Here is a 104,572-nt window from a genome sequence, read left to right on the forward strand (position 1 = left end):
CCTCTGACTTACCTTGCCTATTCCATCAACGCCATTTTACGAGATTGAGTTGCGGATCTATTTGGCGGGAACAGGGAGTTGAGTGGCGGCGTTCAGTTTCTGCCAGTCGAACGTGACACCAACACCCGGAACATCAGACGCGATCGCTAGGTGGCTCTCAACCACCAGAGGACGCGTCGTGTAGCTGTCTATTGGAAAGGAATGCACCTCGATCCAGTCTGCATTGGAACGGGCTGAGACAAGGCTTACATGCAGCTCCTGCATCCCATGACTGCAGACAGGCAATCCATGGGACAATGCACGTTCCGCAACCTGAAGAAAACCGGTGATGCCACCGCAATTCGAGGCGTCGGGCTGGATGTAGCTGAGTTGTGACCGTGCGAAGGCCTGGTCAAACTCATGGATGGTGTGCAGGTTCTCGCCCATGGCAAGCGGCATACCGGTGGCCTCGGCGATCTGACCATAACCGGCATAGTCATCCGGGATCGTCGGCTCTTCGAACCACAGCAGGTCGAAAGACGCAAACGCCTCGGCCGCCGCAATCGCCTGCGGCACGGACATCGAATAATTTGCATCCACCATGAACGCAATATCGGGTCCGATCAGGTCGCGAACGGCTTTGATGCGGGCCACATCCTCGGCCAGGGTCGGTTGCCCGATCTTGATCTTCACCCCGTTGAAGCCGCAATCCAGATATCCCTGAACGGATGACAGCAGTTTTGGCAGCTCAAAGCCCAGATCAATGCCCCCGCAATAGGCCTTGCAGGATCGCCCTGCCCCACCCGCCATTTTCCAGAGCGGCTGACCGCTGTGCTTGCCCCGCAGGTCCCACAGGGCAATGTCGATGGCAGAGATGGCGAATGAGGCAATGCCGCCGCGCGCCACGTAATGCACATGCCATTGCATCGCCTCATAGAGGCCTTCGACGGCATCCGCCTGCTGACCTATCAGAAACGGCGCCAGATCGTGGTCGATCATCGCAACAATGGCATGCCCGCCCTTGCCACCGGTATAGGTGTAACCGGTACCCTCGCTGCCATCGGCAAGGCACACCGTCGCGGTGACAAGCTCGAAGAAATGATGATCGCCATGCTTCGCATCGACCAGCACTTCGACCAGCGGAATGTGGAACAGCCGCGTTTTGATGGCGGTGATGCGGCTCACGATGAAGGTCCTTGGATGGCGCCCATAGATTTGAGACCGGCTTTCCCGCCGACCGGTTCTGTTCGCCGGAGCAGGGCTGGTCGCGACTGCAGGTCAAACATCTCAATTCCCCAAAGTTTGGTATGACAAAATTTCACCCCAGTTAACGGCCCCGAGTCACGCAATGTCAATAAGCGCTCAAATTAGGCCTGCGAACGCCAGCATTTTTGCTTTAGGTCTGACTGACCTAAAGACCCAGCGGCACTTTTGGTCCTATCAAAGTGTGAATTTCCGACACCCCTCCGGCCCACGGCGCGCATGAGGGCCGGGCGCAAACCCGTAATGTGATGCCAAAACGTGCCCATTCTTGGAAATACAACACGCACACTGGCTGAAACCGGACCCGGGCGCGGAATAGGAGTTGCGGCGGGGGCCAAGGGCAAGGCATCCTCGGCAGCATGAAAAACGATATTCTGAAACGTCTGCGGTATTCTCTGGGCAAGGACGCAGGTGCTGCCTCAGTCCAGGACTGGCGCATGGCGCTCTCACTGGTTCTGCGCGACCAACTTGTTGATGTCTGGCTTGACAGCGCGCGCAGGGCCGAGGTCAACGCGTCCAAGCGGGTGTACTACCTGTCGATGGAGTTCCTGATCGGACGCCTGATCGAAGACATGATCTCGAACCTCGGACTCGACGCTGCGGCCCGCGACGCGGTCGAGGCGCTGGGACAGGATTACGACATGATCGTGCATGACGAGCCGGATGCGGCGCTTGGCAATGGCGGGCTTGGTCGTCTGGCCGCGTGTTTCATGGATTCGCTGGCAACGCTGGGCATCCCTGCCTTCGGCTACGGTATCCGCTATGAGCATGGCCTGTTCGAGCAGAGCTTTGTCGACGGCGCGCAGGCTGAAAGCCCCGAGACCTGGCTGTCGCAGCGCCACGTGTGGGAATTCGAACGCCCCGAGGTGCAGCACCGCATCGGGTTCGGTGGCCATGTAAGCCGCGACGGCGGGCGCGCGACATGGCATCCCGACAATATGGTGGTTGCCACAGGGTACGACACGCCGGTGGTGGGCTGGCAGGGCGAATGGGGCAACACGTTGCGGCTGTGGTCGGCAAAGCCCGTGAACCCGTTCGACCTGGAAAGCTTCAACCGCGGAGATTACCTCGCCGCCAGCCGATCCGAGGCACTGGCGCGCACGATCTCACGCGTCCTCTATCCCGATGACACCACCGAGAACGGCAAGGAATTGCGGTTGAAGCAGGAGTATTTCTTTACCGCTGCCTCGATCATGGACCTCATGTGCCGCCACATGGAAGAAGATGGCGACATTCGCGCATTGCCCGAACATGTGGCGATCCAGCTCAACGATACCCACCCCGCCATTGCCGGACCGGAACTGGTGCGGCTGCTGGTGGACGATCACGGATTGGCGATGGCCGAGGCGATCACGCTGGCCCGCCGCTGCCTGGCCTATACCAACCACACCCTTCTGCCCGAAGCGCTGGAACGCTGGCCCGAGGGGCTGTTCGCGCGCGTGCTGCCCCGGCACCTCGAGATCATTCGCGAGATCGAGGCGGCGCAACAGGCCGAATTCCCCGGCAGCCCGCACATTCTGGAACATGGCGACGTCTGCATGGGCGAGCTGGCCTTTGTGATGGCGCATAAGGTCAATGGCGTCTCGGCCCTGCATACCGACCTGGTCAAGAAAACGGTCTTTGCCGAGCTGCACCGCATCCACCCCACGCGCATCGTGAACCAGACCAACGGCATCACGCCCCGCCGGTGGCTGCACGGCTGCAACCCCGCGCTGCGCGATCTGATTACGCAGCAACTGGGTGACACCTGGGTCAGCGATCTGGAACAGCTTGCCGCGCTGAAAGCCAAACGCTCTGACACGAGCTTTATCCAGGCGTTCCAGCAGGCCAAGCGCAGCAACAAGGTGGCATTGTCCAATTGGATCAGCGAGACCTGCGGGGTTGCTTTGGACCCCGACGCGATGTTCGACGTGCAGATCAAGCGTATTCATGAATACAAACGGCAATTGATGAACCTGCTGGAAACGGTCGCGCTCTGGAACGAGATGCGCGACGATCCCGACAGGGACTGGACCCCGCGCGTGAAGATCTTTGGCGGCAAGGCGGCGCCGGGCTATGTTCTGGCCAAGCAGATCATTCATCTGATCAACGATGTCGCCCGCGTGGTGAATGCCGACCCCGCCACAAAGGGGCGGCTCAGGATCGTGTTTCCGCCAAACTACAATGTAACGATGGCAGAACGGCTGATCCCCGCCGCCGATCTGTCGGAGCAGATCTCGACCGCGGGCAAAGAGGCGTCGGGCACCGGCAATATGAAATTTGCCCTGAACGGCGCGCTGACCATCGGGACACTGGACGGCGCCAATGTCGAGATCCGCGATCATGTCGGCAGCGAGAACTTCTTTCTGTTCGGACTGACCGCCAGCGAAGTGGTGGACCGCCGCCATCAGCACGGTTTCTCGCGCGCCGCGATCGAGGCCAGCCCGCGCCTGCAGCGGGTGCTAGGACAGATATTCGAGGGACGCTTCTCGCCCGAGGATCCCCATCGCCATCACGGTCTGATCGGGATGCTGTATGACCATGACCATTTCCTGGTGACCTGTGATTTCGACAGCTATTACGACACCCAGCGCCGCGCCGATGTCGTCTTTCAGAACTCGCGGAACTGGGCGTCGATGGCGCTGATGAACACCGCCAGCATGGGGTGGTTCTCGTCGGATCGCACGATCCAGGGATATGCCAGAGACATCTGGCAGGCGGACGCACCAAGATCGGCGCTGGAGCGCTCCGCATGAACATGACGGCAGAACTTGTCGACCCAGCCGAGGCAGCCGCGCTGATCGCGGGGCAGCACGGTGACCCGTTTGCCGTGCTCGGACTGCACCGGTTGGACGACAGGCTGGTGCTGCGTGCGCTGCGGCCCGAGGCGGATGGGGTCGAGGTTCTGGAGGTCAGGACAGGCCGCAAGCTTTGCGCGCTCGAACCGGTGGCGAAAGGTCTGTTTGCCGGGGTGATTCCGCGCCGCAAGAACCGTTTCGCCTACAAGCTGCGCCTGAGCCGGGGTGGCGACGTCTGGGAAGAATACGACGCCTATGGCTTTGGACCGCGATTGGGCGATCTGGATGAATATCTGCTGGGCGAGGGTACCCACCGCCAGCTCTGGCGCGCGCTTGGCGCTCATGTCGGGAGCCATGAAGGCGTCGAAGGCACGCATTTTGCGGTCTGGGCCCCCAACGCCGCGCGGGTTTCCGTTGTCGGCGATTTTAACGGTTGGGACGGTCGGCGCAATGTGATGCGGCGGCGCGGGGCCACCGGGATACACGAGATATTCCTGCCCGGCATCACCGACGGGGTGACCTACAAATACGAGATCCTCGATGGCGATCACGCCTTGCTGCCCCTCAAAGCCGATCCGGTCGGTTTTGGCGCCGAGCATCCACCGAAAACCGCCTCGATCGTGCGGGATCTGAGCGGCTATGACTGGGCCGACGCGGGCTGGATGCAGTCACGCGGCGCGCAGCAGAAGATCGACCAGCCGATCTCGATCTATGAGGTGCATCTGGAAAGCTGGCGGCGTGTACCCGAAGAGGGCAACCGGTCGCTCAGCTACCTAGAGCATGCGCAGCAGCTGGTGGGCTATGCGCGCGACATGGGCTTCACCCATATCGAGTTGACGCCGGTGTCCGAGTATCCGTTCGGTGGGTCCTGGGGATATCAGCCGGTGGGGCTCTTTGCGCCCACCTCGCGTTTTGGCGCGCCGAACGATTTTCGCGCCTTTGTCGAGGCCTGTCACGCGGCGGGCCTGGGCCTGATCATCGACTGGGTGCCGGGGCATTTCCCGAGTGATGAACACGGGCTGGCCCGGTTCGACGGCCCCGCGCTCTATGAACATGCCGACCCAAAGGAAGGCTACCACCCCGACTGGAACACGCTGGTCTACAATTATGGCCGCAGCGAGGTTCAGAACTTTTTGATCGCCAATGCGCAGTTCTGGTTCGAGGAATACCATATCGACGGGCTGCGCGTGGATGCGGTGGCCTCGATGCTCTATCGCGACTATTCCCGCAAAGACGGCGAGTGGATTCCCAATCAACATGGCGGGCGCGAAAACCTCGAAGCGATCGCCTTCATGCAGCGCATGAACGAAACGGTCTACGGGGCTGATGACACCATCATGACCGCAGCCGAGGAATCCACCGCCTTTCCAGGGGTCAGCGCGCCTACCGATACGGGTGGGTTGGGCTTTGGCTTCAAATGGAACATGGGGTGGATGAACGACACCCTGCGCTACATGTCCGAAGATCCGATCAACCGGAAATACCATCACGACAAGATGACCTTTGGCCTGCATTACGCGTTCTCGGAGAACTTCATCCTGCCGCTCAGCCATGACGAGGTCGTGCATGGCAAGGGCTCGCTTCTGGGCCGGATGCCCGGGGATGACTGGCAACGCTTTGCAAACCTGCGCGCCTATTTCGGCTTCATGTGGGGGCATCCCGGAAAGAAGCTGCTGTTCATGGGCGGCGAATTTGCCCAGGCGCAGGAATGGAACAACGAGACCAGCCTTGACTGGCACCTGCTCGACCAAGCGCCCCATCGCGGGATGCAGGCTCTGATACGCGACCTGAACCATTTCTATGCCAAGACGCCCGCGCTCTATCAGCGCGACAGTGACCCCGAGGGGTTCCGGTGGGTCGATGGCGGCAATCAGGCGGATTCGATCCTGTCCTGGCTGCGTTTTGGCGATGAGGGCACACGCCCGGTGCTGGTGGTCGCCAATTTCACACCGGTGCCGCGCGAGGGATTTCGGATTGGCGTGCCGCAATCGGGCCACTGGGATGAGCGGCTGAATTCCGATGCTGCGATCTATGGCGGCAGCGACATGGGCAACCCGGGCGGCAGGCACTCGCACGAGATCGCCGCGCACGGATTTTCGCATTCCATCGAGATCTCCGTGCCGCCGCTGGCCACGGTATTCTTTGAACTGGCGGAGAACCGGCACGCCTGAACCAAGAGCCGGAGGGAGGCGATCATGAAAGAAGACAGGTTCGGATTGGCGCGGCAGACCATGGCCTTTGTGCTGGCCGGAGGGCGCGGCAGCCGCCTCAAGGAGATGACCGATATTCGCGCCAAACCCGCCGTCTATTTCGGCGGCAAGACCCGGATCATCGATTTTGCCCTGTCCAATGCCGTCAATTCCGGCATCCGCCGTATCGGCGTGGCAACGCAATACAAGGCCCACAGCCTGATCCGCCACATCCAGCGCGGTTGGAGCTTCTTTCGGGCCGAGCGCAACGAAAGCCTCGATATCCTGCCCGCTTCGCAACAGCTGGATGAAAACAACTGGTACAAGGGCACCGCCGATGCGGTGACCCAGAACATCAAGATCATCGAGGGCTATGGCCCGAAATACGTCCTGATCCTGGCAGGAGACCATATTTACAAGCAGGACTATTCGCTGATGATCGAGCAGCACGTGCGCTCGGGCGCGAAAGTGACCGTGGGTTGCATTGCCGTTCCGCGCGACGAGGCCAGGGGTTTCGGCGTGATGGCCGTGGACGAAAACGACAAGATCCTGGATTTCGTCGAAAAACCCGCCGAACCGCCAACCATGCCCGGCGACCCGACAAAATCGCTCGCCAGTATGGGGATCTATGTTTTTGAGGCAGAGTATCTCTATGAGGTTCTGAAAAGGGATGCCGCCAATCCGCACTCAAGCAATGATTTCGGCAGCGACATCATCCCGGAAATTGTCGCGTCAGGCGGCGCGCAGGCCCATCCGTTCAGCCGCTCCTGTGTGATGTCCGGGCTCGAGACCGAGCCGTATTGGCGCGATGTTGGCACCATCGACGCCTACTGGCAGGCCAATATCGATCTGACCGATTTCAAGCCCGAGCTGGACATCTATGCCACTGACTGGCCGATCTGGACCTATTCGGAACTGACTCCACCGGCAAAGTTCATCCACAACGAAGAAGGGCGGCGGGGACAGGCCGTTTCGTCGATGGTGTCGGGGGGCTGCATCATCTCGGGCTCGACGCTGTATCGCTGCCTTTTGTTCACCGGTGTCCGAACCCATTCCTATTCACAGCTTGAAGGTGTCGTGGCGCTTCCTTATGCCGAGGTCGGGCGCCGCGCCTACCTGAAGAACGTCGTGATCGACCGGGGTGTAAAAATACCACCCGGCCTGATCGTCGGCGAGGATGCAAAAAGCGATGCAAAGCGGTTTCGGCGCTCGGATAACGGGATATGTCTGATCACGCAGGACATGATCGACAAGCTGGAAGGGTGACATGCAGGTCTTGATGGTCGCATCGGAATGCGCGCCTTTTGCCAAAACCGGCGGGCTGGCGGATGTTGTGGGCGCGCTGCCCGCCGCGCTCGCGTCCCTAGGCGTCGAGGCGCAGGTTTTGATGCCCGCCTACCCATCCCTGTTCCCGCTGCTGCCCCAAGGCGAAGAGGTGGCCAGATTTGACGACCTGCCCGGCGGCACCGGGCGGCTGATGCGGGTGACCTCTGATGGCGTGCCGTTGCTGCTGCTTGATGCGCCGCAGCTCTTTGACCGGCCCGGCGGGCTTTACGTCGATGAAAACGGGCGGGACTGGCCCGATAACGATCTGCGCTTTGGTGCGCTGTCGCAGGCTGCAGCACGGGTCTGTACGGGCGTCATCGACGGGTACCAGCCCGACATCCTGCACGCGCATGACTGGCAGGCGGCCCTTGCGCCGGTCTATCTGAAAATGGACGGTCGGTCAGAGCCACGCTCGGTCTTCACCATCCACAACATCGCGTTTCAGGGCCGTTTCGGCCCGCAGGCGCTTGGCCCGCTGGGCCTCAAACGCGACTGGTTCCATCCTGAAGCGCTCGAATATCACGGCGATCTGAGCTTTCTCAAGGGCGGGTTGATGTTCGCCGACCGCATCACCACCGTCAGCCCGACCTATGCCCGCGAAATCCTGACACCGGAATTCGGCATGGGCCTCGACGGTGTGCTGCGCGCCCGCAACGCGGTCCTGAGCGGTCTGCTCAATGGGATCGACCTGAATAGCTGGAACCCCGCCACCGACGACAAGATCGCTCGCCCATACGACGCACGCAACCTGAAACGCAAAGCGGAGAACCGGGCAGCGATCTGTGATCGAATGGCGCTAGAGCCCAACGCGAGAGGTCCCTTGTTCTGCGTAATCAGCCGGTTGACCCAGCAAAAAGGTCTGGACGCGTTGCTGAGCGCGGTGCCGCATCTGGTCGCACGCGGTGCCCAGCTTGCCGTGCTTGGGGCCGGAGAGCCGGATCTGGAGGCCGGGTTCAGGCAGGCGGCGCAGGACCATACGGGCAGTGTCGGCGCGTTCATCGGGTATGATGAGCCCCTGTCGCATCTGTTGCAGGCCGGTAGCGACGCGATCCTGATTCCCTCGCGGTTCGAACCCTGCGGCCTTACCCAGCTTTACGGTCTGCGCTATGGCACTTTGCCGGTCGTCGCGCGAACCGGCGGGCTGGCCGACACGGTGATCGACGCCAATGTCGCAGCTCTTGCGGTCAAGGCGGCAACCGGATTTGTCTTTGACAATGTCAGCGCCGAGGGTCTGGCACAGGTGATCAATCGGGTGGTCGATGCCCATGCCGATCCCCGGCTCTGGCAAAACATGCAGCGCGCCGCGATGCGCCATCCGGTCGGTTGGGACGACAGCGCCAAGGGATATGCCGACCTCTATGCCGCGTTGGTCGCATGACATTTCAGGCGCGTATCTCCACCCGGTTTGAGCCGGGCAGCCCGCACCGTCTGGGCGCGCATTTCGACGGTGGGGGCACAAACTTTGCCGTGTTCTCTGAAAATGCGCAGCAGGTTTATCTGTGCCTCTATTCGGCGGATGGGCACCAAGAGGAACACCGCCTGCCGCTGCCCGAGCGTACGGGCGGCATCTGGCACGGCTATCTACCGGGGCTGCAGCCCGGTGCGCTATACGGATATCGCGTTGCGGGCCCTTATGATCCCGATCAGGGTCATCGGTTCAACATCAACAAACTGTTGCTCGACCCCTACACGCGCGAGATGTCAGGTGACTTCACCGATCACGGCGCAACATTCGGCTACCAGGTGGACGCGCCGCAGACGGATCTGTCTTTCGACGCCCGCGACAGCGCGGGTTATGTGCCGAAATCGATTGTACCCGATCCCGCCATATATGCCCCCGATGCAGAGCCCCTTGCGCGCGGATGGGACAACACGGTGATTTACGAGGCACATGTCAAGGGTGCCACCATCCGCAACCCGGCCGTCCCGGACGCGCTGCGCGGCACGTTCGACGGGTTGGGTTCACCGCAGATGCTGGACCACCTGAGCGCGCTCGGGATCACCACGATCGAACTGCTGCCGGTGCAGGCCATCAAATCCGAAAGCGCCTTGATCCGGCGCGGCCTCGTGAACTACTGGGGCTACAACACCATCGGGTTCTTCGCGCCCGAGCCGCGGTATCTGGGGCCCGCCGGTGTGCTAGGCTTCCGCGCGATGGTGGAGCGGTTTCACACCGCCGGGATCGAGGTGATCCTGGACGTGGTCTATAACCACTCGGCCGAAGGCGATCACCTTGGCCCGACGCTGTCATTCCGGGGCCTCGACAATGCCGCCTATTATCGACTGCTGGACGGCCAGCCGCGCTATTATGTCAACGACACCGGATGCGGCAACACGCTGGATGTGCGCCACCCGATCGTGACCCGTCTGATCCTGGACAGCCTGCGGCATTGGGTTCAGGTCATGGGGGTCGACGGATTCCGCTTCGATCTGGCGACCACGCTTTGCCGGGAAGATCACGGTTTCGACCGACGCGGCGGGTTTCTGGATGCGCTGCGTCAGGATCCTGTTCTGAGCGCCGTCAAGCTGATCGCGGAACCCTGGGACATCGGCCCCGGCGGGTATCAGCTGGGCAGTTTCCCGGCAGAGTTTGCCGAGTGGAACGACCGGTTCCGTGACACCGTGCGTCGGTTCTGGCACGGCGACCGGCAGAGCGCTCAGGATCTGGGTTCTGCCTTGCTGGGCTCTGCCGATATCTTTGATACCCAAGGCAGGCGGGTCTGGTCTTCGATCAATTTCGCCGCCGCCCATGACGGGTTTACTCTGGCCGATACCACGCGCTACGCGCAGCGCCACAACCACGCCAATGGCGAAGACAACCACGATGGCCACCACGCCAATTTCAGTGAGAATTTCGGCGTTGAAGGGCCAACCGACGACCCTGGCATCACCGCAGCGCGGCTCAGACGGCAGCGCAACCTGCTGGCAACAACGCTGCTGTCGCAGGGCACGCCGATGCTGCTGGCGGGTGACGAGGGCGGTCATTCAAAGCGCGGCAACAACAACAGCTATTGTCAGGACAACGAGGTCAACTGGATCGACTGGAGCGCGCTGGACAGTGATCTGATCGCCTTCACCGCCGCCCTTACCCGGTTTCGGCGCGACCATCCGGTGCTGCGGCAAAACAACTTTCTGCACGGGGCCATCAGAACCTCGGACGACAAACCAGATGTGGAATGGCGTGGCTTTGACGGCGCCGCGCTGAACTGGCGCGATCCTGGGCTGGCTTGCCTGTGCCTGCACCTGCGTGGCAATGCTGAAACGCCGCGCGGTACTGCCGAGACGGATGAGGTTCTGCTGGCCTTCAACCGGACCGGCGATCCGCAGGAATTGATCCTGCCACCTGCCTCGCGAGGCTGGGCGCGAGAAATTGACACCTCGGTGATGCAGCAGCGGCGACTGGCCCTGCCGGGTGTCTCAATCGTGGTTCCGCCTCACGCGATTGCCGCTTTTTGCCTGTCCGATGGGGCAGCGGAATGAGCCAGACCGACACGGATCTGCGTGATCTGGCACGCGCGCATGGGGTGCACACCGAATATACCGATCTGCAAGGCCAGCAACATCTGGCCGGTCCGGATACGTTGCGGGCGCTGCTGCGGGCGCTGGGTGTCGAGATCGGTTCAGAAAGCAAGCTGAGCGAGGCACTGCACCACACCCGGAACGAAAGCAGCCACCGCCAATTGCCGCGCGAACACATCGTCGAGGCCGAGCAGCCCAACTCCCTGCCCCTGCGTACGCCGTGCCAATGGTGCGTGACCAGTGAAACCGGCTCGGTGCTTGCCGAAGGGCGGGCGGATGGGGTGTTGAACCTGCCGGGCCTGCCCATCGGTTACCATCAACTGCACACCACGTTTGCGGATCATCGCGAAACCACCCGTATCCTCGCCCGCCCTGCGCGCGCACCCGATCTGCGGTCCCGTACCGCGCGACACCGCAGTTGGGGTATGACCGGCGCGCTTTATGGATTGCGTAGCGCAGAGAATGGCGGGCTGGGAAACTATTCCGACCTGAGCGCGGCGGCATCCTCACTCGGGGCGATGGGCGCGCAGTTTTTCGGCATTAACCCGGTGCATGCATTGGGCTGGGCGGATAGCGAGATCATAAGCCCCTATTCGCCGTCCCACCGGGGCTTTTTCAACACCGATCACATCGCGATCCAGGGCGGTCTGGGCCCGACGCCAAAGGGACCTCTGGTCGGTTATGCCGCATTCCGCAAGCTTCACGCAGCAGCGCTGGAACAGGCCTATGCAGCGTTCAAAACCCACGCCGACAAATCCGCCTTTCTCGACTGGCAACGCCAAGCCGGGCCGGAGCTTGCCGACTTTGCCTGCTTCGAGGCCTTGAGCGAAACATGTGGACCTGACTTCCGAACCTGGCCGCAAAATCTCCGACAGCCGGGGGCGGAGGCCAAGATGGCTGCGGGAGAGCGCTCAGAATTCCATGCCTGGCTGCAATGGCAAGCGGACGGTCAGATCGGCACAGCGCAACAAGCAGCGCAAGATGCGGGAATGTCGCTGGGGCTCTATCTTGACCTGGCGGTCGGACCGCGCCCCGACGGGGCCGAGGTCTGGATGAATGCCGCCACCATCGCGCGGGGTGTCACCATCGGCGCGCCGCCGGATCACCTGAGCCCCGAAGGCCAGTCCTGGGCGCTTGCCGCGCACGCGCCCGGTCCCCTGGCCGCCGCCAATTATGCCCCGTTCCGTGCCATGCTGCGCAAGCTGATGGGTACATGCGGCCTGCTCAGGATCGACCACGCGCTTGGTCTCGCCCGCAGCTACTGGCTGCCGGATGATGGCAGCGCAGGTGGCTATGTTTCCCAGCCCTTCAAATCGCTACTGGCGGTGATACAGATCGAGGCCGCACGCGCGGGATGCGTGGTAATCGGCGAGGATCTGGGCCTTGTGCCCGCAGGTTTCCGCGACCAGATGAACGCTACGGGGCTGTACAGCTATGCGGTCTGGCAGTTCGAAACCCGCTCTGACGGGGCCATCCTGCCCGCTGGCAGTCTCGCGCCATATGGGTTGGCCTGCTTTGGCACCCACGACACGCCGACGCTGAGCGGGTTCTGGCATGGCACCGATATCGAATGGTGGCGTCGGGTCGGCTGGCTGGATGATTCCGGGCGCGGCAGGCATCATGCGCACCGCGCCCGCCAGCGCGGCAGTCTGCGAAAGCTATGCGGCATCGCGCCCGAGGCGAGACTTGCAGACATCATCGACAAGGTTCACACGCAATTGGCCACCGCGCCATCCGAGCTTGTATCGGTCCAGCTTGACGACGCCCTTGCGGTAACCGAAGCCCAGAACCTGCCGGGAACGATTGACGCGCATCCCAACTGGCGCCGCCGCCTGCCGATCCCGGTCGAGGGATTTGCCGCATCCAGAGCGCTCCGGCATGTTGCCGACACGATGAATACCTCCCGTCCCACCGAACCCGTCCGCCAAAAGGAAGAGGCCCCGACATGACCATCCTGACTCAAGCCTGCACGCCTTTTGAGGGGCAGAAACCCGGCACCTCGGGGCTGCGAAAGAAGACAAAGGTGTTCATGCAGCCCGGATATGTCGAATGTTTCGTGCAGTCGATTTTCAACGCGATCGGTGGCCTCGACGGCAAGACATTGGTTGTGGGCGGCGATGGCCGATATTTCAACGCCGAAGCGATCCAGACCATTCTGCGCATGGCCGCGGCCAATGGCGCGGCCCGGGTAATTGTCGGGCGCGGCGGGCTGCTGTCGACCCCGGCGGCCTCGAACCTGATCCGGCAGCGGAGGGCGGATGGCGGGCTGATCCTGTCGGCCAGCCACAATCCCGGCGGGATCGACGCGGATTTCGGGCTGAAATACAACATCTCGAACGGCGGTCCCGCGCCTGAAAGCGTGACCGCCGCGATCTTTGAGCAGACTCAATCGCTCAGCAGCTACAAGACACTGGATACCGACGCTATCGACCTTGCCCAATTGGGGGAGGTTATGCTGGGGGGCCTGTGTGTCGAAATCGTCGATCCGGTATCGGATTATGCCGCTCTGATGCAGACGCTTTTTGATTTCGACGCCATCCGCGCGCTGATCTCTGGCGGTTTCTCCATACGCTTTGATGCGATGCACGCGGTCACCGGACCTTATGCCCGAACCATACTGGAGGACATGCTGGGCGCACCTGAAGGCGCGGTGCTCAATGGCGTTCCCTTGGTGGATTTCGGCAAGGGCCATCCCGATCCCAACCCGATCTGGGCGAAACCTCTGGTGGACATGGTCATGGCCAAGGATGGCCCCGATTTCGCGGCGGCCTCGGACGGAGATGGCGACCGCAACATGATCCTCGGGCGCGGTGTCTATGTCACGCCATCCGACAGCCTTGCGGTTCTGGCGGCCAATGCGCATCTGGCGCCGGGATATTCGCAAGGGCTGGCGGGCGTCGCCCGCTCGATGCCGACCAGCCGCGCCTGTGACCGCGTAGCCGAAGTTATGGGGATCGCCTGCTATGAGACCCCGACCGGCTGGAAGTTCTTCGGCAACCTGCTGGATGCGGGCCGGGCCACTCTGTGCGGCGAAGAAAGCGCTGGCACCGGCAGCGATCATGTGCGCGAGAAAGACGGGCTTTGGGCGGTGCTGCTGTGGCTCAACATCCTCGCGGTGCGGCAAATCAGCGTGCAGGAGATATTGCAGGACCACTGGCAGACTTATGGGCGGAACTATTATTCGCGCCACGATTACGAAGCGATTGCCACAGGCCCCGCGCAGGATCTGATGCAAAACCTGTCTGATACGCTCGCAGACTTGCCGGGCAGAACCGCCGGATCACTGGCCATCGAAACCGCCGACCAATTCACCTATCACGACCCCGTCGACGGATCGGTCAGCCACAATCAGGGCCTTCGGATCAGTTTCGCCGGTGGCGGGCGCGCTGTTCTGCGGCTGTCGGGAACCGGGACCGAAGGCGCGACATTGCGCATCTATCTGGAACTTTACGAGCCGCCAACGGGCAAGCTGGACATGGAACCGCAACAGGCATTGCGCAGCATTTCCGCAGCAACGCGCGCGCTGTGTCAGTTGACCGAGCGGACCGGTCGGACCGAACCCGATGTTGTGACCTAGCCGGAAAGGTGTATCTCAGACCTTGCTACCAGCCTTGGCGGCTGCCACCGAGGTGGCCCCGATCTGCGCCAGCGCGATGGAGGTTTCCTCGCTCAGAACCTCCCAGAGCTGTTGCAACCCCGCTTCGGCCCCGGCCGCGATGGCGAATTGAAGAATCCGGCCAAAAAAGACAAAGTCCGCACCCCTGACGAGAGCCTTGAGCGCGTCTTCGCCCGAACGCAACCCGCTGTCAAAGAACAGCGGATACTCCGCCCCGACGGCTTGGCGGATGTCGGACAAGGCGGAAATCGGCGTGGGCGCGCTATCCAACTGGCGCGCGCCGTGGCTTGAGACCTGAATGGCATCGACGCCCGCCTCTTTCAGGGCCACGGCGTCCTCGGCGTCCAGCACGCCTTTGACCACCAGATTACCGCTCCACATGTCGCGCAGGCGGGCAAGCGTGTCCCAGCTTGCCTTGGCGCGACTTTCGGTCCGGTCAAAGCTGTATCCCGCCATGTGGAAATTCGCCATCTGCGGACGCCCCTTGGCCAGCGCCGATAGCGACCAGCGCGGGTGCAGGGCGAAATCCAGAAACTGGCGGGGTCCGATGCGGAACGGCATGGTGAAGCCGTGGCGCAACTCGCGCGGGCGGCGACCCACTTCGGGCACATCGACGGTCAGGACCAGCGTTTCATATCCCGCATCCCGTGCCCGTTCCGCCAGTTTGAACGTGCCCGCACCGTCGCCGCTGAAATAGAGCTGGAACCAGGCATTGCCCTGCGCAGTTTCGATCATCTCTTCCATTGGTGTCGAGGCAACGGTCGACACACCCAGCGGGATCGAATAGCGCGCCGCGAGGCGGGCCAGCATCAGGTCCGCACCCGGGGCGGCAAGGTTACACATGCCCATCGGCGCGATGCCGAACGGGCGCTGTGCAGGCGTGCCGAAAACGCTGGTCGAAAGTGATCTGTCACTGACGTCGCGCAAGATGCGCGGGCGCAAGGTCATCGCATCGAGGGCCGCGCGGTTGCGGGTGGCCCCCACCTCTGTCCCCGCAGCTCCGTCGATATAGTCAAACACCATCCACGGCAGACGCCGCCGTGCAAGACGGCGGGCGTCCTCGGCGCTGTGGATGGCGCTTGCGCGCATCAGGCCTGAACGGCCTTCATGAAGCGGTCGCGGATCACCACCGGGTCCATCGTGATCACCGGGTTCTTGGCATTACCGCTGTCGCACTTGACGACGAGCACATGCATCTTGCCGCTGTCCAGCGCCTTTTGCAGAACCTCCCCGGTGTCCACATCCCGGCATTCGATGACGTTCTCGCAGCCACAGGCCTCGGCCACTTTGGCGAGCGAGGTCTTGCGGCCCGCATAGGTCGGCTGATCCCCTGTCGAACCATAAGACCCGTTGTCGATGATCATCAGGATGTAGTTATCCGCCACGTTGTTCGCGATGGTCGGCAAGGTACCCATATTGGTCAGGATCGAGCCGTCGCCATCAATGACGATCACCGGTTTGGGCTGCGCCAGCGCCAGTCCCAGCCCAATACTTGAGGCCAGCCCCATCGTGCCCAGCATGTAGAAATTGCTCGGCTGGTCGTCGATTGCGTGCAGCTCCTGGCTGGGGATACCGATATTGCAGACCACAAGCTGGTCGCGCAGGATCGGGGCAATCTCTTTCAAAATCTCGGAACGGATCATTGGTCGCCATAGCCTCCCCAGAAGTTGGCATCGGTCAGAATGGCGACCGGTTTGTTGCACATGAAGGTGTATTTCAGGATGTTGTCGAGTTCCTCGACGTCTTTCTGCCAGTGAAAATGATAGGTCGGGATATTCAGCTGCGCCAGCAACGCCTTGGTATGCACCGCCATCTCAACCTGACAGGCGACTGGCTCGCGCAGCTCGCCGCGATACGAAATCAGCATCGGTAAGGGCATCCGGTAATACTGGATCAATGTCGCCAGCGTGTTGAGCGTGACCCCGATCGCGGTGTTCTGCATGATGATCGCCGGGCGCTTGCCGCCCATCCAGGCCCCGGCGCACAGCCCCATACCCTCGTCTTCCTTGTTCGAGGGGATGTGAAAGATATCGTCGCGCTGATCAATCTCTTCGATCACCCCGGCCAGCTGTTTGCACGGCACGGTGGTCACGAACGAGATGTCATTGGCGACAAGATCATCCGCGATCTTCTTGTCGATATTCATGGTCTGCTTTGCCTTTTCGATTCGAGGCGCGTGGCGCCTTTTCAGGGTTGAGAATTGCGGTGGACATGCACCGCGCAATGGGCGTGCCGGACCACGCGCGCGGCGGTTGATCCGAGGAAATAGTCGCTCAGGCCAGGTTTGTGCGAGCCGATCACGATACAGTCGATGCCGCTGGAATTCGCGTAGTCGATGATGGTGCGCGCGGTGTGACCCTTGACGATCTCCGGCGAGATGCCTTCCGCACCCTCAAGTTTTTCCTCCAGCAACCGTCTTGCCTTTGCATAGCCTTCATTGACGACGGATTTGTCCAGATAGGCGCTGGCCGAGCCTTGCGGTGTCTCATAGACATGCAGCGCGATGATCTCGCACGTGCCGCCGCCAAGGGCCTGCGCCACCTTCAGCGTGTGTTGCGAAATGTCGTGATCAAGTGCCATCGGGACCAGAATTTTCTTATACATGTCCTGTCTCCATCGGGTGTTCGGGTTTCTCTATGCCCAAGGTGTTAGCACGATTTTCGGGGCAGAGACCGCACCTGCGCGCAAATTTTGGAACGCCTCGAACCCGTCGGCCAGCGGGCGTTCCTCGAACCAGTCCAGCGCTCCCAGACGGCCATCAAAGATGGCATGGGCCGTATCCCGGAAATCCTGCGCGGTGTAGGTGTAGGTGCCGATAAAGCGGATCTCCTGCAGGGTCATCCGGCGAATGTCGAGCCCGCCGCGATCCTCGCCCAGACCGACATGGGCGATCACGCCGCCCGGTGCGGCATGGTCCGAGGCCACCGCGCGCGTCGCGGCATAGCCCACCGCGTCGATCACCACCTCATGGAGGCCCTCGGCCCGGACCACCACATGCTGTCCGCACCGGTCCTGCAAATAGGCGCGACGCATCTCGTTTGGTTCGGTGATCACCACGTCTTCGACGCCCATCGCCTTTAGCACTAGCGCAGCCGCAAGGCCAATCGCCCCGCCCCCGATCACCAGCGCGCGCGCCTCCACGCCGGGGTGCAAGCTCTCCACCGCCAGTCTGACCGCGTGCCAACTGACCGCCAGAGGCTCGGCAAGGGCTGCCTTGGCCAATGGCACACCCTCCGGCACCTTGACCAGATTGGCTTCCGGCATGGCGACGTATTGCGCAAAAGCGCCCTCGCGTGGTGGCATCGAGATGATCTGACGGTCCGGGCAGATATTCTCGCGCCCTGCCCGACACGCAGCACAGGTGCCACAGCACACCAGCGGGTTGATCGTGACGCGGGAGCCATCACGCGCGCCACCGACAATGACTCCCGCCGCCTCATGCCCGAGGATCAGCGGGGCGGGGCGTCGCGCATCATGGCCCAGATAGGCGTGCATGTCCGAGCCACAGATGCCGACGGCCTCGACCCGGATCAGATGTTCTCCGGCGCGCGGAGCCGCGTCCGGCACATCGCGGTAGCCCATCTGTTCCACACCGTCATATACAAGTGCCTTCATTTCGCGGTGAACCCCCCGTCGACCATCAGGACCTGCCCCGTCACATAGCTGGAGGCGTCAGAGCACAGAAACAGGACCGGCCCGTCCATATCCTCCATCCGCCCGTTGCGCTTCATGCAGGTCTGCGCCGCGTTTCGGGCCGCGCGGTCTGTATCCTCGAACACAGCCTGTGTCAGCTCGGTCGGGAAGAACCCCGGACCGATCGCGTTGGCGGTGATACCGTCGCCCGACCAAGCCTCAGCCATGGCGCGGGTCAACTGCGCAATGCCCCCCTTTGAGGCCCCGTAGGCGACGCCGCCGGGAAACGCCCGCGTGGTCTGCAACGACGCGAAATTGACGATACGACCCCAGCCTTTCTCTTTCATCGCCGGAACCAGCGCCTGGCTGAGAAAGAACGGCGCGGTGAGGTTCAGCGCCAGCGTCTGATCCCAGCCACGGCCTGTCACATCATCCGCCGCTTCGCGCGTGTTCACACCAGCGGCATGAATGACGATATCCGGCGCGCCGTAAATCGCATTCACCCGGTCCACCAGTTCGCCCAGCGCCTCTCGGTCAGACACATCGGCCACAACGCTGCCCGCATTCGGACCGATCTCGGCACAGAGATCATCCAAGGCGTCCTGCCGCCGGGCAAGGCCAACGACGCGCGCTCCGGCCCGTGCCAGAACCAACGCCGCGCGCCGCCCCAGACCCGAGCTTGCCCCGGTCACAAGAGCAACCCGACCGGTCAGATCAAAGAGCGCCCTTGGGTCAGCCATCAGCGGAGAGGTCGAACTGCTCGTCCGGGAAATACTTGGCAAGCCGCACATCCGCCGCGCGGGCGTGCCCCTCCATGCCTTCCAGCCGCGAGATGCGCGCGGTGGCTTCAGCGATGGATTTCGAGCCTTCGCGCGTTGCGCGCTGCCAGGTGACGATCTTCATGTATTTGTGCACGCTCAGACCACCCGTATAGCTGGCCGCACCCGAGGTCGGCAGCACATGGTTGGTGCCGGTGGCCTTGTCGCCGTAAGACACCGTCGTTTCTTCGCCCAGAAACAGCGAGCCATAGCAGGTCAGACGACCCAGCCACCAATCCAGATCTTCAGCCTGCACGGTCAGATGCTCGGGCGCGTAATCGTCGGAACAGGCTGCCATTTCCTCGCGGTCCCCGCACAGGATCACCTCGGCATAGTCGCGCCAGGCGGCAAAGGCGTTGTCGCGGTTCACTTCGGGCAGGTCGTCGATCAGGACGGGCACAAGTTCCATGACCTTTTCGGCAATCGCCCGATCATCGGTCACCAGCCAGACCGGAGAATTGTAGCCATGTTCCGCCTGACTGACCAGATCGGTCGCCACAACATGCGCGTCCGAGGCCCCGTCAGCCAGGATCAGGCTGTCGGTGGGGCCTGCGATCATGTCGATGCCGACACGCCCGAACAATATGCGCTTGGCTTCGGCGACGAACTGGTTTCCCGGTCCCACAAGGATGTTGGCCTTGGGCAGGTCGAACAATCCATAGGTCATGGTGGCAACACCCTGCACGCCGCCCATCGCCAGGATCTTGTCGGCACCGCAGATTTGCGCGGCATAAACGATCGCCGGGGCGACACCGACACCGGGGCGCGGTGGCGAACAGGCGGTGATATGACGGCAACCGGCAACCTTTGCCGTGGTCACGGTCATGATGGCGCTGGCGATATGGCTGTAGCGGCCACCGGGCACGTAACAGCCCGCCGCATCCACAGGGATGGCTTTCTGACCTGCGACAAAGCCCGGAACGATTTCCAGCTCGACATCCGACAGCGTTGCCTTCTGGGTTTCGGCAAACCGACGCACATTGTCATGGGCAAATCGAATATCGGCCTTCAGCTTTTCCGGCACCAGCGCACACGCGGCTTCGATCTCTGCTGGCGTGAGCAGCACGCTGCCCTCGTAACGGTCGAACTTCTTGGCATATTCCAGCGCCTTTTCATCGCCGCCCGCCTCGATCTCATCGAGAATCGTTTTGACGGTGTCATGGACTTCGGACGCATGGGATTGCGCGGTCAGAGTTGCCTTTTTCAGGTATTCACGAGGCATATTCAACAAGTCCTATTGGTAGATTGCAGGAAGCAGGGTGGTCGAAACCGCAGGAATATAGGCGATCAGGAGAACCACGATCAGCATGGTCAATACGAAGGGTACGGCCCGGGCGGCAATCTTCAGAATCGACTCGCCGGTAATGCCAGATACGACAAACAGGTTCAGACCCAACGGCGGTGTGATGAAGCCCACGCCCAGCGCAGTGATCATCATGATGCAGAACTGAATCTCGTTCATGCCGATATTGTCCGCCAACGGTTTCAGGATCGGCGCGAGGATCACGATGTTCGGGGTCGTCTCCATCACGCAGCCCGCCGCGATCAGGATGCCGATCATCAGCAGGATCAACACATAGGGGTCATCCGTCAGCGAGGTGATCGACGTGACAAAGCCCTGCGGCACGCCCATGATCGCCAGCGCTTCGGCCAGCGGGGCGGAAAAGGCGATGATCGGCAGGATGACACCGTTCACCTTGGCCGAACTCACCAGCATCGACGGGAAATCCGCCAGCGACAGGGTGCGCATCAGAAAGCCCATGATGATGGTGACAACCACCGCCGTGGCACCGGCCTCGGTCGGGGTCAGGCGGCCCGAGAAAATTCCGTAAAAGATGATGCCCGGCACGATAAAGGCATACCAGCCGGATTTCAGCGCCTTGCCCAGATTGGCCAGCCATTCACCCCAGGTCTTCATGCCTCCGCCCTCATAGGCGTAAAGGCGGTTCATGATGATGTTGGTAACAAGGATCGACAGCAGAATGGCCAGACCGGGGATCAGCGCCGCCAGGAACAGGGTCGAGGCGGAAATGCCCAACACAAGGCCGATGATGATATAGGCGATCGACGGCGGGATCAGGATGCCGGTACAGGCCCCGGCCGCCACCAGCGCACACGCATAAGGGCGCGGATAGCCGCTTTCGACCAGCCGGTCGATGGTCATGCGACCCACCGCAGCGGCCCCGGCAGCGTCCGAGCCCGAGATTGCGGCGAACATGCCGCAGACAAGGACGGTGGCCGAACCAAAGCCGCCTTTGGCAAAACAGGTCAGTGCCTCGGCCACATCGAGAAACTTGCGCGACAACCCGGTGCGCACCAGCACGTCTCCGGTCAGGATGAAGAGCGGCACGGCGGTCAGCGCAAAGGCGTCGATGCCGGTGAACAGGCTCTCGCCCACAAGGCTGAGCGGCAGATCGCCGGACATGATCAGCATGACAATCGCCGCCGAGCCGATCGCGGCCCAGACCGGCACGGCCAGCGCGATCAACGCCACGAACATCATGACCGGCACATAGAAATCCCAACCGAGTTCAACCGTTTGATTCAGAGAATTCCAAAGCATTACCTATCCCTCAATCAAACAGCTTGTCGCCTTCGAAGACGGGGGTGCCGTCTCGCAAGGACTTGAGATCACGCAGGAAGGACTGGATCAGACGCCAGATCATCAGGGCAAACCCGGTGGGCACCGCCATCAGAAACCACACTTTCGACACCCGCAGACCATCCGTGACCGACCCGAACTTGGCCGACACATGCACCGCTTCATAGGACCAATAGAGCGCGATGATCGCGACCACGAACATCACCAGATCGCCGAAGATATAGAGCAGTGCCTTGGGCCGTGGCGGCAGGTAATGCATCACCACGTCGATGCGGATATGGGCACGTTCCTTGACCGCCGCTGCCGCCCCGATCCATGCGAGGTAGATGAAGGAATAGCGAACGATTTCCTCCCCCCAGATCGAGGAGTAGGCGAAGATCTCGCGCCGCAGCACTTCGATCGCCATCGTGATGACCAGCATGACGTAGAACACAAGCAGCAGCCAGCGCTCGGCGTCGCGGTCTATTCTCTGAAATACAGTCATCTCCTGCCTCGAATTCTGGCACCACTTCACAATCCGGGCCTCAAGCGGCCCGATGCATGGTGGTGCTGATGATGGATAAGAGCGGGTGCACAATCGGCACCCGCCCGGATGGCGTCAGGCGTCGTGGACGTAGTATTTGCCCTGCGTCCCCGCAGCCTCGACCAGCTTGTCGAAGGCTTCCATCGATCCGGCCAGTTCGGTCTTGAACGGGTCCCATTCCGAGCGCTGATAGCCACCGGCGTCTTTCCATTCCGCCAGTTGATCGTCGCTCAGCGAATGGAACTGCACACCCGCCTTGTTCAGCTCGGCCATGGCGTAGGCCCGCGCCGAGGGCACTTTGGACAGGTTCTGGTGGCTGGTCATTTCCGCCGCCCACATGATCCCGTCCTGCACATCGGCAGGCATCGAGTTGAACCACTCCAGATTGCAGGAATAGACCTGACTGTCCGGCACCGCCTGGGTGAAGGTCACATTGCTTAGGATGTCCTTGAAGCCAAAGACATAGAGCGCACCCACCGACGGATCGAGCGCATCGGCCACGCCCTGTTTGATCGCCGAGGGTGTCTCGCCCCAGGCAACCGGGGTCGGGTTGGCACCGACCATGCGGTAATACTGCTGCAGCATCTTCGAGCCCGGAACGCGGAATTTCACACCGCTCATGTCCGAGGGGGTCAGGATTGCATCGCCGCCTTGCCGCACCGCCACCACGCGCGGGTCGATCACCACATAGAACAGCGCCTTGAACCCGGCCGCCTCGACCTTGGGGTGAACCTCGTTCTTCCAGGTCTCGGAATGTACCAGATTGGTGAAGCGCTGGTTCGAGCCGCACAGGTAGGGCATGTTGATCAGATCGACGGTCGAGGCGAAGGGCGCGAAATTCGACAGAGAATGCTGCGCTGCCTGAATGGTCCCGCCCTGCACCTTCTGCACCAGCGAGCCGCCCGCGCCCAACTGCCCCCCCGGCGCCAGCTTGACATAGACCTTGCCGTTGGTGGCGTTCTGGATGTTCTCTTTCAGGTCCAGTTGCATGATCGGATAGCTGCGCGAGGCCCCCAGTACATAAGCGGTTGCAACCGTCATGATGTGATCGGCGGATTTCTCACGCTCGCTTTGTTCTTTCGCCGTCTGCGCCGCAGCCTCCGACGACCAGAGCACACCGCCCGCCCCGGCAACAAGCGCCGCTGTAAAGCCCCCTCCGGCACTGAGTTTCAGAAAGTTCCGGCGTTCAGCCGAAGCGAGATGTTGTTTTTCGTTGTCCATCAATTGTCCTCCCATTGGACAAATCAGCTTCCGTCTTTTGCGTTCCGGTCAGCTTCTCTTTTCAAGATTGCGACAACGAACAGGATCGACGCCGCGAACAGAACCAGCATCTCACCCACGTCACCCAGAAACGCACTGTTCGCAAAAGCCCCCAGGGCCACATTCGCAAAATAGATGGCAAATACGACAATAGATGCTGCGAGGTACATATTCTGGTCTCCGGCTGGAATCGGCTCCTCTCCTTTTGTAAGCGCTTACATGAATAATGCAAGCGCTTACATTGCTGGCTTCCAATCCCATTTCGATGTGCTAGAAGTTAAGCAAAGACAAAGCACGAGTTTTGAAATGTCGAAACTGAGATCCGCGCCCACGCTCGACGACGTCGCCAGACAGGCCGGTGTTTCGACAGCTACGGTGTCACGATGCCTCAACGCCCCCGATCGGGTGGTCGAGGCGACGCGCCAGCGCGTCATGCAAGCGGTCGAGGCGCTTGGCTACACGCCGAATTTCGCCGCGCGCGTCATGGCCGCCAAACGCACCTTCACCATCGGCGCAATCATCCCGACCATGGAAAACGCGATTTTTGCACGCGGGTTGCAGGCGTTTCAGGAAGAGTTGCACAAGCGTGGCTATACGCTGCTGGTATCCAGCTCGGCCTACCGCCCCGAAGTGGAAGAGGAACAGATCCGCACACTGGTCGCGCGGGGTGCTGATGGCCTGCTGCTGATTGGTCACGATCGCAACCCGCAGATCCATGACTATCTGGAGCGCCAGAAAGTGCCCGCCATGGTGGCCTGGTCCTATATCCCCAACGCACGCGCGCCCTCGATCGGCTTTGACAACCGACAGGCTATGCAGGCGCTGGCAGACCGGGTAATCGGGCTTAACCATACCCGCATTGCGATGATTTCGGGCGTCAGCGAAGGCAATGACCGTGCGAGGCTTCGGATCGAAGGTGCTCGGGACGCCCTGCGCAAGCGCGGCCTGAACCCCGACTCTCTGTCCATCATCGAGACCTCATACGAGGTTGAAAACGGGGCCGAAGCCTTTGCCCGTCTCATCTCGCAAAGCCCGCACCCCACGGCGATCCTGTGCGGCAACGACGTGCTGGCCGCCGGGGCGCTGCGCCAGGCGCAAAGCATGGGGCTCAACGTGCCCGAGGATGTCTCGATCACCGGATTTGACGACATCGAGCTTGCCCGTATTGTCAGCCCCGCCCTGACCACGGTACATGTGCCACATCGCGAGATGGGCAGCAAAGCGGCGCTTGAACTGGTTGAAATGGTTGAAAACAGCACGCCCGGCAGTACCATCCGCCTGCAAACCGAAATCGTCGAGCGCCAGTCGCTGGGCCCGGCCAACAATAGCTGAGGCTGCGCGCTGCGCGGCCAAGAGGACCAGACCATATGCGTGACTTTCAGATGCCGGGCCGTTCCGAGGTTTTGGCGACAAACGGTATGTGCGCAACCTCGCACCCGCTGGCGGTGCAGACCGCCATCGACATTCTGAAACGCGGTGGCAACGCGATGGACGCGGCGATCTCGGCAGCGGTGCTGCTGGGCATATGCGAACCCCAGATGACCGGCATCGGCGGCGATTGCTTTGTGCTCTATACCCGCGCCGGATCGCAGCAGGTCCATGCCCTGAACGGGTCGGGCCGCGCACCGCGCGCTGCGGACCCAGTCGCCTTGCGCGCGACAGGTGCAAGCAAAGTCGATCCGGGCAGTGCCCATGCGGTCACCATACCCGGCGCGATCGACGCATTCTGCCACCTGTCCGAAACCGAGGGCCGGATCGGGCTGGATGCGATCCTGCACCCCGCGATCCACTATGCCGAAACCGGCGTACCGGTGGCGGCGCGGGTGGCTTTCGACTGGCAACGGGATGCCGCACATCTGCAGGGCGCGGCGCGCGACTATTATCTGCTGGGTGGCAGGGTGCCGCAGCCCGGTGAGATATTCCGCGCGCCGCAACAGGCCGAGGTCCTGCGACGGATTGCACACGCGGGACGCGACGCGTTTTATACCGGCGAGGTGGCCGAGGATATGGTGGCATCGCTGCGCGCGCTTGGCGGTGCCCATGAGTTGGACGATTTCGCCGCCGCAGGTTGCATGGAAGCAGCACCCATCGACGGCAGCTACAAATCCCTCGATCTGGTTGAACACCCGCCCAACGGCCAAGGGGCCACGGCGATCCTGCTGCTCAACATCCTCAGCCAGTTCGACCTGCCGTCGATGGACCCGCTGGGCAGCCAACGCGCCCATATCGAGGCGGAGGCCACCAAACTGGCCTATGACGCCCGCAACCGGTTCCTGGCCGACCCGGATCATACCCATCGCACCGCCCATATGCTGGACCCCGCCACTGCCCGCGCACTGGCGACGCTGATTGATCCGACAAAAGCGATGCCCGATCCCGCACCCTTGAGCGAAGAGGTGCACAAGGACACGATCTATATCACGGTCGTGGACCGGGACGGGATGGCGGTGTCGCTGATCTATTCGATCTTCCGGGGTTTCGGGTCTGGCATCGCGTCGGACAGGTTCGGCATCCTGTTCCAGAACCGCGGATCGGGCTTCACGCTTGAGCCGGGCCACCCGAACGAATTCGGCGGTGGCAAACGGCCCATGCACACGATCATTCCCGGCATGCTGCGCCAGAACGGCCGGATCACCGTGCCCTTTGGCGTCATGGGCGGACCCTATCAATCAACCGGTCACGCACGTTTTGTTTCCAATCTGGCCGATTACGGCATGGGATTGCAGGCCGCTCTGGACGCGCCGCGCTGCTTTGCCGATTCGGGTAAGCTGCTCGTAGAGCGCGGATATTCTGACATGGTGCGGCAGGAACTAACCGATCTGGGGCACGCAGTTGCGATCCCCGAGGTCGCCATCGGCGGCGCTCAGGCCATCCGGATCAGGGATGACGGTGTGCTGGAAGGCGCAAGCGATCCCAGAAAGGATGGCTGTGCCTTGGGATACTGACCGGATTGAGCGCCTGCGCGCTTAGTTCAGCTGAAAATGCAGCGGATAGGAACCGTCCTCGAACGGGCCAAACATGTCAGGAATATCAGGGTGTTGTACCGGTTCTCCGGAATAATCGGCAACCAGATTCTGCTCCGAGACATAGGCCACATAGTAGCTTTGGTCATTCTCGGCCAGAAGGTGATAAAACGGCTGTTCCTTGCGCGGACGGCTGTCTTCGGGAATGGCGAGATACCATTCCTCGGTGTTCGAGAATTCCGGATCAACGTCAAAAACGACACCACGAAACGGGTGTTTTTTATGACGCACGACTTGGCCCAAATGATATCTGGCGCGTGTCTTTAACATTGTACTATTGCCCCTACTGCGTTCCAGTATCCCGAAACCGGCGCGTTTTGTCCAACAGAAGTGCCCGTTTTACAAGGAAACAGACTGTGAACGTCGCTCGGACAGTGACCGGTTTTTTTGGCGTCCTGCGTCCTGCTCAAGGTGGGTTTTACGCCGTTGACCGCAGAAATCGAGCGGAAAATCCCGCTGACGTCGCGTTGCGCCCGGCCTCGGCGATCCGCCGCCTGACCTCTGAAGGGCAGAATACGGCGCAGAGGTGGCCATCTTGTTGAATCCTCCGGTGATTTCACGGCGAATGTGATTTCCTATGCGCAGGTTTTGCGGTATGATGGCCAAAAAAATAGGCAAGAGCAGATGAGCAGATATCTCAGCGCATTGATGCTGGCGCTTCTTTTGGCGTCTTGCGGGGGTGGGTCCTCGACCCCGCCGCGCAATCTCGACAACGCCTGCAGCATCGCCAAACAGCGCCCGGAATACATGAAGGCATTCAGAAAGACCGAACGCAAATGGGGCGTGCCGGTCCATGTGCAGATGGCGACGATCTATCAGGAAAGCCGCTACAAATCGAATGCGCGCACCCCGCATAAATACGCGCTGGGCGTGATCCCGATGGGCCGCCAGAGCAGCGCCTTTGGCTACAGCCAGGCGCTGGACGGCACCTGGGACGAGTACAAGCGCGAGACCCGCAAGCGCAGCGCCAAACGCAACCGCATGCGCGACGCGTCGGATTTCATCGGTTGGTACATGAACAAGAGCCTCAGTCGCAACGGCATCCCGCTGCATGACACGCGCAACCAGTATCTGGCCTATCACGAGGGTCATACGGGTTTTGCGCGCGGCTCGTATAACTCCAAATCCTGGCTGCTGCGCGTGGCCAACAAGGTGGATGCCCGTGGCGAGATGTACCGCCAGCAACTGGCCTTCTGCCGCTGAACCAAAAGCGCCGGGAGTGATTTCGCAACCACCCCCGGCGCCCTAATTCTCAGGCCACCTGAATACGCCTCAGAGGGTATCCAGACAGCGTTCCCGCATCAGCGTTTGTTGTCGGATGTCGCCGAAAAGAAACGCCGGTTGTACTTCTTGCCCTCTTCCAACTCGCCCAGGATCACCGTGGTCCGGGCACCGCTGCTGTCATGCACCACCCATTTGCGCAGTTCGACCGGATCGGCGGTGAACATCAGCTCGATCTTGCCGTATTCGGGGTTCTTGGGGTCCTGAGCGGTGACCACGGTGGCAGTGCCGTCAAACCCATGCCCCACCACCATATTGGCCTGACTCAGATTCACGTTACGCGCCAGGATCAGCGACAGGGGCGTTTTGCGCAGCGGATATTGCTCAGGCGGCTGGTTGGATTTCTTGTCATCAATGTACACCGTCCCCGCACTGACCAGAACCAGCGCGCTGTCGGGCGGGTTATATTCAAACCGCATCTTGCCAGGGCGGTCGATCCAGAGCTTCCCGGTACTCAAGGAGCCGTCATCATTGATCTGTGAGAAACTCGCCTCAGCGGTTTTCATCCCGTTGAGGTAGTTCGATATCGCGTTCAGCGGCAACTTATCCGCCGCCCAGGCCGCAGGCGCGGCCAGGGTAAAGGCGAGGGCAAAGGCAATCTGTTTCATACCACCTCAGATAAGGGCTCTGGCCCTGATGTGAAGCACCTATTGCTGCTCGGGCACAAGGATTTCACGTTTGCCGACATGGTTGGCGGCGGACACGATACCTTCATCCTCCATCTGTTCAACCAGTCGCGCGGCCTTGTTGTACCCGATGGCCAGTTTCCGCTGAATATACGAGGTCGAGCATTTTCGGTCCTTGATCACAATCGCCACAGCGGTGTCATAAAGCGCGTCCTCGCCATCGGTATTGCCACCGGTGTTCAAACCCAGCACCGCGTCGATATTGTCGGCCTTTTCGTCAGCCGGGCCTTCGACCACACCGCCGATATATTCCGCCGGGCCAAATTGCTTGAGGTGATTGACCACCTCTTCGACCTCTTCATCCGAGACAAACGGCCCATGGCACCGGGTGATCTTGGAGCCACCCGCCATATAGAGCATATCGCCCATACCCAGCAGCTGCTCAGCACCCATTTCGCCAAGAATGGTCCGGCTGTCGATCTTCGAGGTCACCTGGAACGAGATCCGGGTCGGGAAGTTGGCCTTGATCGTGCCGGTGATCACATCGACCGAGGGGCGTTGCGTGGCCATGATCAGGTGAATGCCGCTCGCCCGCGCCATCTGCGCCAGACGCTGGATGCAGGCCTCGATCTCTTTGCCCGCGACCATCATCAGGTCGGCCATCTCATCGACGATCACCACGATAAAGGGCAGTTTCTCGGGCGCGAATTCTTCGGTCTCGAACACCGGTTCGCCGGTCTCGTCGTCAAAGCCGGTCTGCACCGTCCGGCTGAACATCTCGCCTTTGGACAGCGCCTCTTTCACGCGACCGTTGAAGCCTTCGATATTGCGCACGCCCATCTTGGACATCTTGCGATACCGGTCCTCCATCTCGCCCACGACCCATTTCAGCGCGACAACCGCCTTTTTGGGGTCGGTGACAACGGGCGACAGCAGGTGCGGGATGCCGTCATAAACGGAAAGCTCCAGCATCTTGGGGTCGATCATGATCAACCGGCATTCCTCTGGCGTCAGCTTGTAAAGCAGCGACAGGATCATCGTGTTGATCGCCACCGATTTGCCCGAGCCCGTGGTCCCCGCGATCAGCAGGTGGGGCATCTTGGCCAGGTTCGCGACGACCGACTCGCCGCCGATATCCTTGCCCAGCGCCAGTGGCAGGCTCAGGTTGCTGTCGCCAAAGCCACGGCTGGCAAGGATTTCGCGCAGCACGACCTTTTCGCGGTTCTCATTGGGCAGTTCGATACCGATCACCGAACGGCCCGGCACGGTCGAGACCCGCGCCGACAGCGCCGCCATCGACCGCGCGATATCGTCGGCCAGACCGATCACCCGGCTGGCTTTGAGGCCGGGGGCAGGTTCCAGTTCGTACATGGTCACGACAGGGCCGGGGCGAACCGAGGTGATCTCGCCCTTGACGCCATAATCATCCAGCACGTTTTCCAGCATCCGCGCGTTTTCCTCCAACGCCTCATCGCTCAGGTGATGGCGCTGGATTCCCGACGGGTTGGTCAGCAGGTTGAGCGGCGGCAGTTCGAAATCACCGCCGCTGTCTTCGAAGGCCAGCGTTGGCTGCGCCTCGGCCTGGGCCCGGCGCGAGGGTTGCGGGGCGCGGCGCACAGGCTGGGCCACAACCGGCTTGCGCGGCTCGGCCACCGGGATCTTGGGCAGGGCCGGCGCGGACACAGGTTCAGGCGTGACCAGAGGCTGCACCTCGGCCGGTGCGCAATCCGACGGTTGGTAATCGTCCGGATCGTAGTCCAGTGGACCGGCGGGTTCCATCGACAGGTCAGGTCCCGCATCATAGCCCTGCACAGCCATCAGCGGCGGCTCGGACGGCAGGCCCATGTCAGCGGTCAACGGCGGCTCGGGCGGCAGGCCGTCCGGTTCCCCGCTATTGAGCACCAGCGGATCGGGACCACGGCCACGACCCTTGGTCAGTGGCCGGGTGGGATCGGGCGGAGGCGGGGCACCGGCGGCCTCTTTGCGGATGCGCACGGCGTCGGCGATCTTGGCGCTGATCCGGTCGTCGCCGGGCATGGCGTCGAACCCGACCACCGGCATCGCCTCGACCAGTTCGGGCTCGGGCATCGGATCGGCGCGGCGGATCAGTGAGGGCATCCGGGCCAGCAGGCCGCCCTTGGGTTCGGGCGCGGGATCGTCAAATACCGGTTCTTCGAGCACCGGGTCGATCAGTTCGGGATACACGGCCTCGGGGGCGTGACCAGCCGTCAGGCGCGCATCCGCCTTACGCTCGGCCCGCAGGGCCTGATGGTTGCGCGCGGCCTGTACCGAGGCGGCGGCACCACGGCCCAGCAGCGTCATCAGCGCGCCGTAGCCCATGATAAGATTGACCCCCACAAACCGCAGGCCGCGTTTGACCTCGGGTCCGGTGAACCCCATCACAAACGCGCCCAACGTCACCATGCCCAGCGCCATCAACAGCGACATCAGCTTGACCATGAAATGCGACCCGATCGGCAGCAGGGTCAGCAACGCCCCCATCACCGTATCGCCAAAAAGACCGCCCAGACCAAAGCTGTGCGTGGCCTTCCATTCGGCACCCGGGACCAGCGTCGCGGCATAGATCGACACCACGGCAATCCAGATCGGCGCAAAGATCAGCCGGGCAAGCGCGCGGTCCTCGCCGGAATGCGCCGCAAAGCGCAGGCCCCAGACGATCAGCACCAGCGCGATGCCCCAACTGCCCCAGCCCACAATCATGAACAAGGGTGCGGCGATCGATGCCCCAAGGCGGCCGGTCCAGTTCTGCACCGGTGCATCGGTCGAAACCATCCAGTTGGGATCGTCGGGCGTGTAGGACCCGATCATTGCCGCCGCCAGCAGCCCCAGCACGATCAGCGCAATGCCGATCAGTTCCTTGCCCCGCTTCTCGATCGCTGCCTGCATATTGCTGTCCAGCAGCGGATCCCGGCCGCGCGTGTTATATGCCATGCCTAACCTCGTACCCTCATCCATACACACAGTCGCGAAGCGTGATCAGCCCGCGCTGTAATTCTTCTTTTGGGGCCACCAATGCGGCCCGGATATATGATGCGCCCGGATTGCCCCCGGCCCCGTCCTGCGACAGATACGCACCGGGCAGCACCCGCACCCCGGTCTGCTGCCAGAGGTTCAGCGCGGTCTCTTCGCCGTTCTCGACCGGCAACCACAGGAAAAACCCCGCTTCCGGCGACATGTAGCCCTGCACATTGCCGAATATTTCATCCGCGATCCGGTACTTCTCACGATAGAGCGCGCGGTTTTCCTCGACATGCGCTTCATCGGCCCAGACCCGCGCGGCCGCCGCCTGCAGCGGTCCCGGCAGCGGCGCTCCGGAATAGGCGCGCAATTGCTTGACCCGCTTGATGGATTCCGCCCCGCCCGCGATCAGGCCCGAGCGCAGCCCGGCCAGGTTCGAGCGTTTCGACAGCGAATTGAAAAGCGTGATGCGTTCAGGGTCCGCACCCAGTTCCTGCGCCACGCTCAGGATGCCGGTCGGGGCGTCATGGCGGTAGATCTCGGAATAGCACTCATCGGCGAAGATGCGGAAATCATACTGCTCGGCCAGTCGGATCAGATCGGCCCAATAGTCGCGGCTGGCAACCGCGCCCTGCGGGTTGGCGGGCGAACAGATATAGGCCACGGCTGTACGGTTCAGGATATCCTCGGGCAGGCTCGTGTAATCGGGAAGATGCCCGGTCGCGGCAGTTGCAGGGACGAAATGAGGTTCTGCCACCACCGAAATCGCCGCCACCATATAGACCTGATAAAACGGGTTTGGCGTCAGAATGACGGGCTTTTTGCCGTTCTTCTCTTCGGGGCAAAGCGCCATCGCCGCATTATACAGCCCCTCACGCGTGCCGTTCAGCGACATCACATTTTTGTCGGCATCCAGCGTCACCCCATAGCGGCGTGCGATCCAGTCGGTGATCGCCGCACGCAGCTCGGGTGAGCCTTCATTGGGCGGATAACCCTGAAACGTATGGGCATTGTCGATGATGACCTGCGTGACCCAATCGGGGAACGCATGTTTCGGCTCGCCAATGGTCATATGCACGGGCTCACCGCCAGGCGCGTGATGGTCGAGCAAAGCGCGCAGACGCGGGAATGCATAAGCCGGTAGGTTCGAAAACCGCTCGGGGAACTTCATATCAACTGCCTCAACACGGGATCATTGGCGTCCCGTTTTGAAGCCAAGTTACAGATATGGCGCAGGCCCGTCCAGACAAAGCATTGCCGGGATTGGCAATTGTGGCATTCAGGTCAAGGCTGCCTCGACCGCCACACCAAGCCGTAACAGCGCCTCTTCCTGCTGTGGCGGGGCCATCATCGTCACCCCGCAACTGGGCGTCCGGGTGGGCAAAGTCAGCGCGCAAAGCCCCATCAGGTTGCCAACGCGGGTATTACGCAGCGCCAGCAGGTTCTCAGCTATGTAGTAGTCGTGATCGCTGAGCAACCGCTCGCGGTCGGGTGGCAGAATCGGGGCCGTCGGGGCCAGAACCGCGTCAAACCCGGCTGTGGCCGCGTCCCAGGTGGCGCGGCAGGCCTCAAGCTTGGCCCAGGCGGCGACATAGTCGGGGCCGGAAAAGCTCTTGCCTTGCCGGAACCGTTCCAGAATTTCGGGGAACATCGCGTCTGGCCGCGCCTCGATCACATCACGCCAAAGCCCGTAAGCCTCGGTGGTATAGAGCACACCACTGAGCGCCATCGCCTCGGGCAGTTCCGGCACCTCAAGCGGCACCAATTGCGCGCCCGCGCGTGACAGCGCCTGCAATGCACCGTGAAAGGCTTTGCTGGGCGCATCGCGGATGTCGTCCATCACAACAGTCTGCAACACCGCGAACCGACGGCCCTGCAGGCTGGCACCGCGCAGATCGGCGGGGTGCCCTCCCTCCAGCAACGCCAGCATCTGCGCCGCATCCTCGACCGAGCGGGTCAGCGGGCCGATGGTGTCAAACTTCAGACACAGCGGCACAACGCCCTCAAGGCTCACCCGCCCGGCAGTGGTTTTGAGCCCGACAAGATCGTTCCAGGCCGCCGGGATGCGCACCGACCCGCCCGTATCCGAGCCGACGGCGGAGGCTGCCAGATTGAACGCGACCGACGCGCCCGCACCCGAAGAGGACCCGCCCGGCACCGCCGCTTCGTCGTTGACGCAGGGCGGCGTTGCGGTGATCGGGTTCAGCCCGAGGCCGGAAAACGCCAGCTCGCTCATATGGGTTTTGCCGAGACAAACGCTGCCCGCGGCGGTGGCATTGGCCAACACCGCACCATCCTGATCGGGCACCCGGCCTTTCAGCAGCGCGGACCCGGATTCGGTGGCGGCACCGGCGCTGTCGACCAGATCCTTCCAACTGATCGGCACCCCGTCCAGCAGCGACAGGCGCTGCCCGGATTGGGCGCGCTTGCGGGCAGCTTCGGCCTCGGCCCTCGCCCGGTCATGGGTCACGCAGGAATAGATACGGTCGCGATGGGGATGCGCGTCGATGGCGTCGAGGTAGCACTCTGTCAGCGCCACCGGGTCGATTTCTCCGGCGGCGATTCCCCGCCCCAGATCGCTTGCCGTCATTGTCAGCCAGTCCTGCATCGCGCCCTCCGGTTTCAGTGATTGTGACGGTAGCGACAGGACCGCACATGGACAATCCCGATCAGGCGCGCATAGTGCGGCACATGAGCGAGACACAAGATATCCTGATCGTGGGCGGCGGGCTGAACGGCCCGGTATTGGCGCTGGCTTTGGCACAGGCCGGGCACAAGGTGGCGGTGATCGACGCCCTGCCCGTTCAGACCCGATCCGAGGACGGGTTTGATGGCCGTGGCTATGCGCTGGCGCTGGCCTCGCAGCGGTTGCTTGCCGCGATCGGTGTCTGGAACCGGGTCGCCGACCACGCCCAGCCGATGCTTGAGATCAAGGTCACTGACGGCCATGCAGGTGCCGGACCATCGCCATTCTTCCTGCATTTCGACCACGCCGAGATCGAAGAAGGCCCGATGGGCTATATGGTCGAGGACCGCCATCTGCGCCCCGCCCTGCTGGCCGCAATGGCTGAGACAGACGCGATCACGGTGATCAATGAACGCCGGGTTGTGGCGCAAGAAACCGATCACAACGGGGCCAGCGTCACGCTGGATGACGGCACCGAACTGACCGGCGCTCTGCTGGTGGGCTGTGACGGACGCACCAGCGGCACGGCAGGGCGTGCAGGCATCAAGCGCGCCGGGTGGGATTATGGCCAGACTGCCCTGGTCTGCGCCATCGAACATGACCTGCCCCATAACGGGATCGCGCATCAGTTCTTCATGCCGCCCGGGCCGCTGGCGATTCTGCCGCTGACCGGCAACCGCAGTTCCATCGTCTGGAGCGAGCGCACCGAAATGGCCCACCGCATCAATGCCCTTCCCGAGGAGGATTATCTGCAGGTCCTGCGCCCGCGCTTTGGCGATTTTCTGGGCGACATCCGGTTGCGGGGTGGCCGGTTCACCTATCCGCTGAACCTGACCATCGCCAATTCCTTTGTCGCCGAGCGGGTGGCGCTGGTGGGCGATGCCGCACATGGCATGCACCCGATCGCGGGTCAGGGCCTGAATGCGGGGCTGCGCGATATCGGCGCTCTGGCGCAAGTGCTGACCGAAGCACGCCGCCGGGGCGAGGATATCGGCTTCCCTCCGGTGCTGGAGCGCTATCAGCAATGGCGGCGCTTTGATACGGCGACGATGGCAGTGGCGACCGATGCGTTCAACAAGCTGTTCTCGAACGACAATCCGGCGCTGCGGATGGCGCGCGATGTCGGCATGGGGCTGGTCGGCTCCGTTCCCGGTCTGCGCCGCGCTTTCATGCGCGAGGCTGCAGGCCTGTCGGGCGATCTGCCGCTGCTGCTGCAGGGGCGGCAGATCTAGGCTGATCCGCTCAGGTGTTCGAGGACTGAAGCTTTTTCTCGTCCAGCAACGCCGACATCAGCAATCCGACAAGCGCGGACAGGCAGGCAAAGACAAAGGCCATATCCATCCCGCTGCTGAAGGCCGTGCCCAGCGCGTCCTTGATCTGCGCGATCTGCGCGGTATCGAAATGGCTGACCACCGTCTTCGCCTGTTCGGTGGCCAGCACGCCACCGTTGATCACCCGCTGATCCGCTTGGGTCATGTCGATCTTGTCGACCGCCAGATCATGCCCCAGCCGCGTCAGGCTGGCCGAGTACATCAGCGCCGTGGCGAAGGCGACGGCAAGGGCCCCATAGACAAGATGCACCATGAAACTGAGCCCACCGACAAGCCCGGCGCGCTCTGGCTTGACCGCGCTCATGGCGGCGGTGCCGGCAGGGCCAAGCGACAGGGTCGACCCGATGCCGATCAGGATCATTCCCGGCAGTATCTGAAAATACCCGAACGCGGCAGGCAGCACCACCACGGTCGCGGCCCCGATGACAGACAGAGTATATCCAGATAGCAGCAGCCGTTTGGGACCGAAATCATTGTAGAGCCGCCCCGAAATGATCGAACCCGCACATAGAAGCGCGGTCATAGGCACCAGCCCTATGGCCGATGCCATCGGCGTCCACGCAAGCGTTTTCTGCATATATTGCGGGAAATAAAGCAGCGCGATGAAGATCGCCGGGACCTGTAGCGCATTCAGCGACAGGGTGATCATAAATTCGCGATTGCGCAGCATCTGCGGAATGATCAGCGGCTCTTTTACGTGTCTTTCGATGGTCGGGAACAGCAGAACCAAAGCAAAGCTGACCCCGATCATCACCAGAATCGGCGGCGAGCTCCACCCCAGATCAGCCCCCACATCCAGGCTGTAGAGCAAGAGTAGAACCGCGATGGCCAGCACCGCCACACCAACGAGGTCAAGATGTTCATCCGTTTTATGAGTCTGCTCCTTGGGCATCAGGATGCGGATCGTGATCATCGACACGATGGCCAGCACCACATTCGCGGCAAAGAAGTACCGCCAATCGCCAAAGCTGATCGCAACCCCGCTTATCAGTGGTCCGATGACATTGCCGATGGTGACGCCCGACAGGATCAACCCCATCACCAGCCCCTGCTCTTCGGGTTTGGCGATCCGTGTCGCTCCGAATGCCAGCGTGCAGGGCCAGATCAACCCCGAGCCGATCCCCTGCAAGGCGCGCGCGCCGATCAGAGCGGTCAGGTCCGGCGCCACCAGACACAGAACCGATGCCAGTAGAAAGATCACCAGACCAACCATCAGCACCGGACGGTGCCCGTACATGTCGCCCAGCCGCCCGCCCGTCACCATCGTCATGGCAAAGAACAGCGCATAGATATTCAAAACCCATTGTGTCGAAGTGATGTCGGTATCAAAAGCCAACTCGATCGCGGGCACCAGCAGCATCGCACCGGTGAAATCGATACCCACCGCAAATGCGGTCACCATGAGTGCAGCAATGCTCAGGGTGTTCTTGCGGTCCATTCCGCCCCTCCTACCGGATCCTTCGTTCAACTGTGTCGCCCGATTTTCAAGGAAAACAGGCAATTTGCGCGCACCGTGCCGAGCGTGGTCGTGTTATTCGCGCGGTTCCCAGACCGGTGCCTTGCCGATCCGATCAAGCAGGAAATCCATGAACACCCGCACCTTCGCGGACAGGACATTGGCCTTGGGATAGACCAGCCAGAGCACCGATCTGTCCGCGACCTCATAGTCGGGCAGCACGCGCAGCAAGGTGCCTTGCGCGATCTCTTCATGAACGCTCCAGAGTGAATTGACCGAAATGCCCGCCCCCGCAAGCGTGGCCTGTTTCTGGCTCGAGCCGTCATCCACGATCAACCGGCAGGCGGCGGCGCGTGGATCGAATGTGCCCTCCTGCCCCTGCGGTCCGACAAGCGCACGCGGTGCGCGTGTGCCGAACGCGACCAACTGGTGGGCTTTCAGGTCGTCGGGCAATTGCGGGGTGCCATGCTGGGCAAGATAGGCGGGTGCGGCGCACAGGATACGCCGGTCATCGGCCAGCTTGCGGCCCTTGAGGCTGGTATCCTCCAGCGCGGAATTGCGCAGCGCCAGATCAAAGCTGCCCTCGATCAGATCGAAGGGCTTGTCTGACAGGCGCAGATCCAGCGAGACACCGGGATGGGCCGCCAGAAATTCCGGCAGATGGGGCGCGATGTAAAGCTGCGCGAAACTGCTGGGCGCGGTAAAGCGCAGCGTCCCCGTCGCCTGCGGCTGACGCAGGCCAAGTGCTGCGCGGCCCGCATCCTCCTGCGCCAGCATCTCGCGCGCAAAGGGCAGGAATTCGGACCCTTCCAGCGACAGCGAAACCTTGCGGGTCGAGCGGTGCAGCAGATCGGCACTCAGCACGGTCTCGAGCTTTGCCAGCTTGGCGCTTGCCACCGCAGGGGCCAGCCCCAGTTCACGGCCCGCAGCGCTGATATTCAGCTTTTCTGCTGCAAGAACAAACAGGCGCAGGCCATCAGTATCCATTCAATTATATCCATAGTCGGAATTCTGAACCAGAATTTGACCTGTTTATCACAAAATCACCGGGAAATATATGGGCTGCACAAGATGGTGAGTGTTTCGACAGTGTTACCCCATCCCAATCCGACCAAAGGACAGGACATATGGTTTTCTACTCCGTTCTCGCCGTGCCCCCGCAACCGAAGACGGAACCCTCGGTTATATCGGCCCGGCAAACGAAAAGGAGACCGAATATGGCGGCGGGTATCTGGCCCGAACTGCCAGTCATGAACAGCTGGAAGGGGGCGATCAGCCCTCGTCCCTGCGTATCGTTATCGAATCGCCCACGCGCGAGGCCGCCGCAGGCTTCACGAACGAGCCGCGCGACGCACCGCATCTGCAGGCCCGCACCGCAGGGTCGAACAGCCCGCACTTCCGGATCGAAGGCAAGGACGACCTCGCCTGACCGGGCGACCGGCATCCCGAAACATCCGCCCCCCGCGTTGCCCTGCACCAACAAGAAAGTTGCCCTGCACCAACAAGAAAAAGGAGCTGATATGCTGCCCAAACCGTCAGGCTGGCGGTTGCCGTTGATGATCACCGGGGGCAGCCAGCAAAGCCCGGACTGGATCGCGCAGAACGGCGATGGCTGGATGACCTATCCCCGCAACATTGCGGCGCAGGCCAGTGTGGTCGCCGACTATCGCAGCCGAATCGCCGCTTTGGGTGGCGTAGACAAACCGGTCATGCAATCGCTTTATGTGGATCTGGCTGAGGATCCCGACACCCCGCCACAGCCGATCCATCTGGGCTTTCGTTCGGGCACGACCTACCTGCGGTCCTACCTGAGTGAGATCAGGGGCACCGGTGTGAACCATGTTGCCCTGAACCTGCGCTTCAATCAGGCGGATATCGAAACGACCATGAAACGTCTGGCCGACGACCTGCTGCCGGACTTCAGCAACTGAGGACCTCACGAATGCAAAAGACAATTCTGATCACCGGATCGACCGACGGGATCGGGCTGGAAGCCGCCAAACGGCTGGCCGCCGATGGTCATCGCGTGCTGTTGCACGGGCGCAACCCTGCAAAGCTCGACGCCGCTGCGGCAGAGGTCGCAGGCGATACCCAGCGCTACATTGCCGACCTGTCTCGCCTGGCCGAAGTCACGGCGCTGGCGGATGCGATCGCCGACCGGCACGACCGTCTGGACGTGCTGATCAACAACGCAGGTATCCTCAAGACGCCGCAGCCCGTTACCGAAGATGGAATGGATGTGCGCTTTGTGGTCAATATGCTGGCGCCTTATGTCCTGACCCGCCGCCTGCTGCCATTGATGGAGGGCAGCGGCCGGGTCATCAACCTGTCCTCGGCGGCGCAGGCCCCGGTCGACCTGCAGGCCTTGGCAGGGTCCGCGCACCTGACAGATATGGAGGCCTATGCCCAAAGCAAGCTGGCCATCACCATGTGGTCGCGGGAACTGGCAAGCGAGCTGCCTGAGGGCCCGGTTGTCGTGGCGGTGAATCCCGGCTCTCTGCTGGCGAGCAAAATGGTGAAGGAGGGTTTTGGCGTGGCCGGAAACGACATCGGCATCGGTGCCGACATTCTGCACCGCGCGGCCCTCTCGGACGAGTTTGCAACTGCAACCGGGAGCTATTTCGACAATGATTCAGGTCGGTTCGGACCGCCCCACGCAGATGCACTTGATGCATCGAAATCCGCGGCTGTTATGCGGGCGATTGAGGCCGTTTTGGCGAAATAGGCGCTAATCCAGCTCGCGTGCTTCGTCGATCAGCATCACCGGGATGCCGTTGCGGATCGGAAAAGCGAGGCCCGCGGGTTTAGACACCAGCTCGTGCCGTTCGGCGTCATAATGCAGCGTGGTCTGGGTCTGCGGGCAGACCAGCGCTTCGAGCATGTGGCGGTCGAAACCGGGTTCGGGGTTGGTGGTCTTGGCGTCGCTCATTGCAGGATCTCCTCGCTTGTCCCGCCCCTTAACGAATATTCGATCAGGGTGACAAGCGTTTCCCGCCGTGTGGCCAGACAGGGCGCCTCCAAAAGCGCCTGTTTGTCCTCGGGGTCGAAATCCAGCAACATCGACAGGGAGTTCACCAGCAATTCGTCCTCCGCATCCTTCAGCGTATCCCAGTCGGTTGACAAGTCGCGCGCGCTGAAGAATCGGTGCAGCAGGTCCATGAAACCCGCGCGGTCAAATGTCGTATCCGCCTCGGGCCGCCCCAGATCACGGTCGAACCCGGTCCAGGTCACCGCGCAGCGCCGATAGGGTGTGAACCCTTCGACCTCTTCACGGATGCGAAAGCGCGACGCACCCGACAGCGTGATCAGATAGCGACCATCTTCGGTTTCCGAGAACTGCGTCACCCGGCCCGCGCAGCCGATGCTGTGCAGCTTGTCGGCGTCGCGGTCGCACGGATTGGGCTGCACCATGCCGATCACGCGATGCGAAGTTTTGAGCGTATCGTCCAGCATCTGCAGGTAACGCGGCTCGAATATATGCAGTGGCAGGCGCGAGCGCGGCAACAAGAGCGCCCCGGGAAGCGGGAACACCGCAATCGTGTCCGGCAGGTCAGCGGGTTGAATCATGTCCTCAAGTGTAGCTCTGATGCCGCGTCAGGCAAATATCATCGAGCTGAGCTTGCGGCGGCCATTCAGAACCACCGGATCATTGGGCTTGAGCGCGTCGAAAATGGTGAAGAGCTGCGCCTTGGCCGCACCGTCATTCCACTCGCGGTCGCGACGGAAAAGGTCCAGCAACTGATCGACCGCCTCTTGCACCTGTCCGCCCGCATGCAGCGCAAGCGCCAGATCGAACCGGGCCTGATGGTCATCCGGGTTGGCCTCGACCGCGGCCTGCAACTCACCCACGGGGCCGGCATCGGCAGCTTGTTTGGCCAGTTCCAGCTGGGCAAAGGCGGCTTCAAGCTCGGTGCTGGTGGAAATCTCGGCCGGGGCACCGTTCAGGATGGCCTCGGCCTGATCGAGATCGTCCAATGCGATATGGGACCGCACCAGACCGCCATAGGCAGCCGCGTGGTTGGGATCTTCGCCCAGGATGGCGGCAAAGGTCTGGGCGGCGTCAACAGCCGCGCCCTGCGCCAGCATCTCGTCGGCGGCTTCGACTGCCTCGTCCAACTGGCCACTGGGGCTTTCGCCGCCCGCCGCTGCGATGACCTTGTCGACAAAGGCCTTGATTTCGGACGCTGGCAACGCGCCCTGAAACGCGTCGATCGGCTGCCCCTGATAGAAGGCAAAAACGGTCGGGACGGTCTGAACCCGCAGCTGCGAGGCGATCATCTGCGCCTCGTCCACGTTGATCTTGACCATCTTCACCGCGCCACGTGCGGCCATCACCGCGTCCTCCAACAGGGGACCCAGCGTCTTGCAGGGGCCACACCAGGGCGCCCAGAAATCGACGATGACCGGCACCTGCTGCGAGGTCTCGACCACATCCGCCATGAAGGTCGCCTCGGACCCGTCCTTGATCAGATCGCCCGCAGGCGCCGCGCCTGCCCCGTTCAGAATATCCATGGCTCAGTGCTCCTGTCCTTGTGCCGCATCTATATGGAATCAAAGCGGCGAAAGCCAAGTGTCGATTTGGCGTTTCACCCGATTCACCCGCAGCGTTCAGAGATCGAAGCTGGCAAAGACCGGTGCGTGGTCGCTGGGTTTTTCCCAACCGCGCGCATCGCGCAGGATGCGGCTGGAATGGGCGGCATTGCTGATATCGGGCGTGGCCCAGACGTGATCCAGCCTGCGGCCCTTGTCTGCGGCATCCCAATCCCGCGCCCGGTAAGACCACCAGCTGTAAAGCTTGCCATCGGGGATGTCGCGGCGGGTGATGTCGACCCAGCCACCGGCGTCTTGCGTCTCGGCCAGTTGTTCGACCTCGATCGGTGTGTGAGAGACGACCTTGAGCAGTTGTTTATGCGACCACACGTCATCCTCGTGCGGGGCGATGTTGAGATCGCCAACGAGGATGGATTTCTCAGGCTTTTCCGCCCGGAACCAGTCGCGCATATCGGTCAGGTAATCGAGCTTCTGGCCGAATTTCTCATTCACTTCGCGATCCGGCACATCGCCGCCCGCCGGGACATAGAAATTGTGGATCACGGTACCGTTTTCCAGCCGACCCGCCACGTGGCGAGCATGACCAAGACCCGCGAAATCCTTGTCACCCACATCCTCGATGGGCAGGCGCGACAGGATCGCGACGCCGTTGTAACCCTTCTGCCCACGCGCAATCATGTGCGGGTAGCCCAGTTCAGCGAACCCTTCGGTGGGGATCTTGTCGACCGGCGATTTGCATTCCTGCAGGCAGAGCACATCCGGCCCCTCTTCGCTCAGCAGTTTCTGCACGATCGGTTCGCGCAGCCGGACCGAGTTGATGTTCCAGGTGGCAAGGGTAAAGGGCATGGGACAGCTTTCGACAGGACGGTTCCGGCGCACCCTATCGTGGCGCCGGAGCACGCGCCATCCCCAAGCGGACACTCCCTGTCCGGGCCGGAGGCACTGGCCAAAGGTGACCATCACCCAGACAAAAAAAGACCGGGCGCAAGGCCCGGCCAGTCCAACAGGGAGGATGCATGTCATAACCCGGACATGCGCGGGCTGAATTAACATTAACAGATTCGCGCGCCTCTCAATATGACATTTGTCACACAGGAACCGCGAATTCAGGCCACCAGGCGATAGCCCCCGGATTCGGTGACCAGCAGCCGCGCGTTCGAGGGATCGGGCTCGATCTTCTGGCGCAGACGATAGATGTGGGTTTCCAGCGTGTGCGTGGTCACCCCGGCATTATACCCCCAAACCTCGTGCAGCAGCACGTCACGCGCAACGACGCCATCGGTCGAGCGGTAGAGGAACTTGAGGATATTGGTTTCTTTTTCGGTCAGGCGGATCTTGCGCTCATCATCGGTGATCAGCATCTTCATCGCCGGTTTGAACGTATACGGGCCAAGCTGGAACACCGCATCCTCGGATTGTTCATGCTGGCGCAACTGCGCGCGGATACGGGCCAGAAGGACGGGGAATTTGAAGGGTTTAGTAACGTAGTCATTGGCCCCGGCATCAAGCCCCAGGATGGTATCGGCATCGCCGTCATGACCGGTCAGCATCAGGATCGGGCTCTTGACCCCCTGCTTTCGCATCAGACGACACAATTCGCGCCCGTCGGTATCAGGCAGCCCCACATCCAGAATGACGAGGTCATACAGCGCCTCTTTCACCCGCTCCATCGCGTTCTGGCCATCGCTGGCCTCGAACACATCGAAATCCTCGGTCATGACCAGTTGCTCGCTGAGCGCCTCGCGCAGGTCTTCATCGTCATCGACCAGCAGGATTTTCTTGAGCTGTGCCATTGCGGCGTCCTCCTTGAACTTTCCCTGAACTTGAGCCTGCGGCAGGGCATCCACAAGGTAGGCCGCCTTTTTTTCACGCCCTCGTGTCCAAGGCCGGGGAAATGTTTCACATTTGCAGCAAGCGCGACTAAGCAGGGGGCCGAACGTTACAGGAAACGACCCATGAGTCTTCTTCCCGATATCACCGAACTGATGGCCCGCGCCCGCGCCGATCTGCGCATGGGTGTGCCGGTGGTGCTGTCCGACCGCGCGCAGGGCAGCGTTCTTGTTGCCTCGACCGAGACGCTGAGCGCAACACGTCTTGCCGCTTTGCGCGCCCTGGGCGGAGAGCTGTGCGTTGCCATTACCGCACGCCGGGCGGAAACGCTCAAGGCCCGCGCCTATGATGGCGATCTGGCGCGGATCGCGGTGCCCGATGATGTCGATCTGGCCTGGATCGCGGCCATCGCCGACCCTTCCGACGATCTGAACGCGCCGATGAAAGGCCCGCTGCGATCGCTGCGCGACGGGCAGGCCGATCTGCACCGTCTGGCCATCGCGCTGATGAAGACCGCGCGCCTGTTGCCTGCAGCCGTAATCACCCCCCTTCCCGCGTCTCTTCCCATCGAGGGCCTGACCCGGATCAACCACGCCGCTGCCGTATCATTCATGACCACGCGCAGCCCCTTGCAGGAAGTTGTCGCGGCCCGATTGCCCGTCCAGGTATCCGAGGCCGGGAGGCTGCATATCTTCCGGCCCGAAGATGGCGGAGAGGAGCACTATGCCTTCGAAATCGGGCGGCCCGACCGGCAGGCACCGGTTCTGTCGCGACTGCATTCGGCCTGTTTCACCGGTGACCTGCTGGGCAGCCTGAAATGCGACTGCGGCCCTCAGCTGCGCGGTGCCTTGGCCCAGATGGGGGCCGAGGGGGCGGGTGTGCTGCTCTATCTCAACCAGGAAGGGCGCGGTATCGGGCTGGCCAACAAGATGCGCGCCTATTCGCTGCAGGATCAGGGATTTGACACGGTCGAGGCCAATCACCGGCTGGGTTTTGAGGATGACGAGCGCGATTTCCGGCTGGGCTCGGACATTCTGAAGACGTTGGGGTTTTCCTCGGTGCGACTGCTGACAAACAACCCCGCCAAGATCGCGATGATGGAGCGCACCGGCATCAGCGTCGCCGAGCGGGTGCCTCTCAAGGTGGGCGAAACCGCCCATAACCGGGGCTATCTGGCGACCAAGGCGGCGAAATCCGGGCATCTGCTGTGACACCGCGCGACCTTGTACTGACGCCAACGGCGTTGCGCTATCTGGGGCGCAGGTTTCCTTGCACCATCGGAACCGGCGGGCTGACGATGCGCAAGCGCGAAGGAGACGGGGCGACACCGATCGGCACTCACAGGATTGTCGGCATGTTTTATCGTCCCGACCGCCTGATCCCGCCCACACCCTGGGCGCACCCGGTGGGTCCGCGCGATCTATGGTCAGATGACGGCGGTGATCCCGCCTATAACATGTGGGTCCGCACCCCGCATGGATACAGTCACGAGGCGCTGCGCCGATCCGACCCGCTTTATGATCTGGTGCTGGTGATGGACTGGAACCTGCCCGACGCCGTGCCCGGACAGGGCTCGGCCATCTTCATCCATCAATGGCGGCGTCCAGGCTACCCGACCGAGGGCTGTATCGCCCTGCGTCGCCAACATCTGCACTGGATCGCCCGGCGGGTGAGCTATGGAACCCGCGTGATCATCCCTGCGGCTTGACCCTTTCGCCAAAGATCGCAGACCCGACCCGGACATGGGTGGCACCCAGCGCGATGGCGGTCTCGAAATCGCCACTCATACCCATCGACAGACCCTCAAGCCCGTTGCGCGCCGCGATCTTGGCAAGCAGAGCAAAATGCAGCGCCGGTTCCTCGTCAACGGGCGGGATGCACATCAGGCCCCGCACCGGCAGGTCGAGTGACTTGCAGTCTTTCACGAAATCATCCGCATCGGCAGGCAGCACACCCGCTTTTTGCGCCTCTTCACCGGTATTCACCTGTACGAAAAGGTCAGGGCACGTACCCAGTTCCTGCGCCAATCTCGCAAAGGTGTTGGCAAGCTTGGGCCGGTCGAGCGCGTGGATCGCGTGGCCAAGCTCCATCGCCTGTCGGGCCTTGTTGGTCTGCAACGGACCGATCAGATGCAGGTCGACATCGCTATAGCGCTTCATCAGGGCGGGCCACTTTCCTGCCGCCTCCTGCACGCGATTCTCGCCAAAGACACGATGCCCCTGCTCCAGCACCGCCTCGACCCGGTCGATGGGCTGGACTTTGGATACGGCGATCAGCTTGACCGCCCCCTTTGCCCGTCCTGCAGCGTTTTCGGCCTGGTGAATTCTGTCGGTGATTTCCTGAAGTGACATGCGCTGCCCCGATGTGGTCCTGCCCCCGAGAAACACCATGTGAGCGCAAAAGAAAAGGGCAGGTCCGAAGACCTGCCCAAATCTGTAACCGTTAGGTCGTGATCAACTTAGAAGTTGAAGATCACACCCACATCAGCAACGGTGTCGCTGGAATCGCCGCCGGGCTTGACCGAAGCAACACCGCCTTTGAGGGCAACGCCGCCACCGAGATCCTGAACGACACCCAGGCCAAACGCTTGCGTGTCGTCGTCACCCGAACCGTCAGCATAGGAGAAGATCAGATCGGTTGCGGTGCCCAGCTCATAGGCAGCCGACAGACCCCAGAAGGTGTCGAAAGCGCCGTCATCGTTGTCTGCATCTTCTTTACCAACCAACAGGGTACCGTTGAAGGCGCCGAAGGTTGCCGCAGCGGTTGCACCGTAGATTTTGGTCTCACCCAAACCGCCGGTACCTTCCGGCTCGTTCTGCGAGTAGAACAGCGCGACAGCATAGGCGTCATTTGCCCATGCACCGCTGACACCCCACTGTTCGCCAGCACCGGTTTCTTCGGGCGAGTAGGAGGCCGAAACAGCAAAGTCTCCGAAGGCGTACTGAGCGAAGATACCGTTCACGCCTGCGCTGGTCGAAGAGAACGAGTCCAGCGCGAAGTCGACGGCAGCATACTGACCGGTGAAGGCGGTCAGGCCGGGTTCGTTACCGTAGTAGTTCGGAAGGTTGTCGATAACGCCGGAGATGTTGCCAACGTCAACACGCAGGCCTTCATACTGCGTGGTGAAGCGTGCACCGCTGAGTTGAGCGCCATTCCGGTCAGTTGTACCGGAGACAGTGTTGGTGTTCTGATCAACACCGCCGCTGAAACCATTTCCTTGGTTCGCGGTACCGTCCTGGTTTGCGTCAGCCTGCAAACGAACACGTGCGGAGAACGCAACACCGCCATCGGTTTCTGCGTTGGCGTCGATGTTCAAACGAAAACGGCTGGTCAGGAAGGTTTCTTTATCGTCACCTTCTGCGCCACCGTCATATTTCAGGCCAAAACGGCCGTAACCGCTGAACGCCATGTTTGCGATGTCCGCTGCCGCGAAATCGGCTGCTGCCATCGCGGTCAGAGCGGTCGAAGCGAAGAGAATCTTTTTCATCGTTTTTTCCCTCGGGTTTCCTTTAGTGCCTCAAGCGCATCGCATTCACGGCTCTGGCCTGAGCATGGGCATCGTGTCGCCCGTTTCGACCTGATAGCGCAAGTATCGCGGCGCGCGTTTGACCAATTGTTCCCTGACATGGTGCAAGGATGCCACAGTGATCGCGGCACCCCGGCAACGCCAAAGCGAAAAGAGCGAAATTGGCTCTGAAAATACGGCCTTGTTGCATCGCGGCGGCTTGTCTAAAACTCTGCCAACCGGATTATCAGGACGTAGACCAATGACCAGTGGCCCTTTCCGATTTGCTGTGCTCGCCGCAAGCCTTGTTGCGCTGGCGTCCTGCGGCCCCTCCGCGCTGAGTTCGGACACGCCCAACAACAATGACCGCCTTATTGGTGGCAAACCTGATGATGTTGCGACCGACGACCCGAACCGGTCGACCATCTGGGACATTTTCAAGCCGACCAACGTCGAAAACGTTGTTGATGTGAACAAATACCTCTGGGCGGCCTCGCTGGATGTGCTCAATTTTTTGCCCGTCGAGGCTGTTGATCCCTTCACCGGCGTGATCTCGACAGGCTATGGAACGCCGCCGGGTGGCGGTAGGGCCTACCGCGCGACGGTCCATATCAGCGACCCCGCGCTTGAGGCGCGTTCGCTGAACGTGGCGCTTCAGTCCCGCAGCGGCCCGGTCAGCCAGGCCACGGCCCGCGCGGTTGAGGATGCGATTCTGTCGCGTGCACGACAGCTACGCATCGCTGATGGCAGGCTCTAGAATCCCGGACCCATAGACAGTATCAACGCGCCGGGCCAAACGCCCGGCGTTTTCATTGACCAAGGACCGCACCACATGTCGCGCTATTCCGCCTCCGATATCGAAGCCAAGTGGCAGGACGCCTGGGACAAGGCCGGTATCTTCACCGCCAGGCGCAGCGGGGACAAGCCCAAGTATTATGTGCTCGAGATGTTCCCCTACCCCTCGGGCCGCATCCATATGGGCCATGTGCGCAACTACACGATGGGTGACGTGATCGCGCGGCACAAACTGGCCACCGGCCATAATGTGCTGCACCCGATGGGCTGGGACGCGTTTGGCATGCCCGCCGAAAACGCCGCCATGGCGATCGGTGGTCACCCCAAAGACTGGACCTATGGTAACATCGCCGACATGCGCGGGCAGATGAAGCCGCTGGGCCTGTCCATCGACTGGTCGCGGGAATTTGCTACCTGCGACCCGGAATATTATGGCCAGCAACAGGCGCTGTTTCTGGATATGCTCGGCGCCGGTCTCGTCTACCGCAAAAACGCCGTGGTAAACTGGGACCCGGTCGATATGACGGTTCTGGCCAATGAGCAGGTCGAAAACGGGCGCGGCTGGCGGTCCGGCGCTTTGGTCGAGCGGCGCGAGCTGACGCAGTGGTTCTTCAAGATCAGCGATTATTCCGAAGAATTGCTGGATGCGCTGGACACGCTCGAAAACTGGCCCGCCAAGGTGCGGCTGATGCAGGAAAACTGGATCGGCAAGTCGCGCGGGCTGCAATTCGCCTTTGAGCGCACAGATGATGGCGACCCGATCACCGTCTACACCACAAGGCCCGATACGCTGCTGGGCGCCAGCTTTGTCGGCATCTCGCCCGATCATCCCATTGCGCGCGCGTTGGAGGCCGAAAACCCCGAGATCGCAGGATTTGTTGCCGAATGCCGCAAGGGCGGCACCACCGAAGAGGCCATCGAAACCGCCGAGAAACTGGGCTATGACACCGGCATCCGGGTCAAACACCCGCTGAATCCGGATTGGGAGCTGCCGGTCTGGATCGCCAATTTCATCCTGATGGATTACGGCACCGGCGCGATCTTTGCCTGTCCTGCGCATGATCAGCGCGACCTGGATTTCTGCCGCAAATACGACCTGCCGGTGATCGATACCTTCTTTGCGCTGGAAGACGACACGCCGGTGGACAAACTGGCCTTTGTGCCACCCAAGACCGAGAAAGTGCGCTGGGTCGAACACTTTGCAGGTCTGACCGAGGCCACCGGGCAAGAGGCCATCGACGCCACCATCGACTTTGCCGAAAAGGCAGGCTGGGGCGAAGGCGTCACCAAATACCGCCTGCGCGACTGGGGGCTGAGCCGCCAGCGCTATTGGGGCTGCCCGATTCCGGTCGTGCATTGCGACAGCTGCGGCGTGGTGCCGGAGAAGAAAGAGAACCTGCCGATCCGCCTGCCCGACGATGTCAGCTTTGACAAACCCGGCAACCCGCTGGACCGGCACCCGACATGGCGCGATTGCACCTGTCCGTCTTGCGATGCACCCGCGAAACGCGAAACCGACACAATGGACACGTTTGTCGATTCGTCTTGGTATTTCGCCCGTTTCACCGCCCCGCGCGCGGAAACGCCCACCGATCTGGCCGAGGCCGAGTACTGGATGAATGTCGACCAGTATATCGGCGGGGTCGAACACGCGATTTTGCACCTGCTCTATTCCCGCTTCTTCGCGCGGGCGATGCAGATCACCGGGCATCTGCCGAAAAAAGCCATCGAACCTTTCAATGCGCTGTTCACCCAGGGCATGGTGACGCATGAGATCTACCAGACCCGCGACACCAATGGCCGCCCGGTCTATCACCTGCCCGAGGATGTGAGCGACGGCAAACTGACCGACGGCACCGAGGTTGAGATCATCCCCTCGGCCAAGATGTCGAAATCCAAGAAAAACGTGGTCGACCCGGTCAGCATCATTTCGGCCTTTGGCGCCGACACCGCGCGCTGGTTCGTGCTGTCCGATTCGCCCCCCGAGCGCGACGTGGAATGGACCGCAGCCGGGGCCGAGGCCGCCTATAAGCACCTGAACCGGGTCTGGAACCTCTGCGACAAGATCGGCGCGATGGACCCCGGGGCCAGGGGCGACGGCGACACCGAGCTGCTGCGCGAGATGCACAAGGCGATCCGTGACGTGACACTGGGCGTCGAAAGCTTCGGGTTCAATGCCTCGATCGCAAAGCTCTATGCCTTTACCAACACGCTGGCCAAATCCAAGGCCGGGCATGCGGCGCAAAAGCAAGCCATCATGACGCTGGCTCAACTGATGTCACCGATGACACCGCATCTGGCCGAAGATATCTGGGCGCATCAGGGCGGCGAAGGTCTGGTCGCCACTGCGCCCTGGCCGGTGGCGGATGAGGCGATGCTGGTCGATGACACCGTCACCCTGCCCATTCAGGTCAACGGCAAGCGTCGCGCGGAAATCAGCGTTCCCAAAGATATGGACAAGGCAGAGGTTGAAAAACGCGCCCTCTCGGAAGATGCTGTGCAACGGGTGCTGGAAGGGGCCACACCCAAAAAAGTGATCGTTGTCCCGGGCAGGATCGTGAATGTCGTCATTTAACCGCAGAACCCTGCTGATGCTGCCGCTGGCGCTTGCCGCCTGCGGTTTCTCTCCTGTCTACGCACCGGGCGGCAATGCCGACCTGCTGAATGGCAAGATCGAGGTTTCAGCCCCCACTTCGACCGATACCTATCTGCTGGTGCGCAATCTTGAAGGCAATCTGGGCCGTGCGGCGAACCCGGACTACCGGCTGAACGTCTCGCTATCGACCAGAACCCAGGGCCAGGCGATCACTGCCGACAACGCGATCCTGCGCTATGCGCTTGCGGGGCGGGTAGAGTATTCGCTGATCCGGGTTGCCAATGGCGAGATTGTCTCCTCCGGCGATGTGTCGAATTTCGTGGGCTATTCCGCCACCGGCTCGACCGTTGAGACGCTGGCCAGCGAAAAGGACGCCAACAAACGCCTGATGGTGATTCTCGCCGATCAACTGACCACCGAGCTTTACAGCCTGCCGGACCTCACCGCATGAAGCTGAGCCCGCGCGACGCCGAGGGTTATTTCGCACGTCCCGACGCCTCAAAGACCGGCATCCTGATCTATGGCGCTGACGCCATGCGGGTGGCGCTGAAGCGGCAGCAGGTTCTGGCCGCACTGCTGGGCGCCAATGCCGATGAAGAGATGCGGCTGACCCGCCTGTCCGGTTCCGATCTGCGCTCGGACCCGACCTTGCTGCTGGACGCGATCAAGGCCGTGGGCTTCTTTCCCGGCCCACGCGGTGCATTTGTCGAAGAGGCGACAGATGCCGCCGCCCCTGCGGTGCTGTCGGCGCTGTCGGACTGGGCCGAGGGCGATGCCCAGATCATCGTCACGGCGGGGCAGTTGAAACCGTCCTCCAAGCTGCGCAAGGCGTTTGAGACCCATCCCAACGCCTATGCAGTGGGCATCTATGACGACCCGCCAACACGCTCCGAGATCGAGCGCATTCTGTCCGAGACCGGGATTCGCAACGTTCCCCGCGAACCGATGTCGGCACTGGTCGATCTGGCGGGCGAGCTTGGGCCCGGCGATTTCGCCCGCACGGTGGAAAAGCTGGCGCTATACAAACGCGGCGACGAGGCCGAGCTGTCGCTGGACGATATCCAGACCTGCGCGCCGCAATCCAGTGAGGCAGGACTGGACGATGTGCTCAATATCGTGGCCGAGGGGCGCACGGGTGAGATCGGCCCGCTGATGCGGCGGTTGGTGGCGCAGGGCACAACCGGCGTGTCGCTCTGCATCGGGGCGACCTGGCATTTTCGCACGCTTTATACCTGCGCGGCTGATCCCGGCGGTCCGGCGCAGGGAATCGGGCGGTTGCGCCCACCGGTCTATGGCAAGCGCCGCGACCGTATTCTGCGACAGGCGCAGACCTGGGGTGCGCCGCGACTGGAAACCGCGCTGACGTTGCTGACCGATACCGATCTGCAACTGCGCTCGGCCGGGCAGACAGCCCCGGCCATGGCGCTGGTCGAACGGGCGCTGATCCGGCTGGCAATGCTGGCGCGGGCGCGTTGACGTGACGCGGTGTTTGGCTTGATCTGGCCTCGGATCGCGCCAGTATCCGCTCAGCCATAAATAGGAGCCGAAATGTACACCGTTTACGGAAAACCGATGACCAGAACCTTCCGGGTTCTGTGGATGCTGGAAGAGATCGGGGCGGAATACGATCTGGTGCCCGCCGCTCCGCGCAGCCCCGAGATCACGGCGCTGAATGCGTCCGGCAAGGTGCCGGTGCTGCAGGTGGATGACGACTATGTCACCGACTCCACCGCCATCATGACCTTTCTGGGCGACCGGCATGGTGCATTGACCCATCCCTCGGGCACCGTAGCGCGGGCGCAGCAGGACGCGGTGACACATTTGCTGCTGGATGAGTTGGACGCGGTCCTGTGGACTGCCGCCCGGCATTCCTTCATCCTGCCCGAGGAACAGCGGCATCCCGGCGTCAAGGACAGCCTGAAATGGGAATTTGCGGGCAATGCGGCCCGTCTGGCCGAGCGGATCGACGGCCCCTATCTGTGTGGGGATCAGATGACGATTGCCGACATTATCTGCGTGCATTGCCTGAACTGGGCGATCGGCGCGAAATTCCCGCTGGAAAACCAGACGCTTGCCGATTACGCCAAAGGGATCCGGTCACGCGAAGCGTTTCAGCGGGTCCGGGCATTGGCCACTTAGGCGTTCAGACGCGCGGCGGCGGCACGACCCGCCCAGCGCCCGGTGGCCAGGCAGGCGGTCAACAGGTAACCGCCGGTCGGGGCCTCCCAATCCAGCATTTCCCCGGCACAATACGTGCCGGGCATCGCCGTCAGCATCAGGGCCTCGTCCAGCGCCGCGTGCATCACGCCGCCCGCAGTCGAGATCGCCTGATCCATCGGCCGCAGCCCGGCATGCCGGACCGGCAGCGCCTTGATCAGCCGTGCCAGATCCAGTGGCGCGTCTGGCAGCGGACGACCGAACTCCATCAACAGCGCCAGCTTGGCCGCATCCAACCCCAGCCGCTTGCGCAGGTGATTGCCCAGGCTGGTCTTGCCACGCGGCGCGGATAGCCGCTTGCGGATAGCCTCCTCCGAGGATCCGGCCAGCAGGTCTACGGTCAGTTCCGCGCCCTCGCGCACCGGTTTGCTGATCGCGTAGATGCCGCCGCCTTCCAGCCCCTGCGCGGACAGGATCGCCTCGCCGCGCGACATGGTGTCCCCGGCCCGCCACGCCACGCCTTTCAGGGGCTGGCCCAGTACCGCCTCCATATGCGCCGACCATGCGACCCGCAGCCCGACATTTGCCGCAGCAAACGGGCTGAGCGCCACGCCCCGGTCGCGTAACATCTCGGCCCAGGCCCCGTCAGAGCCCAGCCGCGCCCAACTTGCACCGCCCAGCGCCAGAATCACCGCATCGGCATGCAGCACGTGCGGCCCGTCGGGGGTGTCGAAACCAACTTTCCCGTCCTGCCACCCGGTCCAGCGCCAGCGGGTGCGGCGGGTCACGCCCAACCCATCAAGCCGCGCCAGCCAGGCCCGCAACAACGGCGAAGCCTTCATTACGCGCGGAAAGACACGACCGGAGGAGCCAGTGAACACCTCCTGATCCAGCCCACGCGCCCAATTGATCACCTGAGCGGCGTCGAATTCACTGATCATGGGTCGCAACCAGTCTGCCGCCTCACCATAGGCTGACAAAAGCGGTTCCAGCGGTTCGTCCTTGGTCAGGTTCAGGCCCGACTTTCCCGCCATCAGCAACTTGCGCCCGAACGAGGGCTTGGCGTCTGCCAGCAGCACCGTGTGACCCGCGCGCGCCAGTTCCTCTGCCGCCATCAACCCGGCGGGACCGGCACCGATCACCACGGCTTCAGGCATGCCGCCCTCTTGCGCGCCGCCACAGGCTCGCGGATGCTATGCGCTCACAACCTGTCATTCGAGCTTCCATGTCCGATCCCGTCTGTCCCCTGTGCAACCGTCCGATACCATCCGGTTCCGGCAGCTTGCATCATCTGATCCCAAAACTGAAAGGGGGCAAGGGCGGGCCGACGGTTTTGCTGCATGATATCTGCCACCGTGAAATCCATGCCACGCTGAGCGAGGCCGAATTGGCGCGGTCTTTTGACACGATTGCCTCACTGCGAACCCATCCAAGGCTAGCGAAGTTCATCGCATGGATCGCAAAGCGCCCGCCCGGCTTTCGCTCGAAAGTACCGGGCAAGCGCCGGTCGCGGTGATCAACCCGGCAGGACCGGTACGCCCGAGGGATCGGTCGCGGCGCTGCCCAGCCCTGCCACCTCAATCCCCAACAGATCGGGAACCGGTGCAAACACTGCATTTTCGACGTGTTGGAATTCGAGCACTGTATAAGGCCGCCGCCACAACCATTCACGATTGCCCGCCGCCCAGAGGTCAGGCAGCGGCGGGTGCTCATCGGTGAAGGCCAGAAAATGCAGGTCGAAGCCGTAGGCGTTGACATCCTGCACTGACAACAGCCGCATTCCGAGGTCTTTCCAATAAGCGGTATCCACCTGAATATCGCCACTGCGCAGGGTGATCTGTCCGATCCGTGCCTCGGCAAACGGCGCATCCGGGTCGCCGGCATCCGACGCCCTGTTGCCCTCGAAATCCCATTGCAGCAATTCGATCACGAAGCCCTCGGGATCGCTCAGATGAGCCATGTAGCCGATATCGAGGAACTGTTTCGGCTCGCTCACCGCGACGCCTTTGGCCCGGAGCGCGCGCACCGCATCGTCGAGATTGGGCAGAGTGATCCCGATCTTCCAATAACGCTGGCCAGGGTCATGGGCATAACCGCCGCCACCGGGGTGCAGCACCAGATCTGCATCCTGCCCGGCATAGCCGAGACGCCCATCATCCTGCGCCTTCATGCCCAGATTGCCGGTATAGAAAGCAGCAAGCGTCGCAGGATCGGCGCAGCGCAGATGCAGGCCGGACAGCCTCATGGGCAAAGCTCTGCGATGGCCGTGGCGATGGCCGGGTCCGCCGCGACGCTATCGGCCACCAGATCCTGCGCGGTCTGCATCAGAGCTTCCGGCTCGACGATCCGGTCCACCAGGCCAAACGCATAGGCTTCCTGCGCGGTGATCTTTTGCCCGGCCATCAGGATCAGCCGCGTGCGAGCCGGGCCGATCAGCGCCGCCATGCGTTTGGGGTCAGAGGGTTGGGGTCGAAAGCCCAGTTTCATCACCGGATAGAAGAACTTGGCCGACGGCACGGCAATGCGCAGATCGCAGGCCAGTGCCATCCCGTTGGCCCCGCCCGCCAGCGTCCCGTTGAGCGCCGCGACGGTCAGACAGGGCAGCGCCGTAATCGCGCCTGACAGTTTTTCCCACAGGTCAGAGGTGGCCAGCCCGGCCTTGGCCTCGTCCAGATCGGCACCGGCGCTGAAGACCTTGCCCTTGCCGGTCAGGATCAGCGCCCGCGCCGCGGTCGCGGCCTGCGCGATTTCCACCAGATCACCCAGCATCTCGCCGGTCAGCGAATTGGCCTTCTCGGGCCGGTCCAGCGTCACGGTCCAGAGCCCGTCCTTGCGGTCAACTTCGATCATATCAGCCCGACCCTCTTGCGGATCGCCTCCTGCCGCAGAGACACTTCTGTTCCGATGAATTCATCCGCATCGGGTGAACACATCCACAGCATCGCGCGCGCGGGCCAGTCCGGCGGGATGTGATCCTCCCAGTCCAATTGGCTGACCGGGTTGATGCCCGAGGCCTTGATCTCGCGCTGCATCTGGGTGGCCACCGTGCCCGGCGACATCCCCATGGCGCGGATGCCGTTGTGACGCTCCTCCAGATCCAGACAACCCGTCAGCATCGCCGCGCCTGCCTTGGAGGCGCAATAATGGCTCCAGGCTTCGATCGGGTTGTGGGCTGCGCCGGAACTGACCGTGATGATCGTGCCCCCACCGGTCTGCCGCATCACCGGAACCGCCGCGCGCATCCCGTAGAAGACACCTTTGAGGTTGATGTCGATCATGTGACCCCAGGCAGCGGGTTCGGCGCCCGCAAGATGCGAGATCGGGTCGATCGCCCCGGCATTGCCGATCAGCACGTCCAACTGACCGAAGCTTTGCATGCAGGTATTCACCGCCATCTCGACCTGCGCGTAATCCGTCACATCGCAGACCACCGGCACCGCCCGGTGACCAATTTCGTCGGCAAGTTCCTGAATATGCTGGCCGGTGCGCGCAGCCAGCACCAGATTTGCCCCTGCTTCGGCAAAGACGCGCGCGGTTTCCGCGCCGATGCCCCGGCTGGCCCCGGTTATCAATACTGTTTTTCCCTGCATTTCGGGCACTCTATCCTCCTGCTCGCGGCGCTTGGCAAACACTTAGTTGACCGACAGAGGGCGGTCCAGCCCCAGCCCCCCTTGACGCCCGGTCGCCAAGAACGGACGATGCGCGCAAAATTGATCTGGAAAGGTTCCCCGATGTCCACATTTTTGCGCCGCTCCTGCGGAGCCGCCTTCGTTTATGCCCTCGCCGCGCAGGGCGCGTCGGCGGACCTGACCGCCCAGGATGTCTGGGCCGATTGGCAGGCCTATATGAACGGTATGGGGTATGAGGTCAGCGCCTCGGAGGCCACCTCCGGCGCGGTCACAACCATCTCGGATCTGGCGATGTCGATGCCGCTGCCCGAAGAGGATGGCAACTTCGTCATGACCATCCCGGAAATGACTTTGACCGAAAACGGCGACGGTACGGTTGCCATCGGCCTGCCCGACTCGTTTCCGCTGACCCTCGACTTCAAAAGCCCGGACGAGGGCGCATTCCAGGTCGAACTGACTTATTCGCAGGAAAATCTGGCGATGGCGGTCTCCGGTGCACCCGATGACATGACCTATGACTATGCCGCCGATACGGTCACGGTGGAACTGACCTCACTGACGGACAATGACGAGGTCCTGCCCCCCGACGCGTTCAAGGCGCTGATGAAGATCAGCGGAGTAACCGGAACCTCGCAGATGAAAATCGGCGATATGCGCGACGTAGCCCAGACCATGAAGGCGGCGGCGCTGAGCTATGAGGTGGCATTCGACGACCCCGAAAGCGAAGAGCAGGCCTTGATTGCCGGTGAAATGGAGGGGTTGGGCTTTACCGGCAGCGGCGCGCTGCCCAAGGAATGGGATGCGGCGGATTACCAGAGCCTGATGGAATCGGGCTTCAACTTCGCGGGCGGGTTCACCTTCGAGAAGGGCAATACCAACGTGAGCGGCAACGCCGAAGAAGGCCCGTTCACGCTTGCCAGCAACTCGCAAGGCGGGACGTTCGACGTCGCAATGACGGACGCTCAGATCAAATATGACGTGAAGCAGAACGACACCAAACTGGCGGTGACCTCGGGCGATCTGCCCTTCCCGATCGAAATGGCCATGGCCAGTGCCGGGCTGACCTTTGAATTCCCGGTTCAGGCCGGCGACACCCCGCAGCCCTTTGCGTTCGGGATGGAACTGACCGACTTCACCATGTCCGACATCTTGTGGAGCATGTTCGACCCTGCGGGCGCGCTGCCGCGTGATCCCGCGACCGTAGCGCTGGACACCGAAGGCACCGCGACGGTTCTGGTCAATTTCATGGACCCGGCCGTGGCCGAAACGCTGGAGGCCACCGACGCGGCGCCAGGCCAGCTTGAAACGCTCAACATCAAGCAACTGCTGATCTCGATGGTTGGCGCCAAGCTTACGGGCACCGGAGCGTTTGCGTTTGACAACACCGGCACCAATACCGAGGAGTTCGGCGGCATGCCCGCACCTACCGGTGTGGCCAATCTGGAACTGACCGGCGCCAACGCGCTGATCGACAAGCTGATCGGCATGGGGATGCTGGCGGAACAGGATGCCATGGGTGCGCGGATGATGATGGGCCTGCTGGCGGTGCCGGGCGACGCGCCCGATACGCTGAAATCGGAAATCGAGATCAACAAAGAGGGCCATATTTCGGCCAATGGGCAGCGGATCAAGTGATCCCCGCGCCATGACACCGGACGGGCCGCCTGTGCGGCCCGTTTCCATTCGGACGCCCCCTGCCTTGAAGCTACGCCACCGCAGGGCTAGGTCCGCAGAAAGCCAAAGTTGAAAGATCACCGAATGACACAGCACCCCGGAGATATCTGCCAAGACCTGCTGAAGGCGGCGCGCGACGCTGGTGCCGACGCGGCGGATGCGATCGTGCTGCAGGGCAGCTCGGTCTCGGTCGAGGTGCGTAAAGGCGCGCTGGAACATGCCGAGCGTTCCGAGGATGCCGATCTGGGCTTACGGGTTCTGCTGGGCCAGCGGCAGGCGCTTGTATCGTCCTCGGACATGCGCCCGGAAGCGTTGCGGATGATGGCCGAACGCGCCGTTGCCATGGCTCGTGAAGCGCCCGAGGACCCGTTTTGCGGGTTGGCAGACGCCAGCGATCTGGCCGCAGATGTCTCGGTCGATGCTTTGGATCTTGCCGACCCAGCCGACCCGCCCTCGCCCGAAGCCCTGATGCAGGACGCGCTGGCTGCCGAGGCCGCCGCGATGGCGGTGGACGGGGTGAGCCAGGTCTCGGATGCGGCGGCGGGCTATGGCGAGCACCGCGTGCATCTTGCCGCAAGCAACGGGTTTTCGGGTGGCTACACCCGGACCGGCAGGTCCCTGTCCTGCGTAGCGATCTCGGGCACCGGCACCGGGATGGAGCGCGACTATGACGGTGACAGCCGCACCTATCAAAGCGATCTGCGCAAACCGCACGAGATCGGGCGTCTGGCCGCCGAACGCGCCGTCAGCCTGCAAGGCGCGCGCAAACCGCAGACCGGCACGTTTTCGGTCCTGTTCGACGAACGGATTTCATCCTCGCTGATCGGTCATCTGATGGCGGCCTGCAACGGATCGTCGGTGGCACGCGGCGCCTCCTGGCTGAAGGACGGGCTGGAAACGCAAGTCCTGCCCGAGGGCCTGTCACTGACCGAAGACCCGCACCGCCCCCGCGTCTCGGGCTCGCGTCCCTTTGATGCCGAGGGGCTGCCCACCCGTCGCCGCCTGGTCGTCGACAATGGCGTGCTGACCGGCTGGACGCTGGATCTGGCCAGCGCCCGCAAACTGGGCATGAGTTCGACCGGGAATGCCACGCGCGGCGTGTCATCGCCACCCTCGCCCAGCAGCTGGAACCTGTCGCTGACGCAAGGGGCGGTATCCCGTGCCGATCTGATGCGCGACATGGGCACCGGTCTGCTGGTAACCTCGATGATCGGGTCCACCATCAACCCCAATACCGGCGACTATTCCCGCGGCGCGTCGGGCTTCTGGGTCGAAAACGGAGAGATCGCCTATCCGGTCAATGAATGCACCATTGCGGGCAATCTGCGCGACATGCTGTTGCGGATTATTCCGGCCAATGACGCGCGCGCCAACCTGTCGCGTGTGGTGCCCTCGCTGCTGATCGAAGGGATGACCCTTGCCGGGAACTGACCTGCCCCTGCTGACCGAAGCCGCCCACGAGGCCGGACGGATCGCCGTCAGCTACTTCAAGCGCGACCATCAAAGCTGGGACAAGCCCGATGGCGCCGGGCCGGTGACCGAGGCCGATCTGGCGGTGAACCGGATGCTTGAGGACACCCTGCAAGCCGCGCGGCCCAACTATGGCTGGCTGAGCGAAGAGAGCGAGGATAGCGACGCGCGGCTGGACAAACCCCATGTCTTCATCCTCGACCCGATCGACGGCACCCGCAGCTTTACCGAGGGCTCCCGCACCTGGGCGCATTCCTTTGCCGTCGCGCAGGAAGGGATCGTCACGGCGGCGGTGATCTACCTGCCGCTGCTCGACCTGATGTATAGCGCCGCGGCCGGTCAAGGCGCGACGCTCAACGGTGAGCCCATCTCGGTCTCGGAAACGCAGCTGCTCGATATGGCGGAAATTCTGTCGGCGCGCCCCAACATGGACAGTCATCATTGGAAAGAGGGCCAGCCGCCGGGGTTCAAGCGCAGCTACCGCCCTTCGCTGGCGTATCGTCTGGCGCTGGTGGCGCAGGGGCGGTTCGACGGGATGCTGACCCTGCGCCGCAGCTGGGAATGGGATATCGCGGCAGGCGACCTGATCCTACGCGAGGCGGGTGGCGGATGCACCGACCGCAACGGCGCGCCGCTCAGGTTCAACAGCCCGTCTGCGCAGGTCGACGGGGTTGTCGCGGGTGGCCTCGCGGTGCATCAAGCGCTGACCGGCGCGCTGAAACCGACCGCCTGACGCGGCACCCGAAAACCCGCCATCCGCTTGACCCGACGCATGAATTCCTTAGGTTGCCGGGCGACCCCATGACCATGAGACAAGGATTTCCGCATGGCACAGCGACTGCATCTCGTGTTTGGCGGCGAATTGGTCGACCCGACCAAAAGCGTCTTCAAGGATGTCGACGACATTCATATCGTGGGCATGTACCCCGACTATCAATCCGCTTATGACGCCTGGAAGGCCGAAGCCCAGCGCACCGTGGACAATGCCCATATGCGCTATTTCATCGCTCATATTCACCGCCTGCGCGACGAAGGGGCCGAGGCCTCGTCAACGGAAGAGCTGGGATAGGTTTTTGGCCCGCTCGCTCAGCCTTGCAGCCTACCGCGTTCTGTCCTGGCGCGGCGGACCGGTGCCCGAGGGTGAATTGCCCCCCCGGCCCCGAGGCGAGCTGCTATGGGTGCATGTCACGACGCGCAACCGCTTCACGGTGCTGGCCGAGATGTGCCGCAGGCTGCTGGCGCAGCGGCCGGAATTGCATGTGCTGTTCACCGCCCCGACCGAGAACGAGATCCGCGCCTGGGGCGGCGTCGGTGCAAACATGATCGCGCTGCCCTCCGACCAACCCACGGCAGCGCGCGCGTTTCTGGATCACTGGCAGCCGGATATGTGCCTCTGGGCCGGGGGCGGGTTGCAGCCGAACCTGATCTCGTCGGCGGCAACGCGCCAGGTGGCGCTGGTTCTGCTGGATGTCAACGAGGCCGAGCTGACCCTGCGCAAGCACCAATGGATGCCTGACCTGATGCGCACGACCCTTGAATGTTTCGAAAGCATTCTGGCCAGTGGGGAACGCGCGGCCCGCGACATCAGGCGGCTGGGTGTCGTCGGGTCGAAAGTGTCGGTCTCGGCCGAGCTGCGCGCCAGCCCCAACCCCACCCCATGGCCCGAAGAAGAGCTGGTCAAGACCACCCAGCTTCTTGCCGGTCGCCCCGTTTGGCTGTCGGCCTGGACCCAGAAAAGCGAATTTCCCTATGTCGAAACCGCGCATCGCAACGCGCTGCGCCTGCTGCACCGGCTGCTTTTGGTGCTGCACGTGGCCAACCCCAAGGAATCGCAGGCGCTGCGCACCCAGCTCGAAGCGGCGGGGCTGCGCTGCGCCGATTGGGATGCGGGCGACGAGATCGAAGACAACATTCAGGTCGTCCTGACGGCGGAACCCGATGATCTGGGCTTGTGGTACCGGATCGCGCCGCTGACTTTCATGGGCAGTTCGCTGGTGTCCGGTGCGGGCGGGCGCGATCCGCTGACGGCGGTGGCACTTGGTTCGGCCGTGCTGCACGGGCCCAATATCGGCACCCAGCGCAGCAGCTATGTCCGGCTGGCCGCCGCTGGCGCCGCGCAATCGGTAAAGGACGCCACCGCGCTGGCAGATGGAATCGTGCGCCTTCTGTCACCCGATCACGCCGCCGAAATGGCGCTGGCGGGCTGGCAGGTGGTGACCGAAGGGGCGCAGCTAACCGATCAGCTGATTGACCTGATCCAGGACAAGCTGGACGAAAGCAGACCCGATCATGCGCGCGCCTGAATTCTGGAACACCGCGCCCGACGCGCTGGACTGGCGGGCACGGCTATTGTCACCTTTGGGCGCGATCTATGGCCGGATGACCGGGCGTCGTGTGGCACAGGGGTCCGGCAGCGCGCCCGGTGCTCCGGTGATCTGCGTCGGCAACCTGAATGCGGGCGGAACCGGCAAGACACCAACGGTGATCTGGGTGGTGGAGCAACTGCGCGACGCCGGGCATGAGCCGCATGTGGTCAGCCGGGGCTATGGCGGCAGCGCGACGGGGCCGCTCCGGGTCGAGCCTGCGCGCCATCGCGCAGGTCAGGTGGGCGACGAGCCGCTGCTGCTTGCCGCTTTTGCCGAGGTCTGGGTTGCCCGCGACAGGGTCGCCGGAGCGCAGGCCGCGACTGCAGCGGGGGCCACCGTGATCGTGCTGGATGACGGGTTCCAGAACCCGGCGCTGGCCAAGGATTTCTCGATCGTGGTGGTGGATGCCGCCATCGGCTTCGGCAACGGGCTCTGCCTTCCCGCCGGGCCACTGCGCGAACCGGTGGACGAGGGGTTGAAGCGGGCCGATCTGGTGCTGTCGATCGGCGAGGACGAGGCGCAGGACCACTTTGCCGCCAACTGGAGCGCGGCCCTGACCGTGCCGCATGCACGTGGTGTGCTGAAACCGCTGCAGACCGGCATGGACTGGACCGGGCTGCCGGTGCTTGCCTTTGCGGGCATCGGTCATCCCGAGAAGTTCTTTCGCACCCTGCGCGCGCAAGGCGCCGACCTGAAACGCGGCGAGGCGCTGGACGACCATCAACCGCTGACCATGGCGTTGCTGACACGGCTGGAAAAAGAGGCGCAGCATCTGGGTGCGCAGCTTGTGACCACCGAAAAGGATGCCGCACGGTTGCCAACCGCCTTTCGGCGCAAGGTGATCACATTGCCGGTCCGGTTACAGGTCGAGGCTGCTGAAGAGATTCGCGGCCGGATGCTGGAAAAGGCACCGTGCCCCTGAATGACAAAACCCCGGACCATCGCCGGGGTTTTGCGTGAACAGGTCTGATTGCGGAAATCAGCTGCCCAGTTCTGCCTCGATCAGCGTTTTGAACGCGTCATAAGAGCCGGGGTTCTGCACCATCTCGCCATTGACGATGAAGCTGGGGGTCGCCCGCACGTTGTCGCGCTTGAAATTGTCCTCATACCACCCGTAAAGCGTCTGCGCCTTTTCGCCATCCTGCAGACAGGCCTGCAGCTGTTCATCCTTGATCCCGGCCAGACGACCGATCTTGGTCAGTTCCTTCACGATCTCCTGTGGGCCGTCCGCGCGCGCCCAGCTGGATTGTTTCTGAAAGATCAGATCGGTGACGCCGAAAAACTTCTCGGGGCCGCCACAACGCGCAACCAGCGAGGCCCACAGGCCGGGACGGTCGAAATACGCCTCGCGATAGATGAACTTGACCTTGCCGGTATCGATGAAATCCTTCTTGAGCTGTTTGTAAGGCCCCTCGTGGAAGTTCGCGCAATGGGGGCAGGTATAGGAGGCATATTCGATGATCTCGACCGGGGCATCCTTGGCCCCCTGGACCATATCAACGATGGTGTCTGTCTGTTGCGCCTCGGCGGCGCCGACCAGCGAGACAGTTGATGTCTGGCTCAGCCATAGCCCTCCGGCGGCCAGCGCCGCAACGGCGCAGAGTGCGGGTGCAATTCGGGTCATTTCCAGCCCTTTCTTAGCGTTTCTGCCTGGTTAAAACGTTACGCCCCAATCGTTCGAGCGCATTGCGCAAATCGTCATTCTCGACGCCCTGCGCGGCCTTGCTCGCCTCGGTGACAACCTCGGCGGGGATTTCTTTTTGTTTCGGAGCGGGGCGATGCGCGAAACTGGCCTGCCCTTCGGCAAAGCCAGTCGGCGCGGTCTGGGTGAGGCGAATGCGGGCAATCGCGTTATAGCCATAGACCGCGTTCACCTTTTCGCGCAGGCGTTCCTTCTGCATCTCCAGCATCGGGGCCTGCGCCCCGGTGGTCAGAACCGAGAGCGTCGCGCCAAAGCCGCCGCGCCCGTAGCTGACATTCACCGGACGACAGATCGCGGCGATATCCTGCCCGACGATCTCGGCCCAATGGGTGATCACCCGCGAGACGGCAAAGCCACGGCTTTCGCCGGCCCGGCGAATCTGATCGTTGAGCAGGTTCGAGGTGCGTTTGAAGCCACGGGTCGTGGAACGTCTGGCCGGCATCTGGTATCCGCCTCCTTGCGGCCTATTGTAATCTGCATGTGATCCTGCGCCAGCGAAACCGGACAATCGGAGACATAAATCTTGCGTGACTTAAAGCCACAGGCAGAGCTGAGCCAGGCGCTGCTGACCTGGTATGACGCCCATGCTCGCGAGATGCCCTGGCGGGTGGGGCCCGCGGACCGGGCGGCAGGTATCCGGCCCGATCCCTACCAGGTGTGGCTGTCCGAAGTGATGCTGCAACAAACCACCGTGGCCGCCGTCACCGATTATTTCCAACGGTTCACGCGGCGCTGGCCATCGGTCGCTGAACTGGCCGGGGCCGAGGATGGTGACGTGATGGCTGAATGGGCCGGGCTTGGTTACTATGCCCGCGCCCGCAACCTGCTGAAATGCGCCCGCGTGGTGGCGGATGAGCTGGATGGGGTGTTCCCGGATCGCTACGACGATCTGCTGAAACTGCCCGGCATCGGGCCTTACACCGCCGCTGCCATCGCCTCGATCGCGTTTGACCGGCCCGAGACAGTGATGGACGGGAATGTGGAACGGGTCATGGCGCGGCTGCACGACCTGCACGACCCTTTGCCCGGCTGCAAACCGGAGCTGAAGGCCTACGCCACCGCGCTGACGCCCACCGAGCGGCCCGGAGATTACGCGCAGGCGGTGATGGATCTGGGGGCCACGATCTGCACGCCCAGATCTCCGGCCTGTGGCATCTGTCCGGTGATCGAGGCCTGCGCCGCGCGACGCGCCGGTACCGCCGCTGATCTGCCACGCAAATCCCCCAAAAAACCCAAACCAACCCGCTATGGGTATGCCTATCTGGCGCGGCTTGAAGACGGCGCGTGGGTGCTGGAGCGGCGCCCCGACAAGGGGTTGCTGGGTGGCATGTTGGGTTGGCCGGGGCCGGATTGGTCGGAGGCACCTGATGACGCGCCGCCTTTTGCAGGCGCATGGATCGACCTGCCCGGCGAGGTGCGCCACACATTCACGCATTTTCACCTGATCCTGCGCCTGCGCACCGCCACGCTTGCACATCCCCCCTCTGCCGAAGGGATCGAAGTGGTTGCCAAGCACCGGTTCCGCCCCGGCTACCTGCCCACCGTGATGCGAAAGGCGCATGCCCTTTGGCAGGCACAATAACGGGTGTTGCGGGTGGCAACCAAAACGCTAGATTTTGCCTGTAAGCTCTGAGGCGATGATGATCCCAAACGACACCCTGACGCGCTGGCAAAGCGCCCTGCCGTTCTGGATATCCTTCCTGCTGATCCCGCTGGTCTGGATTGCGGCGGCTCGGGGCGGCCTTTGGCTGCTGGCGGTTCCGGTGGCGACCTGGTGGTCCTTTGGTGTGCTGGACCGGGTGCTGGGCCTCAATCTGGAAAATGCCGACCCGCAGACCGGGGATGGTGACCTGCGGTGGTATATCGTGCTGACCCAGATATGGATGCCGCTGCAATTCGTCACCCTCTTCGGTCTGATCGCCTATACCGCCCAAAGCGACCATCTGGGCAGCGGCAGCAAGATCGCGCTGTTCTTCGGGGTCGGTGTGGTCACCGGCTCGATCGGCATCAACTATGCCCATGAGCTGATGCATCAGAAAAGCCGGGGCGAGCGGTGGTCGGGCGACCTGCTGCTGGCGATGGTGCTCTATTCGCATTTCCGGTCCGAGCATCTGCTGGTCCATCACCGCCATGTAGGCACCCCGCGCGATCCGGTGACCGCGCGCTATAACGAGGGGTTTCACCGCTTCTATCCGCGCGTGTTGCTGCAATCCCTGAAATCCGCCTTTGGTGCCGAAAAGGCGCTGCTGGCGCGCAAGGGACAGGCCTGGACTAATCTACGCAATCCATTCTTTCGCTATTGGGCGCTGCAGGCAAGCATGCTGACACTGGCGGCGCTGCTGGGGGGATGGTCAGGGCTTGGCCTGTTCCTGCTGCAGGCCGGGGTGGCGATCTGGCAGTTGGAACTGGTGAATTACGTGGAACATTACGGGTTGACCCGAAAACATCTGGGCGACGGCAGGTATGAACATGTCAAACCACGTCATTCCTGGAACGCGGCGCAAAAAGCCTCGAACTGGTTGCTGATCAACCTGCAACGCCATTCAGACCATCACTACAAACCCGGCCGCCGATTTCCGCTGCTGCAAAACCACACCGAGGCCGAGGCGCCGCAATTGCCCCACGGCTACCCGGTCATGACCATCGCCGCGATGATCCCGCCACTGTGGCGGCGGGTGATGAACCCGCGGGTGCGGGCCTGGCGGCGGCGGTATTACCCCGAAATCACCGATTGGACGCCTTACAACAAGGCTCAGAACCCGATGCCGCGCTGAGGCAGTTCAGCGCGCCCAGACCGTCACCGGGCCATCTATGCCCCGGATTGCCTGATCGGGATATTCCACCAGACCCTCGACAACAGAGGTTGCGCCACCATTTTCCGCCATGATCTGGTCGCGCGCCTCGGTGCTGACCGCGAAGGGAGCGGGCAACTGGCGTGTCAGCGCCTCAAGCCGCGACGCCACGTTTACCGCAGTGCCGATCACCGCATATTCCAGCCGGTTCGCGCCGATATCGCCCAGCACCACCGGGCCGTAATGCAGCCCGATGCCGACCTCGATGACCGGCAGCCCGCCGCGCCGCCGCTGCACATTCCAGCGGTCAATTTCCTGCAGCATCGACAGCGCGCAACCATATGCGTTGGTTGCATCGCGGTCACCTGCGACCGGAGTGCCGAAGGTCGCCATCAGCCCATCGCCCAGATATTTGTCCAGCGTTCCGTGATGGCGGAATACTTCGGTCTCCATTCGCGCGTGGAAGGCGCGCAGCATGTCCACGACCTCATAGGCGTCCCGCGACGCGGCAAACCGGGTGAAGCCGACGATATCGACAAACAGGATCGCGATATCCTCGCTGCGCACTTGTTTCAGCGGCTCGTCATTCTGCGACAGTTGATCCACCACATTGGGCGAGAAATATCGCGAGAGATTGGCGCGCTCACGCTCAAGACTGGCATTGTTCGTCAGCAAAGCGTTGAAGCGCCGGACCGTGACAGCAAGCGTGACCGCCACCAGCCCAAACACCACCACCTCCTGTAACCGCAGGCGGATCAGGAAATTGTTCGGGTCCAGCAGGCTGGTCAATCGCGGATAGCCTGCAAATGCCTGCTGCGCATGTTCCGTCAGGCCGGGCACAGGTGTGGACAGCCACATATCCGCCACCCACCCCAGGGTCCAGATGCAGGCGGTCCATGCGCCGATCGCCATCACCGTGCGCCAGGAATAGGCCAGCGTCCCGGCGGCGAGGATCAGAAAGAAATACTGGAAATTGTCGAACCGATACTGCATCGCATGGGGCATGGCATCCGCCGCCAGTGGATTGGGCACGACGATACCGAAGGTCATGATCACCAGATCGGCAAAAATCAGGGCGATCTCGACGCGCGACTGCCCGACGCGGCCCACCCGCCGGATCAGCCAGCCATTCAGGCACAGCAGAGCCAGAATGAAATGGTAATAGAGCACCTCCCAATTCGGGTTCAAGAACACCAGAAAGATCGCGACCAGCCCCATTGTGATCCAGCGCGCGCGTACGGCCAGTTCCAGCCCCTCGCGCTTGTGCCGTTCCAGGGCGGCCTCGGTGTATTTGGTCGGTGCCATCTCGGCGGTTTCGGGCGCGACAGCAGGAGAAATCCCGGCAGGGGCCGGGAGTTGAGCCGAATTGTCGGTCACGGCAATACCTCCGTTGGACTCCACAGCTTTAGGGCGAACGGTGCTGGGCAACAAGGTCGCAAGCCGCAAAAAAGCCCCGCCGAAGACGGCGGGGCAAGGTAGAGTGCCTTGTGTCAGGCCACAGGCACCGGCGGTATTCTGTCTTTTGGGTGGCTCAGTTCTGCATTTCGGCGCGAATCTGCTGGCGCAGCACGTCGATCGGTACGGTCTTGCCGTCGCGCCGGAAGCACCAATAGGTCCAGCCATTGCAGGACGGCGCGTTTTCCAGATGCGCCCCGACCTGGTGGATCGAGCCCTTGATATTGTCGCCCACCAAAGTGCCATCAGCGCGCACCTTGGCCTTGTGACGCTGGTTCATCGAAAACAGCTCTTCGCCCGGACGCAGCATGCCGCGTTCGACCAACTGGCCGAAGGGCACCCGAGGTTCGGCGCGTTTGCTGGCGCTGACCTGCAGGGCGTCACGGTCGAACTTGCGCACCTTGGCGATGCGTTTCTCGGCCACCTTGCGATAGGCCTCTTCGCGTTCGATCCCGATGAATTCACGGCCCAGCATCTTGGCCACGGCCCCGGTGGTGCCAGTGCCAAAGAACGGGTCCAGCACCACATCGCCGGGATTGGTCGACCCGACCAGGATCCGGTGCAGCAGCGATTCCGGCTTTTGCGTCGGGTGCGCCTTGTCACCCTTGTCGTCCTTGAGCCGCTCGTGCCCGGTACAGATCGGCAGCACCCAGTCGCTGCGCATCTGCACACCCTCGTTCAGCGCCTTGAGTGCCTCGTAATTGAACGTGTATTTCGCCCCTTCCGCCTTGGAGGCCCAGATCATCGTCTCATGGGCATTGGTATAGCGCTTGCCCCGGAAATTCGGCATCGGGTTCGACTTGCGCCAGACCACGTCATTGAGGATCCAATACCCTTCGTCCTGCAGCGTCGCGCCAACCCGGAAGATGTTGTGATACGACCCGATCACCCAGATCGCGCCATTGGGTTTCAGCAAACGCCGCGCCGCCTTGAGCCAGGCCTTGGTGAACTGGTCATACGCCTTGAAGCTGGAAAACTGGTCCCAGTGGTCATCCACCGCATCAACCTGGCTGTTGTCGGGACGGTGCAACTGCCCCTTGAGTTGAAGGTTATAAGGGGGATCGGCAAAGATCAGGTCGACACACCCCTCGGGAAGACTGTTCATCACATCGATGCAGTCGCCGGAAATGATCGAGTTTAAAGGGAGCGCAACTGCGCCCTTTGTCTTGGTTTTCGTCATTTTCTGCCTCAAGTTCCGCGGCGCATTTTTGCGCTCATCTGGTTGTGCTCAGGATGAGTCAAAGCGGATTCGGCGTCAAATTCTTTTTTGAATCAAGAGGTTACGATTTACCCTTGATACAAGATATTGTGTACCGGCTTGAAGGAACGTCTATGATGTGGGGTTGGCCCAAGATTTCGGAGCGCTGTTCTGTGTTCCAGCGTCGGATATCCCTTGTTTCGCGCCCACCCGTATTGCGGGTGCTGTTGCGCCAAATCCACCATGACCCGATCGCGGTGCATTTTTGCCACGATCGAGGCCGCCGCGATCGACACCGAGCGGGTATCGCCCTTGATCACCGGCTGTGCGGGCAGGGTCAGCCCCTTGGGGATCAGATTGCCATCAATCAGCAGAAAGTCCGGCGCGGGGTCCAGTTCCGCAACCGCGCGGATCATCGCCAGATGCGCCGCGCGCAGGATGTTGTGTTGCTCGATCTCTTCAACGCTGGCCTCGGCCACCGCGACCTGCGCCCGGTCCAGCAACTGTTCCTCAAGCGCGGCGCGACGCTTTTCGCTCAGTTTCTTGGAATCGTTGAGGCCATCGGGAATATCCGAAGGGTCCAGAATGACGGCAGCCGCCATGACTGGCCCGGCCAGTGGCCCGCGCCCGACCTCGTCCACGCCTGCGATGCGCGTGTATCCACGCCCGCGCAGGAACTCTTCCAACTGATAATCCGGCAGTGACATGCCCATGGCAAAGCGCGTTTGCCACCCGGACGCAAGCAAAATGGAGAGAGGGGTGCCCCTCTCTCCACCTGTGCGCCCCGTTCTCGCGGGCCGTCACTGCTCGATAACCTGGTCTCAGCCCGCGATGCGATACCCTTTGCGGCGCAGGCAGCGCGGTTCATACGCCTTGCGGGTGCGGTCGCCGGTCCAATAGGTGATCTGGCATTGCTTCGGCAGCGACTTGGCATGCTGATAATGGCGCTTCAGACATTTCCGTTTCATCAGCGGGGCGTTCGCCGGATACCCTTTGACCGCTTTCAGGCAACGGCGCGGCAAATCATATTTCGCCACTTTCGGCGGCAGAGGCCGAACCGAATGGATCTGCGGCGCCTGTGGTACGTGGTTTTGAGTCACCTTCGCGCGTTCACGTTTCTTCTTGTTGTTGCGATGCAGAACCACCCCCAGAATGGTTAGCGCAGCCAGCCCGCCCAGAACCTTTGCGGTATCGTCTGCGCGTGCAGGCGCTGCGGATATGGCTGTAATGGCGATGGCAAGAGAAACAATCAAAGCGATAAACCTGCGATGCATAAGAGGGGTCCTTTCTGTCTGAGCGTGCCGGCATCGAATGACGCGGGCTGTGATGCTCTGAGATTGGTGTGGGGGCGCCCGGCCAAGCAATATCGCCTGCCTGCTATTGGATAACAGCCAGCCCAGCGCCTTGTTGTTATTGAATAACCGCGCCGCCGCACGCAGGATGGAGCGCATGAAACAGATTGCATTCCTGACCCTCGTTCTGGCCCTTACGGCCCTGCCCCGCCCTGGCCTCGCGGCCGAATGTTACGCGGATTACAAGGCCAAGCAGGACGCCCCCCTGAAACTGCATTACGGTGTGATGCAGGTCAGCGGTGCCTGTTCAGCGGCGCAGGCGCAGACCGAATTGTCGCAGCGCCTGTCCGCCAATGGCTGGACGCTGCTCAACGTGATATCCGTTTTCGGCCCCGACGGGCTGCAACAAAGGAAGGCTGATGCCGGACCCTACTATCTCCGTTACTGAAACCCGGCGGTCAGGTGCCCGCCTCGTCGGGTTCGGGATCGCTGCCATCGTCGTGATCCTCGCCACTGCTGCGGTCTTCCTGATCCTGACCCTGCCCGACGCCAACGCCTTCAACGCGCGGGTCGAGCGGGTCTTTGTCGAAAACGACCTGACCACGCAGGCCGAGATCAAGCTGCTCGAGATTCTGGCGCAATCCGGCACCGCCTTTGGGGACACGCTGGCGAGCTACCGGATGGTGATCTTTGTGCTGCTCGTTTTTGCCAGTGCCATGCTGATCGCCGCGCTGGTCTTTCTGGTCATGCTGACCCAGTTCAACCGCCGCATGGTGCAGATCGAGCGGGCTGGCATTCAGGTCAACTCGCTGCTGATCAGCCGCGAGGAAAACACGGTTTACCTCAACAACATGGATTTCAAACTGACACCGGCAGCGATCGAGACCCTCTCGGTTCTGGCCGAGGCACGGCTGGATGACGATGTGCTGTCCGGGGCCGAGATCGAAGCGGTGATCTCGGGCCGCAACGCAAGCGATTGCGAAGAGGCCGCCGGCGCCACCCGCATCAAGCGGCTGCGCGACACGCTGGGCAACCAGATGATCAGCGCCCTGTTGGTCAAGAACATCGCCCGGCGCGGCTATATGCTGGCCATCGAAAAAGACGTGATCCAGATGGTCTGAGCATCAAAAAAACCTGATCTTCACACTTGGATTCCTTCCGGTCTGACCCCATCCTTATGGGCCTAGGCGACAGGGAGAACGAATTGTGAACGTGTATGCCTCGCCACAAGTTGACGGATACCGCATCGAACTGGCGGAATTGTCGGACCGGGTCACGCTCTGGCGTGACGGAGTCGAACTGGCCTCAAGCACCTGCGCCAGAGTGATGTATGAAACCCGCCTGCCGCCAACGATCTACTTTCCGCGCGAAGACGTGAAAGTGCCGCTGAGCGACCCGACAGAGTTGCAGACCTTCTGCCCGTTCAAGGGTACCGCAACCTATAATGACATTCTGCTGCCTGGCGAGACGCTGCCAAATTCGGTCTGGGCCTATGAGGACGCGCTGCCCGAAAGCCGCGATATTCAGGGCTGCGTCGGCTTCATGCCTGATGCCTATTCAAAGGTCGATCTGGGCAGCAACATCCTGCGCGACAGCGACGATGGCAATATCAGCGGACCGCTGATCGACTGGTTGATGCGCGGCGCTTCGTCGCTGAAAACGCCCGAGGACTTCACCCGCGAGTTGGCGGAAAAGATGTGTGAACACGGGATCGCCGTCTCGCGGCTGAGCATCCTCGTCTGGTCGCTGCACCCGCTGATTGCCTGCAAGCATTACATTTGGGATAAGGACGAGGATGAAATCTCGACCTATGCGCCCACCTATGAAATCTACGATCACCCGGCCTATCAGAACAGCCCGCTGCGCCATGTGTCGAACGGTGCGGGTGGGGTGCGTCAGCGGCTGACGGATACCCATCTCGACAACTCGTTCCCAATCATGGAAGACCTGCGCAGCAAGGGAGCGACCGACTACGTGGCGATGCCGATGCCGTTTTCGGATGGCCGGACCAACGTGTTGACCCTGACCAGCGATCACCCCGACGGGCTGACCACCGCCAATCTTGGGCTGGTCTTTGAATGTTCGACGGTGATCGGGCGCTACTACGAGGTCTTCATGCAGCGCGAAAATGCGCAGGCCCTGCTTGAAACCTATGTCGGCAAGCGCTCTGGCGCGCGGGTTCTGGGTGGCGAGATTCGGCGCGGGGATGGGGACGAAATCGATGCGGCGATCATGTTCTGCGACCTGCGCGGCTCTGCCCGGCTGGAAGAGCAGATGGAGCGGGGCGCCTATATCGCGCTGCTGAACACCTTCTTCGAAACCGTTTCGGGGGTGGTTCATCAACAAGGCGGCGAGGTTTTAAAATTCATCGGCGACGCTGTTCTGGCGGTGTTTCCTGCAGGCGATGACGCTGAACTGGCGCGCCGCAATGCCCTGCGATCTGCGGCCGAGATTGTCGACTGCGTGACCCGCGAGAGCGTCGCTGAGACCGATCTCAACTATGATTGTGCCATCGGGCTGGCCTATGGGCGCGTGACCTACGGCAATGTGGGCTCACGCGAACGGCTGGACTTCACGGTCATCGGACAGGCGGCCAATGTCGCCGCGCGGCTGGGTGATCACGGCAAAACCATCGGACATCGCATCGTGGTTACCGAGGATATGCTGGTGCCGGATTCGGATTGCCAGCCTCTGGGTCCGCTACAACTGCATAATGTGTCGCAGCCGGTAGTGTCCTATGCCTACGCGCCGGAGGACGCTGCCGCCTGCTGCGCACCGGCATAAGCTCTGGCTTGGAACAGTCAAGCACCAAGGGAGGACGGGCTCGGTCAGGACTGCAGCAGGCTGAGCGCGATCGCAGCCGACGATTGCTGGCTTGCAAAAGACGCAATCTGCGCCCGCGCCAGATAAAGATGCGTTGTCTTCTCCATCGCGTTTGGGTCTGAAAGCGCGGACAGATCACTCAACCCGGTTGCCGAAGAAAACCGATCCCGAAACACCTCGACTTGTTTGTCGAGATCGACCGAAGCAAAACTGCGTGGCAGTCCAAGCGCCGTTTCGAACATTGTCCTCAACGGTGGCAACCCAATGATGTTCAGCCACTTCGTTGTGTCAGTGCCCTCACCGGTTGCGATGTCAACCAGTTCATGCTGCGCATAAAGCGAGATCCGCATGCTTTCGTCGCTTTCGCCGATCGCGGTTTCGAATGCCTGGCTTTGGTACTTTTCAACCACATCTTCCATGGAGGTCACTAATGACGTTTTTTGAATGGCGCCGGGACCGAAACCGAATGCGTCGCTAAACGCGCGGTAGCGTTTGTCGGCCAACCGGTTTGCCAATGCATCCTGGGCCGAAGTTCCGTCCTCGAGGATTTTCTGCACAAAAAACCGGTTGTTCAGATCCGATTCGAGCCCAAAGGCCCCAAGTGCGACCTTCAGAAGCGTGCGATCTGCAACCAGCTCCTCCGCCGATGTGACGTTGCCGATTTCTTTGAGAAAATGCTCTGCCTCCCGCTTCATCAAGGGTGAAGCGGAAAGCGCTTCGCGTTGGTGCTCCTGCGTTCGTTGCAGGAATTGCCATCCGACAATCCCACCAACTGGAACAACCGGACGGAAACTCATTGCTTCCGCAACGCAAGCACGCGGTCTTCGCGTGGCATCAGCGCCCTCAGGGCTTTCAGGCAGCGATAATGATGCTCACCGATCAGAGCCTCAGTCGCCTCGGCCAGCGCAGAGCGACTGTCATGGTCGGTAAAGACCTGGCTCAACTCTTCGATCCGGCGCAGCAAGGCCTGTTTCGCCTCAACCGGATCACAGTCGCCGGACAACACAAGTTGCAGGGCATAGCAAGCTCGCCGGACCGGGGTCGTGGCATCCGTCGGATGTATCGCATCGCGCAACCGCAGGATATTGGCGTCAGGTGTGACGATGGAGAGGCGGCCACGCCGGTCTCCGTTCTCGATCACGGCACCGTTGATCAGCACCCTTTCCTTGGGCGCAAGTTTCAGAACGAGGCCTGCCATATCAGGACGCCCCGCTGCGCAAACCGCGCAGAATGGTAGTGTTGACCTCGAGCAGCGGTTCGACGTTCGCTTTACGCGCGAGGACAAGGCTGGTGTGATGATCCACAAATTCGGCAAGGTAGAACAGGCGCGCCCTCAATTCGGTCGGCAATCCGTTTTCAGGGCTGGCCACATCCGTGGCGAAAATCGTCCAGAGCCGCTTGTTGTCATGCAAGGCATGGGCAAGCTTGGGATAATCTGCGGCGTCACCTGCTGCGAAGGCGCGAATGCGGTGCGTGATCCGCGCGAGTGTTTCATATTCCGCATCTCTCGGAGTGCGGGTCGCGGCCGAATTGCTCGAATAGGCCTGTTGGGCAGTTGCAAGCGCGTTCACTGTCAATCCTTACCTGATGTTGTTCTGAAAGATGTGGCCGGGGCGGAAACCGCCCCGGCTGTCAGAGGCTTAACGGAACAGCGACAGGATCGTCTGCGGCGCCTGGTTGGCAATCGACAGCGACTGAACAGCCAGCTGCTGCTGCGTCTGCAGCGCCTGCAGGCGGGCAGAGACCTCTTCCATATCGGCATCCACCATCGCACCAATCCCCGATTTCAGCGAATCGGACAGGTTGCTGATGAAATCCTTCTGCGTCGAAATCCGGCCCTCGACAGAACCAAAGGACGCCGAGGCGTCAATGGCGGTGCCGATCAGAGTTTCAACGGTGCCAAGCGCTGCGTTCGCCCCGCCTGCGGTCGAAACGTCGATTGAGGATAGTGCACCAAGCCCGCCAGATCCGGCATTGGTGTACTGCGCGGTGATCACAAGATCCTGATCGGTGTCGTTGGTGAACGAGATCGTGCCTGCTGTACCGGAATCATAGTCAACGTCCAGCGTCCCTCCGGCATCCGAAATCCCCAGCGAATCAATCTGGGTTTTCAGCGCCGTGGCAACGATGTCACCGGTGGTTGTCGACGCCGCGTCCTCTGCCGTGACGGTATAGGACACAGAGTGGTCATTGATGTTCACCGTGATCTGATCCCCGGCGGCGAAAGCTCCGGCTGCTGATGCTGGGGGACCGGTGACTGCGGCACCGGCCTCATCGGTGACAAGATCGGCGGTACCGCCGCCGCCATCAAGGCTGAACGCCGCTACATCGCCCAGACCCGAAACGCCCTGCGATCCGGCAAAGACGTTCTTGGCCGCATAGCCCCCAGTCGACAGATCTTGCCCCGTCACGGAAATCGAGGATGCCGCCACATTGCCGGAGGAATCCCGATCCAGAGAGGACAGGAAAGACGTGGTGGCGTTGTTATCCACAAGGTTCTGGCCGTTGAACTGAGCCGCGCCAACCACGGATCCGATCTGATCGCGCAGCGCCACAACGTCAGCCTGTAGCTTGGCCCGGTCGGCGGTATCACCCTGCGCAGCAACAATCTTGCCCTTCATCTGGGTCAGCAGATCGGTGATCGACTCCGAGGCGTTCCGGGCAACCGAAACCGAGGCTTCGCCCAGGCTCAGACTGTCCTTGATAGCCTTGAATCCCTGCACATCGGATTCCATCACTTTTGAAATCGCCCAGACCGCCGAGTTGTCTTTGGCGGTGGCAACCGACTTGCCGGTCGAGATCTGGTTCTGGGTGGCACCCAGGTTCTTGTTGACCATTTTCAGGGTCTGCAGCGCAACCATTGCGCCATTGTTCGTCAGAATGCTGGACATAGCATATCCTTTCTATGCGGGCGTTTGCCCGGTTCACGTCACCCGAACGGGTGGTTTGAAAACGTCTTTCTGACGGGTGCGGCATCCGGGGACCGGAGTGTCGCGCCACCTTCCGAAGGTGCGCTGCAACATTCGCCCGGGATGTCCTAATGCTTTGCTAAACGCGGCATCCGGAATAACTCGACTTTGAGACAAACACGTCTCAAGCCCGTTTTTCCAGTTTCGACGCACCGCCCGGTTCATGCTGTTGGCGTTGGCCTGACCGGTCATAGGTATCAAACCCCGACTGAAGCCGTTTGAGTTCCGACAGGCGCTCGACAACCGATCTCAGACCAGCCAGAGCTGCGTCGAACAGCACGCGATTCTGATCGGCTTTGACCCGGATGGCGTCCAGATCCCCGACCGTCGCGGAATCCTGGGCGACACCGTCAAGCAGAAATTCCTTTGCAGGCGTCAGCGCAGCAACCTGGTCCAGCGCCCCAGAGATCAACAACTGCCGCTCCTGGTCCAGCAGTTCGTTCAGTTTTGAAATGGCGGATGTCTGATTTTTCTTACCCATCTTGATCAGCCACCAGCCCTTGCATCAGGATTTCGGTCAAGCCGATCCCCCCTGCGCGCGTGATTTGCAAAGCCTGTTCGCGAACCAGCATCGACGAAAACTGGTCCTCGCCCGCGCCGCCGCCAAAGGCACCGCGCGTGGCCCCGAAACCGGCCGATTTCAGCATTTCAGCCAGAAACGTCGCTTCCAATTGAACTGCGGCTTCAGTCGCTAAAGCGCGGGAAGGGGACGGCGCCGAAGGCCCGATTCGAGTGTTTTGCAGACTTGCAGCATCCATGATGCGTTCCCTCAAATTGACAGCGTTTTTTCCAGACTGGAATGAAACCGTTAAAAAAAACGCAACCGAATCCAATCCATTGTCATCATCGACAACAAAAATCTGGTGCAACATGCTCATTGGAAACCTGACTTCGGCCACCCCGGGCAAACCGGTAGGGACTGGCGACAACAGTGCTGATCCGCCTGCCTCGGACGCCGCGAATTTTGCCGATGTGGTCGCCTCGGGACCGAGCGAGGGGGCCGATGCGGACAATGCGAGCCGGGGTGCCGCTGCAAATCATGACGCGCAGGCTGACGCAGATAGCGCCCCCGAGACGCCGCCGGACAGTCAGGGCGATGCCTCAACTCCGGCGCAACAGAGCGACCCGTCACAGGGAATTTCCGAGATGCTTGCGCCATTTTCGGTCACCCAGACGGCGACGCAAGCAGATGACTTAACCCCCGGGCAGCAGATGCGACTGGATACATTGCCCAGCCACACCAGCGGGCAAGGCGCTGCTGGGTCAGGCCCGAATGTTCCTGGGAACCAAGCAGCGACGACCAAGGCACCGGACCAGGCTGATGCAATGCCCGGCACTCAACCTCCCGGCAGGACAAATGCACGTTTTTCGAGTGCCAATGAGATCGGTCAAGCAGGTCCTGCCAGCGGGTCGATGCAAGAAGGGCGAAGCACAATCCTTGCGAATGCGGCAGGTGGACAAATTGCCAGCTTGATGGGTCTTGCAACTGGTTCAGCAAACTCAACCCGGACTGCTGGTGTACCGAATACATCGCCAGCTCCGGAAGTCGGCAAAACTGGCCAGACCGCATCTGAAGGGCCTCCGGCCGGAGTGCCGCCTGTCGCGTTGCGCCAAATCCCCGCGCCCCAGGCCACAACGGGCTTGAACTCAATGGCCACAAACCAACCCGATTCTGCCCTCCCGGCGCTCGTAGAGAGCATGTCAGCGGATGGCGCGCAGCTATCCCGACTGTTCTCACATTCGCGCGACGACCTCTTTCCGATCCAGACCCGTCTGGAGGCCACCGGTCTCGGCATCGAGGCAGCACGGGATGCGCCAAAACCGGGGCAAGCCGAAATCGCGCGGGCGGTCGCCTCGCAAATCAACGACGTTTTGTTGCGGCGGGGTGATGGCAGTTTCGAAATTGCCCTGAACCCTGAGGAGTTGGGGCGCGTGCGGGTCGCAATGAAACCCGGCGACGGCATCATGACCTTAATGATTGCCGCAGAACGACCCGAAACTCTCGATCTGATGCGCCGACACATTGATCAGCTTGCGTCGGAGTTTCGGGAATTGGGTTACAGTGCGGTGCATGTCGATCTGTCCGGGGCCGATGACGGCGACCGCCAACCCGACCACGGCACCGAGCCTGGCGCAGATATCGCCCAAGACGGCGATATGGACGCACCCGAGCTAGCGGCTACCGCACACCCGGCGCTGAGCCGTGGATCTTCAACCGGATTGGATCTGAGACTGTGACCGAAACAATACCGATTTCAACCGCCACGGCTTCCCAGGGCAAAGCAGCGGCCACCACGGCGAAAGTGCCGTCGGCGCTGACCTCCGACTTCGAGACCTTTCTGAAGATGCTGACGGCGCAGGCCCGAAACCAGGACCCGTTGGAGCCGCTGAATTCATCGGAATACGCCGCACAGCTGGCGCAGTTTTCGATGGTCGAGCAGCAGGTACGCACCAACGAAACGCTCTCTGAACTATCGGGGCTGCTGGGGGGGCCGAATATGACCCAGTTGTCAGGGTGGATCGGATCAGAGGTCCGCGCGGTCGCTCCGGCATTTTTTGATGGCACCCCGGTGCGAATCTCGACAACCCCAAATGAACTGGCCGAGAGCTCCACTCTGGTGGTGCGGAACGGATCGGGAGAGGTTGTCGACCGGCAGGTGCTGTCCCCGGGCGACAGGACCGCGATCTGGAACGGTCTGGACGCCGGCGGTGCACCCATGGCCACCGGGCATTATTCTTTCTCGGTTGAAAGCTATCGCGGCTCGGAATTGCTGAGTGAAGACGCTGTGGCATCTTACAATCGGGTGACGGAGGCGCAGATCGAAGGCGACGATGTGATCTTGATCCTTGAGGGCGGACAGGCGATTTTGGCACAACTGGTCACCGCCGTTCGGTCCGGCGACCCGCAACCCCAATAGGGCCTGCCCAGACCGGGCGCGCCCCTCCTGCCGGAGCTCGCCCCACCCATGGCGCAAGACGACCCGCCCGAAGATCTGCAGGCCGATTTGCTCCGCCGCGGGCTGATGGCACCAAGCGGCAGGTTCCAGCCTTTGCTTGGGGGGCGCACGAACCGAGTGTGGAAACTGGTCGGATCCGGGCCGGACCGGGTGCTCAAACTCTATCAACGCACGATTCCCAATCCGCTGTTCGGCAATGACCCGGCGCTCGAAACGCTCTGTCTGAATGCGTTGGCCACAACGGGTCTATGTCCCAAATTCCGGGCATCGGGCGAGATTCCGAACGCGGTCTGGGTGCTGTATGAACACGCAGCCGGGCAGACCTGGGCCAACAACTCAGCCCCGGTCGCCAGATTGCTGGGGCAACTTCATGCGCTCAAGCCCCCGCTTGCACTACCTATTGGATGCAATGGCAGCGCCGATCTCGAGGTCACCACACGTCACATTCTATCGCTCTGCCACACGGTAGAGCGTGCTCGTTTGCTGGATCTTCGGCCTGCTGGCAACGTACCCCCAACGCAAGCGACCTGCCTGATCCATGGCGACCCGGTGGCTGGCAACATTCTGGTGAACGGCACCTCGCTGGTTCTGATCGACTGGCAATGCCCGGCCATGGGCGACGCGGCTGAGGATCTGGCGCTGTTTCTGTCACCCGCCATGATGCAGGTTTATCGCGGCGCGCCCCTCACCCCGGACGAAACCAGCACCTTTCTGGCCGCCTATCCGGACCAGAAAACCACAGCGCGGTACGAGGCGCTGAGGCCATGGTTCACCTGGCGCATGGCCGCCTATTGCCTTTGGCGCGCAGAGAACGGCTCAGCTGAATATGCCTTGGGCCTGCCGTTTGAACGCGCCCTGCTGGAAGCGGGTTGATTCGCACCCCCAAACGCCCGGCAGAAATGCTTTGCCCTCAAACCGAACCAGCGAAACCATCGCTCTACGTCGCAATTCTGTTGCATAAAGCGGGTTTGCCCGCTTAACCTTGCGGGAAAGGCGGCACAGACCGCAAAAAAACCGGGGAGTTTGCTTTGGCTGCATCAACCAGCGACGACGCGTTCGTTGAATTCGAACGCGTTCAGAAAAGCTACGATGGCGAAATGCTTGTCGTCAAAGACCTGAACCTCACCATGCCGAAAGGCGAATTCCTGACGATGCTCGGGCCATCGGGGTCCGGCAAGACCACCTGCCTGATGATGCTGGCCGGATTCGAGACTGCCACCCACGGCGATATCCGGTTGGGCGGGATTTCGATCAACAACATTCCGCCGCATAAACGCGGCATCGGGATGGTGTTTCAGAACTATGCCCTGTTTCCGCATATGACCATCGCCGAAAACCTCAGCTTTCCGCTGGAAGTGCGCAAACTGGGCAAGTCCGAACGCGAGGAAAAGGTGAAACGCGCGCTGGACATGGTCGAAATGGGTGCCTTTGGCGGCCGCAGACCCGCCCAACTTTCGGGCGGTCAGCAGCAGCGTGTCGCCCTGGCCCGCGCGCTGGTGTTCGAGCCGGAGCTGGTTCTGATGGACGAACCGCTGGGCGCGCTGGACAAGCAGTTGCGCGAAAAGATGCAGTTCGAGATCACGCATCTGGCGCATAATCTGGGCATCACGGTGGTTTATGTGACCCATGACCAGACCGAAGCGCTGACCATGTCGGACCGCGTCGCCGTGTTCAACGATGGCGTGATTCAGCAGTTGGCCCCACCCGACCAATTGTACGAATCGCCCGAGAACAGCTTCGTCGCGCAGTTTATTGGCGAGAACAACACGCTTGAGGGTCAGGTCAAGGAAATCACCAACGGCATCGCGGTTGTCCAGCTGGACGATGGCGAGTTGATCGATTGCAAACCGGTCAATGTCGACAAACCCGGCGAACGGACGCGGGTGTCGATCCGCCCTGAACGGGTCGAATACAACAAGGACCGCCTCAGCGAAGGCGCTCACACCCTGAAAGCCGAAGTGCTTGAATTCATCTATATGGGCGACATCTTCCGCACCCGACTGCGGGTCGCTGGCAATGATGAGTTCATCATCAAGACCCGCAATGCGCCCGACCAGGTGCGCTTGCAGCCCGGACAGCAGATCGAAATCGGCTGGCTGCCCGAAGATTGTCGCGCGCTGGACGCGTGACGCCCCTTTTGTCGCTTCCGGCCTTCCGGAAGCGATGAGTATGGGAGCCGGAATTCGAGAACCCCGTGCGGCCGGTTCCCCCAGAGCAAAAAACGGGAAAAAACTGGGAGACACTAATGACACTCACGAGAACTCTTCTCGCCACCACAGCCCTGAGCATGACCACCGGTTTTGCCTCGGCACAGGACATGGCGAATGAGATGACGATTGTAAGCTGGGGTGGGGCCTATTCCACGTCGCAGCAGAATGCCTATCACACGCCCTATTCCGAGAATACCGGCGTGACGATCATCAACGATGAAAGCTCGGCCGAGGCGGTCGCCAAGCTGCGCGCCATGAATGAGGCGGGCAACGTGACCTGGGATGTGGTCGATGTTGTCGCCGCTGACGCGATTCGCCTGTGTGACGAAGGTCTGGCGCTGGAAATCGACGCCGATACGCAGCTTGCTGCGGCACCTGACGGCACCTCCGCTTCGGAAGATTTCGGCGAATTGCTGGTCAGCGACTGCTTCATCCCGCAGATCGTCTATTCGACCACCTTCGGCTACCGCACCGATCTGGTCGGGGACAACCCGCCGACCGAAATTTGCGCTGTGTTCGACACCGAAACCTACCCGGGCAAGCGCAGTCTGGAAAAGCGCGCCATCAACAACATGGAATGGGCGCTTCTGTGTGACGGCGTTGCCAAGGAAGACGTCTATGATGTGCTGGAAACGCCCGAAGGGCAGGAGCAGGCACTCGCCAAGCTCGGCACCATCAAGGACGACGTGATCTGGTGGTCTGCCGGTGCGGATACGCCGCAGTTGCTCGCGGATGGCGAGGTTGTGATGGGTTCGACCTATAATGGCCGTCTGTTCAGCGTGATCGAAGAGCAGAAGCAACCGGTTGCGATGCTCTGGGACGCACAGATCTTCGATCTGGATGGCTGGATCATCCCCGCAGGCCTGAGCCCCGAGCGTCAGGCGCGCGCGCTTGACTACATCATGTTCGCGACCGACACCCAGCGTCTGGCGGATCAGGCCAAGTGGATCTCCTATGGTCCGGCGCGCGCCTCCTCGGCGCCGCTGGTCGGTCAGCATGCCGATCTGGGCATCGACATGGCTCCGCATATGCCAACCGATCCCGAGAATGCCAAGAATACGTTCCTCTACAACTACGAATTCTGGGCGGACTATCGCGACGACATCGAGGCCAAGTTCCAGGCCTGGCTGGCCAAGTGATCTAACAAAACACCGAGGCGGGCCTGAAAAGGCCCGCTTTGCCACTCAGGGGAAAGACCATGCCAAAGGGCTACATCATCGCCCATATTACGGTCACGAACCCGGACGCTTATCAGGACTACGTGCGTCTGGATACCCCGATCCTGCTGCGGCATGGAGGGCGGTTCGTGGTACGTGGCGGGCAGAGTGAAACGCCCGAAGGCAACAGTCTGGATCGCCATGTTGTGGTCGAGTTCCCCTCTTACGAGGCGGCGAAGACGGCCTATAGCGACCCCGAATATCAGAAAGTGGCAGAGATCCGGCGCGCCAATGCAGAGAGTGTAATCATTTTGGTCGAAGGTGCAGAATGAGTGATACCACCCAATCAAGTCCCGTACTTGCCGCCGATGGCAGGCCGCTCAAGCACAGCCTGAACCGGGCGCTCAGGCGGCAGAAAATGCGGGCGCTGGCCCTGATCCTGCCTTTGCTGGCCTTTGTCCTGCTGACCTTCATTGTTCCGATCGGACAGATGCTGTTCCGCTCGGTCCAGAACGATATCGTGCAAAACACGCTACCGCAGACGGTTATTGCCGTCCAAAGCTGGGATGCGAACAGCGGCGAAGCCCCTGACGAGGCCGCCTTTGCCGCCCTTGCCGCCGATTTCAAGACCGCCGTTGAAAACAAGACCCATACCCGTGTGGGCAGCCGATTGAACTATGAGACCCCCGGCATCTCGTCGCTGTTCAGAAAAGCCGGGCGAAAGGCCAAGCGATGGGACCTCGAAACCGACGGCCCCTTCAAGGAACAGTTCCTTGATATCGATGAGGATTGGGGCGATCCCGCGATATGGCGCACGATCCAGAAGTTTTCGCCCCCGGTCACCAGCGGGTATTTCCTGAATGCTGCCGACATGCAGTTGGGCGATGATGGGGTCGAATTCAGGCCCGAGAACCAGCAAATCTATATCACGCTGTTCAAGCGTACGCTGTTCATGTCGATGATCATCATGGGGTCGTGCATTCTGCTGGGCTATCCGGTGGCCTGGCTGCTGGCAAACCTGCCCTCTGCCAAGGCGAATGTGCTGCTGATCCTGGTGCTGTTGCCGTTCTGGACCTCGCTGCTGGTGCGCACATCGGCCTGGAAGGTAATGCTGCAGCAACAGGGCGTGATCAACGACACGCTGGTCTGGCTGGGACTGGTGGGTGACGATGCGCGGCTGGTGATGATCAACAACCAGTTCGGCACCATCGTGGCGATGACCCATATCCTGCTGCCGTTCATGATCCTGCCGATGTATTCGGTGATGCAGACCATCCCGCCAACCTACCTGCGCGCAGCCAAATCGCTGGGGGCCACCAACTGGACCGCCTTCTGGCGGGTCTATTTCCCGCAATCCGTGCCGGGTATCGGCGCGGGCTCGATCTTGGTCTTCATTCTGGCCATTGGCTACTACATCACGCCGGAACTGGTCGGTGGCACCAAGGGTGTCTTCATCTCGAACCGGATCGCCTTCCACATCTCGTCATCGCTGAACTGGGGGCTGGCCGCCGCGCTGGGCACGATCCTGCTGGCTGCGGTCCTGATCCTGTATTGGGCCTATGACAAGATCGTCGGCATCGACAACGTAAAGCTGGGATAATCGGAATGGCTCTTACCCCCGTCACACCAAGCTCGACCTCGTTCACCGCCAGCACAACCGCTGCAGCCGGAGCTGTCGCAGGTCTGTTCATTGGCACATCCCAGGGCAATGCGTTCCTTGGCGTCATCATCGGAGCTCTGCTGCTGGCGGTGATCGCCTTTGTGGCGCTCCAAATGCGAGACCGGGAAAAAGCAATTCGCTGGATCATCCTCGCAGGGTTCGCGCTGGCCGGGTTCCTCATGGGCGGGCTTTCCGCCGGGATCATGGGGGCACTGTTCGGCTGGTTTTTTGGCTGGTTCATCTTCTGGATTGGTGAAACCCGCTACCGTGCGACGCTGGTGCCCTACCTGACACCGGGGCAGGTGCTGTGGCACTATGGATTCCGGGTGATCTGCGGCGCGATCTTCGTCTTTCTGATCACCCCCATTCTTGTGGTGCTGCCGCTGTCCTTCAACGCGCAGGATTTCTTTACCTTCACGCCCGAGATGCTGCGGCTTGACCCCGAAGGCTATTCTCTGAAGCATTACCGCGACTTCTTCACCAGCCAAGACTGGCAGCTTTCGTTCCGCAACTCGGTGATCATTGCACCAATTGCGACGGTGATTTCAGTGACGCTGGGCACGCTTGCCGCCATCGGCCTCAGCCAGAGCCACGTTCCCGGCCGTCGTGCCATCATGGCGATCCTGATTTCACCGATGATCGTTCCGCTGATCATCTCGGCCACCGGAATGTTCTTTTTCTATTCACAGATGGGTCAGGTCCTTGAGAATAACCTGGGCCTTTCCAAGACTTTTGTTGGATATGTGAAAGTCGTTCTGGCTCATGCGGTGCTGGGCATTCCCTTCGTGATCATCACCGTCACCGCCACGCTCGTGGGTTTCGACCGTTCGCTGACCCGCGCGGCGGCCAATATGGGCGCGGGGCCGGTGACGACCTTCTTCCGGGTGCAGATGCCACTGATCCTGCCGGGCGTGATCTCGGGCGGGCTGTTTGCCTTCATCACCTCGTTTGACGAAGTGGTCGTGGTGCTGTTTGTCGGCTCGGCCCGGCAAAAGACCCTGCCCTGGCAGATGTTCACCGGGCTGCGCGAGCAGATCTCGCCAACCATTCTGGCGGTGGCCACGATCCTTGTGGTGATCTCGATCGCACTACTGACCACGGTCGAACTGCTGCGCCGCCGTTCAGAACGGCTGCGTGGGATAAGCCCGACCTGAATTGAGGACAGTTTGAAGGGGGCGCTACCTGTGATGGCAGGTCAGCGCCCTTTTTTTGTTTAGCGCAGGCGTTCCAATAGCCGGAGCGAGGCATAGCCGTCCGGCACAAGACCGTTTGCCGTCTGGTAGGATCGGACCGCATTGATGGTCAGCGGCCCAACCCGCCCGTCGATCTTTTGCGTGTCGAACCCGGCACCGGTAAGGCGGCGCTGCAATTCCTTGCGCTCCGAGAAAGTCAGCGCGCGGTCGCCGCGCGGCCAGTCCGCCGCAATCACCGGGCCACCTGCGATACGATCGGCCAGATACCCGACCCCGATCACATAGGCATCGGCGGTGTTGTATTTCTCCAGCACTTCGAAATTGTCAAAGATCATGAAGGCCGCGCCGTCTGCCCCCGCAGGCAGCAGGATCGACGCGGACCCGTGATCCGGCACCAGCTTGCCAGAGGTATCCAGCACACCCGCAGCCGCCCAGTCAGAGGGCGAACGCGTCAGCTCACGACGCGCCAGAGCATAATCGAACCCGTCGGGCAAATGCACTTCGACTCCCCAGGGCTGACCCGTGGTCCAACCGAACCCGGCCAGATAAGCGGCGGTTGAGGCCAGCGCGTCGCGCGGGTCATCGGACCAGATGTCGCGCTTGCCGTCGCCGGTGAAATCCACCGCGTAAAGATGGTAGGAACTGGGCATGAACTGCGTGTGCCCCATCGCCCCGGCCCAGCTGCCTTTCATGCCGCGGGCCGAGACGTCGCCCGCTTCGAGGATCTGCAGCGCCGCCAGAAGCTCGGCCTCGAAAAACTCGGCGCGCCGCGTGTCATGGGCCAGCGTGGCCAGCGACCGGATCGTGTTGTTGCCACCGCGAAACGCACCGAACGAGCTTTCCAGACCCCAGATCGCCGTTACAACCTCTTTTTCAACGCCATAGCGCGCCTCGATCTGGGTGAGCGCCGCGTCGTGTTTCGCGAGCGCCGCCCGCCCGTTCCTGACCCGCAGGTCCGAGACCGCGCTATCCAGATATTCCCAGATCGTCTTGCTGAACTCCGACTGATTGCGATCCAGCCGCACCACCTCGGGATCGATGGTCGCTTTGGCAAAGGCCTGATCCAGTGTGGCAGCGCTGATCCCCTGCTCCTGCGCCCTGCCCCGAAAGGCAGACAGCCATTGCGCGAAGGGCTCGTTCGACGCAACCACCTGCGTAACCTCCTGCCCGACCGCTGGCACCGGGCGGGCCACGGGCCGCAGCGACGTGGTGACCAAAGCCAATTGAAAAGATCCCTGTTCATTTGGATCAGGCAGTGATTCCGCCACCACGCCCGTAGACCCCAATGCCGCCATAAAGCTTCCGACGGCGCCCGACTTCCAGTTTATCATCTGAATTATCCCGACTGCCTGCTCACCCTGAGTGTACCGCGAAACCGGCCCCGGACAAAGCGTCAGTCTGCACTCTTGCAATCTTCCGCTGTTTTGAACGGCTGAGCACGCAGATGTGCCAGCGCATCGCGCAACAACGGAATGCGGCGGGGGCGAAAAGATTGACCGGTCAGGGCCAGATCGCGCATGCGGTCCAGCCGGAAAACCCGAAAGTCGCGGCGCAGGTGGCACCACGCGATCAACACGCTGGATCGGTCCATATAAACAATCGACAGCGGATCAACGCTGCGCTCGGTCTCGCTGCCATGCACATCCGTGTAGCCGAAGCCCACCGATTGCTCGTCCCAAGTGGCTTGCCGCAACGCGCTCACGTCGATGCTGGGCGGCACGGGTTGGACGAACCGCGTCGCTGTCAGCACCGCATGGCTCAGCCGGTGCGATTGCCGCGCAGGTAGGCGGCCCTGCAGCTTTTTCAGCGCCTGCGACGCGGCCGAGGACAGGGCCGGATCACCGATCTGTTCGACCTCGCGCAGCCCCAGAACCAGCGCCTCAAGCTCCTCATCCTTAAAGCCCAGCGGCGGCAAGGTCGCGTCTTCGATCAGGGTAAAGCCGAACCCCGCCTCGCCATCAATTACCGCCCCCAACCCGCGCAACGCGTCGATATCGCGATGCACGGTCCGTGGCGATACGCCAAGATCCTGCGCCAGTTGCACCGAGGTCCGCGGAGACTGGCCCGAGCGCAGCGCCTGCATCAGTTGAAAAAGCCGGGCAGTTCGGGACATCGGGTTAAGCAACTCCGCTCTCTGAGATGATCGAGATTACTCTACGCCTGATGCCAGAACCTGTCATTAGGTCACCCTAACCTGTCGCCATGTTCTGATGTGGAGTGCCCCGATGTTGATCCTGCTCACCTACCCCGCCGCGTTTGGCCAGTTCAGCGCCAGCCCGTTCTGCGTCAAGGCGGCCTATATGCTGCATCTGTCCGGGCAACGCTGGCAGCGCTCCGATCTGTTGAACCCGGGCAAGATGCCCCACCGCAAACTTCCGGTGCTGCGTACGCCTGAACGGCTCTTGCCCGACAGCGACGGCATCCGTGCCTGGCTTGAGGCGCAAGGTACCGATTTCGACGCCGGGCTGAGCGATGTGCAAAAGGGTCAGTCGCGCGCGTTGTGCCGGATGGCCGAGGACCACCTCTATTTCCACATCGTGCTGGACCGTTGGGGCAATGATCAGGTCTGGCCGATCCTGCGCGATGCTTTCTTCCATGAGGTTCCAGCACTGATCCGGGGACCGGTCTCGCGCGCGATCCGCAAATCGGTTCTGAAAGGGCTGGATAGCCAGGGGGTTTCGCGATTCTCCGAAACAGAGCGGCTGGACCGGGTCGAGCAGGATCTGCAGGCGATCAGTGCCTTTCTTGCGGACCGCCCGTTTCTGCTGGGCGAGGCCCCCAGTTCCGCCGATCTGAGTGTTGCGCCGATACTGGGGGCCATGCGCGCCACCCCTATCGACACGAAACTGCGCCTGCGCATTGCCAACGACCCGCTTCTTGCGGGATATGTGGATCGTGTGGATCAGACGATTGGCTTACCGTGACGCCGTTTCAATCCCCCAAGGTTGAGGATGCTTTTGCTGCCTTCCCCCCATCGGCGCAGGAAGGCCTGCTGCGCCTGCGCGAGATGATCTTTGACACGGCAGCGGCGCTGCCAGAGCCTGCGATGCTCAGCGAAGAGCTGAAATGGGGCCAACCCGCCTATCTGACGCGCAAAGGCACAACAATCCGGCTTGGCATCCCGAAACAGGCACATTTTGGAATGTTCGTGCATTGTCAGACGCGCTTGATTCCAGAGTTTTCCCAGACGTTTCCCGGTATCGACCGGATCGAAGGCACCCGCGCGGTGCTGTTTGACGACGCGAATGAAATCTCAACCGAACGGCATGGCTGGCTGATCGCCCGCGCGCTGACCTATCACGTCTGACGGCGTTTGCGGGTCAGTCTACGGTCCAGCTTGTCACGTTTCTTCTTGCCCTTGACCGCCTTGCGCCGCGCGCCACGACCAGCAGGCGCACGCGAACGCGGCATCGCCTGATCCTCGATCGACAGCAGCTCCAGTTCCAGCCCGCCGGTCACCGGTGTGGCTTGCGCCAGACGCACGCTCACCCGCTGACCGATGGCGATGATGAGCCCGGAATCCGAGCCCATCAGCGTTCCCGCCTCGCGATCGAAATGGAAAAACTCGCGCCCCAAAGAGCGCACCGGCACCAGCCCGTCCGCGCCGGTTTCATCCAGCTTCACGAAAGCCCCGAACCGCGCGATGCCGCTGATCCGACCGGTGAATTCATTGCCCACCCGCTCGCTCAGATACGCGGCCAGATAGCGGTCGGTAGTGTCGCGCTCGGCCATCATCGAGCGGCGCTCGGTATCCGAGATATGGTTGGCGGTCTCTTCCAGCCGGTCGATTTCATCGGGCTGCAACCCATCCTTGCCCCAGCCATGGGCGGTGATCAGCGAGCGGTGCACGATCAGGTCGGAATAGCGTCGGATCGGTGAGGTGAAATGCGCGTAGTTGCGCAGGGCCAGACCGAAATGGCCATAATTTTCAGGGCTGTAATAAGCCTGTGCCATCGACCTGAGGGTGCTGAGATTGATCAGTTCCGCATCCTCTGTTCCCGCGGCGGCGTTGAGCAGCGCGTTCAGATGCCGGGTCTGCAGCACCTGCCCCTTGGCCAGGTTCAACCCCGCCGCCTGCGCCGTTTCACGCAAGCTTTCCAGCTTTTCCGGGGCGGGTTCCTCATGCACCCGGAACAGCAGCGGTGAGCGTTTGGCAATCAGGGTTTCGGCTGCGGCCACATTGGCCAGAACCATGAACTCCTCGATCAGTTTGTGGGCATCCAGCCGGTCGCGGAAGGCCACACTTTCCACTTCGCCCTCATCGTTCAGCACGATCTTGCGCTCGGGCAGGTCCAGATCCAGCGGCTGGCGTGCCTTGCGCGCCGCAACCAGCGCCTTGTAGGCGGCATAGAGCGGTTTCAGAACTGGCTCCAACAGCGGACCGGTGCGGTCATTGGGGGTGCCGTCAATCGCGTCCTGCACCTCGGCGTAATGCAGCGAGGCGGCCGAGCGCATCAGGCCCCGCACGAATTTGTGCCCGATCTTGTTGCCCTCGGCGTCGATCTGCATCCGCACCGCCAGACAGGCGCGCGGGACGCCTTCGTGCAGCGAACACAGATCGCCCGAGAGCCGGTCGGGCAACATCGGCACAACCCGGTCGGGGAAATAGCTGGAATTGCCACGCTTGCGGGCCTCGCGGTCCAGCGCGCTGCCGGGCCGCACATAAGCTGCCACATCTGCAATCGCCACCCAGATCACATGGCCGCCGGGGTTCTTGGGGTCATCATCAACGTGGGCATAACAGGCATCGTCATGGTCGCGCGCATCCGCCGGGTCGATGGTCAGCAGCGGCATGTCGCGCAGGTCTTCGCGGCCGCTCAGACCCTCGGGCTTGGCCTTGTCAGCTTCGGCGATCACCGCATCGGGGAAATCATCGGGGATACCATGCTGATGGATGGCGATCAGCGACACCGCCTTGGGTGCGCTGGGATCGCCCAGACGTTCAACGATGCGCGCCCTGGGCAGGCCCAACCGTCCTTTTGGACCGGCCTGTTCGGCCTCGACCAACTCGCCATCCCTGGCGTTCAGCGTTGCGCCCTCGGAGACCAGCCAATCGGTGCCTGCGGCCTTGTCGATCGGCACGATCCGCCCGCCCTCGGCCTCTTTGCGAAAGACGCCCAGAACCCGGCGCGGGTTGGTGCCGATGCGGCGGATCAGGCGCGCCTCATAATTGTGGTCTTCTTCATGCACGACGCTCAGCCGCGCCAGAATGCGGTCGCCCTCGCCCAGCGCCGGATCCGAGGCGCGCAGGATCATCAGAACCACCGGCTCGACCCCTTCGCCATGCCATTCCAGTGGCTGGGCAAACAGATCGCCATCGTTATTCGGGGCTTTGACCTGCAACACGCTCACCGGAGGCAGCCGGTCGGGGTCGCGATAGGTCTTTTTGCGCTTTTCCAGATGGCCCTCGGCCTCAAGCTCTTTCAGCACGCGCTTGAGGTCGATCCGGTCAGACCCCTTGATGCCAAAGGCCTTGGCGATATCGCGTTTCGAGGTGAGGGTCGGGTTTGCCGAGATCCAGTCGAGGATCTCCTGCTTGGAAGGAATTCGCGTCATATCCTCGGCCTAGCACGGCCAGTTGACAACGTCATGGACAAAACGATCAGCCGGTCAGATCAGCCAAAACATCCACATCGCGCAAACTGTCGGTCAGGGCGATGCGCTGCCCCGGCAGCGTCGCCAGCGTGTCCTGTAACGCATCGGCGCTGGACCAGCGGACACCGTCAAAGACCGTAGGTGGTATTGCCGCCACTCGCCGCGCGCCCACCAGCCAGTAGCCGCCATCGGTGGCCGGGCCAAAGACCCAGTCCTGGCGGGCAAGCGCGCGGAAGGCGCGTGCGATATGGGCGCGATCTATGCCCGGAATATCGGCGCCGATCAGGCAAACCGGACCAATTGGCATCCCGCGCAACATCCGCCCCATCCGTGCCCCAAGGTCACCGTACCCCTGCGGTGCGCGCGGCAGATCGGCGGGCCAAACCCGGCTCTGCAACCCTTCGCGATCCGGAGACACCGCCAGCACGATCCGCCAGCGTGGGTCGCGCAGGCGGCGGATCAGGATGCGCGTCTGATGCCGGAACCACCAGGCCGCGCCGACCATGCCAATATCACGGCCCAACCGGGTTTTCACCCGGCCCGGTCGCGGTTCCTTGACCATGATGACCAATGTGGGTGTCACGAAAGCTCCATCACCATGATTCACATCGCAGCACACGGGGTGGGAAAATCATGCGAAATAGTCGCGCAAAATGCGCGCATAGACCTGCTTGAGCTGTTCTATCTGCGCAACCTCGACGCATTCATCCACCTGATGCATCGTGCGCCCGACCAGACCAAATTCGACCACCGGGCAATGATCCTTGATGAAACGCGCATCGGATGTGCCACCGGTGGTGGACAGAACCGGCACCATGCCGGTTTCCGCCTCGACCGCGCTTGCCACCAGATCGGAGAGCGCACCGGGCGGGGTCAGAAAGCTCTCGCCAGAGATTTTCACCCGCAGGTCGATAGCGACATCGAACTCTTTGGCCACATGATCTGCTTCGGATTGCAGCCACTCCGTCACGCTGACCCCGGAATGCAGGTCGTTGAAGCGGATATTCACCGCCGCGCCACCTTGCGCCGGGATCACATTTGTCGCCGGGTTGCCGGTGTCGATGGTGACGACCGCCAGGGTCGAGGCATCGAAATGATCGCTGCCCTGATCCATCTCATGCGACGCAAGCCGGTCGATCAGCCGCACCAGCGCCGGCAGAGGGTTCCTGGCCCGGTGCGGATAAGCGGCGTGCCCCTGCACGCCAGTCACGGTGAACCACGCGGTCATTGAGCCACGGCGACCGATCTTCATCATCTCGCCCATGTGGTCGGGGCAGGTCGGTTCGCCCACAAGACAGACAGACATCCGCTCGCCCGCTGCCGCCATGTGATCCAGCAGCGCCGTGGTGCCGTCAACCGCATCGCCCTCTTCGTCGCCGGTGATGGTCAGGATGACCGCACCATCCGGCGGCGTGCCTTGCACCAGATCAATCGCGGCAGCGGCAAAGGCTGCGACACCCGACTTCATATCCGTCGCGCCCCGGCCATAGAGCACACCACCCTTCACCTCGGCCCCAAAAGGCGACATGGTCCAGGCGGCCTCATCCCCCACGGGCACCACATCGGTATGGCCGTTGAAACCAAAGGTCCGGGCGTGACCCTTTTGCCCCCAGCGCGCAAAGAGGTTGCTGATCCCGCCGCGATCCACGCGCGTACAATCGAACCCTGCGGATGACAGCAGGTCATCCAGCAGTTTCAATGCCCCCCCCTCTGCGGGCGTGACCGAGGGGCATCGAATCAGATCGGCGGTGAGCTTTACGGCATCAGTGGTCATGGGGCCTCGGGGTCTGTGGGTTCATCCTGTTCGTGTCACAATTGTGACGAAAATGTCGCGCTGCCAACCCCAAAAAGCGGAAATCCGCTTATCAGAAACCCGACACCTGTGTTAACGAAAGGTTAATAAATGACCCGAGGCAGGGCACCGAGCACAAAAGCCGCAAAAGGCTGCTGACAGACGTAACCGCGCAAATGACGCGGCATGGATGTATTTTGCGCAGGCATGACCTGCGACGGCGCACTGCTTCCAAAATGACGGGTTTGGGCAGTAGATGGCGACCGGGGCAGAGCTCGACTATCAGACAAATGCCAGTGCACTGGCGATGGCGCAGGCAATCTTTGGCGACGGCGCGACCGTGGTCAGCGCCAGCTACACTGGCGACAACCGATCATCAGCCATCTACGGGAACGGTGACGCGCTGGCCCCCGGGGCCACGCCCGGCGACAGCGGTGTGATCCTGTCGACGGGGCGCGCCACCAGTTTCACACGATCCTCTGGCGACCCGAACGTGTCGACCCGGACCACCACCAATTCGAACGGCCCCAATAACGATCCCGATTTCAACGCGGCGGCTGGCACCAACACCTTTGACGCATCCTATCTGGATGTCTCGTTCATCCCGACCTCGGAATACATGACGATGCAGTTCGTGTTCTCGTCCGAGGAGTACCCAGAGTTCCAGAATTCGATCTATCAGGATTTCGTCGGGGTCTGGGTTAACGACGCACAGGTCGATCTGTCGATTTCCGGCGGAGAATCCGATCCAGGCAATATCAACAGCAATTCCAATCAAAACCTGTTTCTGGACAACAGTGGCGACGACTACAACACCGAGATGGACGGGCTGACGGTCACCCTGACGCTGACGATGAACGTCATCCCCGATCAGGTGAACACGATCCGCATCGGTATCGCGGATGTGGCCGACAACCGCTATGATTCCAACCTTCTGATCGCCGCCGACAGCGTACAGACCGAACTGGTGGCGATCTCGGATACGGTCAATGTGAACCCGGATGGGCGCAAAACCGTCGATGTTCTGACAAATGACCATAACCCCTCGGGCTCGACCCTGACGATCACCCATATCAACGGGCAGGCGGTCACCGCAAACAGCACGGTCTTGCTCAGCACCGGGCAGACCCTGCAACTCAACGCAAACGGTACAATCACCGTTTTTGGCGATGGTGATGTCGAGGACTTCAACTTTACCTACACGGTGACGAACGGCACCAATCAGGATGTCGGTTTTGTCAACGCCAGTTCTATTCCCTGCTTTGTCGCGGGCACGCTGATTGCCACGCCTGAGGGTGACATACCTGTTGAAACGCTGATCCCCGGCGATCTGGTGATGACCCGGGATGACGGACCGCAGCCACTCAGATGGACCGGCAGCCGCAAGATCGAAGCCGCTGGCAATCTGACCCCGATCCGTATCCGGGCAAACACCTTCGGCAGCCACGGCGATCTGATGGTCTCGCCCCAGCATCGCGTTCTTGTCCGCGATAGCCTGGCAGAGCTGCTGTTCGGCGAGGCCGAGGTTCTGGTCGCCGCGAAATATCTGGTTAACGGCCGGACGGTCACCCGGCTGCCTGACGGGGCGGTCACCTATGTCCACGTGATGTTCGACCGCCATCAGGTGATCTATTCCGAAGGCCTGCCGACCGAAAGCTTCCTGCCCGGCCCGCAGACCACCAACCTGTTCGAGCAACCCATGATCGATGAGATTTGCACCATTTTCCCGGAACTCGACCCGCAAACCGGCCTCGGCTACAGCACCGCCGCGCGCCGGACGTTGAAAGCCTATGAGGCACAATTGCTGATAGCCGCAGAGAGAGCCGCGTGACATGACTTGGATTGCACTTACCGACACCGAAACGCAGCTGTTCTCGACCGCCGGTCTGGGGGCCGACCCGACCGCGCCCGACCTGATCGGATGCGACGACGACGATCTGCTGGCCCGAGGCACGCTGGTGCTGGAAACCGGGCTGCCCGATACCGGTCAGGCCCATACCCTGTTTCACTACAGCCGCGAGGGCGACTGGCCCTTTCACCTGTCGGTTCAGGCGATCCCGGGTCGGGGGCTGATCTTTGTTCTCAATCAGGGCGGCACGGTGATCCACCAGACGATGACCCTGCCCGATACCGGGCGTATCGACCTGCTGCGCCTGTCCTATAGCTGGGACGCCCCGGCGCGCCGGGCGCAACTGGCGCTGGAACAGCATGACAGGGAACAGGTGCTGATACAGGACATCGCGGGCCCCTGCCCGCTGCGTTTCGGCGACCTGCACGCGCTGTTCCGGCACGGGCCGCACCGCTTTGCCGCGCCCGAGACCATCTTTGCTGCGCTGTCGGACACAGTCGAGCCCGTGGGCCCCCTGCCCTCGATGCATCCCGAAACGCCGATTGCCACGCCCATGGGCTATCGCCCGCTGCGCTCGCTGCGGCGCGGAGACACGGTGATCAACGCGCGTGGTGAGGTCGTGCCGGTGCTGCACCGCCTGGCTCGAACGGTGCCCGCGCGCGGCAGTTTCAGCCCCCTTTCCATCCGCAGCCCCTATTTCGGACTGGATCAGGACATCGTCGTGGCCCCGTCGCAGCGGCTGCTGCTATCGGGTACCGAGGTGGAGTATCTGTTCGGCAAGCATTCGGTTCTGGCCCTGGCCCATCACCTGACCCGAGGCCGCGCGGTGACACCGGTTCCCTGGGGGCCGCTGGTGACCTATTCACAATTGCTGCTGCCCGGTCATGAAGCTGTGCTTGCCGCTGGATCAGCGCTGGAAAGCCAGTTCATCGGCAGGCTGCACAACAAGCCACGCCTGCTGGCGGCCAGCCTGCTGTCCGGTCTGGAACGCAGTCGGCTACCCGACCACGGAGCCTCGGGCATTCCGGTCCTCGGCGCGTTCGACGCCCGCGTATTGGCCGAACGTCGCGCAGCCTGACCCGGCAACGCATCTTGTGCCAAACCCGTGACCTGCGCTAGGGAGCGCAGCAGCATAACCGTCTGGAATCAATGTTGCGGCATCTCTATATCTTTCTGTCTCTGATCGCGGGCCTCTGCGCGACGGCGGGCTCGGCACAAGAGCTTGACGTGTCGACCGTGACACGGCCGCCTTTTTCGATGGTCGAAGATGGCGGTCAGACCGGGTTTTCGATGGATATTCTGGCGGCACTGTCCGAGGATCTCGGCTGGAACTACGACGTGCAGCGCTATGACCAGTTCAGCGACATGCTGAGCGCGATCACCGATGGCACCGCCGATCTGGCCATCGCCAATATCTCGATCACCGCCCAGCGCGAAACGCTGATGGATTTCAGCCAGCCGATCTTTGAATCCGGGCTGCAGATCATGATTCCGGCAGACAAACAGGGATCCCCCTCGCTGATGCGCGCGCTGATGTCGCGCGAGCTGTTTCTGGCGATCGGTATCGCGTTTGCGCTTTTGCTGACGGGTGGCATGTTGATGTGGTATTTCGAACGCCGCGCGCAGCCCTATTTCGACCGCAAGATCAACGACGCCTGGTTTCCGTCGTTCTGGTGGGCGCTGAACCTCGTGGTCAATGGCGGGTTCGAGGAACGGGTGCCGCGCACCGCCTTCGGCAAGGTCTTTGGCGTGATCCTGGTGATCTCGTCGCTGTTCGTTGTGTCGGTCTTCACCGCCCGGATCACTTCGGTCATGACAATCGAGGCGATCACCAATTCGGTCAATTCCGTCAACGACCTTTACGGCAGGCGGATTGCCACGATCCAGGGATCAACCGCTGCAGCCTTTCTGGACCGCCGCGATTTGAGCTACACCAGCTATGACGGGCTTGACCCGCTGATTGCATCGTTTGAGGCCGGAGAGATCGACGCCGTCGTTTTTGACGCCCCGATCCTGTCCTATTACACAAGCCACGAGGGCAAGGGCATCGGGATCGTGACCGGAGCGGTATTCTTGCGGGAAAATTATGGCATCGCCTTCCCCACCGGCTCGCCGCTGGTCGAAGAGGTCAATCAGGCGCTGTTGACCCTGCGCGAGAACGGCACATACGACACCATCTACCGCAAGTGGTTCGGGTCACGGAACTGACGCGGCGCGTCAGCCTTCCTTGCTCACGTCATCAAAAAACGGCGTCATCTGAGCGACGATCACCGCATTTTCCTCAAGCGCGCGTTGCATCAGATCGCGCTCCTCATCGCTGATCTCGTGCCCTTCGGCCTCGCGCTCGGCTAATGTGCCATAACCGGTCACATCCAAGGGCGCGGTATCCGCCTGCTTCAGGATCGCCACCGTCTCGCGCACCGCCTCCGCTTCGTCCACACCGCTGGCAAAACACATCAGTGCCGCCCCCGAGGCCCCATCGGGCAGACCATCGCCCTCCTTGCGTCCGATCTGAACGACAAGGGTATAGACCTGCTGGCGGGAGGGCTTTTTTGTCTTTTCCATGCGGCGGGCCATAGCCGGGCTCCCCGACGGGGTCAAGCCGGGCATTAAATCGCGCGAGATTGCCGATAATGTCAATCTTTAGGCTTAACAGGTCAAGCCTTGAGGGTCTGTCATGCTGTATCGCCTTCCGAATGCTATCAACCCCGCCCTTTCGACCATGGAGCATGCAATGACAATCCGCACCCTTCGCCAAGGCGAGCATGAAATCATCGGCAAAATCACAGGCGCGGCCTTTGCCGACGACCCGGTGTACGATTTTCTGATGGGCAGTCAGGCAGCGATCATCGCTTACACCACCTTCATGGCGAAGAAGCTATATCTGGAACGGGGCTTTGGCCACATCGCAGAGGACAACTCGGCTGGGTCCCTGTGGCTGCCCGCAGGCGTTTCGGGCCACCTCTCGTTTCTGCAAACGCTTCCGATTACTCCTGCGCTCATTCGTCATTGCGGGTTGCGGCGCGTTCTTCGGGCCCTTCCGGCCGGCGACGAGTTTGATCGGCACAAGCCAAAACACCCCTTCTTTTATCTTTTCGTGATCGGAGTCCTTACCGAGGGGCGAGGCAAAGGCCTGGGGGGCAAGTTGATGGAAGCCGGGCTGGAGATGGCGGATCAGGCAGGCATGCCCGTTTACCTGGAAAACAGCAAAGAAGAGAACATGAGGTTCTATCAACGCTACGGCTTTGAACAGATCGGCGAGTGCTATCCGGTTCCAGGTTGCCCGGTAGAGCGCCTGATGCTTCGCCCCGCGCAATAATTGCGAACCTATCGGCATCCAAAACAACACAATACACCAAACAACAGGACCGTATCATGAAACCAACCAAGTGGATCGTACTGGGCGCTTTTGCCTTTCAACTCTGCGTCACGCATATCTTGTGGTTCAACTTTGTGCCGCTCACCTCGCTGCTGCAGGAAACCTATGGCGTGGATGAACTGACGGCCTCGCTGCAGGTTCTGGTTTTCCCGCTATTCTACGTGATTTTCACCTTGCACGCGGGCGTTCTGGTGGACCGCTGGGGCTACAAGAAGCTGCTCCGGCTGGCGGCTTCGATCATGACGTTGTTTGCCTTCTGCCGTATCTATACCGAAAGTTTCTGGTTTCTGTTTCTGGCGCAATCGGCCATTGCCATCTCGCAGCCCTATATCATCAACGCCATTTCCAAAGTGGTCGCTGATTGGTTCGAACCCGAGCACAACGCCATGGCAACCGGCCTAGCCTCGATGGGGATGTTCCTGGGCATGGCAGTCGGTGCGGCGATCACACCAATGGTGGTGAGCGAGTTCGGCCTGTCCTTCAGCATGGGGATCTTTGCGGTTCTCAGCCTCGTCAGCACACTGATCTACTTTGTGGCAGTTGACGAGCGTGGCGACGGTGCCGGCAATGAGTCCGCAGGGTTCCGCGAATACATTGAGGTTCTGCAGCACAAAAACATCCGCTACATGGCTCTGTTTTCGTTCATGGCCCTTGGCGCGTTCAACGGGTTGACCCTCTGGCTCGAGGCGATTCTGGGGCAGTATGGCATTTCGGTCGATGATGCCGGATTGGTGGCTGGGCTTATCATTATCGGTGGTATTTTGGGGGCCGTCGTCATCCCGGCGATGTCCGACCGGACGATGCGCAGGAAACCGTTCCTCATGGTCTGTTCGCTGATTGGCGGCCTATTGGTCTATCCGCTTTGCTTCACGGCAAACCTTGGCCCGCTTTATGGCTATGCATTCACGCTGGGCTTCTTCTTCCTGGCCTGTCTTCCTGTGATGCTCAGCTTCGCCGAGGAACAGGTGGGCAAAGGCAAGGCAGGTGCCGCGACGGGCCTTCTGTTCCTGTGCGGGAATTCCGGCGGCATCATCGCGATCCCCCTGATGTCGATGATGAACGGGGACAGCGGCACCTGGAACAACGCGGCATACTTCACGGTTGCCTTGCTGCTTCTGGCATCGTTCAGCACGTTCGGGCTGAAAGACCTCAAAATCCGAGCCGGTGCAAAAGGGAAGGCCTGACGTCACGGGCCATTGGCTGCCGATTTTACGGTAAGCACGCAAACGAAAAAGGCCGCTGCAGGATCGCAGCGGCCTTGTTTTTTCAGGAACAAGCGCCCGTTCAGTCCCGCAGCAACTCGTTGATGCCGGTTTTCGACCGGGTCTTTTCATCCACCCGCTTCACGATCACTGCACAATAGAGGCTGATGTTGTTCTTCGACGGCATTGAGCCTGCGACCACGACCGAATAGGGCGGCACCTCGCCATAGGTGACCTCGCCGGTTTCGCGATCCACGATCTTGGTGGACTTGCCGATGAACACGCCCATGCCAAGGACCGAGCCTTCGCGCACGATGCAGCCTTCGACCACTTCCGAGCGTGCACCGATAAAACAATTATCCTCGATGATGGTCGGCCCGGCCTGCATCGGCTCCAGCACGCCGCCGATACCGACGCCGCCCGAGAGGTGCACGTTCTTGCCGATCTGCGCGCAGGACCCCACGGTGGCCCAGGTATCGACCATGGTGCCCTCGTCCACATAAGCGCCGAGGTTCACGAAGGACGGCATCAGCACCACGCCCGGCGCGATAAAGGCGGATTTGCGCACCACGCAGTTGGGCACCGCGCGGAAGCCCGCGTCACGCCACTGGTTGTCGCCCCAGCCTGCGAACTTGCTGTCGACCTTGTCCCACCAGCCGCCGTTTTGCGGCCCGCCCTGCTGCTGTTCCATGTCCTTGATGCGGAAGCCCAGAAGAACCGCCTTCTTGGCCCATTGGTTCACGTGCCAGGACCCGTCGCCCTGCTTCTCGGCCACGCGCAGAGAACCGCTGTCGAGCGCGTTCAGCGTATCCTCGATCGCTTCGCGCTGTTCACCGGTGGTGGCCGGGGTGATGGTATCGCGCGCGTCCCACGCGGCTTCGATGGCCGTTTCCAGTTGCGTGTTGGACATCTGCTTGCTCCCTGCAATATCTGGTCATGTCGGTGTCGCCTATATGCAAACGGCAGCCATTGCGCAATGCGACGTGACACCGGCGCTTTGCGTCAGTCACGGGTCAGTCACGGGTCAGGGCGCCGATCAGCTCGAACATATCGTGGTCCTGTCCGGTTCCGGCATTCGGCGCCGTCAGCAATACGTCGCCATAGAAAATCGAATTCGCCCCGGCCAGAAAACACAACACCTGCTCTGCCGCCGAGAAATCCGAGCGTCCGGCGGACAGCCTGACACGGGTTTTCGGCATGATGATCCGGGCGGTGGCAACCATCCGCACCAGATCGAAGATGCCGACTTTCTGACGATGCGCCAGCGGCGTGCCCTCGATCGGGATCAGCGCGTTGATCGGCACGCTTTCGGGGTGCGGATCGAACCCGGCAAGCACCTGCAGCATCGACGCCCGGTCGTGGGTGCTTTCGCCCATCCCGATGATGCCACCGCAGCACAGGTCGATCCCTGCATCGCGACAATGCGACAGCGTTTCCAGGCGGTCCTGATAGGTGCGCGTTCCGATGATTTCGGCGTAGAATTCCGGCGATGTATCGAGGTTGTGATTATAGGCCGTCAGACCCGCATCCGCCAGTTGTTGGGCCTGATGCGGTTGCAGCATTCCCAGCGTGACGCAGGCCTCCATCCCCAGATCCCGCACGCCTGAGACCATCTCGAGCACGTTGTCGAATTCCTGACCATCGCGCACTTGCCGCCAGGCTGCACCCATGCAGAACCGTTCGGCACCCGCAGCTTTTGCCCGCTTTGCAAGCGACAGCACATGCGCCGGGTTCATCAGCTTTTCCTTGGTCAGATCCACTTCGCGGTGATGCGCCGATTGCGGACAATAGGCGCAATCCTCGGGGCAGCCGCCGGTCTTGATCGACAGCAAGCTGGCTTTCTGGATGTCCTCGGGATCATGATGCGCCCGGTGTATCGCATTGGCTTGACCAACGAGGTCCAGCAAGGGGAGACGCAGCAGCGCCTCCACCTCGTCGACCGTCCAGTCGCTGCGCAGTACCCTGGTGCCGTCAAGCATCGGATCGGCTTCCACGAATGTGCGCGCGCAGCCCGGAGGGCAGGCCCAGTACAACAACACTGGCCAGCACGATCTTGACCAGATCCCCGGCGATGAACGGTGTGAACCCATAGGCCAGCAGCTTGTCCCCCGGCACGAATTGCGCCAGCCAGCCAAGGCCAAGCGCATAGATCATCGCAAGGCCCACCAGCATCGCAGGCCAAAGGAACAGCTTGCGCAGGTGATCAGCAGCCCAACCCACGATGACGGCCGCGACGACAAAGCCCAGCAGGTATCCCCCTGTGCCACCAACCATATAGGCCAGTCCGACGCCTTTTTCGGGCGTTCCGGCAAAGACCGGGAAACCAAGGGCACCCACCATCAGATAACCCAGCACGGTCGCGGTTCCCAACCGCAGGCCATAGGCGGCGGCAAGCGCCATGACAGCAGCAACCTGCAGGGTCATCGGGACCGGCCAGAACGGAACCTGAACCTTTGCGCTGAGGGTCAGCAGCAACACACCTGCGACGACGCGCAGGGCCTGTCCGGGCAGGCCGACCGAGCCAACCGCCGGAAGCGCGGAAGATTGGGGCAGTTTCATGGGCTTTCCTTTTATAGATAAAAATTCTTACTTTCTACTGTTTTTGAAATTTTTATCGATAAAGAGTCAAGCCACTTGTTGCCACACCCCTGAAACACGGTGAGGGTCAGAGCATTCGGCGGATGTGTCGCGCGAGAATGCCACTGGCGGCCACTGCGTTCCGACCCTTCAGCGCCTGAAGGATGGCAGCGTGATCTGCATCGGTTCGCTGCACCCACTTCCGTTGCCATTGGGCAAAGAAATGGCGGGCGCTTGCGATGTGCAGATCGTCAATCGCATGCAGCAGGCGCGGCATGGCGCACGGGGTGAGGATGACACGGTGAAAAACCCGGTTCCGTGCCTCCCAGGTGGGCATGTCCTCGGCGGCATCACATTGTGCAAGCGCCTCTGCTGCAAGTCTGATATCTCGTGGCGTGAGGCTTTGAACCGCATGCTGCAGTGCAAGCGTTTCCAGTGCCACGCGCATTTCGATCACCTCGCGCATTTCTGACGGATCGAGCGCGGCGACACGCATGCCGCGTCTCGGCTCGCTAACCGCCAACCCATGCGCCTCAAGCCGCAACAGTGCTTCGCGCACCGGAACATGGCTGGTCTCATGGGCGCGCGCTATGTGGTCCTGTCGCAGCTTCTCGCCCGCTGGCAGGGCACCAGTGATGATCTGCTGGCTGAGGCTTTCGTAAATCGAGTCGGCAATTGTCGCTGTCATGGATTATAGATAAAATCTGCCTCGACCGCACTCAAGCGGAATTGTCCGGGTTGAGCGGGTCGGGCGCGATATTTGCACCGCAGACCAGAACCGCCAGTCTTTCACCAGGCTCCGGGCGATAGGCGCCCGACATCAGCGCAGCCAGCGCGGTGGCCCCCGCTGGTTCAACCAGAATGCGCCGTTCTTGCCAAAGCGCGGTCTGCGCGGACCGGATCGCCGTATCCGTGACCAGCACGGTTTGCGTTCCGCGCCGCGTCGCAAGATCGAAGCAGATCTCGCCAATCCGTCGCGCCCCCAGCGCATTGGCGGCGATGCCCGAAACCTCGACATCCACCGGATGACCGGCCACGCGCGCGGCATGCAACGCGCAAGAGGTTTCCGGCTCGACCGCCACCACCTTGCGCGCGCCCTGCAACCAGGCCAGTGCGCCCGCTATAAGACCGCCACCGCCAACCGCGATCAGAATGGTGTCAGCCTGCAGTCCCTGCCGCTCCCATTCGCGGATCAGCGTGCCCTGCCCCGCAACCGTAGCCGGCGCGTCATAGGCGTGGATCTGCATCGCGCCCGAACGCGCCTCATGCTGTTGCGCCATTGTCAGGGCATTGGCGTATTCACCGGGCACCACCGTCAGGTCTGCGCCGATACGCTCGATCAGAGCTATCTTGGAGGGGCCCGCCAGTTCCGGTACGAAAATATGCACGGGATACCCCAGAGCCCGCGCGCCATAGGCCGCTGCAGCGCCATGATTGCCGCCCGAAGCCGCAACCACACCCGCCGCTGGAACCTCACTACCGAGCAACGTGTTGAAGGCGCCGCGCGCCTTGAAACTACCGGTATGCTGAAACTGCTCAAGCTTCATCTCGACCGGATGGTCCAACCCGAACCCCCCGCAGCGCATCACCGGCGTTTCCACCACATGCCCGGCGATCCGGCCCGCTGCCGCCTCGATTTCCTGCGTCCACCCCATTGTCATCATCCCGTCACTGGCGCTCTGGTCGCGAACCCTATAGCTGTTGGGCAGACACGCAAGCCGGGACAAGACACCGCAATGAAAGAAGATCACCGCCTGAGCCCTTTCCGGGACGCCCATACCGACCGCAGCACCGCAAGCGAGGTGCCGGACACGCCGCAGACACGCTCGCCCGCCTATAGGCTGGCCTTTGCGGATGAGGAATTCCTGTGCCGCGAAGAGCTGCGCCCGGTGCGGTTGCAGCTTGAGCTTTTGAAGCCGCAGTTGATGCTGGACGAACACGGCATCACCTCGACCATTGTGATGTTTGGCGGCGCGCGTATTCCCGAACCGTCCAAAAAACACACCGCGCGCACCCAGACATTGGCGGATCTGTCGGAGTTCTATGACGAGGCGCGCGAGTTTGCCCGGCTGATGACCGAGAAGTCCAAGCAAAGCGGTTGCCGCGAGAACGTGATCGTCACCGGCGGCGGCCCCGGCGTGATGGAGGCCGGCAACCGCGGCGCCGAAGATGCGGGCGGTTGCTCCATCGGGCTCAACATCGTGCTGCCGCATGAGCAGGCACCCAACCTGCATGTAACGCCGGAGCTGGCCTTCAACTTCCACTATTTTGCGATCCGCAAGATGCATTTCCTGATGCGCGCCCGCGCCATCACCATCTTCCCCGGCGGGTTCGGCACGATGGACGAATTATTCGAGGCGCTGACCCTGATCCAGACCGGGCGCATGGACCGGGTTCCGTTCCTGCTGTTCGGGCGCACCTTCTGGGAAAAGGTCATCAACTGGGAGGCACTGGCGGACGCAGGCACGATCTCGGACGAGGATCTCGACCTATTCCGATTTGTGGACACGGCGCAGGACGCGGTGGACCTGATCGAAAGCTGGGAACCCGCCCCACCCCGCGATGACATCCCCGGTCGCTGAACCACAGCTGACCCAACCCCCTGATCCGGGCTGTTTAGGTGTAGAATCCGTTCCTGTTTCTTTCTGTTGATTTGTTTGCGGTCAAGGCCTGCTGAGCGGAGCCCTTGCGGAACTCAAGTGAAGCAGGCCGGGTGGCGCGGGTGAGATTGGCGAAGACGGCCCGAGCCAGTCCGCCAAGCGATGTGTGTGGTCTCTGGGTGTTGTAATCAATCCTCCAAGTTTCGATGATCTTCCGTGCCTCAGCGAGGTTGCCGAAGATGTGTTCGTTCAAGCGTTCGTCCCGGAGCATGCCGTTGAATGTCTCCACAAAGGCGTTCTGCATTGGCTTTCCCGGTGCGATGTAATGCCAGCCGACGCCGGTAGCAGCTTCGCCACAGCGCGCGTTGCGTTTCCACCACACTCCGAGTTGCTTCCGTAGTGATTCCAGCGGGTGAAGTACAACGTAAGCGTTGCATACAGTCCCGCACTAGATGTTCAGTCCCGGCATCTGGTGGATCGGGTCAACAATGAATCTGTCTGACTCTGAAGTCCAGATTTTGCAGATGTATTCGTAGGGCGTGAGACCGCCGAGCGTCTTGAGGCGACGGGCGTAATTATGGCGGCGAAAGGGGCTCAAGGTTCCAATGAAACAACCCAAGAAGGCACGGCTCTGGCTGAACCCTCTCGGGACATTGCTGCGCAATGCCCTGGCGGGCAGTGGAAGGGTCATGTGTCCGGCTGCAGAGGTT

102 protein-coding genes and 2 pseudogenes are annotated in these 104,572 nt (G+C 61.8%); 49 read left to right on the plus strand and 55 right to left on the minus strand.

What is annotated here, in order from left to right; genetic code table 11:
• Positions 1–57 precede the first annotated feature (57 nt).
• Entirely contained in the window at positions 58–1,164 is a 1,107-nt protein-coding gene (locus M3P21_RS13780; RefSeq protein ID WP_249710689.1) for a mandelate racemase/muconate lactonizing enzyme family protein, read from the minus strand.
• A gap of 437 nt (positions 1,165–1,601) precedes the next feature.
• Between M3P21_RS13780 and M3P21_RS13785 the strand changes: the two genes are divergently transcribed.
• From M3P21_RS13785 to M3P21_RS13815, 7 genes are read left to right on the plus strand one after another with little or no spacing between them, the layout of a single operon-like run.
• The gene (locus M3P21_RS13785; RefSeq protein ID WP_249710690.1) at positions 1,602–3,977 is read left to right on the plus strand and encodes a glycogen/starch/alpha-glucan phosphorylase; all 2,376 of its coding nucleotides are present in this window, start codon (positions 1,602–1,604) and stop codon (positions 3,975–3,977) included.
• Between the two features lie 2 nt (positions 3,978–3,979).
• A complete protein-coding gene (glgB, locus tag M3P21_RS13790; RefSeq protein ID WP_373320023.1) occupies positions 3,980–6,190 on the plus strand; it encodes a 1,4-alpha-glucan branching protein GlgB in 2,211 nt (736 codons plus the stop codon).
• Positions 6,191–6,214: 24 nt separating this feature from the next.
• Entirely contained in the window at positions 6,215–7,474 is a 1,260-nt protein-coding gene (glgC, locus tag M3P21_RS13795; protein ID WP_249710692.1) for a glucose-1-phosphate adenylyltransferase, read from the plus strand.
• Between the two features lies 1 nt (position 7,475).
• A complete protein-coding gene (gene glgA, locus M3P21_RS13800; protein WP_249710693.1) occupies positions 7,476–8,912 on the plus strand; it encodes a glycogen synthase GlgA in 1,437 nt (478 codons plus the stop codon).
• Complete coding sequence (gene glgX / locus M3P21_RS13805) at positions 8,909–11,014, plus strand: glycogen debranching protein GlgX (RefSeq protein WP_249710694.1); 2,106 nt, start codon at positions 8,909–8,911, stop codon at positions 11,012–11,014. Before glgA ends, glgX begins: the two co-directional genes overlap by 4 nt.
• Positions 11,011–13,002, plus strand: coding sequence for a 4-alpha-glucanotransferase (malQ, locus tag M3P21_RS13810; protein ID WP_249710695.1), 1,992 nt, complete (start codon positions 11,011–11,013; stop codon positions 13,000–13,002). The genes glgX and malQ overlap by 4 nt, the downstream gene beginning before the upstream one ends.
• Entirely contained in the window at positions 12,999–14,630 is a 1,632-nt protein-coding gene (locus M3P21_RS13815; RefSeq protein WP_249710696.1) for an alpha-D-glucose phosphate-specific phosphoglucomutase, read from the plus strand. Before malQ ends, M3P21_RS13815 begins: the two co-directional genes overlap by 4 nt.
• A 15-nt stretch (positions 14,631–14,645) precedes the next feature.
• Here the strand turns inward: M3P21_RS13815 and M3P21_RS13820 are convergent, their stop codons facing one another.
• The 11 genes from M3P21_RS13820 to M3P21_RS13870 form a co-directional block, all read right to left on the minus strand.
• Positions 14,646–15,758, minus strand: coding sequence for an alpha-hydroxy acid oxidase (locus tag M3P21_RS13820; RefSeq protein WP_249710697.1), 1,113 nt, complete (start codon positions 15,756–15,758; stop codon positions 14,646–14,648).
• Positions 15,758–16,312 carry a sulfopyruvate decarboxylase subunit beta gene (gene comE, locus M3P21_RS13825; protein ID WP_249710699.1) on the minus strand — a complete coding sequence of 185 codons (555 nt, stop codon included), beginning with the start codon at positions 16,310–16,312 and terminating at the stop codon, positions 15,758–15,760. Before comE ends, M3P21_RS13820 begins: the two co-directional genes overlap by 1 nt.
• Positions 16,309–16,815, minus strand: coding sequence for a sulfopyruvate decarboxylase subunit alpha (comD, locus tag M3P21_RS13830; RefSeq protein ID WP_249710701.1), 507 nt, complete (start codon positions 16,813–16,815; stop codon positions 16,309–16,311). Before comD ends, comE begins: the two co-directional genes overlap by 4 nt.
• A gap of 41 nt (positions 16,816–16,856) precedes the next feature.
• Positions 16,857–17,273: a universal stress protein gene (locus M3P21_RS13835; protein ID WP_249710703.1), complete on the minus strand. Its 417-nt coding sequence runs from the start codon at positions 17,271–17,273 to the stop codon at positions 16,857–16,859.
• Positions 17,274–17,303: 30 nt separating this feature from the next.
• Positions 17,304–18,284 carry a zinc-dependent alcohol dehydrogenase gene (locus M3P21_RS13840; RefSeq protein ID WP_249710705.1) on the minus strand — a complete coding sequence of 327 codons (981 nt, stop codon included), beginning with the start codon at positions 18,282–18,284 and terminating at the stop codon, positions 17,304–17,306.
• Positions 18,281–19,042, minus strand: a complete 762-nt coding sequence (locus M3P21_RS13845; RefSeq protein WP_249710707.1) for an SDR family NAD(P)-dependent oxidoreductase — start codon at positions 19,040–19,042, stop codon at positions 18,281–18,283. The genes M3P21_RS13840 and M3P21_RS13845 overlap by 4 nt, the downstream gene beginning before the upstream one ends.
• The gene (gene hisD / locus M3P21_RS13850) at positions 19,035–20,342 is read right to left on the minus strand and encodes a histidinol dehydrogenase (RefSeq protein ID WP_249710711.1); all 1,308 of its coding nucleotides are present in this window, start codon (positions 20,340–20,342) and stop codon (positions 19,035–19,037) included. Before hisD ends, M3P21_RS13845 begins: the two co-directional genes overlap by 8 nt.
• A gap of 12 nt (positions 20,343–20,354) precedes the next feature.
• Positions 20,355–21,683, minus strand: coding sequence for a TRAP transporter large permease (locus M3P21_RS13855; protein ID WP_249710713.1), 1,329 nt, complete (start codon positions 21,681–21,683; stop codon positions 20,355–20,357).
• 10 nt (positions 21,684–21,693) lie between these two features.
• The gene (locus tag M3P21_RS13860; protein ID WP_249710714.1) at positions 21,694–22,206 is read right to left on the minus strand and encodes a TRAP transporter small permease; all 513 of its coding nucleotides are present in this window, start codon (positions 22,204–22,206) and stop codon (positions 21,694–21,696) included.
• 114 nt (positions 22,207–22,320) lie between these two features.
• Positions 22,321–23,466, minus strand: a complete 1,146-nt coding sequence (locus tag M3P21_RS13865; protein ID WP_249710715.1) for a TRAP transporter substrate-binding protein — start codon at positions 23,464–23,466, stop codon at positions 22,321–22,323.
• A gap of 23 nt (positions 23,467–23,489) precedes the next feature.
• Entirely contained in the window at positions 23,490–23,675 is a 186-nt protein-coding gene (locus tag M3P21_RS13870) for a hypothetical protein (RefSeq protein WP_249710716.1), read from the minus strand.
• A 136-nt stretch (positions 23,676–23,811) separates the two neighbouring features.
• Here M3P21_RS13870 and M3P21_RS13875 point away from each other — a divergent pair, with 136 nt between their 5' ends.
• Both M3P21_RS13875 and M3P21_RS13880 read left to right on the plus strand, forming a co-directional pair.
• Positions 23,812–24,837, plus strand: a complete 1,026-nt coding sequence (locus M3P21_RS13875; protein WP_249710717.1) for a LacI family DNA-binding transcriptional regulator — start codon at positions 23,812–23,814, stop codon at positions 24,835–24,837.
• Between the two features lie 35 nt (positions 24,838–24,872).
• Positions 24,873–26,450 (plus strand): gamma-glutamyltransferase family protein, encoded by a 1,578-nt coding sequence (locus M3P21_RS13880; protein WP_249710718.1) that lies wholly within the window; start codon positions 24,873–24,875, stop codon positions 26,448–26,450.
• Positions 26,451–26,471: 21 nt separating this feature from the next.
• Here M3P21_RS13880 and hspQ read toward each other — a convergent pair whose 3' ends face one another.
• The gene (gene hspQ, locus M3P21_RS13885; protein ID WP_249710719.1) at positions 26,472–26,798 is read right to left on the minus strand and encodes a heat shock protein HspQ; all 327 of its coding nucleotides are present in this window, start codon (positions 26,796–26,798) and stop codon (positions 26,472–26,474) included.
• Positions 26,799–27,152: 354 nt separating this feature from the next.
• Here hspQ and M3P21_RS13890 point away from each other — a divergent pair, with 354 nt between their 5' ends.
• On the plus strand, positions 27,153–27,731 hold the full coding sequence (locus tag M3P21_RS13890) for a transglycosylase SLT domain-containing protein (protein WP_249710720.1): 579 nt from the start codon (positions 27,153–27,155) through the stop codon (positions 27,729–27,731).
• 98 nt (positions 27,732–27,829) lie between these two features.
• Here the strand turns inward: M3P21_RS13890 and M3P21_RS13895 are convergent, their stop codons facing one another.
• The 4 genes from M3P21_RS13895 to M3P21_RS13910 all read right to left on the minus strand — a co-directional run bounded on the left by M3P21_RS13895 (position 27,830) and on the right by M3P21_RS13910 (position 34,022).
• Positions 27,830–28,417, minus strand: coding sequence for a LolA family protein (locus M3P21_RS13895; protein WP_249710721.1), 588 nt, complete (start codon positions 28,415–28,417; stop codon positions 27,830–27,832).
• Between the two features lie 39 nt (positions 28,418–28,456).
• A complete protein-coding gene (locus M3P21_RS13900; RefSeq protein ID WP_249710722.1) occupies positions 28,457–31,387 on the minus strand; it encodes a DNA translocase FtsK in 2,931 nt (976 codons plus the stop codon).
• 16 nt (positions 31,388–31,403) lie between these two features.
• A complete protein-coding gene (locus M3P21_RS13905; RefSeq protein WP_249710724.1) occupies positions 31,404–32,585 on the minus strand; it encodes an aminotransferase class I/II-fold pyridoxal phosphate-dependent enzyme in 1,182 nt (393 codons plus the stop codon).
• Between the two features lie 108 nt (positions 32,586–32,693).
• Complete coding sequence (locus tag M3P21_RS13910) at positions 32,694–34,022, minus strand: amidase (protein WP_249710726.1); 1,329 nt, start codon at positions 34,020–34,022, stop codon at positions 32,694–32,696.
• Between the two features lie 83 nt (positions 34,023–34,105).
• Here M3P21_RS13910 and M3P21_RS13915 point away from each other — a divergent pair, with 83 nt between their 5' ends.
• Positions 34,106–35,332 (plus strand): FAD-dependent monooxygenase, encoded by a 1,227-nt coding sequence (locus M3P21_RS13915; RefSeq protein WP_249710728.1) that lies wholly within the window; start codon positions 34,106–34,108, stop codon positions 35,330–35,332.
• A 10-nt stretch (positions 35,333–35,342) separates the two neighbouring features.
• Here M3P21_RS13915 and M3P21_RS13920 read toward each other — a convergent pair whose 3' ends face one another.
• Together M3P21_RS13920 and M3P21_RS13925 are read right to left on the minus strand one after the other, a co-directional pair.
• The gene (locus M3P21_RS13920) at positions 35,343–36,869 is read right to left on the minus strand and encodes an MFS transporter (RefSeq protein WP_249710730.1); all 1,527 of its coding nucleotides are present in this window, start codon (positions 36,867–36,869) and stop codon (positions 35,343–35,345) included.
• A gap of 93 nt (positions 36,870–36,962) precedes the next feature.
• A complete protein-coding gene (locus tag M3P21_RS13925) occupies positions 36,963–37,874 on the minus strand; it encodes a LysR family transcriptional regulator (protein WP_249710731.1) in 912 nt (303 codons plus the stop codon).
• A 91-nt stretch (positions 37,875–37,965) separates the two neighbouring features.
• Between M3P21_RS13925 and M3P21_RS22675 the strand changes: the two genes are divergently transcribed.
• From M3P21_RS22675 to M3P21_RS13940, 3 genes are all read left to right on the plus strand, one after another.
• On the plus strand, positions 37,966–38,316 hold the full coding sequence (locus M3P21_RS22675; RefSeq protein ID WP_249710732.1) for a DUF1330 domain-containing protein: 351 nt from the start codon (positions 37,966–37,968) through the stop codon (positions 38,314–38,316).
• Positions 38,317–38,407: 91 nt separating this feature from the next.
• On the plus strand, positions 38,408–38,818 hold the full coding sequence (locus tag M3P21_RS13935; protein ID WP_249710733.1) for an LLM class oxidoreductase: 411 nt from the start codon (positions 38,408–38,410) through the stop codon (positions 38,816–38,818).
• 11 nt (positions 38,819–38,829) lie between these two features.
• Positions 38,830–39,612, plus strand: a complete 783-nt coding sequence (locus M3P21_RS13940) for an SDR family NAD(P)-dependent oxidoreductase (RefSeq protein WP_249710734.1) — start codon at positions 38,830–38,832, stop codon at positions 39,610–39,612.
• Positions 39,613–39,615: 3 nt separating this feature from the next.
• Here M3P21_RS13940 and M3P21_RS13945 read toward each other — a convergent pair whose 3' ends face one another.
• The 5 genes from M3P21_RS13945 to M3P21_RS13965 all read right to left on the minus strand — a co-directional run bounded on the left by M3P21_RS13945 (position 39,616) and on the right by M3P21_RS13965 (position 43,231).
• Positions 39,616–39,816, minus strand: coding sequence for a Trm112 family protein (locus M3P21_RS13945; RefSeq protein ID WP_249710735.1), 201 nt, complete (start codon positions 39,814–39,816; stop codon positions 39,616–39,618).
• Positions 39,813–40,454: an LON peptidase substrate-binding domain-containing protein gene (locus M3P21_RS13950; RefSeq protein ID WP_249710736.1), complete on the minus strand. Its 642-nt coding sequence runs from the start codon at positions 40,452–40,454 to the stop codon at positions 39,813–39,815. Before M3P21_RS13950 ends, M3P21_RS13945 begins: the two co-directional genes overlap by 4 nt.
• A 27-nt stretch (positions 40,455–40,481) precedes the next feature.
• Complete coding sequence (locus tag M3P21_RS13955; RefSeq protein ID WP_249710738.1) at positions 40,482–41,399, minus strand: thioredoxin family protein; 918 nt, start codon at positions 41,397–41,399, stop codon at positions 40,482–40,484.
• A 96-nt stretch (positions 41,400–41,495) separates the two neighbouring features.
• Positions 41,496–42,284 (minus strand): exodeoxyribonuclease III, encoded by a 789-nt coding sequence (locus M3P21_RS13960; protein ID WP_249710739.1) that lies wholly within the window; start codon positions 42,282–42,284, stop codon positions 41,496–41,498.
• 260 nt (positions 42,285–42,544) lie between these two features.
• Positions 42,545–43,231, minus strand: a complete 687-nt coding sequence (locus M3P21_RS13965) for a response regulator transcription factor (protein ID WP_249710740.1) — start codon at positions 43,229–43,231, stop codon at positions 42,545–42,547.
• A gap of 162 nt (positions 43,232–43,393) precedes the next feature.
• On the opposite strand from M3P21_RS13965, the gene ribA reads away from it, so the two are divergent.
• Both ribA and M3P21_RS13975 read left to right on the plus strand, forming a co-directional pair.
• The gene (ribA, locus tag M3P21_RS13970; protein WP_249710741.1) at positions 43,394–44,479 is read left to right on the plus strand and encodes a GTP cyclohydrolase II; all 1,086 of its coding nucleotides are present in this window, start codon (positions 43,394–43,396) and stop codon (positions 44,477–44,479) included.
• The gene (locus M3P21_RS13975; RefSeq protein WP_249710742.1) at positions 44,476–44,976 is read left to right on the plus strand and encodes a L,D-transpeptidase family protein; all 501 of its coding nucleotides are present in this window, start codon (positions 44,476–44,478) and stop codon (positions 44,974–44,976) included. Before ribA ends, M3P21_RS13975 begins: the two co-directional genes overlap by 4 nt.
• Here the strand turns inward: M3P21_RS13975 and M3P21_RS13980 are convergent.
• Entirely contained in the window at positions 44,960–45,619 is a 660-nt protein-coding gene (locus M3P21_RS13980; protein WP_249710743.1) for a YggS family pyridoxal phosphate-dependent enzyme, read from the minus strand. The genes M3P21_RS13975 and M3P21_RS13980 overlap by 17 nt on opposite strands.
• A 107-nt stretch (positions 45,620–45,726) precedes the next feature.
• A complete protein-coding gene (locus M3P21_RS13985) occupies positions 45,727–46,755 on the minus strand; it encodes a porin (protein WP_249710744.1) in 1,029 nt (342 codons plus the stop codon).
• A gap of 280 nt (positions 46,756–47,035) precedes the next feature.
• On the opposite strand from M3P21_RS13985, the gene M3P21_RS13990 reads away from it, so the two are divergent.
• The 5 genes from M3P21_RS13990 (at position 47,036) to M3P21_RS14010 (ending at position 52,303) form a co-directional block, all read left to right on the plus strand.
• Positions 47,036–47,530, plus strand: coding sequence for a DUF3576 domain-containing protein (locus M3P21_RS13990; protein WP_249710745.1), 495 nt, complete (start codon positions 47,036–47,038; stop codon positions 47,528–47,530).
• Positions 47,531–47,605: 75 nt separating this feature from the next.
• Entirely contained in the window at positions 47,606–50,143 is a 2,538-nt protein-coding gene (gene leuS, locus M3P21_RS13995; protein ID WP_249710746.1) for a leucine--tRNA ligase, read from the plus strand.
• Complete coding sequence (locus M3P21_RS14000) at positions 50,130–50,615, plus strand: LPS assembly lipoprotein LptE (protein WP_249710747.1); 486 nt, start codon at positions 50,130–50,132, stop codon at positions 50,613–50,615. The genes leuS and M3P21_RS14000 overlap by 14 nt, the downstream gene beginning before the upstream one ends.
• The gene (gene holA, locus M3P21_RS14005; protein WP_249710749.1) at positions 50,612–51,640 is read left to right on the plus strand and encodes a DNA polymerase III subunit delta; all 1,029 of its coding nucleotides are present in this window, start codon (positions 50,612–50,614) and stop codon (positions 51,638–51,640) included. Before M3P21_RS14000 ends, holA begins: the two co-directional genes overlap by 4 nt.
• Positions 51,641–51,712: 72 nt before the next feature.
• Positions 51,713–52,303: a glutathione S-transferase family protein gene (locus M3P21_RS14010; protein WP_249710750.1), complete on the plus strand. Its 591-nt coding sequence runs from the start codon at positions 51,713–51,715 to the stop codon at positions 52,301–52,303.
• Here M3P21_RS14010 and M3P21_RS14015 read toward each other — a convergent pair.
• Entirely contained in the window at positions 52,300–53,478 is a 1,179-nt protein-coding gene (locus M3P21_RS14015; protein ID WP_249710751.1) for a TIGR03862 family flavoprotein, read from the minus strand. The two genes, M3P21_RS14010 and M3P21_RS14015, sit on opposite strands and share 4 nt — an antisense overlap.
• Before the next feature lie 68 nt (positions 53,479–53,546).
• Between M3P21_RS14015 and M3P21_RS14020 the strand changes: the two genes are divergently transcribed.
• Positions 53,547–53,837, plus strand: a complete 291-nt coding sequence (locus M3P21_RS14020) for an HNH endonuclease (RefSeq protein WP_249710752.1) — start codon at positions 53,547–53,549, stop codon at positions 53,835–53,837.
• On the opposite strand, the gene M3P21_RS14025 is transcribed toward M3P21_RS14020, so the two are convergent.
• The 3 genes from M3P21_RS14025 to M3P21_RS14035 are packed head-to-tail and all read right to left on the minus strand — an operon-like array spanning position 53,838 to position 55,911.
• A complete protein-coding gene (locus tag M3P21_RS14025; protein WP_249710753.1) occupies positions 53,838–54,566 on the minus strand; it encodes a VOC family protein in 729 nt (242 codons plus the stop codon). It lies immediately after the preceding gene.
• Positions 54,563–55,171, minus strand: a complete 609-nt coding sequence (locus tag M3P21_RS14030) for an enoyl-CoA hydratase/isomerase family protein (RefSeq protein ID WP_249710754.1) — start codon at positions 55,169–55,171, stop codon at positions 54,563–54,565. The genes M3P21_RS14025 and M3P21_RS14030 overlap by 4 nt, the downstream gene beginning before the upstream one ends.
• Complete coding sequence (locus tag M3P21_RS14035) at positions 55,168–55,911, minus strand: SDR family oxidoreductase (RefSeq protein ID WP_249710817.1); 744 nt, start codon at positions 55,909–55,911, stop codon at positions 55,168–55,170. Before M3P21_RS14035 ends, M3P21_RS14030 begins: the two co-directional genes overlap by 4 nt.
• Positions 55,912–56,052: 141 nt before the next feature.
• On the opposite strand from M3P21_RS14035, the gene M3P21_RS14040 reads away from it, so the two are divergent.
• From M3P21_RS14040 to lpxK, 6 genes are all read left to right on the plus strand, one after another.
• On the plus strand, positions 56,053–57,585 hold the full coding sequence (locus M3P21_RS14040; protein WP_249710755.1) for a DUF2125 domain-containing protein: 1,533 nt from the start codon (positions 56,053–56,055) through the stop codon (positions 57,583–57,585).
• 123 nt (positions 57,586–57,708) lie between these two features.
• Positions 57,709–59,055 carry a TldD/PmbA family protein gene (locus M3P21_RS14045; RefSeq protein WP_249710756.1) on the plus strand — a complete coding sequence of 449 codons (1,347 nt, stop codon included), beginning with the start codon at positions 57,709–57,711 and terminating at the stop codon, positions 59,053–59,055.
• A complete protein-coding gene (locus tag M3P21_RS14050; RefSeq protein WP_249710758.1) occupies positions 59,042–59,827 on the plus strand; it encodes an inositol monophosphatase family protein in 786 nt (261 codons plus the stop codon). Before M3P21_RS14045 ends, M3P21_RS14050 begins: the two co-directional genes overlap by 14 nt.
• A 93-nt stretch (positions 59,828–59,920) precedes the next feature.
• A complete protein-coding gene (locus tag M3P21_RS14055) occupies positions 59,921–60,163 on the plus strand; it encodes a DUF4170 domain-containing protein (RefSeq protein ID WP_249710760.1) in 243 nt (80 codons plus the stop codon).
• A 4-nt stretch (positions 60,164–60,167) separates the two neighbouring features.
• Positions 60,168–61,397, plus strand: coding sequence for a 3-deoxy-D-manno-octulosonic acid transferase (locus M3P21_RS14060; RefSeq protein WP_249710763.1), 1,230 nt, complete (start codon positions 60,168–60,170; stop codon positions 61,395–61,397).
• The gene (gene lpxK / locus M3P21_RS14065; protein ID WP_249710764.1) at positions 61,384–62,382 is read left to right on the plus strand and encodes a tetraacyldisaccharide 4'-kinase; all 999 of its coding nucleotides are present in this window, start codon (positions 61,384–61,386) and stop codon (positions 62,380–62,382) included. Before M3P21_RS14060 ends, lpxK begins: the two co-directional genes overlap by 14 nt.
• 57 nt (positions 62,383–62,439) lie before the next feature.
• Here lpxK and M3P21_RS14070 read toward each other — a convergent pair whose 3' ends face one another.
• Both M3P21_RS14070 and M3P21_RS14075 read right to left on the minus strand, forming a co-directional pair.
• Positions 62,440–63,084 (minus strand): DsbA family protein, encoded by a 645-nt coding sequence (locus tag M3P21_RS14070; protein WP_249710765.1) that lies wholly within the window; start codon positions 63,082–63,084, stop codon positions 62,440–62,442.
• Between the two features lie 13 nt (positions 63,085–63,097).
• Positions 63,098–63,604: a DUF721 domain-containing protein gene (locus M3P21_RS14075; RefSeq protein ID WP_249710766.1), complete on the minus strand. Its 507-nt coding sequence runs from the start codon at positions 63,602–63,604 to the stop codon at positions 63,098–63,100.
• An 81-nt stretch (positions 63,605–63,685) separates the two neighbouring features.
• Here M3P21_RS14075 and mutY point away from each other — a divergent pair, with 81 nt between their 5' ends.
• Entirely contained in the window at positions 63,686–64,744 is a 1,059-nt protein-coding gene (mutY, locus tag M3P21_RS14080; protein WP_249710767.1) for an A/G-specific adenine glycosylase, read from the plus strand.
• Between the two features lie 58 nt (positions 64,745–64,802).
• On the plus strand, positions 64,803–65,936 hold the full coding sequence (locus M3P21_RS14085) for an alkane 1-monooxygenase (protein ID WP_249710768.1): 1,134 nt from the start codon (positions 64,803–64,805) through the stop codon (positions 65,934–65,936).
• A 6-nt stretch (positions 65,937–65,942) separates the two neighbouring features.
• Here M3P21_RS14085 and M3P21_RS14090 read toward each other — a convergent pair whose 3' ends face one another.
• From M3P21_RS14090 to M3P21_RS14105, 4 genes are all read right to left on the minus strand, one after another.
• Positions 65,943–67,337 (minus strand): adenylate/guanylate cyclase domain-containing protein, encoded by a 1,395-nt coding sequence (locus tag M3P21_RS14090; protein ID WP_249710819.1) that lies wholly within the window; start codon positions 67,335–67,337, stop codon positions 65,943–65,945.
• A gap of 148 nt (positions 67,338–67,485) precedes the next feature.
• The gene (locus M3P21_RS14095; protein WP_249710769.1) at positions 67,486–68,589 is read right to left on the minus strand and encodes a site-specific DNA-methyltransferase; all 1,104 of its coding nucleotides are present in this window, start codon (positions 68,587–68,589) and stop codon (positions 67,486–67,488) included.
• Positions 68,590–68,696: 107 nt separating this feature from the next.
• Positions 68,697–69,314, minus strand: a complete 618-nt coding sequence (gene rnhB, locus M3P21_RS14100) for a ribonuclease HII (RefSeq protein WP_249710820.1) — start codon at positions 69,312–69,314, stop codon at positions 68,697–68,699.
• A 114-nt stretch (positions 69,315–69,428) separates the two neighbouring features.
• Entirely contained in the window at positions 69,429–70,058 is a 630-nt protein-coding gene (locus M3P21_RS14105) for a hypothetical protein (protein ID WP_249710770.1), read from the minus strand.
• Here M3P21_RS14105 and M3P21_RS14110 point away from each other — a divergent pair.
• From M3P21_RS14110 to M3P21_RS14120, 3 genes are all read left to right on the plus strand, one after another.
• Positions 70,057–70,347 (plus strand): hypothetical protein, encoded by a 291-nt coding sequence (locus tag M3P21_RS14110; RefSeq protein ID WP_249710772.1) that lies wholly within the window; start codon positions 70,057–70,059, stop codon positions 70,345–70,347. The two genes, M3P21_RS14105 and M3P21_RS14110, sit on opposite strands and share 2 nt — an antisense overlap.
• Complete coding sequence (locus M3P21_RS14115) at positions 70,319–71,020, plus strand: winged helix-turn-helix domain-containing protein (protein WP_249710773.1); 702 nt, start codon at positions 70,319–70,321, stop codon at positions 71,018–71,020. The genes M3P21_RS14110 and M3P21_RS14115 overlap by 29 nt, the downstream gene beginning before the upstream one ends.
• An 85-nt stretch (positions 71,021–71,105) precedes the next feature.
• Positions 71,106–72,683 carry a DUF427 domain-containing protein gene (locus tag M3P21_RS14120; RefSeq protein ID WP_249710775.1) on the plus strand — a complete coding sequence of 526 codons (1,578 nt, stop codon included), beginning with the start codon at positions 71,106–71,108 and terminating at the stop codon, positions 72,681–72,683.
• A 44-nt stretch (positions 72,684–72,727) separates the two neighbouring features.
• Here M3P21_RS14120 and M3P21_RS14125 read toward each other — a convergent pair whose 3' ends face one another.
• From M3P21_RS14125 to M3P21_RS14150, 6 genes are all read right to left on the minus strand, one after another.
• A complete protein-coding gene (locus tag M3P21_RS14125) occupies positions 72,728–73,519 on the minus strand; it encodes a DUF1217 domain-containing protein (RefSeq protein WP_249710776.1) in 792 nt (263 codons plus the stop codon).
• Entirely contained in the window at positions 73,516–73,920 is a 405-nt protein-coding gene (gene flbT / locus M3P21_RS14130; RefSeq protein ID WP_249710777.1) for a flagellar biosynthesis repressor FlbT, read from the minus strand. Before flbT ends, M3P21_RS14125 begins: the two co-directional genes overlap by 4 nt.
• Position 73,921: 1 nt before the next feature.
• Positions 73,922–74,293, minus strand: coding sequence for a flagellar biosynthesis regulator FlaF (flaF, locus tag M3P21_RS14135; RefSeq protein ID WP_249710778.1), 372 nt, complete (start codon positions 74,291–74,293; stop codon positions 73,922–73,924).
• A 69-nt stretch (positions 74,294–74,362) separates the two neighbouring features.
• Positions 74,363–75,613, minus strand: coding sequence for a flagellin N-terminal helical domain-containing protein (locus M3P21_RS14140; protein WP_249710779.1), 1,251 nt, complete (start codon positions 75,611–75,613; stop codon positions 74,363–74,365).
• A gap of 202 nt (positions 75,614–75,815) precedes the next feature.
• Entirely contained in the window at positions 75,816–76,172 is a 357-nt protein-coding gene (locus M3P21_RS14145) for a flagellar biosynthesis protein FlgN (RefSeq protein ID WP_249710780.1), read from the minus strand.
• Positions 76,165–76,362, minus strand: a complete 198-nt coding sequence (locus M3P21_RS14150) for a rod-binding protein (protein ID WP_373320019.1) — start codon at positions 76,360–76,362, stop codon at positions 76,165–76,167. The genes M3P21_RS14145 and M3P21_RS14150 overlap by 8 nt, the downstream gene beginning before the upstream one ends.
• Before the next feature lie 85 nt (positions 76,363–76,447).
• Between M3P21_RS14150 and M3P21_RS14155 the strand changes: the two genes are divergently transcribed.
• From M3P21_RS14155 to M3P21_RS14190, 8 genes are all read left to right on the plus strand, one after another.
• The gene (locus tag M3P21_RS14155; RefSeq protein WP_249710781.1) at positions 76,448–77,929 is read left to right on the plus strand and encodes a flagellar hook-length control protein FliK; all 1,482 of its coding nucleotides are present in this window, start codon (positions 76,448–76,450) and stop codon (positions 77,927–77,929) included.
• Positions 77,926–78,609, plus strand: a complete 684-nt coding sequence (locus M3P21_RS14160; protein ID WP_249710782.1) for a flagellar hook capping FlgD N-terminal domain-containing protein — start codon at positions 77,926–77,928, stop codon at positions 78,607–78,609. The genes M3P21_RS14155 and M3P21_RS14160 overlap by 4 nt, the downstream gene beginning before the upstream one ends.
• 48 nt (positions 78,610–78,657) lie before the next feature.
• Positions 78,658–79,521 (plus strand): phosphotransferase family protein, encoded by an 864-nt coding sequence (locus M3P21_RS14165; RefSeq protein ID WP_249710783.1) that lies wholly within the window; start codon positions 78,658–78,660, stop codon positions 79,519–79,521.
• A gap of 155 nt (positions 79,522–79,676) precedes the next feature.
• A complete protein-coding gene (locus tag M3P21_RS14170; RefSeq protein WP_249710784.1) occupies positions 79,677–80,777 on the plus strand; it encodes an ABC transporter ATP-binding protein in 1,101 nt (366 codons plus the stop codon).
• Positions 80,778–80,893: 116 nt separating this feature from the next.
• Positions 80,894–81,997 carry an extracellular solute-binding protein gene (locus tag M3P21_RS14175; protein ID WP_249710786.1) on the plus strand — a complete coding sequence of 368 codons (1,104 nt, stop codon included), beginning with the start codon at positions 80,894–80,896 and terminating at the stop codon, positions 81,995–81,997.
• 59 nt (positions 81,998–82,056) lie between these two features.
• Positions 82,057–82,347 carry a DUF1330 domain-containing protein gene (locus tag M3P21_RS14180; protein ID WP_249710788.1) on the plus strand — a complete coding sequence of 97 codons (291 nt, stop codon included), beginning with the start codon at positions 82,057–82,059 and terminating at the stop codon, positions 82,345–82,347.
• Complete coding sequence (locus tag M3P21_RS14185) at positions 82,344–83,615, plus strand: ABC transporter permease (RefSeq protein ID WP_249710789.1); 1,272 nt, start codon at positions 82,344–82,346, stop codon at positions 83,613–83,615. Before M3P21_RS14180 ends, M3P21_RS14185 begins: the two co-directional genes overlap by 4 nt.
• 5 nt (positions 83,616–83,620) lie before the next feature.
• The gene (locus M3P21_RS14190; protein WP_249710790.1) at positions 83,621–84,829 is read left to right on the plus strand and encodes an ABC transporter permease; all 1,209 of its coding nucleotides are present in this window, start codon (positions 83,621–83,623) and stop codon (positions 84,827–84,829) included.
• 59 nt (positions 84,830–84,888) lie between these two features.
• Here the strand turns inward: M3P21_RS14190 and M3P21_RS14195 are convergent, their stop codons facing one another.
• On the minus strand, positions 84,889–86,199 hold the full coding sequence (locus M3P21_RS14195; RefSeq protein ID WP_249710791.1) for a lytic murein transglycosylase: 1,311 nt from the start codon (positions 86,197–86,199) through the stop codon (positions 84,889–84,891).
• A gap of 62 nt (positions 86,200–86,261) precedes the next feature.
• Positions 86,262–86,981, minus strand: a complete 720-nt coding sequence (locus M3P21_RS14200; RefSeq protein ID WP_249710792.1) for a helix-turn-helix transcriptional regulator — start codon at positions 86,979–86,981, stop codon at positions 86,262–86,264.
• Positions 86,982–87,093: 112 nt separating this feature from the next.
• Between M3P21_RS14200 and M3P21_RS14205 the strand changes: the two genes are divergently transcribed.
• Both M3P21_RS14205 and M3P21_RS14210 read left to right on the plus strand, forming a co-directional pair.
• Positions 87,094–87,792 carry a glutathione S-transferase family protein gene (locus M3P21_RS14205; RefSeq protein WP_249710793.1) on the plus strand — a complete coding sequence of 233 codons (699 nt, stop codon included), beginning with the start codon at positions 87,094–87,096 and terminating at the stop codon, positions 87,790–87,792.
• On the plus strand, positions 87,789–88,175 hold the full coding sequence (locus M3P21_RS14210; RefSeq protein WP_249710794.1) for a DUF1801 domain-containing protein: 387 nt from the start codon (positions 87,789–87,791) through the stop codon (positions 88,173–88,175). The genes M3P21_RS14205 and M3P21_RS14210 overlap by 4 nt, the downstream gene beginning before the upstream one ends.
• On the opposite strand, the gene rnr is transcribed toward M3P21_RS14210, so the two are convergent.
• Genes rnr through dapE form a run of 3 tightly spaced genes read right to left on the minus strand, consistent with a single transcriptional unit; the run spans position 88,166 to position 92,237 of the window.
• Positions 88,166–90,424, minus strand: coding sequence for a ribonuclease R (gene rnr, locus M3P21_RS14215; RefSeq protein ID WP_249710795.1), 2,259 nt, complete (start codon positions 90,422–90,424; stop codon positions 88,166–88,168). The genes M3P21_RS14210 and rnr overlap by 10 nt on opposite strands.
• Before the next feature lie 46 nt (positions 90,425–90,470).
• Positions 90,471–91,046: a TIGR04282 family arsenosugar biosynthesis glycosyltransferase gene (locus tag M3P21_RS14220; RefSeq protein ID WP_249710796.1), complete on the minus strand. Its 576-nt coding sequence runs from the start codon at positions 91,044–91,046 to the stop codon at positions 90,471–90,473.
• 48 nt (positions 91,047–91,094) lie between these two features.
• Positions 91,095–92,237, minus strand: coding sequence for a succinyl-diaminopimelate desuccinylase (gene dapE, locus M3P21_RS14225; RefSeq protein ID WP_249710799.1), 1,143 nt, complete (start codon positions 92,235–92,237; stop codon positions 91,095–91,097).
• A 274-nt stretch (positions 92,238–92,511) separates the two neighbouring features.
• Between dapE and M3P21_RS14230 the strand changes: the two genes are divergently transcribed.
• The 3 genes from M3P21_RS14230 (at position 92,512) to M3P21_RS14240 (ending at position 96,312) form a co-directional block, all read left to right on the plus strand.
• Complete coding sequence (locus M3P21_RS14230; RefSeq protein ID WP_249710800.1) at positions 92,512–94,086, plus strand: Hint domain-containing protein; 1,575 nt, start codon at positions 92,512–92,514, stop codon at positions 94,084–94,086.
• Between the two features lies 1 nt (position 94,087).
• On the plus strand, positions 94,088–95,182 hold the full coding sequence (locus M3P21_RS14235; protein ID WP_249710801.1) for a Hint domain-containing protein: 1,095 nt from the start codon (positions 94,088–94,090) through the stop codon (positions 95,180–95,182).
• A 71-nt stretch (positions 95,183–95,253) separates the two neighbouring features.
• Positions 95,254–96,312: a transporter substrate-binding domain-containing protein gene (locus M3P21_RS14240; RefSeq protein WP_249710802.1), complete on the plus strand. Its 1,059-nt coding sequence runs from the start codon at positions 95,254–95,256 to the stop codon at positions 96,310–96,312.
• Positions 96,313–96,321: 9 nt separating this feature from the next.
• Here the strand turns inward: M3P21_RS14240 and M3P21_RS14245 are convergent, their stop codons facing one another.
• On the minus strand, positions 96,322–96,669 hold the full coding sequence (locus M3P21_RS14245) for a DUF8846 family protein (protein WP_373320025.1): 348 nt from the start codon (positions 96,667–96,669) through the stop codon (positions 96,322–96,324).
• A 169-nt stretch (positions 96,670–96,838) separates the two neighbouring features.
• Between M3P21_RS14245 and M3P21_RS14250 the strand changes: the two genes are divergently transcribed.
• Entirely contained in the window at positions 96,839–97,423 is a 585-nt protein-coding gene (locus M3P21_RS14250) for a GNAT family N-acetyltransferase (RefSeq protein ID WP_249710804.1), read from the plus strand.
• A 56-nt stretch (positions 97,424–97,479) separates the two neighbouring features.
• A complete protein-coding gene (locus tag M3P21_RS14255) occupies positions 97,480–98,667 on the plus strand; it encodes an MFS transporter (RefSeq protein ID WP_249710805.1) in 1,188 nt (395 codons plus the stop codon).
• 100 nt (positions 98,668–98,767) lie between these two features.
• Here M3P21_RS14255 and dapD read toward each other — a convergent pair whose 3' ends face one another.
• The 5 genes from dapD to M3P21_RS14280 form a co-directional block, all read right to left on the minus strand.
• Positions 98,768–99,595, minus strand: coding sequence for a 2,3,4,5-tetrahydropyridine-2,6-dicarboxylate N-succinyltransferase (gene dapD, locus M3P21_RS14260; RefSeq protein ID WP_249710806.1), 828 nt, complete (start codon positions 99,593–99,595; stop codon positions 98,768–98,770).
• A 103-nt stretch (positions 99,596–99,698) separates the two neighbouring features.
• Complete coding sequence (gene bioB / locus M3P21_RS14265; RefSeq protein ID WP_249710807.1) at positions 99,699–100,664, minus strand: biotin synthase BioB; 966 nt, start codon at positions 100,662–100,664, stop codon at positions 99,699–99,701.
• On the minus strand, positions 100,657–101,244 hold the full coding sequence (locus M3P21_RS14270; RefSeq protein WP_249710809.1) for a biotin transporter BioY: 588 nt from the start codon (positions 101,242–101,244) through the stop codon (positions 100,657–100,659). The genes bioB and M3P21_RS14270 overlap by 8 nt, the downstream gene beginning before the upstream one ends.
• A gap of 106 nt (positions 101,245–101,350) precedes the next feature.
• Positions 101,351–101,950, minus strand: a complete 600-nt coding sequence (locus tag M3P21_RS14275) for a GntR family transcriptional regulator (RefSeq protein WP_249710811.1) — start codon at positions 101,948–101,950, stop codon at positions 101,351–101,353.
• Positions 101,951–101,981: 31 nt separating this feature from the next.
• The gene (locus M3P21_RS14280; protein ID WP_249710813.1) at positions 101,982–102,917 is read right to left on the minus strand and encodes a threonine/serine dehydratase; all 936 of its coding nucleotides are present in this window, start codon (positions 102,915–102,917) and stop codon (positions 101,982–101,984) included.
• 81 nt (positions 102,918–102,998) lie between these two features.
• On the opposite strand from M3P21_RS14280, the gene M3P21_RS14285 reads away from it, so the two are divergent.
• The gene (locus M3P21_RS14285; RefSeq protein WP_249710814.1) at positions 102,999–103,844 is read left to right on the plus strand and encodes an LOG family protein; all 846 of its coding nucleotides are present in this window, start codon (positions 102,999–103,001) and stop codon (positions 103,842–103,844) included.
• 34 nt (positions 103,845–103,878) lie between these two features.
• Here the strand turns inward: M3P21_RS14285 and M3P21_RS14290 are convergent.
• Positions 103,879–104,199, minus strand: a pseudogene (locus M3P21_RS14290) (integrase core domain-containing protein); the annotation flags it as partial.
• 111 nt (positions 104,200–104,310) lie between these two features.
• Positions 104,311–104,572, minus strand: a pseudogene (locus M3P21_RS14295) (hypothetical protein); the annotation flags it as partial.

It is taken from the genome of Ruegeria spongiae, from assembly GCF_023502395.1.
Lineage (GTDB): Bacteria > Pseudomonadota > Alphaproteobacteria > Rhodobacterales > Rhodobacteraceae > Ruegeria_C > Ruegeria_C spongiae.

What these genes read in the sequence shown, in the direction of transcription:
- M3P21_RS13785 (WP_249710690.1), top strand. Translation starts at nt 1,602, where the DNA reads ATGAAAAACGATATTCTGAAACGTCTGCGGTATTCTCTGGGCAAGGAC.
- glgB (WP_373320023.1), top strand. Translation starts at nt 3,980, where the DNA reads ATGACGGCAGAACTTGTCGACCCAGCCGAGGCAGCCGCGCTGATCGCG.
- glgC (WP_249710692.1), top strand. Translation starts at nt 6,215, where the DNA reads ATGAAAGAAGACAGGTTCGGATTGGCGCGGCAGACCATGGCCTTTGTG.
- glgA (WP_249710693.1), top strand. Translation starts at nt 7,476, where the DNA reads ATGCAGGTCTTGATGGTCGCATCGGAATGCGCGCCTTTTGCCAAAACC.
- glgX (WP_249710694.1), top strand. Translation starts at nt 8,909, where the DNA reads ATGACATTTCAGGCGCGTATCTCCACCCGGTTTGAGCCGGGCAGCCCG.
- malQ (WP_249710695.1), top strand. Translation starts at nt 11,011, where the DNA reads ATGAGCCAGACCGACACGGATCTGCGTGATCTGGCACGCGCGCATGGG.
- M3P21_RS13815 (WP_249710696.1), top strand. Translation starts at nt 12,999, where the DNA reads ATGACCATCCTGACTCAAGCCTGCACGCCTTTTGAGGGGCAGAAACCC.
- M3P21_RS13820 (WP_249710697.1), bottom strand. Translation starts at nt 15,758, where the DNA reads ATGCGCGCAAGCGCCATCCACAGCGCCGAGGACGCCCGCCGTCTTGCA.
- comE (WP_249710699.1), bottom strand. Translation starts at nt 16,312, where the DNA reads ATGATCCGTTCCGAGATTTTGAAAGAGATTGCCCCGATCCTGCGCGAC.
- comD (WP_249710701.1), bottom strand. Translation starts at nt 16,815, where the DNA reads ATGAATATCGACAAGAAGATCGCGGATGATCTTGTCGCCAATGACATC.
- M3P21_RS13835 (WP_249710703.1), bottom strand. Translation starts at nt 17,273, where the DNA reads ATGTATAAGAAAATTCTGGTCCCGATGGCACTTGATCACGACATTTCG.
- M3P21_RS13840 (WP_249710705.1), bottom strand. Translation starts at nt 18,284, where the DNA reads ATGAAGGCACTTGTATATGACGGTGTGGAACAGATGGGCTACCGCGAT.
- M3P21_RS13845 (WP_249710707.1), bottom strand. Translation starts at nt 19,042, where the DNA reads ATGGCTGACCCAAGGGCGCTCTTTGATCTGACCGGTCGGGTTGCTCTT.
- hisD (WP_249710711.1), bottom strand. Translation starts at nt 20,342, where the DNA reads ATGCCTCGTGAATACCTGAAAAAGGCAACTCTGACCGCGCAATCCCAT.
- M3P21_RS13855 (WP_249710713.1), bottom strand. Translation starts at nt 21,683, where the DNA reads ATGCTTTGGAATTCTCTGAATCAAACGGTTGAACTCGGTTGGGATTTC.
- M3P21_RS13860 (WP_249710714.1), bottom strand. Translation starts at nt 22,206, where the DNA reads ATGACTGTATTTCAGAGAATAGACCGCGACGCCGAGCGCTGGCTGCTG.
- M3P21_RS13865 (WP_249710715.1), bottom strand. Translation starts at nt 23,466, where the DNA reads ATGGACAACGAAAAACAACATCTCGCTTCGGCTGAACGCCGGAACTTT.
- M3P21_RS13870 (WP_249710716.1), bottom strand. Translation starts at nt 23,675, where the DNA reads ATGTACCTCGCAGCATCTATTGTCGTATTTGCCATCTATTTTGCGAAT.
- M3P21_RS13875 (WP_249710717.1), top strand. Translation starts at nt 23,812, where the DNA reads ATGTCGAAACTGAGATCCGCGCCCACGCTCGACGACGTCGCCAGACAG.
- M3P21_RS13880 (WP_249710718.1), top strand. Translation starts at nt 24,873, where the DNA reads ATGCGTGACTTTCAGATGCCGGGCCGTTCCGAGGTTTTGGCGACAAAC.
- hspQ (WP_249710719.1), bottom strand. Translation starts at nt 26,798, where the DNA reads ATGTTAAAGACACGCGCCAGATATCATTTGGGCCAAGTCGTGCGTCAT.
- M3P21_RS13890 (WP_249710720.1), top strand. Translation starts at nt 27,153, where the DNA reads ATGAGCAGATATCTCAGCGCATTGATGCTGGCGCTTCTTTTGGCGTCT.
- M3P21_RS13895 (WP_249710721.1), bottom strand. Translation starts at nt 28,417, where the DNA reads ATGAAACAGATTGCCTTTGCCCTCGCCTTTACCCTGGCCGCGCCTGCG.
- M3P21_RS13900 (WP_249710722.1), bottom strand. Translation starts at nt 31,387, where the DNA reads ATGGCATATAACACGCGCGGCCGGGATCCGCTGCTGGACAGCAATATG.
- M3P21_RS13905 (WP_249710724.1), bottom strand. Translation starts at nt 32,585, where the DNA reads ATGAAGTTCCCCGAGCGGTTTTCGAACCTACCGGCTTATGCATTCCCG.
- M3P21_RS13910 (WP_249710726.1), bottom strand. Translation starts at nt 34,022, where the DNA reads ATGCAGGACTGGCTGACAATGACGGCAAGCGATCTGGGGCGGGGAATC.
- M3P21_RS13915 (WP_249710728.1), top strand. Translation starts at nt 34,106, where the DNA reads ATGAGCGAGACACAAGATATCCTGATCGTGGGCGGCGGGCTGAACGGC.
- M3P21_RS13920 (WP_249710730.1), bottom strand. Translation starts at nt 36,869, where the DNA reads ATGGACCGCAAGAACACCCTGAGCATTGCTGCACTCATGGTGACCGCA.
- M3P21_RS13925 (WP_249710731.1), bottom strand. Translation starts at nt 37,874, where the DNA reads ATGGATACTGATGGCCTGCGCCTGTTTGTTCTTGCAGCAGAAAAGCTG.
- M3P21_RS13935 (WP_249710733.1), top strand. Translation starts at nt 38,408, where the DNA reads ATGCTGCCCAAACCGTCAGGCTGGCGGTTGCCGTTGATGATCACCGGG.
- M3P21_RS13940 (WP_249710734.1), top strand. Translation starts at nt 38,830, where the DNA reads ATGCAAAAGACAATTCTGATCACCGGATCGACCGACGGGATCGGGCTG.
- M3P21_RS13945 (WP_249710735.1), bottom strand. Translation starts at nt 39,816, where the DNA reads ATGAGCGACGCCAAGACCACCAACCCCGAACCCGGTTTCGACCGCCAC.
- M3P21_RS13950 (WP_249710736.1), bottom strand. Translation starts at nt 40,454, where the DNA reads ATGATTCAACCCGCTGACCTGCCGGACACGATTGCGGTGTTCCCGCTT.
- M3P21_RS13955 (WP_249710738.1), bottom strand. Translation starts at nt 41,399, where the DNA reads ATGGATATTCTGAACGGGGCAGGCGCGGCGCCTGCGGGCGATCTGATC.
- M3P21_RS13960 (WP_249710739.1), bottom strand. Translation starts at nt 42,284, where the DNA reads ATGCCCTTTACCCTTGCCACCTGGAACATCAACTCGGTCCGGCTGCGC.
- M3P21_RS13965 (WP_249710740.1), bottom strand. Translation starts at nt 43,231, where the DNA reads ATGGCACAGCTCAAGAAAATCCTGCTGGTCGATGACGATGAAGACCTG.
- ribA (WP_249710741.1), top strand. Translation starts at nt 43,394, where the DNA reads ATGAGTCTTCTTCCCGATATCACCGAACTGATGGCCCGCGCCCGCGCC.
- M3P21_RS13980 (WP_249710743.1), bottom strand. Translation starts at nt 45,619, where the DNA reads ATGTCACTTCAGGAAATCACCGACAGAATTCACCAGGCCGAAAACGCT.
- M3P21_RS13985 (WP_249710744.1), bottom strand. Translation starts at nt 46,755, where the DNA reads ATGAAAAAGATTCTCTTCGCTTCGACCGCTCTGACCGCGATGGCAGCA.
- M3P21_RS13990 (WP_249710745.1), top strand. Translation starts at nt 47,036, where the DNA reads ATGACCAGTGGCCCTTTCCGATTTGCTGTGCTCGCCGCAAGCCTTGTT.
- leuS (WP_249710746.1), top strand. Translation starts at nt 47,606, where the DNA reads ATGTCGCGCTATTCCGCCTCCGATATCGAAGCCAAGTGGCAGGACGCC.
- M3P21_RS14000 (WP_249710747.1), top strand. Translation starts at nt 50,130, where the DNA reads ATGTCGTCATTTAACCGCAGAACCCTGCTGATGCTGCCGCTGGCGCTT.
- holA (WP_249710749.1), top strand. Translation starts at nt 50,612, where the DNA reads ATGAAGCTGAGCCCGCGCGACGCCGAGGGTTATTTCGCACGTCCCGAC.
- M3P21_RS14010 (WP_249710750.1), top strand. Translation starts at nt 51,713, where the DNA reads ATGTACACCGTTTACGGAAAACCGATGACCAGAACCTTCCGGGTTCTG.
- M3P21_RS14015 (WP_249710751.1), bottom strand. Translation starts at nt 53,478, where the DNA reads ATGCCTGAAGCCGTGGTGATCGGTGCCGGTCCCGCCGGGTTGATGGCG.
- M3P21_RS14020 (WP_249710752.1), top strand. Translation starts at nt 53,547, where the DNA reads ATGTCCGATCCCGTCTGTCCCCTGTGCAACCGTCCGATACCATCCGGT.
- M3P21_RS14025 (WP_249710753.1), bottom strand. Translation starts at nt 54,566, where the DNA reads ATGAGGCTGTCCGGCCTGCATCTGCGCTGCGCCGATCCTGCGACGCTT.
- M3P21_RS14030 (WP_249710754.1), bottom strand. Translation starts at nt 55,171, where the DNA reads ATGATCGAAGTTGACCGCAAGGACGGGCTCTGGACCGTGACGCTGGAC.
- M3P21_RS14035 (WP_249710817.1), bottom strand. Translation starts at nt 55,911, where the DNA reads ATGCAGGGAAAAACAGTATTGATAACCGGGGCCAGCCGGGGCATCGGC.
- M3P21_RS14040 (WP_249710755.1), top strand. Translation starts at nt 56,053, where the DNA reads ATGTCCACATTTTTGCGCCGCTCCTGCGGAGCCGCCTTCGTTTATGCC.
- M3P21_RS14045 (WP_249710756.1), top strand. Translation starts at nt 57,709, where the DNA reads ATGACACAGCACCCCGGAGATATCTGCCAAGACCTGCTGAAGGCGGCG.
- M3P21_RS14055 (WP_249710760.1), top strand. Translation starts at nt 59,921, where the DNA reads ATGGCACAGCGACTGCATCTCGTGTTTGGCGGCGAATTGGTCGACCCG.
- lpxK (WP_249710764.1), top strand. Translation starts at nt 61,384, where the DNA reads ATGCGCGCGCCTGAATTCTGGAACACCGCGCCCGACGCGCTGGACTGG.
- M3P21_RS14070 (WP_249710765.1), bottom strand. Translation starts at nt 63,084, where the DNA reads ATGACCCGAATTGCACCCGCACTCTGCGCCGTTGCGGCGCTGGCCGCC.
- M3P21_RS14075 (WP_249710766.1), bottom strand. Translation starts at nt 63,604, where the DNA reads ATGCCGGCCAGACGTTCCACGACCCGTGGCTTCAAACGCACCTCGAAC.
- M3P21_RS14085 (WP_249710768.1), top strand. Translation starts at nt 64,803, where the DNA reads ATGATCCCAAACGACACCCTGACGCGCTGGCAAAGCGCCCTGCCGTTC.
- M3P21_RS14095 (WP_249710769.1), bottom strand. Translation starts at nt 68,589, where the DNA reads ATGACGAAAACCAAGACAAAGGGCGCAGTTGCGCTCCCTTTAAACTCG.
- rnhB (WP_249710820.1), bottom strand. Translation starts at nt 69,314, where the DNA reads ATGTCACTGCCGGATTATCAGTTGGAAGAGTTCCTGCGCGGGCGTGGA.
- M3P21_RS14110 (WP_249710772.1), top strand. Translation starts at nt 70,057, where the DNA reads ATGAAACAGATTGCATTCCTGACCCTCGTTCTGGCCCTTACGGCCCTG.
- M3P21_RS14105 (WP_249710770.1), bottom strand. Translation starts at nt 70,058, where the DNA reads ATGCGCTCCATCCTGCGTGCGGCGGCGCGGTTATTCAATAACAACAAG.
- M3P21_RS14115 (WP_249710773.1), top strand. Translation starts at nt 70,319, where the DNA reads ATGCCGGACCCTACTATCTCCGTTACTGAAACCCGGCGGTCAGGTGCC.
- M3P21_RS14125 (WP_249710776.1), bottom strand. Translation starts at nt 73,519, where the DNA reads ATGAGTTTCCGTCCGGTTGTTCCAGTTGGTGGGATTGTCGGATGGCAA.
- flbT (WP_249710777.1), bottom strand. Translation starts at nt 73,920, where the DNA reads ATGGCAGGCCTCGTTCTGAAACTTGCGCCCAAGGAAAGGGTGCTGATC.
- M3P21_RS14140 (WP_249710779.1), bottom strand. Translation starts at nt 75,613, where the DNA reads ATGTCCAGCATTCTGACGAACAATGGCGCAATGGTTGCGCTGCAGACC.
- M3P21_RS14145 (WP_249710780.1), bottom strand. Translation starts at nt 76,172, where the DNA reads ATGGGTAAGAAAAATCAGACATCCGCCATTTCAAAACTGAACGAACTG.
- M3P21_RS14155 (WP_249710781.1), top strand. Translation starts at nt 76,448, where the DNA reads ATGATGCGTTCCCTCAAATTGACAGCGTTTTTTCCAGACTGGAATGAA.
- M3P21_RS14165 (WP_249710783.1), top strand. Translation starts at nt 78,658, where the DNA reads ATGGCGCAAGACGACCCGCCCGAAGATCTGCAGGCCGATTTGCTCCGC.
- M3P21_RS14175 (WP_249710786.1), top strand. Translation starts at nt 80,894, where the DNA reads ATGACACTCACGAGAACTCTTCTCGCCACCACAGCCCTGAGCATGACC.
- M3P21_RS14180 (WP_249710788.1), top strand. Translation starts at nt 82,057, where the DNA reads ATGCCAAAGGGCTACATCATCGCCCATATTACGGTCACGAACCCGGAC.
- M3P21_RS14185 (WP_249710789.1), top strand. Translation starts at nt 82,344, where the DNA reads ATGAGTGATACCACCCAATCAAGTCCCGTACTTGCCGCCGATGGCAGG.
- M3P21_RS14190 (WP_249710790.1), top strand. Translation starts at nt 83,621, where the DNA reads ATGGCTCTTACCCCCGTCACACCAAGCTCGACCTCGTTCACCGCCAGC.
- M3P21_RS14195 (WP_249710791.1), bottom strand. Translation starts at nt 86,199, where the DNA reads ATGATAAACTGGAAGTCGGGCGCCGTCGGAAGCTTTATGGCGGCATTG.
- M3P21_RS14200 (WP_249710792.1), bottom strand. Translation starts at nt 86,981, where the DNA reads ATGTCCCGAACTGCCCGGCTTTTTCAACTGATGCAGGCGCTGCGCTCG.
- M3P21_RS14205 (WP_249710793.1), top strand. Translation starts at nt 87,094, where the DNA reads ATGTTGATCCTGCTCACCTACCCCGCCGCGTTTGGCCAGTTCAGCGCC.
- rnr (WP_249710795.1), bottom strand. Translation starts at nt 90,424, where the DNA reads ATGACGCGAATTCCTTCCAAGCAGGAGATCCTCGACTGGATCTCGGCA.
- dapE (WP_249710799.1), bottom strand. Translation starts at nt 92,237, where the DNA reads ATGACCACTGATGCCGTAAAGCTCACCGCCGATCTGATTCGATGCCCC.
- M3P21_RS14230 (WP_249710800.1), top strand. Translation starts at nt 92,512, where the DNA reads ATGGCGACCGGGGCAGAGCTCGACTATCAGACAAATGCCAGTGCACTG.
- M3P21_RS14235 (WP_249710801.1), top strand. Translation starts at nt 94,088, where the DNA reads ATGACTTGGATTGCACTTACCGACACCGAAACGCAGCTGTTCTCGACC.
- M3P21_RS14240 (WP_249710802.1), top strand. Translation starts at nt 95,254, where the DNA reads ATGTTGCGGCATCTCTATATCTTTCTGTCTCTGATCGCGGGCCTCTGC.
- M3P21_RS14245 (WP_373320025.1), bottom strand. Translation starts at nt 96,669, where the DNA reads ATGGAAAAGACAAAAAAGCCCTCCCGCCAGCAGGTCTATACCCTTGTC.
- M3P21_RS14250 (WP_249710804.1), top strand. Translation starts at nt 96,839, where the DNA reads ATGACAATCCGCACCCTTCGCCAAGGCGAGCATGAAATCATCGGCAAA.
- M3P21_RS14255 (WP_249710805.1), top strand. Translation starts at nt 97,480, where the DNA reads ATGAAACCAACCAAGTGGATCGTACTGGGCGCTTTTGCCTTTCAACTC.
- dapD (WP_249710806.1), bottom strand. Translation starts at nt 99,595, where the DNA reads ATGTCCAACACGCAACTGGAAACGGCCATCGAAGCCGCGTGGGACGCG.
- bioB (WP_249710807.1), bottom strand. Translation starts at nt 100,664, where the DNA reads ATGCTTGACGGCACCAGGGTACTGCGCAGCGACTGGACGGTCGACGAG.
- M3P21_RS14270 (WP_249710809.1), bottom strand. Translation starts at nt 101,244, where the DNA reads ATGAAACTGCCCCAATCTTCCGCGCTTCCGGCGGTTGGCTCGGTCGGC.
- M3P21_RS14275 (WP_249710811.1), bottom strand. Translation starts at nt 101,950, where the DNA reads ATGACAGCGACAATTGCCGACTCGATTTACGAAAGCCTCAGCCAGCAG.
- M3P21_RS14280 (WP_249710813.1), bottom strand. Translation starts at nt 102,917, where the DNA reads ATGGGGTGGACGCAGGAAATCGAGGCGGCAGCGGGCCGGATCGCCGGG.
- M3P21_RS14285 (WP_249710814.1), top strand. Translation starts at nt 102,999, where the DNA reads ATGAAAGAAGATCACCGCCTGAGCCCTTTCCGGGACGCCCATACCGAC.